Raw genomic sequence first — 113,861 nt, 5'->3', positions numbered from 1 at the left:
CACGTCGCGGGAAAAGAAGCCGCTCAGCCACTGATTAATGGCGTCCGGGGCGATGCGCGCGGTGAAATGGTTTCCCCACACCTCCGTCGGCGCATCCTGGGCGGCGAAGTCGCTAAAGCGCGCCACCGCACTGCTGCCATCCGGCGCGGTTAAATGCAGACCATCGTGCAGCGGGGAAGGGGTAAAGCGCACCATTTGGGGATACTGGCGGGCGGTAATAAAAGTACCGTCCGTTTCGGTAATCATAAAAATGCGGTCGAAGGCCAGTCCGCTGACGTCTGCCAGAGCGTGGGTCAGCCCAATGCCGCGCATTGATTTGACGGGATGAATAAAAAGGCGGGTTAACGTCAACACGGTACAGTCCCTCGAAAGAAATAAGCCCTCAACTTTATGACATGGGCGCGAGTTTAGCTATAATGCGCAGCAATTTTCTTCGAGTATAAGTGACGATATGAATGCTTTGTTTGCCAGTACGGCCCGTGGCCTGGAAGAGCTGTTAAAAACTGAACTGGAAGGCCTCGGCGCTACAGAGTGCCAGGTGGTTCAGGGTGGCGTCCATTTTAAGGGCGACACCCGGCTTGTTTACCAGAGCCTGATGTGGAGCCGCCTGGCCTCGCGCATCATTTTACCGTTGAGTGAGTGCAAAGTTTACAGTGATTTAGACCTCTATCTGGGCGTGATGGCGATTGACTGGACGGCGATGTTTACGCCAGGCGCCACCTTTGCGGTGCATTTTAGCGGTCTGAACGACACCATTCGCAACAGCCAGTACGGCGCCCTGAAGGTAAAAGACGCGATTGTGGATTCCTTTACCCGCAAGAATCTTCCGCGTCCGAATGTCGACCGCGAATCGCCGGATATCCGCGTGAACGTCTGGCTTAATAAAGATACCGCCAGCATTGCGCTGGATTTGAGCGGTGATGGCCTGCATCTGCGCGGCTATCGCGACCGTACCGGTCTTGCCCCCATTAAAGAGACGCTGGCGGCGGCAATTGTGATGCGCTCCGGCTGGCAGCCGGGAACGCCGCTGCTCGACCCGATGTGCGGTTCCGGCACGCTGCTGATTGAAGCGGCGATGTGGGCCACCGATCGCGCGCCGGGCCTGCACCGCGGGCGCTGGGGCTTCAGCGGCTGGGCGCAGCATGATGAAACGGTCTTGCAGGAAGTGAAAGCCGAAGCGCAAACCCGCGCGCGCAAAGGTCTGGCGGATTACGGTTCGCATTTTTACGGCTCCGACAGCGACGCGCGGGTCATCGAACGGGCGCGCAGCAACGCCCGTCGCGCCGGTATTGGCGAACTGATTACCTTTGAAGTCAAAGACGTGGCGCAGCTAAGCAACCCGCTGCCGAAAGGGCCTTACGGTACGGTGATCAGCAACCCGCCCTACGGCGAACGTCTGGACAGCGAACCGGCGCTGATTGCCCTGCACAGCCTGCTGGGCCGCACCATGAAAAATCAGTTTGGCGGCTGGAATCTGTCGCTGTTCAGCGCGTCGCCGGATCTGCTCAGCAGTCTGCAACTGCGCGCTGATAAGCAGTTCAAAGCCAAAAACGGTCCGCTGGACTGCGTGCAGAAGAACTATCATATTGCCGAAACCACGGCGGACAGCAAGCCGGCGACGGTGGCGGAAGATTACGCTAACCGCCTGCGTAAGAATATTAAAAAGCTGGAGAAGTGGGCGCGTCAGGAAGGTATTGAGTGCTACCGTCTGTACGACGCCGACCTGCCGGAGTATAACGTCGCGGTTGACCGTTACGCCGACTGGGTGGTGATTCAGGAATACGCGCCGCCGAAAACCGTCGATGCGCAGAAGGCGCGCCAGCGGCTGTTTGACATTATTGCGGCGACGCTGACGGTGCTCGACATCGCGCCCAATAAGCTGGTGCTGAAAACCCGTGAGCGGCAGAAAGGTAAAAACCAGTACCAGAAGATGAACGAGAAGGGGGAATTCATCGAGGTTGGCGAATACAACGCCCGCCTGTGGGTGAACCTGACCGATTACCTTGATACCGGGCTGTTCCTCGATCACCGTATCGCCCGCCGGATGCTCGGCCAGATGAGTAAAGGAAAAGACTTCCTGAACCTGTTCTCCTATACCGGCAGCGCCAGCGTCCATGCGGGTCTTGGCGGCGCGCGCAGCACCACGACGGTCGATATGTCGCGTACCTATCTGGAGTGGGCGGAACGCAACCTGCGTCTGAACGGCTTAAGCGGTCGCGCGCACCGTCTGATTCAGGCTGACTGCCTCGGCTGGCTACGCGAGGCTAACGAACAGTTCGATCTGATCTTTATCGATCCGCCAACCTTCTCCAATTCGAAACGGATGGAGGACGCGTTTGACGTTCAGCGCGATCATCTGCGGCTGATGCAAGATCTGAAACGTCTGCTGCGTCAGGGCGGCACGATCATGTTCTCCAACAATAAACGCGGATTCCGTATGGATCTCGACGGTCTGGCGGCGCTGGGGCTGAAGGCACAAGAAATCACCCAAAAAACGTTGTCCCAGGACTTTGCCCGCAATCGTCAGATCCACAACTGCTGGCTGATTACCGCAGCCTGAAAGGATAAGTAAATGTCATTAATCAGTATGCATGGCGCGTGGCTGTCGTTCAGCGACGCGCCGCTTCTCGATAACGCAGAGCTGCATATCGAAGATAACGAACGCGTCTGTCTGGTTGGCCGTAACGGCGCCGGAAAATCGACGCTGATGAAGATCCTCAACCGTGAGCAGGGGCTGGACGACGGGCGCATTATTTATGAACAGGATCTGATCGTCGCGCGCCTGCAACAGGATCCGCCGCGTAATGTCGAAGGCACCGTATACGACTTTGTTGCCGAAGGCATTGAAGAACAGGCGGAATACCTCAAGCGTTACCATGATGTCTCCCGGCTGGTGATGAACGACCCGAGCGACAAAAACCTGAACGAACTGGCGAAGGTGCAGGAACTGCTTGACCACCATAATCTGTGGCAGCTGGAAAACCGCATCAATGAGGTGCTGGCGCAGCTGGGGCTCGATCCTAACGCCGCGCTCTCTGCGCTCTCCGGCGGCTGGCTGCGTAAAGCGGCGCTGGGCCGGGCGCTGGTCAGCAATCCGCGCGTTCTGCTACTCGATGAACCGACCAACCACCTCGATATCGAAACCATCGACTGGCTGGAGGATTTTCTCAAGGCATTCAACGGGACGATCATTTTCATCTCGCACGATCGCTCCTTTATACGCAATATGGCGACCCGTATCGTCGATCTCGATCGCGGCAAGCTGGTGACTTATCCCGGCAACTACGATCAGTATCTGGTCGAGAAAGAGGAAGCGCTGCGCGTGGAGGAGCTACAGAACGCGGAGTTCGATCGCAAACTGGCGCAGGAAGAGGTGTGGATCCGCCAGGGCATCAAAGCGCGCCGTACCCGTAATGAGGGTCGCGTGCGGGCGCTGAAAGCGATGCGTCGGGAACGCAGCGAGCGCCGCGAAGTGATGGGCACCGCGAAGATGCAGGTTGAAGAGGCGACGCGCTCCGGCAAGATCGTTTTCGAAATGGAAAACGTCGATTATCAGGTCGATGGCAAACAGCTGGTCAAAGATTTTTCCGCCCAGGTTCAGCGCGGCGATAAAATCGCCCTGATTGGCCCCAACGGCTGCGGTAAAACCACGCTGCTGAAACTGATGTTAGGTCAGCTGAAGGCGGACAGCGGGCGCATTCATGTCGGTACTAAACTGGAAGTGGCCTATTTCGATCAGCACCGCGCAGAGCTGGATCCGGACAAAACGGTGATGGACAACCTGGCGGAAGGCAAGCAGGAGGTGATGGTCAACGGTAAGCCGCGCCATGTGCTCGGCTATTTACAGGACTTCCTGTTCCATCCAAAACGGGCGATGACGCCGGTGCGCGCGCTGTCCGGCGGCGAGCGGAATCGTCTGCTGCTGGCGCGGCTGTTCCTCAAGCCGAGCAACCTGTTGATTCTCGATGAACCCACCAACGATCTTGACGTCGAAACGCTGGAGCTGCTGGAAGAGCTTATTGATGGCTATCAGGGCACCGTGTTACTGGTCAGCCACGACCGTCAGTTTGTTGATAATACGGTGACCGAGTGCTGGATTTTCGAAGGCAACGGCAAAATTGGCCGCTATGTCGGGGGGTATCACGATGCGCGCGGACAGCAGGAGCAGCATCTGGCGTTCAAACAGCCGGTCGTGAAAAAAACGCCGGAAGTGGTTGCCGAAAAAGCGGAAACTGTCAAACGCAGCAGTAGCAAACTAAGCTATAAACTGCAACGCGAGCTGGAACAGCTGCCGCAGCTGCTGGAGGATCTGGAAGCAAAACTGGAAGCGCTGCAGGCGCAGGTCGCAGATGCGAGCTTCTTCAGCCAGCCTCATGCACATACGCAGCAGGTATTAAGCGATTTAGCAAAAGCGGAGCAGGAGCTTGAGCAAGCCTTTGAGCGCTGGGAGTACCTCGAAGCGTTGAAGAATGGCGCATAACCCAAGGAGCGCATATGTGCAAACATCACCATGCCGCAAAGCACATACTGTGCTCACAGTGTGACATGCTGGTGGCGTTGCCTCCCTTGCAGCATGGGCAAAAAGCGACCTGTCCGCGATGCGGCACCACCCTGACCACCGAGTGGGATGCGCCGCGGCAGCGTCCCACCGCCTATGCCCTGGCGGCGCTGTTCATGCTGCTTCTCTCTAACCTGTTCCCCTTTGTGAATATGAACGTCGCCGGGGTGAACAGTGAGGTGACGCTGATGGAAATTCCCCGCGTCCTTTTTTCGGAAGACTATGCCAGTCTCGGCACCTTCTTTATTTTATTCGTGCAGCTGGTGCCCGCTTTCTGCCTGTTCACCATCCTGCTGCTGGTTAACCGGGTCGAAATGCCTGAACGGCTGAAAACCCGGCTTGCCCGCGTGCTGTTTCAACTGAAAAGCTGGGGAATGGCGGAGATTTTTCTCGCCGGCGTGCTGGTCAGCTTCGTCAAACTGATGGCGTATGGCGATATCGGCGTAGGCAGCAGCTTTATTCCGTGGTGTCTGTTTTGCGTTCTGCAACTGCGCGCCTTTCAGTGCGTCGATCGCCGCTGGCTGTGGGACGATATCGCCCCGATGCCCGCCCTCCGACAGCCGCTAAAGCCCGGTGTTCCCGGCATTCGCCAGGGGCTGCGTTCATGTCCCTGCTGTACGGCGATTCTTCCGGCTGACGAACGTATCTGTCCCCGCTGCCAGACCAAAGGCTACGTGCGGCGCAGAAACAGTGTGCAGTGGACGCTGGCGTTACTGGTGACGTCGCTGATGCTCTACCTGCCGGCCAACATCCTGCCGATTATGATCACCGATTTGTTAGGCTCAAAAATGCCGTCAACGATTCTGGCGGGAGTGGTGCTGTTGTGGAGCGAAGGCTCTTATCCGGTGGCGGCGGTTATTTTTATCGCCAGTATTATGGTGCCAACGCTCAAAATGATCGCTATCGCCTGGCTGTGCTGGGATGCCAAAGGTCACGGACGGCGCGACAGCGAGCGGATGCACTTAATTTATGAGGTCGTGGAATTTGTCGGTCGCTGGTCGATGATCGATGTGTTTGTGATTGCCGTTCTCTCAGCGCTGGTGCGGATGGGAGGATTAATGAATATTTATCCTGCAATGGGTGCATTGATGTTTGCTTTAGTGGTCATTATGACAATGTTTTCTGCGATGACGTTTGATCCGCGCCTGACGTGGGATCGTGAACCAGACCATGAGGAGTCCGGACAGCATGGAATCTAAAAATGGCGAAGCCAAAGTGCAGAGGGTGAAAAACTGGTCTCCCGTGTGGATTTTTCCCATTGTCACCGCACTCATTGGGGCATGGGTTCTGTTTTATCACTACAGCCACCAGGGGCCGGAAGTCACCCTGATCACTACCAATGCCGAGGGGATTGAGGGGGGAAAAACCACTATCAAAAGCCGAAGCGTGGACGTGGGCGTGGTGGAGAGCGCGACGCTGGCCGACGATCTGACGCACGTGGAAATTAAAGCGCGCCTCAATGCCGGAATGGAAAAGCTGCTGCATCAGGACTCAGTTTTTTGGGTCGTGAAACCCCAGGTCGGGCGTGAAGGGATCAGCGGCTTAGGCACGCTGCTATCCGGCGCGTATATAGAACTGCAGCCGGGAAACAAAGGCACCCAGCCTGAGAGCTATCAACTGCTGGATTCACCGCCGCTGGCGCCGCCTGACGCCAGGGGGATCCGGGTGGTGCTTGACAGCAAAAAGGCCGGACAGCTCAGTCCGGGCGATCCGGTGCTGTTCCGCGGCTATCGGGTCGGGTCGGTGGAGACCAGCACCTTTGATGCGCAGAAACGCACCATCAGCTATCAGCTGTTTATCAATGCGCCGAACGACCGCCTGGTCACCAGCAACGTGCGTTTCTGGAAGGACAGCGGGATCGCGGTGGATCTGACCTCCGCCGGGATGCGCGTTGAAATGGGCTCGCTGAGCACGCTGTTTGGCGGCGGCGTCAGCTTTGACGTGCCCGAAGGGCTTGAGCTGGGTCAGCCGGTTGCCGAGAAGTCCTCCTTCAGCCTGTATGACGATCAGAAAAGCATTCAGGATTCGCTGTATACCGATCATATTGACTATCTGATGTTCTTCAAAGATTCGATCCGCGGGCTGCAGCCTGGCGCGCCGCTTGAGTTCCGCGGCATTCGTCTGGGGACGGTAAGCAAAGTGCCTTTCTTTGTGCCGAACATGCGCCAGGTCTTTAACAACGACTATCGTATTCCGGTGCTGGTGCGTATTGAACCCGAGCGCCTGAAAGCGCAACTGGGCGAAGAGACGGATGTCGGCGCCCATCTGGCCGATCTGCTAAAACGCGGCTTACGCGGTTCGCTGAAAACGGGGAATCTGGTGACTGGCGCGCTGTATGTCGATCTCGACTTCTATCCGAAAGAGCCGCCGATCAGCGGTATTCGCGAATTTAATGGTTATCAGATCATCCCGACGGTGAGCGGCGGTCTGGCGCAGATCCAGCAGCGGCTGATGGACGCGCTGGATAAGATCAACAACCTGCCGCTGAACCCGATGATCCAACAGGCGACCAACACGCTGTCGGAAAGCCAGCGCACAATGAAGCGTCTGCAAACGACGCTGGACAATGTGAACGCGCTTACCTCCAGTCAGTCGATGCAACAGCTGCCAGCAGATATGCAGAACACCCTGCGCGAACTGAACCGCAGTATGCAGGGCTTCCAGCCGGGCTCTGCGGCATACAACAAGATGGTGGCCGATATGCAGCGTCTCGATCAGGTGCTTCGTGAACTCCAGCCGGTGCTGAAAACCCTGAATGAAAAGAGCAATGCGCTGGTGTTTGAAGCAAAGGATAAGAAAGATCCAGAGCCGAAGAGGGCGAAACAATGAAAAAGTGGCGAGTGGTGGTAATGGCGTGCCTGCTGGCGTCCTGTAGCTCCGGTGGTGAAAACAAGAGCTATTACCAGCTCCCGGTGGCGCAGAGCGGCGTGCAGAGCACGGCGAATCAGAGCAGCCGTTTGCTGTGGGTGGAGCAGGTTTCGGTGCCGGATTATCTGGCCGGGAACGGCTTGGTCTATCAGACCAGCGACGTTCAGTATGTTATCGCCAGCAATAATCTGTGGGCCAGCCCGCTGGATCAGCAGTTACGCAATACGCTGGTCGCCAGTCTGAGTACGCAACTGCCCGGATGGGTGGTGGCGTCTCAGCCGCTGGGAAGCGTACAGGATACGCTGAACGTGACGGTAACCGGTTTTCATGGCCGCTATGACGGTAAAGTCATTGTCAGCGGAGAATTGTTGCTGAACCACCAGGGACAGCTGATTAAGCGTCCTTTCCATATTGAAGCGGTGCAGACCCGGGACGGTTACGATGAGATGGTGAAAGTGCTGGCCGCTGCCTGGAGTCAGGAGGCTGCCGCCATCGCGCAGGAGCTGAAGCGCCTGCCATAACTTAAATTTTTGTAAATCTGACCGCCGTGAACCTGTTGGTTGCGGCGGTTTTTTTATACCTGCCGGGGGAAACAGGAAGTTGTTCCGCTTCACATTTTTTGTACAACCGAGTTATTCAGTAGCTCACAAATATGACACTGGCATGAATTTTGCGCATTGACGCGGGCAATGTTTCGCGGTATTCGTTTAGTGTGATTGCACACTTTGTAATCACTGTTTTCTTTTCCACCACATATCAGTATGAGGGAAACGAGGCATGAAGAGACAAAAACGAGATCGCCTGGAACGGGCACATCAACGTGGTTATCAGGCCGGCATTGCCGGACGCTCAAAAGAAATGTGTCCCTATCAGACGTTGAATCAGAGGTCGCACTGGCTGGGAGGCTGGCGAGAAGCCATGGCTGACAGGGTGGTAATGGCCTGATTCTGTCTCTTTAGAAAAAGAAACCTCCGCATTGCGGAGGTTTCGCCTTTTTTACCGACGGTAAACGGCGTCTGGCCGTTTATCCGGCAGGATATCAGAAAGCGGAAGTGTCCTTGAACAGGCCTACGCGCAGGTCGTTCGCAGTATAGATCTGGCGACCATCAACCAGGACTTCGCCATCTGCGATGCCCATAATCAGACGACCGTTCATGACACGCTTGAAGTGAATACGATAAGTCACTTTTTCCGCGGTCGGCAGAATCTGGCCGGAGAATTTTACCTGACCCACGCCCAGCGCGCGGCCTTTACCTTCGCCGCCCAGCCAGCCGAGGTAAAATCCTACTAACTGCCACATTGCGTCCAGCCCCAGGCAGCCCGGCATCACCGGATCGCCGATAAAGTGACATTTGAAGAACCACAGATCCGGATTGATATCCAGCTCGGCTTCAACGTAACCTTTGTCGAAGTTGCCGCCGGTTTTGCATAATTTGGTGACACGGTCCATCATCAGCATATCTGGCGCAGGCAATTGCGGCCCTTTCGCACCAAACAGTTCACCGCGACCAGAGGCAAGAAGGTCTTCTTTTGTATAGGATTCGGGTTTATCTACCATGTTCTCTGTAAGCCTTATTTTAGTGAAGCACGCAGGATAGCTAACACGTGTACGCTGAACAAGTCCGATCAGTTCGGAACAAACCCGTTCAGCCAGCGCAGCGGCCACGGAAAACGGTGATGCCCATCCTGTTGCGTCGCCTGGGCGATGCGCTCCTGGATTGTTTGCATCAGCGTTGTCTGGCCTTCGCCGTCCCACACCAGATTTAACAGCAGCGGCAGCGCGTCGGTCACGTCTTCCACCGCCCAGACAGTAAATTTATCTTCTTCAACGGCTTTCAGCAGCGCCGGTGGCAGGCTGAGATGCCGGACATTGGCCGCCGGGATAATTACCCCTTGCTTACCGGTTAACTCTCGCTGCTGGCAAATCGTGAAGAAGCCTTCGATTTTTTCGTTCAGACCGCCCACCGGCTGAGCTCGGCCGAACTGATCGACAGAACCGGTAATGGCGATGTGCTGATTAACCGGCACACCAGCCAGCGCGCTGATCAGCGCGCACAGTTCGGCCATTGAGGCGCTGTCGCCATCCACTTCGCTGTACGACTGCTCGAAGGTGAGCGAAGCAGAGAAGGGGAGTTGCTGTTCGAGCTGTAGCTCCGACATTAAAAACGCCTGCATAATCATCATGCCTTTAGCATGAATATTACCGCCAAGCTCGGCTTTGCGTTCAATGTCGGTAAATTCGCCGTCACCGATATGCACCACGCAGCTGATGCGTGAAGGTTCGCCAAAAGCGCGCGGATGGCCGGGAAACTCGATCACCGACAGGGCGTTGATCTGGCCGACGCGTTCGCCTTCGGTTTCAATCAGTATCTGCTCCTGCAGGATTTCATCCTGCATCCGTTCGGCGAGGAATCCTTCGCGCCATTCGCGCTGCGCCAGCATCAGGCTAAGCTGTTCGCCGCTACAGGTCTCGCTTTCGCAAAGCGGAGCCACTTCGGTAAACTGCCGGATAATCCACAGCGGGTTAAGCGGCAGCGTATCCTGCTCACCAGTATAGCGTACCGCTTCACGCACCAGCGGTTCCCAGGCGTCGGTGGCCGGCACGGGCAACTGGTTGCGTTTTGCCGTCCAGCTCACCCACCGGCACCATTGCGCCATAGATTCCGCATCGACAATTTGCAGGTTGTCTTCAAATTCACTGTAGATAGCCTGCTCGGCAAGTTCCGGCTCCATCTCCTGAAAATCGGCCAGCGATTCGCGTTCACCGACCAGCAGCACCCGCAGCTTAAGCGGCATGGAAGGGACAGAAACCGGCAGCGGACGGGATTCATCAAAGGCCACCCAGTCGAAACGCCCACGGCTGACTATCGATTTCAGACGCATCCAAAGCAGCGGCTGCGCGAGCAGGGTGCGCAGCGAGATCACCAGAACACCGCCGTTGGCCTGATGAACCAGCCCCGGCTGCAGCGTGATATCGCCATTGAACTGGCGCAGACAGCCGAACAGTTGTTCGGCCTCCACCCAGTCTGCAATCACCACCTGCGACGAGGTGGCAAAATTGTCATCAACCTGTTCGGCGTCACGATAGCGAATCGAGTGTCCGGATATGTCGTAATGACCGCCGGTCAGACGGCCTGCGTCATGTTGCAGCGTCCGGGCGGCTTCTGCCAGCAGAGTAAGATACTCAAGCTCCTCTGGCGCTTTCGCCAGCATAAAGGGAGACGAAGCTCTGGGATGCAATAATTGCTCAAGGGCAAACTGTAAGCGTGGTTGAGTATCACTGAGTAATGTATTGTTTTCGTCAGTAACGTGTGACTGCGCAAAAACATCCTGATAACTTTCAGTATCAGGAACCAGATCGCGCCATGCAAGTTTCGTAATGGTCAAAGTTGATGTTTTTAGTCTGTTGTAAAAGACGCGATTATAGCGTAACCCTCATCGCTTCACACGTGGAAAGCGAAAGCAAACGCACCGACGGGTTGCCGGGGTGCTCACAGTCTGAAGTTTCTCTTCTTCAGAAGGCGAAAAAGCTGATATTCTGATAGGAGTGACACGGTAACATTGAGATCGCCATGAAATATCAACAACTTGAAAACCTTGAAAGCGGTTGGAAGTGGAAGTATCTGGTGAAGAAGCACCGCGAGGGGGAATTAATCACCCGCTACGTGGAGGCCAGCGCTGCCCAGGAGGCCGTGGAGATGTTACTTACTCTTGAAAATGAACCTGTGCGGGTGAATGTCTGGATTGAAGAGCACCTGAACCCGGCGCTGTTTAACCGGCTGAAGCAGACGATACGCGCCAGACGTAAACGGCATTTTAACGCTGAACATCAGCATACGCGCAAGAAATCAATCGATCTGGAGTTTCTGGTCTGGCAACGTCTGGCGGGCCTGGCGCAACGGCGTGGCAAAACGCTGTCGGAAACCATCGTGCAGCTTATCGAAGACGCCGAGAATAAAGAGAAGTATGCCACTAAGATGTCTTCACTCAAGCAGGACCTGCAGGCCTTGCTGGGAAAGGAGTGAACGTTTTTGTTCTTACGCCATGAGTGACGGACGGAAGCCATAAAAAAACCCCGCAGCGCGGGGTTTTTTATCAGACGGAAACTTAAGCCTGCGGCTGAGTTACAACGTCTTTAACGCCTTTAACTTCGATCTCTACGCGACGATCCGGGGCCAGGCAGTCGATCAGTGCAGCGCGAGCTTTCACGTTGTCACAGGTGCTGCCGGTAACCGGGTTGGATTCGCCCATACCACGTGCGGAGATCTTGTCAGCCGGGATACCTTTAGAGATCAGGTAATCAACAACGGACTGAGCACGTTTTTCGGACAGACCCTGGTTGTAAGTGTCAGAACCGATACGGTCAGTGAAGCCCAGAACCACGACGGAACCGTCTTTCGGATCCAGGTTGCTCAGCTGGCTGTACATCTGATCCAGCGCCTGCTGGCCTTCTGGCTTCAGGGTTGCTTTGTTGAAGTTGAACAGAACGTCAGACTTCAGAGTGAAGTGCTTGGTCTGTACTTCCGGAGCCGGTGCCGGAGCCGGAGCGATCGGCGCAGCTTCTTCCTGCTGACCGAAACGGTAAGAAACACCTACGCTCAGCAGGCCGTTGTCCGGACGCGTACCGATGGTGTTAGCGTCACCGATGTTGTTGGTCCACTGGTATTCCAGACGGGTAGCGATGTCACGGGTCATAGCCCACTCGATACCACCTGCGAATACCGGAGAAACGCCGGTGTCGTGGTCTTTAGTGGAGGCACCAGTCAGGTTATTGTGAGACTTGGTGTCCGCACGCCATACCATACCACCCAGACGAGTGTAGATGTCCAGATCGTCAGTGATTGGGTAACCCAGTTTAGCGGTCAGCTGAACGCCCTGAGCTTTGTAAGCGCCGTTTTCTACGCTGCCTTTGTACGGCATACGACCTAACCAGTCGTAACCCATTTCAAAGCCAACGTACGGGTTAACCTGATAACCACCAAAGGCGCCGGCACCCAGTTGGTTTTCGTGGGTCGGGCCATTGTTGTCGATGAAACCGGTGTCGTGGTACTGAGACCAGCCCAGTTTAGCACCAGTGTACCAGGTGTTATCTTTCGGAGCGGCCTGCGCTACGGTAGCGAAACCAGCCAGTGCCACTGCAATCGCGATAGCTGTCTTTTTCATTTTTTGCGCCTCGTTATCATCCAAAATACGCCATGAATATCTCCAACGAGATAACACGGTTAAATCCTTCACCGGGGGCCATGCTCAATAGTTACTCTACCGATATCTGCGGCTTATGCCGAGCACCCCTGGCGATGTAAAGTCTACAACGTAGTTGAAAAGTTACAAGTGTGAACCCTGTCAGGCATATGAAAAAAAAGTGCTTGTATACAAATTATTTAACAATTGACGCAGAGTAACGGGCAGCTAAAATTCGCGGAAACCGCTTCCGACAAGCGTTCCCGCAAAAAAAAACGTTAAGCGTCAAAGCCGACAGGCGAAGCGAAAAAAAATTCCAGGATAAATCCTAATTTTCTTCAGTGATACAAATTTGAATGAATTTTTAACCCGGTTTGCTGTCTCGTGGCATGAGCATGTGCGCTAACCGGCCGCATGATAAAGCCCATCGCATTACCCTCATCGGCGGCTTTTACCAGTTCGGCGTGTTCTTCTTCCGTTAACTCCTCAGCCAGCCAGCCGATCACCACGCTGTAGTTGCCGGTGCGCAGCGCCCGTACCATCGACTCCAGCGTATGGCAGGGCGAAAGCTGATTAATTTGCATCACTTTAGCGAGCGGCAGCCCGGCGGACTGCACCCATTCGCGGCTCAGTTTTTGTTGCGGCGTCAGCCACAGCTGCCAGCGCGATTGCTGGCCAAGCTGCTGGAGAAGGGGTAACAGCAGTAACTGCGTCATCATGGGCTGGTCCTCGCGATAGACCACTTCGCTAATCAGCCCGGCAGAGGCTTTCTCAGATGAGACGCGCGCCATTTTGTTCGCTGTTGAGGTGAATGACGAAGAACGATTTGCGTAGCCTGAAGTGTACATAATCAATCCAGCCCTGTGAGTTACTGTATGGATGTACAGTAACCCTGATGCCGTAAAAGATCAACTTTATTTTCGGAAACCGTCTCGCAATTTTTATTCGTTGTTACGGTAAAAACGAAATACAACTTGCCCCCTGATAATAAGTTGCCTATTTTCGTCATTAGCGGATCCGTTATGACAAATCATTTATTTACTTTATGATTTAAAAGGGAATTTTATGAAAGTTCACTCCTATGACAGGATCTATAAATCGCAAGAATACTTATCTTCGCTGGGTAATATTCAGTACCGTTCGCTGTTCGGCAGTTACAGTCTGACTATCCAGGATACCGTCTTTGCAATGGTTGCTGACGGCGAGCTTTATCTGCGCGCCTGCGAGCAGAGCGTACAGTATTGTGTGAAACACTCCCCTGTCTGGCTGACCTTTATGAAACGCGGGCGTCCCGTTATGCTCAATTACTATCAGGTGGATGAAAGTCTCTGGCGCGATCAGCAACAGCTGATCCGTTTATCGAAATTTTCCCTTGATGCGGCATTGCAAGAGAAACTCAGGCGCGGCGCTCAGCGTCGGTTAAAGGATCTGCCCAATATGACCTTTCATCTGGAGAGTTTACTTAATGAGGTGGGGATTAATGACGTCAGCACGTTACGCATCCTGGGGGCAAAAATGTGCTGGCTGCGTCTGAAGCAGCTCAATAAATCGATAACCGACAAAATTCTTTATATTCTCGAAGGGGCGATTTATGGCGTTCATGAAGCGGCGCTCCCGGCGACGCGCCGCCGGGAGCTTGCTGAGTGGGTTAAATCGCTGGCGCAGGAGCCGATGTATCCGCTGAAGATTGAGTGATCTGCCGCTGCAGGCGACCAATCTCGGGAAGCAGCGCGATGAGCAAACCGACCTGCTGAATTACCAGGGGCTCTTTGCTGTCCAGGCGTGGTTCAAGGTGCTGTATGCGCAGCTTTAGTTCAGCTAATGCCTGCTGTACCCGCGCTTCGTCTGCGGGAAGATGATGCAAGGCGTCATCGACATAGCAGACGGCGTCATCCAGTAATGTCAGCACCTCGGGGTTTGTGAGCTGTTCACGATGCGCCCCAAGCGCGGAAATATAGCTGGTAAACGTATGGTTGAGGCAGAGTAAGCGGAACGCTGCCTCTCGCGTCTGCGCAGTGACGTCCGGTTCGCTGGACATATTTGAGACGACCGACGCCAGTTCAGCATCGCGATTATGGGCGTCACGGCGCGCAATACGGTATGCCAGCCGGTTATCGCGTCCCTGGTGGTATTGCTCAAGGATGGCGTCCAGGTAACGACAGTTAGCATCAGTCGCGCGTTTCAGCACCCGTGGCAGGTTACGAAAACGCCAGTCCGGCCAGATGAAACTGACCGCCGCCCAGGCGATAGCGCAGCCGATCAGCGTATCAATCACCCGCGGCAGAGCAACCTCGAAACCTTCGCCGAGCAGGTTAAAGCACAGCAGCACCAGCAGGGTGATAAACATGGTGGCGTGGGCGTACTGCACGTTACGGAAAGCAAAAAAGAGCACGCCGGTAATCACCAGCAAAATAAGCTGACCTTCCAGCGAAGGGACGAACCACAGAATCGGCAACCCAATGGCTACCCCGACAAGCGTGCCAACGATCCTCAGCGCCAGACGGCGGCGCGTGGCGTTGTAGTTGGGCTGACAGACGAACAGGCTGGTCAGCAGGATCCAGTAACCGTGGTGCATGCCGGTAATCTGAATAATGGCGTAGCCGACGCACAGCACCAGCGACATCCGCACCGCATGGCGGAAAAGGGCCGATTCCGGGGTGAAATTACGGCTCAGCCGCAGCCAGATATCGCTCATTCCGTGAGGACTGTCGTCTGCAAGCTGGTTTTCAGACTCGCTGCGCGGCATCGCCTGCGCCTGCTCGGATTCAATGGTCGCCAGCTGCGCGTCAATAGCCCGCAGGTTAGCCAGCAAAAATCCCAGCGTCTTCAGCAAATCGGCAGCGGCGCCACTCGCCTGCATCCGCTCAAGCGCCGCATCCAGATGGGTAAAGGCGCGTTCGAAATGCGGATCGTGCTGATAGGGCGTACGCAGCAGAATACTGCGCGACAGCTGCAGGCAGGCCTGGCCCTGCATCGACATCAGACGCTGGAAACGGAACATCACGTCGCTGTAGCGGAAGTGCTCACGCAGCGTCTGGTACTGAATATGGGAAGAGCTTGCCCGCTCATGAATATCCTGGGCGACGAAGTAGTAGTGCAGGGTCCGCCGCGTTCCCCGCTGACCCCGGTCGCCGCGCAGACGGCTGAGCAGCGAGACTTTGGTCTGGTTCAGCGTCGCCATCAGTTGCCCGTTGGCCAGCGCTAAGTCATACAGCGGCGCCTGGCTGTCATCTTCAATATCCGGATCAAACAGCCGCGATTTCAGCTCCAGATAATGCGCCAGCTGTTCATAGCTGCGCGCCAGATTGTCCTGAAGCGGGCGGATGGGAAATAAAAGGTGGCCGATAAGCGTCAGTCCGTTGTACCAGATGGCGCCCGCCAGCAGCAGAATCGGCTGTTGATACCAGTGCGCGTACAGCGAGGTGCCGAGCATGGTGTAAATGGCAATCAACAGCGCGCCGAAGGCGATGGTGGCATACCGCTGCCCAAGCCCGCCAAGCAGAATAAAGCCGCTGGTGGAAAGCGTCAGGCCGATGGCGAAAAGCCAGGGGTAAGGAAAAAGCAGCTCCACCGACGCGGAGGCGATGAAAAAACAGATCAGGGTAATGATCAGGTTGCGCAGACGGCCCGCAAGACGATCGTCGAGATCGGTCAGCGCTGCCGCCACCATTCCTAACGTCAGCGGGATGGTCAGTTTTACATCACCCAGCCACCAGGGCAGCGCGGTGGTTCCGCACAGGGCGATAAAAATTCGCACATAATAGAGCCAGGTGCTGTTCCAGGTATAACGGCGAAGCAGGGGACTTAACATAACGGCCTGGTTCCTGATCACTCAAAACGGCGACGGGCGTTTGCTTCACGCGCTGCGCGCGCGGTTTCTACCGGGACGACGCGACGGCCAACCGGCCACAGGGCAATCGCGGCAATTTTAAAGTTGGCGATGCCCACCGGAATACCAATAATGGTGATGCACTGCGCGATGCCGGAAGCAATATGCATCAGGCACAGCCACCAGCCAAAAAAGATCAGCCAGAAAATATTTAACAGGGTGCCGCCAGTATTCATTAACGCGCTTTTGCCCGTCGGATTCAGCTCATCGACATGGATCGCTTCATTGCCGAAAGGCAGCAGCGACAGTCTGGTTATCTCCCAGCAGGAGCGGGTGAGCGGCAGGGTGAAGATAAGCACGATACTCAGCAGAGTCGCCAGCAACCATGCCAGCGTGGTGGCAAAACCCCCCAGTACAAAATTCAAAATATTCAGAACGGTACGCATAAACCCTCGGTTGTTCCTGGTTTTCTGTGATTGCGGCAATTGTAACGTTTTTTTGGGCTGGAGCACGTTTTCTCTGGCAGGTACACTGAGAAGAAATTCTCATTGTCTGGATTGGCTGAGTCATGGAACTGAAAGCAACTTCACTGGGGAAACGTCTGGCGCAACACCCGTACGATCGGGCGGAGATTCTGAATGCCGGCGTTAAAGTTTCGGGCGAGCGCCACGAATACCTTATTCCCTTCAATCAGTTAATGGCTATTCACTGCAAGCGTGGCCTGGTATGGGGCGAGCTGGAATTTGTCCTGCCGGATGAAAAAGTGGTGCGCCTGCACGGTACGGAATGGGCGGAGACCCAGCGCTTTCATCACCATCTGAACGCCCGCTGGCAGCAGTGGAGTCAGGAGATGAGCGAAGTGGCGGCTGGCGTGCTTCAGCAGCAGCTGGAGGCTATCGCCGCGCGAACCGGGCAACACGCCTGGCTGACGCGCGAGCAGACGGCTGGCGTACAGCAACAGATCCTGCGGGCTTTTGCCGCCCTGCCTTTGCCGCTCAACAGACTGCTGGAACTTGATAACTGCCGGGAGGCGTTAAAGCAGTGTCAGGCGTGGCTGAAAGATATCGATGCGTGCCGTCTTGCGCATAATCAGGCTTATACCGACGCCATGCTGAACGAGTATGCTGAATTCTTCCGGCAGGTGGAATCCTCGCCGCTGAATCCGGCGCAGGCGCGTGCGGTGGTCAATGGCGAGCGCGCTTTACTGGTGCTGGCCGGTGCGGGAAGCGGTAAAACCTCCGTTCTGGTGGCGCGCGCGGGCTGGCTGCTGGCCCGGGGGGAAGCCGCCGCGGAACAAATTTTGCTGCTGGCCTTTGGTCGCCAGGCGGCGCAGGAGATAGATGAACGTATCCGTGAACGGCTGCATACCGATGCGATTACTGCGCGCACGTTTCATGCCCTCGCGCTGCATATTATCCGGCAGGGCAGCAAAAAAGCGCCGACGGTCAGTAAGCTGGAAAATGACAGCGCGGCAAGGCATAAGCTGTTTATCAGCGCCTGGCGTCAGCAGTGCAGCGAGAAAAAAGCGCATGCCAAGGGCTGGCGTCAGTGGCTGGAAGAGGAGATGCAGTGGACGGTGGCGGAAGGTAATTTCTGGGACGATGAAAAATTGCAGCGTCGTCTGGCGCCACGCCTCGATCGCTGGGTCAGCCTGATGCGAATGCACGGCGGCGCGCAGGCGGAAATGATCGCCGGCGCGCCGGAAGCCATCCGCGATCTGTTCAGTAAACGTATTAAGCTTATGGCGCCGCTGTTGAAAGCGTGGAAAAGCGCGCTGAAAGCCGAAAATGCGGTCGATTTTTCGGGGCTTATCCATCAGGCGATTGTGATTCTGGAGAAAGGGCGCTTCGTCAGTCCCTGGAAGCATATTCTGGTTGACGAGTTTCAGGATATCTCGCCACAGCGGGCGGCCCTGCTGGCGGCGTTGCGTAAGCAAAACAGCCAGACCACGCTGTTTGCCGTCGGTGATGATTGGCAGGCCATTTACCGTTTCAGCGGCGCGCAGCTCTCCCTGACCACCGCCTTTCATCAGACCTTCGGCGACGGCGATCGCTGTGACCTTGATACAACTTATCGTTTTAACAACCGGATTGGCGAAGTCGCCAACCGCTTTATTCAACAGAATCCCCACCAGCTTAAGAAACCGCTTAACAGCCTGACGGCGGGAGACAAGAAAGCGGTGACCTTACTGGATGAAACGCAGCTGGATGCGCTGCTGGATAAGCTGTCCGGTTATGCGAAAGCCGATGAGCGAATCCTGGTGCTGGCGCGTTACCACTATCTGAAGCCGGAGAGTCTGGAAAAGGCGGCGACCCGCTGGCCGAAGCTACAGCTTGATTTTATGACCATTCACGCCAGCAAGGGGCAGCAGGCGGATTATGTGATTATCGTCGGTTTGCAGGAGGGCAACGATGGCTTCCCGGCGCCAGCGCGAGAGTCGATCATGGAAGAGGCGCTATTGCCGCCTGTCGAAGACTTTGCCGATGCCGAAGAGCGGCGGCTGCTTTACGTGGCGCTGACGCGCGCCCGCCACCGCGTCTGGCTTCTTTATAATAAAGCGAACCCTTCGCGCTTTGTGGAAAATCTTAAAGATCTTGACGTGCCGACGGCGAGAAAACCCTGAGGCCAGGCGGCGGTCGCCGCCTGTAACTGCTTATTTAAGACGCTCCGCCAGATAGCGCTGATAGTCCGGAATCAATACGTCCACATTGTCATTAAAGTGCGGGGACTGGATGATGAAGTCTGCGGTGGCGACGTTGGTGGCGACGGGAATATTCCAGACGGTTGCCAGGCGCAGCAGGGCTTTAACGTCCGGGTCGTGCGGCACGGCATTGAGCGGGTCCCAGAAGAAAATCAGTACGTCAATTTTGCCTTCCGAGATCAGCGCGCCCACCTGCTGATCGCCACCCATTGGGCCGCTTAGCATCGCGTTAACGTTCATTCCCGTTGCGTGCTGGATGAGATTGCCGGTCGTGCCGGTAGCGTAGAGCACGTGTTTATCCAGCAGCGGCTGGTGCCGCTCCACCCAGCTCATCAGCATCTTTTTACAGTGATCGTGAGCCACCAGCGCAATATGTTTGCGCGCAGGCAATGTGCGGGTTGTCAGTTCCATAATTCACTTTCCAGGTTGATTTTGCTACAGAGTACTGGAAGTGACTGACGCTGCAAGAGAAAGACGAAAAAAATGCCGGGCGGGGCAAAAACATCAGGACGAAGGCTGCTTTTCCGCCCACTGCAAAAAGGTATTGCGGGTTTGCGGGTCGGCCAGTTTGAACCAGTATTTTAAACGTTGCTCGGTGAGCGTTCGGGACTGCGGTGGAAGGGTATCGAGTTCGGAGACGCCGGAAAGCAGGGTGCTGTCATCGGCCATTATTGTGGCGAACTGCGGCAAAGAGGCGCGCTTCGCTGCCTTATTATAGCGCTCGGTTTCCATTTCAAAATCAATGGGCTTCGCGGTGGATGTGATGGCGAGCAGATCGAGTCGCGCCGGAATCGGCATTGCGTCGCCGTCCAGCAGCTCCAGCCGCGGCGAGGCGTTGAAATGGCTGGCGTCCCGGTCATTTTCCAGCCGCGGCAGGCGGAAATTCACCTGTCCAACCCGTTGTGTATCGAAGCTTATCACCAGCGGCGGCGAGATATACAGCTGCTCCTGGTGGCTGGCGAGGACAATGGTTTTCTCCACCCGAAAGACGAGCTGGTGGGGACCGTTGTCCAGTTCAATGCTGTCCGCGCCCCGCAGCAGCGAGCTGGAGACTTTTTTGCCGTCCAGCACCAGCAGGTCGATATCGGTGGAGAGGCGGAGCGTGGTGGCGAAAACGGTAACCGGCAAACACAGGGCAAAAATTAACGTCGCAGCGCCGGTTTTCATAAGGTTCTCCTGTCCAAAGACCGCCCGGGTAACAATGTATCAAAATTTTTCGACAATCATGTTTACTAACATATAGACATGTTTTTGACTTTTGCTCTCATACTTACGGATGGGACAGATGGTTGGGTAGTCAGGATTGTCGTACACTTTGCAAAACAGCCTGGAGGAAGATGATGAAAGAGAGCGATATTGCCGATATTTTGACCTCAACCCGCACCATTGCACTGGTGGGGGCAAGCGACAAACCCGATCGTCCAAGCTACCGGGTGATGAAGTATTTACTCGATCAGGGATACCATGTAATCCCTGTCTCGCCGAAAGTGGCGGGAAAAACGCTGCTCGGCCAGCAGGGCTATGCGACGCTGGCTGACGTACCGGAAAAAGTGGATATGGTTGATGTGTTCCGCAATTCTGAAGCGGCATGGGGCGTGGCGCAGGAAGCGATAGCGATAGGCGCGAAAACGCTGTGGATGCAGCTTGGCGTCATCAATGAGCAGGCCGCGGTGCTGGCGCGCGAAGCGGGGCTGACGGTGGTTATGGACCGTTGTCCGGCGATTGAGATCCCCCGTCTGGGGCTGACGAAGTAAAAACGCAAGTGGCCCGATAAACTACGTTATCGGGCATAAACACAACGTCAACTCAGTTACGTAAGCGAGGCGCCTGTAACTGCTTGCGGATAGTTTGCGCAAGCTCGTCCATTGAAGGCTGTTCAGGGTGTTCGTCCTGCGTTTCGCTGCGTAGCTGTGCTTCGGCAAGATAGGTATGAACCGGCTGGCCGTCATCGTCTTCCATCACCACGTGATACCACGGAGCGGCGCGAAGCTCGTCGTTAACCGCCAGTTCATCAGGTGACGGCTCTTCAAGCGAATAGACCGGGTCGATATCCATGACCACTCCGAGATAACCTAACAGGGAATGGCGGACCTGCTGGCCGATACCGAATTTGCTGGCAATCATAGTCACCTCCCGGGAAATCATTACCCTATATATAAGGGCATAATTCCACTTTTCAAGTTACATGACGCGACAGGCAAACCCTTTCAGATACAGCCCTTCCGGGTAGGTGGCGATCACCGGGTGATCGGCGGCCTGACGGAACTGCTCTATAAATTGTACATCACGACCCGCATCTATTGCTGCATCGGCGATGATTTTCTGAAATAAATCCGTGGTCATCAGGCCGGAACAGGAGAAGGTCAGCAGCACGCCGCCGGGATTGAGCAGTTGAATCGCCAGCATGTTAATGTCCTTATAGCCCCGACAGGCGCCCATCAGCTGGCTTTTATTCTCCACAAACTTCGGCGGGTCCATCACGATGACGTCAAATTTCTCGCCGCGTTCGCGAAAGGCGCGCAGCAGCTTAAACACGTCGTCACGAACAAATTCCGCTTTGCTGAGGTCCAGCTTGTTCAGTTCGACGTTTTGCCTGGCGATATCCAGCGCTTCCTGTGAGGTATCGACGCTTACCACCTGGCGGCAGCCGCCCATCAGTGCAGAGATGGCAAACCCGCCGGTGTATGAGAAGCAGTTCAAAACGCGCTGATTGGCCACATATCGCCGCACCGCCAGTCGGCTGTCGCGCTGGTCAAGATAGTAGCCGGTCTTATGGCCGCCCTGAATATCCACCAGCAGCTTCATTCCGTGTTCCTCTATCGCTAACAGCGCCGGAGGATGTTCGCCAGTGACCGGCCCCTGCGTCAGATCCATCCCCTCTTTTTTACGCACCGCGACGTCGCTGCGGTCATAAATCGCACATTCGGGATACAGCGCTTGCAGGGCGCTAATCAATGCGGCACGCTGATATTCCGCGCCCGCGCTGAGTAACTGCAACACCAGGAAATGGCCGAAACGGTCGATAGTCACGCCCGGTAAACCGTCGGACTCACCGGCGATAAGACGGTAGCTGTCCAGGCCATCTTTTTTCGCCAGCCAGTCGCGCCACTGCTGCGCCTGTTGCAGACGACGGGTAAAAAAGGCGATATCGACAGATTCTGACGGATCAAAAGTCCAGACGCGCGCGCGGATCTGCGACGCCGGAGAATATGCGCCGCGCGCTAACCATTTACCCTGATGGTCAACAATATCGATGGTTTCACCGAGGCTGGCTTTACCTTCCATACGGGCAACGGCACCGGAAAAGACCCACGGATGGCGGCGAAGCAATGATTTTTCGCGGCCTTTGGCTAACACTAAACGTACACTCATAATTTACAGTTCTGTCGAGTCAAAGAAATGGGCGCCATTGTCCTGAGTTTTTCGCGGATTTGCAACGCGCCCGGGCAAGAGAAGGAGAGAAGCAATGTCGAGAGTCTGCATTATCGCGTGGGTTTATGGTCGGGTGCAGGGCGTGGGGTTCCGCTATACCACGCAGCAGGAAGCGCGCCGACTGGAGTTGACCGGCTATGCGAAAAACAGGGATGACGGCAGCGTGGAGGTCGTGGCCTGCGGCGAAGCGCAGCAGGTCGAGAAGTTAATGAAATGGCTGAAAGACGGCGGGCCGCGCTCGGCCCGTGTCGACAGGGTGCTCAGTGAGCCGCACCGACCGCGCGATGAGTTAAACGGCTTCACTATTCGCTATTAAATGCATTTTACCGGCTTGGGCAGGCCTGCAATTTTGGTGGCCTGTTTAGCCGGACCTTTAGGAAACAGGCGGTACAGGTAGCGGCTGTTGCCTTTTTCCTCACCGAATTTATTGGCCATTGCTTTTACCAGCATACGGATGGCGGGCGAGGTATTAAATTCCAGATAGAACTCCCGCACGAAGCGCACCACTTCCCAGTGTTCAGGGGAGAGGATAATGCCTTCATTTTTCGCGATGACCGTCGCCAGCGGTTCGCTCCACTGGGCGGTGTCCTGCAGATAGCCTTCGCTATCGGTTGCAATTTCGTTGCCTTCAAAGATCAACATAACTCTTCACACTACGTCAGATAATCAGGCGGCAGTTTAGCAAAAAACAAAGCCCCGCATAAGCGGGGCCGGGGTAACGCGAGATTACGTTTAGTCGCGGCTGGCGAAGCCTAGGATGCTGAGCAGGCTGACAAAGATGTTGTACAGCGAAACGTAGAGGCTGACCGTCGCACGAATATAGTTGGTCTCACCGCCACGGATGATATTGCTGGTTTCAAACAGGATTGCGCCCGAAGAAATCAGGATAAACACCGCGCTAATCGCCAGATGCAGCGCCGGCAGTTGCAGGAAGATATTCGCAACCATACCAATCAGCACCACGACGATACCGGCCATCAGCATACCGCCGAGGAAGGACATATCTTTGCGCGTCGTCAGTACGTATGCAGAGCAGCAGAAGAATACCAGCGCGGTTCCACCCAGCGCCATACCGATAACGTCACCCATTCCCGCCGACAGATAAGCGTTGAGGATAGGGCCAAGGATGTAGCCCAGAAAACCGGTGAAGGCGAAGGCGGAGATAATGCCGCTCGGCTTGTTCGCGGTTTTATAGGTCAGGAACATCAGTCCATACATACCCACCAGAGTCAGAATCAGACCCGGAGACGGCAGCATCAGAACGGTGCTGGCTGTTGCTGTTATCGCGGAAAACGCCAGCGTCAGGCTCAGCAGGAAATAGGTGTTACGCAGCACCTTATGCGTGCTGAGTAGCGATGTACGGTCATGTGAAGAACTAACAATACGATCCATGAGTCACTCTCTTATGACAGATGTAATTAATGATGAAGGATAATGAAATCCCGGGCGAGGCGACCAGTGGTTTTACCCATCTTTACTCATTTGATCTGCATCAGGTTTCATTATCCCTTCACGCACAGCGCAGTAAAGGGGGGAGGTTATGCTGATTAATTGGTCAATTTGTTGTTATTTCAGGCTATTAACACTATTTTGCCTGTTTTTCAGCCAAACGAACGCATTCGGGCTTTACACGACGCATCGGGATGTTTATAGTTCGCGTCATTCCGGAAGTGTGGCCGAGCGGTTGAAGGCACCGGTCTTGAAAACCGGCGACCCGAAAGGGTTCCAGAGTTCGAATCTCTGCGCTTCCGCCAGATTAAACAAGGGGTTACCGAAAGGTAACCCCTTTGTTTTTTGGGTTCGTAGAACGTTCGTAGAATATTTTCGTAGAATATTTTACTCAACAATGGGCAGATCCAGTGTGGGTGTGACCTTCGTTTTGCGGTCATAAACCAGTACCTGTCCCTCAGTTTTATGTCCGCTGAAAAGTTGTTTGTCGCGGGTGCTCCCTTCATAGTCAGAAATAGATTTTGCCTTCAGGTCATGGAAAGTGCTCGGTATGGCATACCCCAGTTTACCTTTAGCCATTCTCTTCGCTTTGTTCCACCAGTTGTTTAGCGTCTTTTTATTGATCTTGCCTCCGCTTGGGCCAGGGATCACGTAACCGGTGGTTTTATTTCCGGGCAACTGGTGTGCTAAGTCGATTGCTGCGTGAAGGCGAGGCGTCCACTTCTTAATCTGCTTTTTACCTGTTTTGTTCTGCTCGATAAATATTCCATCCTCCATAATCTCTGACCATTTCAAATCCAGAACATCACCCAGGCGCGCTGCGCAAAGATACGCTATTTCCATTACTATTTTTAATTTAGTGTTTGCCTCCTGATATATCTGATAATAGTGCTCATCAGGCGTGTACACGTCGCGTGCCTTTTTCGAAAATTTACTCACCCCCCTTGCATGGATTGCTCTTAACATATCCCCGTTCGTATCCCCACCGGAAAACGCGGGACATACTGCTTTTCTCATGGTTTGCCTGTGTCTTGCTTTGCAATCCGCGCTTATCCATAAATGCGCAAACATGCTCGGGCTTGATGTTATCGGCTTTCATCTTGCCAAACACAGCAAGCAGTTTTTTTGATGTTGCAGATAGTCCGTCTGAGTGCGTGGGCTGAGGTCCAGAAAGTAAGGACTCGCAAGAAATTTATTCCATAGTTTAGTGAACGTCATAACGTCGGCCATTTCAGCGAGCATGGCATCATACTTAGCCCATAACTCAGCCATCGACATTGTCAGAGGGCCGAGGGAATAACTCTCTTTTGATGTCGGTTTGAAGGTAAGCGGCTCGCCAGAACCGTATTGATATTTACTGAGAGCTCAGATCAACTTTCCAGGGCAACAGATCGCGTACCCGATTTGCCGGCCAGTCCTGGATATGCTCAATGACGTAACGCAGCCATTTTTCTGGCTCCACATTGTTCAGACGGCATGTGCCGATCAGCGAGTACAACACCGCCGCATGTTCGCCACCGCTGTCAGAACCCGCGAACAGCCAGTTTTTCCGGCCTACGGCCACTCCCCTTAAGGCGTTCTCTGCGATGTTGTTGTCGATTTCCACCCAGCCATTACTGCAGTACACGTTCAGGCTATCCCACTGTTTCAGCAGGTATGCGAACGCTTTTGCCGTATCCGAGTGACGCGACAGTGTTTTCATCTGAGTCTGTATCCAGTCATACAGTGACTGCATCAGTGACGCAGCTCTGGCTTTTCTTGCCGCCAGACGCTGTTCTGCTGAACATCCCCGGACTTCTGCTTCGATGGCATACAGTTCACCGATACGCTGCAGGGCTTCCGTGGTGATATCGGTTGGCGCTCTTGCATGCACATCGTGGATTTTTCTCCGGGCATGGGCCATACACGCGGCTTCCGTTATTCTGCCGGATTCGTATAACGCCCGGTAGCCACCGTAAGCATCGGCCTGAAGCACTCCGCTGTAACCGGACAGGTGATTCTGTGGATGTATGCCTTTCCGGTCCGGGCTGTACGCGAACCAGACCGCCGGGGGCATCTGTGAACCGGCGTTACGGTCATCACGGACGTAGACCCACAGCCGGGCTGTCCGGGTTTTACCGCTGCCCGGCTCCTGGACCGGGACGGGGATATCATCAGCATGGACTTTACCGGGCATCAGCACATACTGGCGCAGGACGTCATACAGCGGCTCCAGCAGTTCAGCAACAGCACCTGTCCAGCGCCCCAGTGTGGCACGGCTCAGCTCCACTCCCTGACGACGGTATATTTCTGACTGGCGGTATAACGGCAGATGGTCTGCATATTTCCCGGTGACAACATGGGCCAGAAGCCCCGCTCCGGCATAACTGCGTGCAATGGGTTTTGAAGGTACTGGTGCCTGCACGATATGGTCGCACCGGCAACAGGCCAGTTTCGGACGTTGTGTTTCGATAACCTTAAAGGCGCTGCTGATAAGCTCCAGTTGCTCTGACACATCACATCCCAGAGAACTGAGTTCACCACCACAGGCAGGACAGCATTCCTCTTCCGGCCGGATAACCCGGGTTTCACGGGGAAGTGAGGCCGGTAACGGTTTACGGGCTGAAGACTGGCGCAGGGCGGATGGCAGTGCCGGGTCATATTGCTCACCCAGCGTTTCAGCCATTTCTTCCTGAAGTGCGCTGATTCTCTCCTGTGCATCCTGTATCTGCCGTTCGGTTTTTGCGCGAAGTTTTTCTGAGCTTTTACCGAACTGCATACGTTGCAGTTTCGCAACCAGCGCCTTCAGCCGGTTGATTTCGGAAGCATAAGCCGCCACCCGCTGTGAGAGCAGGCGGTTGTATTCGGCCATCTGGCGGATGGTGTCCTGTTGCGTCTGCAACAGTGCCCGCAGGCGGGCGTTCTCATGAGCAAGTGAGGTGTCCATATCCTCACTTTACAACGGGTTATATGCGGATTCCAGCGCGTTCCGTTCGTTTCGGGTGCTTCCAGTTGATACCTTCAAGAAGCATGGATAACTGAGCCGGAGTAAGGTGCACCTTGCCGTCACGGGTGACTGGCCAGATGAAGCGGCCCCGCTCCAGGCGTTTGGTGAAGAGGCACAGTCCGTCACTGTCAGCCCACAACACTTTTATCTGGTCACCCCGGCGTCCGCGGAAGATGAACAGGTGTCCGGAGAACGGGTCATCCTTCAGGACGTTCTGAACTTTTGATGCCAGGCCGTTAAAGCCATTTCGCATATCGGTGATACCTGCAACCAGCCAGATACGCGAACCTGCAGGGAGAGATATCATCAGTGGCTGCTCCCTTTTATTTCGCGGATAAGTGTCTGTAATAACGCCGGCGTCAGTTTACCTTTAAGCCTGAGAGTTCCGGCCGGCAGAACCAGCTCACAACACAGACTGTCGGACGGTGTATTTATCTGCTCTGGTTCCTGTGCGGGGGCCGGGATTTTATTATCCGGCTCCGGCGTTAACGTCACGGGAAGCAGTGCCGGCATATTTTTTCCGGAAGGCAGCAGGCCACCTTTCCGGTATTGATGGCGCCAGTTGAAGAGCAGGTTATCGTTGATTCCGTTTTCCCGGGCGATCTGCGCCACACAGGCTCCGGGCTGCAGTGACTGCTCCACTAAGGCGATTTTAAACTCATAAGGGAAGTTGGGCCGCCGGGGACGTTTTTTTACCACGGGGGTTTCGGATATAACGGTGCTTTCAGGACGTACGACTGGTACCGTGGAAAATTGTCCGTAAAGGCAGGCATCAAGTTCCTGCTCCGACATGCCTGCGGGCAAAGGCCACGAAAGGCCAGCTCTCCGAAAGCGCACGAACATACTACAAACTGTTGATTTTGGTACACCCAGGCGACGTCCGGCCACAACCCGAGGTAAATGTTCTTCGAAGTGAAGGCGTAAAGCTTCAGTAATCCAGGTCCGGTATTCCATACGATAGTGTCCACTAAAAATGATGGACATTATTTTTGTGGAGCCGGAGGAAACAGACCAGACGGTTTAAATGAGACGCTTACGTTTGAAGTAGGAGCAATATTTTGTTTTATAAACCCTGGGGGCAGGATACCGCAAGTGACGTTCTTATTGATCTTGCCAGTAGTGAAGATGGTAAAGGTGATGCGCTGATCGCGGTAAAGCAGCCTTATTCCGATACCGTTGCAAGAACGCAGCATGATCTGAACACAGACTACGTTAACGTCAAAGATTGGGGTGCAAAGGGAGATGGCGTGACTGATGATACGGCGGCAATCGATGCAGCCTGCGCAGCGCTTACCGAATCAAGCTTTATCACCAATTTCCGGCGGCTTTACTTCCCTCACGGAACCTACATTTACAATGGCGCAGGGATAGTGCTACCTAACGGATCTTCTTTGATAGGTGAGGACCTTTTCACAACCATTGATGCTTCCGCCAACACAAACACAGGCTACCTGATCACCCTGACCGGATTCCGCTCCAGAGTCGACACTATTGCGCTTAAGGGAAACAAAGATAACCTAGGTATGAAGGGAATATCTAGTTACTACAATTCCGATAATGGGGGCGTCCTGAACTGCATCCTTGAGGACTTCCACTTCGGGCTGGATATCGATAAATGCTGGTACTCGGTATATCGAAATATCAGATTCCGACGAAGCTCATCTTCTGTAGTACTTACAGGGGCTCATATACGCCTCGGATTCAACCATCCATCAGAGGAGGTTAATAATCTTGAGTTTAGTAATGTATGGTGTGCTGAGCCTCAAAAACATTCTCTGGCAATATATTGTAGGATTCAGGCTATTAAATTCACAGGGGGATCACTCGAAACGATTGGTGAGGCGAGAGTCAAGTTCTATACCACAATAATCCCTTATGATGTTTTAATAGATAATTGCTATGTAGAAAACGATATTTCTACTGGTGGTGTATACCTAATCGAAGGGCAAAGCACCACTCAAAGTGTCACAGTTAAAGACTGCATGTTACGTCTAGGTAGCACTCCAGGAAGCCTTGGTAAAACATACAGTCTACTTCGACAGCGGTTGGTCCAATTCTCCAAGCGTCACATTAAATGCCAACAATACAAAAGCTTGGTTCCATCGTTACCGTGAGATAGCTGGCGGTTTTGCTGATGGTGCGGACTATGGTAGAACTGGATTGTGGGATGGTACTGCCATGCACAGCACAGCGCTGCATTTAGATCCTAGACCACAGTCTATAATAGACTGGAACTCTATAATTCCCTCCTATGTAAATTATAAGTCAAATACATCCACCTCCCCAGTACATGTATTTAAAGTATATGTCCCAGTTGGGCAAAATCCTCGGCAAATGATGCTTGAAATTTCTGCCTTAACTAAAAGCATTAGCGAGACATACATACAAGGATTAGAAAAATATATGATCGCTATAACTTTGCCTGAGTCTTCTGCAGCTGGAACACGGATTTATGTTGCAAAGATTCACTCATCAGCAAAAGATAATTCATCATTGCTTGCTGTCCCGTCATTTACAGTTACTTCAAATGGTTATGATAGTACTACAGATGCTTGTGAATATACGATTTCTTATAGAGTATCTAATGCCACAAGACTGGGTACAACAACATTTGTGATGAGTGGTGTTTTCACCTTAAATGGGTTATTTACCATCACTCCGAGATGGAAGATAAGAAGATTGTAAATATTTTCGCCCTCTTTTGAGGGCGACATTTTCAACAAACGTATCTAATTACTGGGATGCTCTTTAAAATATATGATATACATAAAGAAATAATGAACATGAACACGCAAACCAAAGGGAGGAAGTATGTCATTGAGTTGCCCCAACTAAGTTCCCACACTGTTTGTTTTAGTGGGATTAGTATGGCAGGGTGGATGCAATAAATAGCAAATGTATATCCGCTTATTTTATGTGAAATTTTATTTAAGTAAGTAAAATTTACCTTTGTGGACAATAATAGTAGAGAGCATGCTGCAATGAATGTATTCAGCGCGAAGTTATCAAGGAATGCCTGGCTAGGGCTTCCGATATAGTGGGAGTACCATTCATTCATGATCGCTGTGAATGCAATAGAAGAAATAAACATAACTGATAATACTATTTTGCTTCTTATTTTATCCTTTAAGTCGTAGACGTATTTACCGACAAACATATACCAGCTAAGAGTAACGATAGAGTCCATGTTGAATTTTGATTGAAGGCTTAACCCGGTTAATGACTTGATTACATTAAACTGAAAAAGCACAATTATAGTAATGAAGAAGAAAAGCCGCTGCTTGTCGCTCATGCCAAAGTATGCTAATGATATTATTGGTGTTATCAAATACATTCCTAGTAGGAAGTATAGATACCAAAGGTGATACATGGCCTGACCGGTTAATATTTTAATAAAGAAACCGGTAATGGTAGGGTTGTTATCATAGAATATGTAATAAAAAGCAGACCATGCCAGTAGTGCGGCAATAGCTTTAGGAAACTTTTTCTTGTAGAAAGTGGCTGGATCGATATCTTTTTTAACCAATAGAATTCCCGATATCATAATAAAAATTGGAACTGCGCACCTGGATAGGGAATTGTAAAAGTTAACCACCTCCCAGACCGGCTGAAACTTATAATTCCAGTATGCGGTAACATGTGTCATGACAACAAGGAAGCACGAAAGTGTTCTTGCAAGATCGATATCGTAACTACGCCCTGCCACAGTGCTCATTATACAATTATCCTTAACGTTAAAAATTTATGTAAATCAGTCTATTTGAAGAGGACCGAAGTTTAGCACCACAAAGACTATTGATCGACCTCCTCTATATGGTCGGGATTCCGACCACCCTAACGCTTTACCCTCACGGAAGTTTATACATTTCCCTCTGGGGTAAGGTATGAGGATGAACAACCTTTCAGATGCAGCGGCAGGGCTGTCGTATGGTACGTCTATTGGTAGCTTTGGTTATTGGTTGCTGCACTTCTCGATAAGGTGAGCCCGAGCCAGTGGGCTGCCATTGGGGTTCTCGGCAGCTTCTTGTTGAGCTTGTTGACCTACCTGACAAATCTGTATTTCAAAATCAAAGATGATCGCTGGAAAGAGGCTCGTGACAATGGCTACCAGCAAAACTAAGCTCAGTGCTGCTGTTCTGGCCCTAGTCTTATCAGGCGCCTCCGCCCCGGTGATACTCGATCAGTTCCTGAACGAGAAAGAGGGTAACAGCTTCCCTGCGCACAAAGACGGCGGTGGGATCTGGACGATTTGTCGCGGCGCTACGATGGTTGATGATAAGCTGGTGGTGCAAGGCATGAAGCTGACGCAAGCTAAATGTGACCGGGTAAACGCCATCGAACGGGATAAGGCACTGGCGTGGGTTAACCTGAATATCAAGGTGCCGCTGACCGAACCGCAGAAAGCAGGTATTGCTTCATTCTGCCCGTACAACATCGGCCCCGGTAAATGTTTCCCCTCAACGTTCTTCAAGCGCATCAATGCCGGTGACCGCAAAGGGGCTTGTGAAGCGATCCGCTGGTGGATTAAAGACGGTGGCCGCGACTGTCGGCTGACAAAAGGCCAGAAGAATGGCTGCTATGGTCAGGTTGAGTGTCGGGATCAGGAAAGCGCGCTTGCGTGCTGGGGGATAGACCAGTGACCATTAAATCGAAGCTGTTAGCGCAGGCCGTTCTGCTTGGGATGTTTGCCGGCGCATACTATGCCGGTTACCAGAAAGGCTGGTACGCCCACAGCGACAAGATTAACAGCGAACATGCAGCGAAGAACAAAAAGGCTGAGAAAGCCGTTGCCACCGGCGAGCAAAAAGCGGCAACGGCCAGCGCAGAAGGAAAGGTGATTTACCGGACGATTTACCGAGACGTGGTGAAATATGTTAACGACCCGAATCATACTAAGTGCGATTTTGACGATCACGCTGTGCAGCCGCGTCAGCGCGCCCTCGACGCGGCCAACTCCATCCGCGGATTTGATGCAGGAACCGTGCAGTGGAGCGAGAAAAGCAGGAAATGACAGCGACGAAGACCTGCAGGCAGACATTGAAACTGCTGAATGTCTGCGCCAATTGCGGCTGGATAAGTACCGTTGGTAGGTGTGGTATAAAGCGATGGAATAGCATAAAAGTAGAAGAATATAGATACTAAATTACATGTAGATTTTTGATTTATATACTGCGTTAATTTTTACTATATTCTTCTTAATGTATCTATTTTACTGATATTTATAATTATTTTATCGTACTTGAAAACCGGCGACCCGAAAGGGTTCCAGAGTTCGAATCTCTGCGCTTCCGCCAGATTAAACAAGGGGCTAGCAATCAGCTAGCCCCTTTGTTTTGAGGCAAAGAATACTCTCAAAGAATTTCCTGTCCCTCCATTTGCATAAAAATTCACTTATTCCCCAATAACCGGTCGATCCAACGTCGGGCTGATTTGTACCTTTCTGTCATAAATAAGCACCTGGCTTTCCGTTTTGTGACCGCTGAAAAGCTGCTTATCCCTGCTACTGCCCTCAAAATCTGAAATAGCTTTTGCCTTAATATCGTGAAACGTGTAATCCAGTTGTCGGCCCAGCTCGCTTTGTGCAGCCCGAACAGCTTTTAGCCAACGATTATTGAACGTCTTACGGATGAACTGTCCATGATCGTTGTTGTAAAGCACCAGCGCGTCAGGTGACAGCTTCGGACATTCTTTCTGTGCCGTTATTCAAATCATTTTCACGCCAGCCAACAGATTTTTGGCCGGGCTGAACCGGTCCGGGAAATGTTGGATCGTTAACGGGGCGATTTGGGATTCATTCAGTCGTAAATGGTGGAGCGTGCGATACCGAGGGGAGCTATATCTGTGAGGCATGGCTGAGTGCGACTGGTCTGTTCGGGTATCCTGAATACTGAACGCTGGTTGCCTTCAACAGCACGCCGCACATTCTGGAAAAGCTTAGTGTTGGAAGAAGGAAAAAGTTAAAATACGAATAAAATATTGGTTGCCTGAAGATAATTTAGGCGTTTTCTTTACACCAATATTTATGGTAATAGTTGTTGAATAACAAGAGGAGAGTGCAATGTTTTTTTATGATATTATGCCTGGCCGTGTGAAAGAGAAGTTGGAAACTAAAATTTATAATCCCAATGAAACAATATTATTTGCAGGGCGGGAGAATAACTACATTTATTTCTTGATGGAGGGCACAGCTGAGGCGTATATTCAAAGCCCTCACGGAACATTTGCTACTCTGCATTTGTATGAAAAAGGAAGTTTTTTCGGTGAAATAGAACCATTCTACGATGGAAGGAAACCCGTTGAGATTACAGCCGTTACATCATGTATTGCCAAACGACTTTATAAAACAGACTTTCTGTCATGGTTACAATCTGATTTTGAGGCTACTAAATTTTTAATTAAGGAATTAGCAAATAAATTGATAATAAACGCTGAATTGGTAGAACATTTACTAAGCCTTACCGTGAAAGAAAGACTTTTGAGAAGTATTCTGATACATTCTCGACGAGGCACTTTGCAAAATCTCACAAAAGCAAATTTATCAAAGGAAATTAACACACCCATTCGCAGTTTGAACAGGGCTATCAGCACTTGTGAGAACGAGGGGATAGTTTCATATAGTAACAACACGTTTTTGATTAAGGATATGACACAACTCCAAAAAAGTGTGCCATATTTATAAGGGTGGGTCAATTGACCTTGATGGGGTTTCTCACTTTTACTATGCTGAAAAAAAAGGAGAGATCTTCATGGATAAAATTTGCAAAAGAATATTAGAAAAAATAGAAATACAGGACTTTTTCGACAGAATAAGTCCTTTGAATACAGCAGACTTCAATTCTGTTTTATTGAAACTCTTTTTACTAAGAACAGCGAAATCCTCACCACAAAAAGTTCTGCATACATTCAGGGAAAACCGCTTTGTTGCTCCGGGCAGCTTTGACCCGATTAAACTGCTCCAGTTAGAACTGGAACTATTATCAATGACATCAAAAGCCGGAATTACAAACAAATTATTGTCCCCGGTTGCACCGATTGGTAGTTGTAGTGTGTTTGGCTGTGTAAACCAAAACAATGTATTAAGTGCGGTACGGAATGTTGAGGTGCTTTCCGACCCGTCTAATATTCTGGCAATCATGCTTGCCAATGATATATTGAACAACCAAATTGACCATACCCGCTGTACACATTATGCGACGACGACACGCGTAGTCAGAGGTCAGAAGTGGGAAGGCGAAAATTCATATGCACATTTTGGGATTTTTTGCATTGTATCCACCGCAAAGGATAAGGGTTCTTATCTGTGTGAAAAGGAGCTGTTAAAGCACCATCTTCAATTCTATGATAATTTAGTACAGAGAAGATACCATCGTAAAATGACGATTGTGCTAAGACGGCGAACTGGATATACAGCCTATGAGGACTTTTTTGAAGAAATGTACTCTGTTATAAAAGAGGTGTTTCCTGGTACTCCTGTTTCTGTTGATCTAAAAAGTGAGAATAACAACTACTACAAAGGAATCAATTTTAAGATTTATGTGCAAAAAGATAACGAGCAAATTGAAATTGGCGATGGTGGTTTTGTTGACTGGATTAGCAAAATGACAAGGAGTAAGAAAAATCGGTGTTTAATAAGTGGTCTTGGTTTGGAAAGGTTGTTATTGCTTTAGGAGGAAATTTATGGAATTAAAAGAATGGTCTTTAGACTATGTTCACGATCTGGTGCGCCATGCCAATAATCAGAACATTGCCCGAAATTTGAGAAATATCTTTCCCTACCCCTATACGGAAGAAGATGCTGTGCGCTTTATTGAATTTTGCCAAACGCAAGATTTACAGAAAACTCGCAACCTTGCAATCGTCATTGACGGTCAAGCGGTGGGCGGTATCGGTATTACAGTAGGCTCTGATATTTATGAGAAAAGCGCAGAACTTGGATACTGGCTTGGAGAAGATTACTGGGGAAAAGGGGTCATGACAAAAGCGGTAAAACAGATGGTGCAGCTTTCATTCCAAAATTGCAATATCATCCGATTATATGCAATCGTCTTTTCTCATAATCTGGGTTCATGCAGGCTTCTTGAAAAAAACGGTTTTGAATTAGAGGGCGTGTTAAAAAAGGCCGCATATAAGAACGGTCACCTCTATGACAGCAAACTATATGCTTTGCTGCGGGAGTAATAGACGTGTGTTACTCTTAATCATGATAACGAGAAATAAAAAATCGTTGTTTGGCAAGAACAAGTGTCTATGCGACAAAACAATTTATATTAGCCTTATGGCGGTTTTGAAACATCAAGTTTTTTTCGGTCTTGAAAACCGCGACCCGAAAGGGTTCCAGAGTTCGAATCTCTGCGCTTCCGCCGGATTGAACAAGGGTTTACCGAAAGGTAACCCTTTTGTTTTAGGGGCGAGGAATAAAAAAGAATATCCTGTTCCTTCATTTGCATAAAAATTCATTTTTCCCCAATAATCGGTCGATCCAACGTCGGGCTGATTTGTACCTTTCTGTCGTAGATAAGCACCTGGCTTTCCGTTTTGTGACCGCTGAAAAGCCGTTTATCCCTGCTACTGCCCTCAAAACCTGAAATCGTTTTTGCCTTAATATGGTGAAACGTGTAATCCAGTTGTCGGTCCCGCTCGCTTTGTGCAGCCCGAACAGCTTTTGGCCGGTGATTATTGAACGTCTTACGGATGAACTGTCCGCGCTCGGTCATTGGCTGGTCAATGTCATCGCGGATGACAGCTCCCTTACGTAACCAAAAATTCAATAGACACACAATTTAAATGGTTATTCAATACCACCTTCCGGCCCATACCAGTTAGCAAAAAGTGCTGTCTGAGAAATAATTACGGATTGCATGGGATGTGTAAAATTCTTATTTACAAGGATAAATATCCTGGTTTATGTGAGGGTGTTCTGGATATGTATGAGATAAAAAAGGCGGGAGAATAAGTAAGACTGAGAATTTATGTACCAGAATAATTCCGGTGAGCGACGGGTGATTTTTGGGGGCCATCCTGGCATATTGACTGTTTTTTTACGCAATGCAAAACTACACCTGAAGAAAATTTAGCGTGGCTAATATAAAGAATCAGGGGGGCGGACCTGTATTCGAAGATACTTGCAGGAACCAGTCTGGAAGGGGTGTAAAATACTCTCTGATTAACCCTGAAACTGTACTCATATCAGGGCCAGTCAGACAACATAAAATGTTTTCTTTATGTTAATTTATTTTAAATGTAGTGTCAGGATTCGTTGGTTATACCTATAATTATCAACATCTTATAATGTTGGGTGAGAGGCGGTGGGTAATTGTAAATCTGCCTGTTCTTTATTTATTTGTCCTGGTCAGCCGTTAACGGGAAGAGTAAATAAACCACCTTAATTACTGTCAGTAATTGCTTTATTAATAATGCCATTCAGAAAATATTACTGAAGGGATTGATGTTTTCTGTCGTTCTGCAAAAGGGGCTTTGTAGCTATATTTTTATTTACTTTAAAACAAGCAAATAAACCAGGCAGATTTAAATAATTAACGAGTATGTAACATGAATAAAATTCCTATCAACCTGCAGGTCAGTCCGGTTCTGGTGAAGGCATATTTACCGGAATTCGCGGCTACGCAGGTCAGTTTCACCAGGAAAGTAAACGAATTATCCGTAGCTGGTATGGACGTCCTGTCGTCTCTGTGTGAATACACAGAAAGAACTCAGATACATGTGAAAGTCAGACAGTCCGTACGTGTACGGCGTAAGAGGTGACAACAATGAACAAAATCTATCGTATTATCTGGAATAGAGTATTAAACGTATTTCAGGTTTGCTCCGAACTGGTGAGTGGAAAACGCCTTGTGACCTCCGTAACCCGGACTATTCCTGCCAGTACCCTTTCGCAGAGTAAACTCATACCTCATCCCTCCCGAATAAAGCGACTTTCTCTGACGGTTTTGCTTGCACTGCCAGGTATTGCCTCTGCAGATTTGACTGTGAACACAAGTCTATTAATAACTCAGGATAATTCCATCATTGATGCGGGTACTGTCTATGTTGGCAGCATCACCGGTGGCACGGGTATTCTCAACATCAGCGATGGCGGAACTGTCACTGGCAGTGCAGCTGTACTTGGACAATCAGCGGGAAGTTCGGGAACTGTTGATGTCAGCGATGGAGGACAATGGAATGTTGGGAGCGTACTGTACGCTGGGGGGGGCTGGTATGGGTAATATCAATATTCATGCCGGAGGTGTGGTCACCGTGGGGGGGGCCATCCTGGGGAATGGAGTTAACAGTAAGAGTTCAGCTAATGTAAATGGTACTGGCAGCATTCTCACTGCGGACTCCATAAAGGTGGGGGGGAATGGGCAAGGCGCACTTACCATTACTGATGGCGGCGTGGTGAATACGGATACCGGCGTAATAGGTAATGCGGCAGGCAGTACCGGTATCGTGACAGTCGACGGTGCGGGCTCGCAGTGGAATCTGACCGGCAGACTGACCACGGGTGTGGCCGGTAACGGGACGATGATCCTGACCAACAATGCCGTTGTGACCAGCCGTGGCGGCATCGTAGGCAATGCGGCAGACAGTACCGGTACGGTGGATGTCAGCTCGGGGGGCCTGTGGAATTTAGTCAACGCCGCGGGTACCAGACAGGATTTTAATATCGGTTACTACGGTACGGGAATCGTTAACATCGCCTCGGCAGGTGTATTGACCGCGGGCACGACTACCCTCGGCAGTTTTGCTTCAGGCACGGGTACGGTTGATGTTACCGGAACAGGTTCCGCAATGAATACCGGCGCACTGCGGGTGGGTGATTATGGCCGTGGCACGCTGAATATCCGGAACGAGGCACAGGTCAACAGTATTGCCGACAGTATGATTGGCCGCTCTCCAGATGGCCAGGGGACCGTCAATGTGAATTCCGGCGGAAGCTGGATGATTACTGACGCCACCGGTGCTAAGAAAAATCTGCAGGTGGGGGCGTCGGGGATCGGTATCCTGAATATACAGGCGGGAGGGCAAGTGGTCGCCGGGGTAACCTCGCTGGGCAATATGAACACCAGTGCGGGTACGATCAATATCAGCGGGGCCGGTTCGTCAATGACCGCGACCTCAATGATCGTGGGAAGTGCGAATACGGGCGTACTCTATCTGAGCGATGCGGGTACTCTGGCTTTAGATGGCGATATGACGATCGCCCAGGCTACGGGCAGTAAAGGTACCGTTAACATTGGTGCGGAACACGGTCAGAGCGCTGCAGATGCTGGCTTTATCACTGGCGCTGGCAAGGTCGTCTTTGGCGCCGGTACAGGGACACTGGTCTTCAACCACACTGTCTCTGATCTTTCTACCGCAGGCGGCTATCAGTTCTCACCGGTGATTTCAGGAGAAGGTACACTAATCCAGGATGCCGGGCATACTGTGCTGAGTGGCGATAACATCTTCAGTGGTTCGACGCTGATTAATGGTGGCATCCTCACCACCAACAAGATGCCAGGCATCAACCGTTCCGGCCTGGGTTCCAGCGCCGTGACCATCGACACCGCAGGCACGCTGGAAATTAAAGGTGCCACGAATGGCAGTACTGGTAATTTCACTCTCAGGAATGCGCTGAGTGGAACCGGCCTGATAAGTGTGGATCTGACCACAGCAGAGGACGTCTTTGCTTTTGCGCCTTCAGTCGGTAGCGCTTTTGCCGGAACGGTCGATCTGAAGAACAGCACTTTTGCCCTTTCCGGGACCAACACCTCAGCATTAACGCAAGCCACGTTGGTTACCAGTACAGGTAATACCACCACCGTGGGTAACGGCGAACAGACCATCGGCGGTCTCACCTTCGCCGGCGGTCGTGTGGCCTTTAATGCCACCGTCCCACACGATACGGTGGCCACCAGTTATGTGAAGACGAACCATCTTGATGCCTCAGGCAGCGGTACGGTCCAGGTGAACATCCCGGCAACGTACGTTCCGGGTCATGCGACGGACACCACTTCGTCCCTGATGACCCAGGATGACGCCAACATTGGTCTGGAGTTGGTCAGTGCCACGACGGTCACTGGCAGCGGGGCTAACCTGGCACTTGTGGACCAGACCGGCAGTACCATCACAGCTGCGAAGCAGGTTGATATTTCCCATAGTGCGGATACGGTGGCGAAAGGCACCTATGATTACCGCCTGAGTACTGCACCCGGTGACGGCCTGTATGTCAACTACGGCTTGACGGAGCTGGAGTTGCTGGCGAACCAGACTCTGACCCTTGAAGGAACGCCGGGTGCCACCGGCGCGGCGGCAGACCAGTCTGCCCGCATCACCGGCAGCGGCAATCTCGCCATCAGCACCACCGGTAGTGACGTGCTGTCGCTGTCCAGCAGCAACGATTACACCGGTGACACCACGGTGCTGAGCGGTACCCTGCGGACCGACGCCGACGGTGCGCTGGGCAATACGGCAATGCTGGCGATTCACAGTGTCGCGAAAGCGGACCTCAACGGCACTGTGCAGGTGGCCGGTATGCTGGCAGGCGATGAAGACTCCGTGCTGGATGTTAACGGCGGCTCGCTGAGCCTGGCCAGTGGCGGGTACAGCGACGGCATCCTGACCGGCGGCGGCTCGCTGAACGTGGTCGGCGGTGTGCTGACCATTAACGGCGCTAACAGCGGCTTCAGCGCCACCACTGACATCAGCAGCGGTGCGGAAGTGGTCATCAGAAATGTGCAGGGCGCAGGCAGCGGCGATATCTTCGATGAAGGCACCCTGACACTGGACGGCGCGACCGGCACTCTGGCAAATAACATCAGCGGTACCGGTCATGTTGACGCGACGAACATCACGGACGCCATCGTTGCCGGTGACAACAGCGGCTTCAGCGGTCTGTTTAACATCGACGACGGCAGCAGCCTGACGGTGAGTGAACAGTACCACCTCGGCACCGCGACGGTGAACGATGAGGGTCTGCTGACCGTGAACACCGACAGTGACTGGACGCTCAGCAACAGCGTCAACGGCGGCGGCGACCTGACCAAATCCGGGACAGGTACCCTGACCCTGACCGCAGACGCTGTGGCGTACACCGGTATCACGGATATCACCGCCGGTACGCTGGCGCTGGCTGCAGCCACGCCAGTGGATATGGCAAGTGAACAGGTTAATGTTCATGATGGCGCCTTCTTCACCGGTTACGGCAGCACCGCCGGGGATGTCGACGTCATGCAGGGCGGTACGATGCAGATGACCGACTTCCTGGTGGGCGGCAACCTGACTAACAGCGGTTCTGTCCTGCTGGCCCGCGAAGACGGGACACCGGGCAACACCCTGACGGTGAACGGCAACTACAGCGGGAACAACGGCCTGCTGGCCTTCAATACCGAACTGGGCGGCGACGACTCACCGACGGACAAAATGACTGTTCACGGTGACACCGCCGGCAACACCCGGGTTGAGGTGAATAACGTGGGCGGCATCGGTGCACAGACGGTAAACGGTATCGAACTGGTACAGGTGGATGGAAACTCAGCCGGTAACTTTGCGTTAACGAAGGGTACCGTGGAAGCCGGAGCCTATGTCTATACCCTGGCGAAAGGTGCCGGGGCAGCAGCGAAGAACTGGTACCTGACCAGTAAATGGAATGGTGCGGCCCCCGTGCAGAACGCGCCTGAAGCGCCGGTAGTCGACCCGGCCGCCCCGGACGCCCTGCGCCCGGAAGCAGGCAGCTATATCAGCAACATCGCGGCAGCCAACACGCTGTTTAACCACCGCCTGCACGACCGACTCGGTGAACCGCAGTACACCGATGCACTGCACAACGGTGAGGATAACGTCACCAGCATGTGGATGCGCCACGTCGGCGGTCACGAACGTTCTTCTGCCGGTGACGGCCAACTGAAATCCCGGAGCAACCGCTATGTGCTTCAACTGGGTGGCGATATCGCCCGGTGGAGTACCGACGGTCTCGACCGCTGGCATGTGGGCGTAATGGGCGGCTATGCCAATGAGCACAGCAATACCCGTAGCAACCGCGCTGGCTATGGTTCTGAAGGTCGCGTCAGCGGTTACAGCGCCGGTCTGTACGGCACCTGGTACCAGAACGATATGGACAAAACCGGCATGTATGTGGACAGCTGGGTGCAGTACAACTGGTTCGACAACAGCGTGACCGCCGACAGACGTGAGCGCGATGAGTATAAATCCAAAGGGTTGACCGCCTCGCTGGAAGCTGGTTACACCATTAAAGCCGGTGAGTTCTGGGGCAGCCAGGGCACGCTGAACGCCTGGTATATCCAGCCGCAGGCGCAGGTCACCTGGATGGGGGTGAAGGCTAACGCGCATACCCGGCACGACGGTACCCGCATCGAAACGCAGGGCGACGGCAACATCCAGACCCGTCTCGGGGTGAGAACGTACCTGAACAGTCACCACAAAATGGATGACGGTAAACAGCGTGAGTTCCAGCCGTTCGTGGAGGTGAACTGGATACATAATACGGAAGCCTTTGGCGTGAAAATGGACGATACCAAAGTCAGCCGTGATGGCGCCCGCAACCTCGGCGAAATCCGTACCGGTGTGGAAGGCAAGCTGAACGACCGCCTGAGTGTCTGGGGTAATGTGGGTGTGCAGGTGGGAGACAACGGCTACAGCGATACCCAGGGGATGTTGGGGGTGAAATACAGTTGGTAATGACAGACCTGTAATAAAAGGGGCCGGAATATCCGGCTCCTTATTTGTCTATAGAAAACCCCCAGCCAGGCTGGGGGTTCAGTAAAGCTTTCAGCTTTGGGCCAGTTATTAAAACCCCTTTTGATTTGTTAAAACACCTTGCGGTCTGGCAACTACAAGTGTCAAACAAGAATCAAAAGGGGGACCCAATGGGGGACGAAAAGAGCTTAGCGCACACCCGATGGAACTGTAAATTGCTGGTGGCGACCACTCTAATCTGTTTTGCACCTGTTTTATTCTGTTCAATGTAGATCCCTTTAACCTCTGGCATTCTGTAGCCGTGCCGCGGGCCTGGATTAACATTTTTCTCCTGTTTTATGTATTATTGCTGCGGTTCAATTCTTAACAATAAAAAATAACCAGCAGAACAACCGGTAATAGCTTAACCGCAATGTCAACTATTGGCAAAATTAAAGTAACATTCCGTAAATCTGGATACTGTTTATTGCTCGTAGACGAGGGTTTATATATTATGATATAATATAGCAGAGAAAGCACGTAGCTTATTAAGCTACACAGTGATGTAAATAAATTTTCGGGAGACTATTCCAGTGGGACGTAAATGGGCCAATATTGTTGGTAAAAAAACGGCTAAAGACGGTGCAACGTCTAAAATATATGCAAAGTTTGGTGTGGAAATCTATGCTGCAGCTAAACAAGGTGAACCGGACCCGGAATTAAACTCATCTTTAAAATTCGTTATTGAACGTGCAAAACAAGCACAGGTTCCAAAACACGTTATTGATAAAGCCATTGATAAAGCCAAAGGTGGCGGCGATGAAACGTTCCTGCAAGGGCGTTATGAAGGCTTTGGACCCGGAGGTTCAATGGTTATCGCTGAAACGTTGACTTCCAATGTTAACCGTACGATTGCCAATGTCCGCACCATTTTCAATAAAAAAGGTGGGAATATCGGGGCGGCAGGTTCTGTCAGCTATATGTTTGACAATACTGGCGTAATTGTATTTAAAGGAACGGACCCTGACCATATTTTTGAAATTTTGCTGGAAGCTGAAGTTGATGTTCGTGATGTAACTGAAGACGAAGGAAATATCGTTATTTATACTGAATCTACAGACCTTCACAAAGGAATTGCAGCGCTAAAAGCAGCCGGGATTACTGAGTTCTCAACAACAGAATTAGAAATGATTGCACAATCAGAAGTTGAACTTTCACCAGAAGATTTAGAAATCTTTGAAGGGCTTGTTGATGCCCTTGAAGATGACGACGATGTTCAAAAAGTATACCATAACGTTGCAAATCTCTGATTATAAATTTAAGAAATCTGTCTTTATGGCAGATTTTTTAATCTTATAAAATTGTTATAAAAAAGTACCTGTTACCAGGCGAATATCCTTCGGGGAAATTGAAACTAGTTTCATTATTTGTAATTTTTAAAGATATTCATTTCTGAATGATGTCTCTGATTGCATTTATATCGTTTTTATATTAGCGTTTTCCGGCGGCATCCACTCTTCTGATACCGCCGGCAGGCGAGGATTATTTCTCCTTCTGTATTTCTTTAATTTCCTCTCGCAATTCTTTGACTTCATCCGCCGTTACCGCTGGCGCATTATTGCCCCAGCTGCTGCGCACAAACGTCAGTAAATCGGCTACCTGTTTATCATCCAGCCGCCAGGCGAAATCCGGCATCATCAGCCCGGTTGGCTCATTTTGGGTAATCGCCATTTGGCTGCCACGCAGCACCACGCTGATTAACGATGAAGGATCGTCGCTTAACACCGCGGAGTTATGCGCCAGCGCCGGGAAGGTTTTTGCATATCCCTGACCATCAATACGGTGACAGGCTGAGCAGTTATCCATATATTCCTGCGCGCCGGGTTTCTTCATATCGCCTTTTATCAACGCCAGTGACGTTTCCGTATCGGCTTTTGGCGCCACAGCCTGCGGATCGGAGGATTTTAGCGACTTCAGATAGACCGCTATCGCCTCGAGGTCGTCAGGGCTCAGATACTGCGTACTGTGCGCCACAACGTCGCTCATGGAGCCAAAAGCGGCGCTTTTATCCGTGCGACCGGTCCTGAGGAATTGCGCAATCTCCTGCGCTGACCAGCGTCCCAGCCCGTTTTTCACGTTGCCGGTAAGATCCGGCGCGTGCCAGCCCTCCAGCGTTCCGCCGGTCAGATATGCGTCATCGTTCTGATCCAGCGCTTTTTCCTGAAAACCGATCCCACGCGGCGTATGGCACGTTCCGCAGTGCGCCAGCCCCTGCACCAGATAAGCGCCACGGTTCCACTGCGCGCTCTGTGAAGCGTCTGGCTTAAAGGCCGCATCATCATGAAACACCCAATTCCAGACAGCCAGCGGCCAGCGCATATTGAGCGGCCAGGGAATATCGCTGTCGCGGTTTTGCTGTTTTACCGCTGGCACCTGGTGCATAAAAAAGTCATACAGAATATGCAGATCCCGATCGTTGATTTTGGCATAGGAGGGATACGGCATCGCGGGATAGAGATTGCGACCATCCTTCGCCACCCCTTCGCGCACCGCTTTGGCAAAATCGTCATAGCTATAGTTGCCGATACCTGTCTCTTTATCTGGCGTTATGTTGGTTGAGTAGATTGCGCCTATCGGCGTGCTCATTTTAAGCCCGCCCGCATAGGACTGGCCCCCCAGTGCGGTGTGGCAGGCGATGCAGTCGCCTGCGGCGGCCAGCTGTTTCCCCTCATTGAGATTCTGGCTGGTTGTTCCGGCCTGGACGGCGGCAGCCAGCAGCGCCAGCGGCAGGATAGAGAGCCGGGCTTTCCATTTAATCGTCATCTTAATCTCCCCTTATGCCTGCACCAACGGACCTGGATTTGCCAGATACTGTGTACGAATCGCATGTGCGGCAAACAGCGCTGTCGCACCGACAATCCCCGTCGGGTTATAGGCCAGGTTTTGCGGGAAGCAGCAGGCGCCCAGCACAAAAAGATTGGGCACATCCCAGCTCTGCATATATTTATTCACCACGCTGGTTTTGGGATTGTCTCCCATCACTGCGCCGCCGGTGGTATGGGTCGACTGATATGGCCGCACGTCATAATGCGCGTCCATCCTTTTAAAACCCACTTCGTAATGGGGCGGGTTGATTGTCCGGACGATCTCTTCTGCCTTTGTACCGATGAAGTGGGTCATTTTGAGTAATGGCTGGCCGTGCAAATCTTTATAGGTGGGGTCGAGATCCAGATAGCACTGTTTGTACGGCATCACAGAACCCGATGATCCGACGCTCATTGTATGCAGGTAGCTCTCTTTAATGGCTTTCTTCCAGCCGCTTCCCCACTTTGGCGCATCTTTTGGCAGAGGCATTTGCTGGATTGGTCGTCCGCCGGTAATCGTGGCGGATATCGTCGCACCGCCGACAAATCCCAGCTCGCTGTGATCAAAGTTCTCCGCATTAAAATCATCAATAAACATCCCGGTCGTGCCGGTTGCTGCGAAGGGATTGAAGTTATGATCTTCGTTGAAGAACAGAGAGATACCGCCGTTCATCTGATAGGCGTAATTACGTCCCACCACACCTTCGCCGGTTACCGGATCGTAAGGCTTGCCGATTTTCGACAGCAGCAGCAGCCGGACGTTGTGTAACTGGAACGCGCTTAACACCACCAGACTGGCCGGCTGTTCCACCTCCTGCCCGTTAGCATCAATGTAGGTAACGCCCGTCGCCTTCGTTCCTGTCGAATCGGTATTGACCCGCAGAACATGTGATTCGGTACGCAGTTCAAAGTTGCTGTGCTGTTTTAGCGCCGGGAGGACGCAGGCTTGCGGAGAGGCTTTGGAGTAGTTAAAACAGCCGAAACGTTCGCAAAACCCGCAGTAGTTACACACTCCGAGCTGGACGCCATAAGGGTTCGTGTAGGGTTCGCTACAGTTTGCCGCAGGTACCGGGAAAGGGTGGTAGCCCAGCTCTTTCGCCGCCTTGCTAAACAGTATTCCGGAATATTGCTGCTTGAGCGCTTTTGTGGGATAGGGATTCTGACGTTCGGCTTCAAAAGGGTTGCCTCCCTCCAGAATTTGGCCTTTTACGTTGCCCGCCTGGCCGGCAGTACCGCAAATCTTCTCGTATTTATCAAAAAAAGGCTCCATCTCCTGATACGTGAACGGATAATCCTGCACCGTCATATCGGGCGGAATAAAATTCGCGCCATATTTTTCGATGACCGTACTGCGCATTTTCAGGTCGGCTTCCAGCGGTCGCCAGAGCATACCGTTCCAGTGCACGCCCGCTCCGCCTACGCCGTCTCCGGGTAAGAAGGAACCAAATCGGCGATAGGGTAAAGCGGTATCCGATGGGGTATGGCGTATGGTTACCGTCTCTTTCGCCGCATTCTGAAACAGCTTCAGCCGTATACCGTAGGTCAGTTCATCCGCGATACGGGGATAGGCAAAGTCAGGGTAGGTGTCACGCGCTTCACCGCGTTCAAGCGCGAGGATCTTCAGTCCGCTATCCACCAGCTCCATTGCCATCAGCGACCCGGTCCAGCCAAAGCCCACAATGACCACGTCAACAGGATCTTTTTTAATCGCCATGCTTATACGCTCCTCTTCCCTGAAATGCTTACCGGTCCCAGCGAATAGGGTTTTCCGGGATTATCCATAACCTGCTGATAGTCGGCGCGCGCGCCGGGAAAACCGATCAGTTTCCACGATGCCATCGTCTGATTACCGCCATGCTGCGGATCGGCCAGATAGCCTTCCCGGGTGTTTTCCAGCATCTGGACGAAGAAGACGTTTCCAGGGACGTTTTCAAAGTTCAGCGCTCCGCTCTCCAGTTGGCGCAGTATCTCTTCCTGCTGCGGATGGGTTAGCTCAGCGAAGTTTTTCTGGTATTTATCCTGGCACCACTGATTAACCGCCTTAATCCCACGCCGCCAGGTTTCACGCGGCACCAGATGAGACTGATAGCCCAGCTCCGGCGCCGCATCAGCAAATGGCCCCTGCATATACCACAAATGCCCGTAGCCATAGGGGAGTTCCATCTGCTTATCAATAAATACCGGAACGCCTTCGCTTACCGCGCCCGGACCATACTCATCCGCCGGGATCAGCCGATCGGTCGCCGCCAGAACAAACATCCACTCTTCATTATTAAAAAACCGGGGGACGTAATGGGCCGATACGCCTTCAGAAGATGCTGGCGCTGCAAAAGTGCTCCGGGTAAGCAGGCTGCTGCCCATTGCGGTCAGCGGGATGATCGCCAGCGTTTGCTGTAAAAAACGCCGTCTTGAGGGGACGCCCTCATTTTCGTTATTGCTCATAAAACATTCCTGTTTTGCTACATTAATATGTAAAACCAATTAATTCTTATCTGGCTAATAGTTTCTATATTTGTCAGTTAAAGTAAAAATAAGCGTGTTTTTTTGTTAATACAAGTGGTGAAATTGTTGTTTTTTTTGCGGCGAGAAGGAACGTTACGGGTAATGCTTATCGGTGATACGCATTTAATTTATTGATAATTACCAATAAATTATTCACCGTATCAATTGAATTATAGATGATGGAAATGTTAAAAAAGTTAAAATAAATTGATGTAGATCATAAGAACAGGCGTATGTCCATGACGAGGTCAAGGCCGCGCAGAGATTCCGAATCCGGTGTTGTAAATTTCTCAATCAGTCCTATAGTCCTGAGAGTTTCTTTGTTTACAGGACTTACAGATGCGTTTTAATGGATTGACGAAAGGGTTCTTCCTTTTTCTGCTGGTGGTTGTGACATGGGCCTTTTTCGACGTGTTGTCGCCATACTTTTCCGCCATCCTCTGGGCGGCCATCCTGACGGTTATCTTTTATCCGGTTAAAAATAAGCTGCGCACCGCGCTTGGCGATCGCAACGGGCTGGCTTCGCTGTTGACGCTTGGCATCATTTGCCTGATCGTTTTCATCCCCTTAGCGCTTATCCTCTCCTCGCTGGCCTTTGAACTGAACGTGGTGTACGTCAAGCTGCAAAATAACAACGCCCAGTTCCCGGAGGTGATAGCGAGTTTATTTGCCCATATGCCGGACTGGGCGCGTGAATTTCTGGCCGATCACAATCTCGACAGCGCCGCGGAGATCCAGCAAAAGCTTTCCGAAGTGGCCTTAAAGGGCGGGCAATATCTGGCGGGCAGCGCCTTTTTAATTGGTAAAGGTACCTTTGGCTTCGCCATCAGCTTCGGCGTGATGCTTTACCTGCTGTTCTTCCTGCTGAAGGACGGCCCGTTCCTCGTGCGTCAGATCCTTGACTCCTTGCCCCTGTCAAACTTTGTCAAGCAGCACCTGTTCGCCAAATTCGCGGGCGTCTCCCGCGCAACGGTAAAAGGGACCGTTGTGGTGGCCATCGTACAAGGGACGCTGGGCGGGATAGCATTCTATATAGCGGGTATAGAAGGCAGTATCCTGTGGGGGGCGCTGATGGCCTTCCTGTCGCTTATTCCGGCGGTGGGGTCTGCCATCGTCTGGGGGCCAGCAGCAATCTTTCTCTTTTCGACGCAGCAGCTGTGGCAGGGCTTCTTCATCGTCGGCTTCTTTGTGGTCGTTGTCGGGCTGGTCGATAACATCCTGCGCCCAATCCTGGTCGGTAAAGATACCAAAATGCCGGATTACCTGATCCTGATTACCACGCTGGGCGGCATGGAGATCTACGGTATTAACGGTTTTGTCATTGGTCCGCTGGTCGCAGCGCTGTTTATCGCCTGCTGGAATATCCTTTCCGGACGCGATCACGAAGGCAACGCAGAGGAACTGGATAAAGAGTTTATTGAGGACGGCATTACCGACGACAGGTCGAAGTAAACGTAGCGTGCCGGATGAAGCAGCTCTCATCCGGCCAGCCGTCAGTGGCCAATCATGCTGGCCTCCGGGATCAGACGAAAGTAGAGATGCTCCGGCACCGGGCTGTCCCAGACGCCCATAAGCATCGCCAATGCTACGCTGGCGAACAGGATTCCGCACACCAGCAGCGTCATCGCGATCCCGGAGAGCCCTCCGTGATGTTTGAGGTTATCTCCCTTCGGCGTATGTAAGGAAAAACTTAACGTCGAGGCGACGGGGCAGGATTCCACGCAGGTCATGCAGCCGGTGCATTCGACGGTGCGCACCTGTATCAGTTTATCTACCGGAATACGTGACGGGCAGTTTTTGGCGCATTTGCCGCAGTCGATACAGCTTTGCGCATTGCGGCGAATTTTAAACGGCGAGAGCAGGGACAGCAGCCCCAGCAGCGCGCCGTAAGGACATAAATAGCGACACCAGGCGTTGCGTACAAACAGGCTGAGCAACACCAGCAGCGCGACGCTGAGCAGCGTTATCGTGCCGATATGGCGAAAAAAGCCGAGCATTTTGACATCAATAATGATGCCGTAGGCGGACATCAGGAAATACTGAATCCCCTGCGCGGGCATCGACAATGATATTGAGAGAAAAAAGATCAGCAGCAAATATTTCACGCCGCGCAAGGGAATATCCAGAAAGCGGGGGAGGCTGAAGTTACGGCCAGACAGCCGTTTGCCGAGATCGGCGATAAGTTCCGATAACGTACCGATCGGGCACAGCCACGAACAAAAGGCTTTTTTCAGCAGCACGCTGGTCAGCATAAAGGCCGCCAGCAGCAGCATGGCAGCGGCGTGGATCGGCGGCAGTGCGCCGGTTTCCAGGGTATAGCGCAGATTCATCAGGCCAGCGACAGGCAGCCAGCCTTCAATCCCGCCGGGGCGGGGCAGATACAGGCTCGTACCGCCGGTTTCGTAATAACGCACCCAGTAATAAAAGGTTACGCCAATATAGAGATTGATCGCCAGCAGCAAGAGCTGCGTCGCTCTGCGCCAGCTGGAGGCATTGCGCCAGTCATTCCACGGGCGTTTACCCCCCGTCGTTCCCGGACGGCGCTGCCAGCGCGTTCGTTTTTGTTCGCTCATCGCCTGTGGATTTCCATAAAGAGGCATTTTAAATGCCACTATCCTACGGTTATCCCTCCGCGCCAGCGTTGATTTATATCATTGGCTGATAAAAGGGCCGCTTGTGCGGCCCTTGCGTTATGGATGGACAATAAAGCGCGACAGCCGCTGTCGCAGCAGGCGATTTTCCTGGCGCAGGCGGCGGTTATCTTCCAGCAGGGTGAGGGCGACGGCGATACCCGGCCAGTCAAGCGCCAGCTCCTGGTGCAGCCGCAGGGCGCGCTGCACCACCGCTGCGGCGCGATCGTCAAACTGCCAGCCGGAGGCGGCATCGTCATAAGGCTCAACCACGCCCAGCCCGACCAGCTCGTTCAGCTCCTCTTCCGTTACCCCGGTATGCAGGCAAAATTCAGTAACCGTAAAAGTGAAAGTGACGTTTGCCATTATGCTTTCCCCCACTCTTTGCGCGGATCAAATCCTGACTGCGCCGCTGCCAGTTGCTGCCACAGCGCGGCCGTCCGTTCATCCGGATTCGGCGGCATGACCACCTTAATTACCACGTACAAATCACCGGTCTGTTTTTTGCCTGTCAGACCTTTACCTTTAATGCGCAGGCGTTGCCCGGCCTGGCTGCCGGGAGGAATGGTGACCAGAATATTCTCTTTCAGCGTCGGCACCGCAATTTTCGCGCCCAGCGCGGCTTCCCACGGGGCGAGCGGTACGACGATCTCCAGGTCCTGATTAACCACGTCAAACAGCGGATGGGGCGCAATATGAATAACCAGCCACAGGTCGCCGTTCGGCCCACCGTTTTCCCCCGGCGTGCCCTGGCCTTTCAGGCGAATGCGCTGGCCGTTGCCGACCCCTGCCGGGATTTTAACGTTAAGCGTTTTGGGAATTTCGCGTTCAACCATGCCGAAGGCGTTATACACCGGCAGGTTATAGCTGATGGTACGGCGATGTTCGGCGAGGGTTTCTTCAAGGAAAACCGCCACCTCAATTTCAATATCATGCCCGCGGCTGGCGTGACGCTGGCGCGTATGCCCGCCATGCTGACCAAAAATCGAGGAAAAGATATCGTCAAAATCTTCGGCGCTATAGCTCTGGCTTCCGCTCTGCTGAAACTGGCGGTTAAACTGCGGGTCGTTACGGTGCTGCCAGAGCTGGTCGTATTCGGCGCGGCGCTGTTCATCGCTCAGCACTTCCCACGCTTCGGCAATCTCTTTGAAGCGGGCTTCGGCGTCGGGTTCTTTACTGATATCGGGATGGTACTTGCGGGCCAGTCGGCGGTAAGCGGTCTTGATCGTCTTGAGATCGTCCGTCGGCTTTACGCCCATGATGGCGTAATAATCCTTTAATTCCATAGCGTTCTCTCGGGTTAATCAATACAGGCTGAAGGGTTCCCCTGAAAAGGTGTCACCGTTAAGTGTAGGGTAATCCTCTTATCCGCGTATGCCAACCTTATCGCCTGGAGACGTCAAAAAAGGGCAGCGCTGTTCGCTGTGGCGAACGTTCTTCCCGCAACGCGTAATTTCCCTCGTTTTTGCGAAACCGTTCCCGGAATTTTGCCATATATCTGTCAGACTTATGGCGCGTGAATAACAACAAGAGGCCAAAGGGATGAAAAAAACGTTAATTGCCGCCGCAGTGGCAGGGGTTGTCATGCTGTCTTCCGGCGCGCAGGCGCAGACCACGCCGGAGGGGTACCAGTTACAGCAGGTTTTGATGATGAGCCGACACAATTTGCGCGCGCCGCTGGCGAATAACGGCAGCGTGCTGGAACAGTCCACGCCAAATAAATGGCCTGAATGGGATGTTCCGGGCGGCCAGCTCACCACCAAGGGTGGGGTGCTGGAGGTGTATATGGGCCACTACATGCGTGAATGGCTGGCCGCACAGGGAATGGTGAAATCCGGCGAATGCCCGGCGCCTGACGCGGTCTATGCCTATGCCAACAGCCTGCAACGCACCGTTGCCACCGCTCAGTTCTTTATTACCGGCGCGTTCCCCGGCTGCGATGTGCCGGTACACCATCAGGAAAAGATGGGCACGATGGACCCGACCTTTAACCCGGTGATCACCGATGATTCGCCGACGTTCAGTGAGCAGGCGGTCCGGGCGATGGAAAAAGAGCGCGCGGGGATGCAGCTTGATGACAGCTATAAGCTGCTTGAGCAGATGACCCGCTTCAAAGATTCCCCGTCGTGCAAAGAAAAACAGCTCTGTTCGCTGACGGAAGCCAAAGATACCTTTAGCGCGAAGTATCAGCAGGAACCGGGCGTTTCGGGTCCACTGAAGGTGGGGAACTCGCTGGTTGACGCTTTCACTCTGCAATACTACGAAGGTTTCCCGATGGATCAGGTCGCCTGGGGCGAAATTAAAACCGATCAGCAATGGAAGGTGCTGTCGAAACTGAAAAACGGTTATCAGGACAGCCTGTTTACCTCCGTGGAGGTGGCGCGCAACGTTGCTGCGCCGTTGGTGAAATATATTGATAAAGCGCTGGTGACCGACCGTCTTAACGCGCCGAAAATTACCGTGCTGGTGGGGCATGACTCAAATATCGCTTCGCTGCTGACGGCGCTGGACTTTAAGCCCTACCAGCTGCATGACCAGCACGAGCGCACGCCGATCGGCGGAAAAATTGTTTTCCAGCGCTGGCATGACGGCAAAGGGAATCGCGATCTGATGAAAATTGAGTATGTGTATCAGAGCGCCGAACAGCTGCGTAACGCAGAGGTGCTGACGTTGAAATCGCCGGCCCAGCGCGTTACCCTGGAGCTGAAGGGCTGCCCGATCGACGCCAATGGTTTCTGCCCAATCGATAAATTTGATGCGCTGCTGAACGAGGCGGCTAAATAAGACAGGTTCCCCCGCGTCAGCGGGGGAACAGGGTTACACGTTTTTGCGTTCAATGGTTTGCTCGCCCCAAAAGAGCGAATCTTTATCCGTTTTGTCAAAGGCCTTGATCAGCACTTCATCGCTGCCTTCTTCCCATATTTTTTCGGCCAGTTTCTCGTCATACCCGGCAACTTCAAAGATAGCCTCGGCTATTTCTGGTGACGTATTGCGCAGACTTGCCCATTCACCGACGTGATGTGCTTTTGCTTCTTGAGATGGCATTCTTATCCTCCTGTTGAAGATTAGCCGTTGAGCTTAACTGCCAGACCGGCAACGTATTCACCCTGATAACGCGCGATAGACAGCTCTTGCGGGCTCGGCTGCCGGGAGCCGTCGCCGCCAGCGATGGTGGTTGCGCCGTAGGGCGTACCGCCGCGAACCTGTGAAATATCAAACAGCTCCTGAGCGGCATAGCCGATCGGCACAATGACCATCCCATGATGGGCAAGTGTAGTCCATGTGGAGGTAATGGTCTGTTCCTGGCCGCCGCCGGTGCCGGTAGAACTGAACACGCTGGCGATTTTGCCGTACAGCGCTCCGGACGCCCACAGGCCGCCGGTCTGATCGAGGAAGGTGCGCATCTGGCCTGACATATTGCCAAAACGCGTAGGCGTACCAAAAATAATCGCATCGTAATCCGCCAGTTCCTGCGGGGTGGCGACGGGAGCGTCCTGCGCTTTTCCGCCCGCTTTGGCGAAGATCTCAGGCGCCATGGTTTCCGGTACGCGTTTAACAACCACCTCTGCGCCATTCACTTTGCGCGCCCCTTCTGCAACCGCATGTGCCATCGTTTCGATGTGTCCATACATGGAATAATAAAGCACCAGAACTTTCGCCATTTGCACCACTCCTCGCGTTCACCGTGTCTGTAGCGATTCGCTACCCTCTTTTAAAGATATGCCGTGATGACCAGAGTGCAAATAACGCGACCATTTCTTTGATTTATAACAACTTTCATTAAAACAGCCGTTTGTAGCAAAATGATACATTTTACGTCGGTATAATTTTGCCAATCATAAGAAAGGCTTATTGATTAAGCGTGGCGATTATTGCGCATCTCAGGCTTAAGCTGTTGCAGGATATTACGATTCACTGGCTGAATGGCCCATATTGCCTAAGCTTAGTTCCACGTAGCGAAAATAATGGCACTCGCCATCCGTTGCGTGAGGAGTTATTCCTCAAAACCGATGCAGTATGATGTCTAATCAATGACGGAGGTCAGTAATGGCAAACCATCGCGGCGGTTCCGGTAATTTTGCCGAAGACCGTGAAAGAGCATCAGAAGCAGGGCGTAAAGGTGGTCAGCACAGCGGGGGTAACTTCAAAAATGACCCGCAGCGTGCATCTGAAGCAGGTAAGAAAGGGGGCAAAAGCAGCGGCGGTAACCGTAACAGCTAGCTTTTCCGACCCTGATCGACATCACGCAACGCGTTGACGTTGAAGTGATGAAGCCACCGCCGCCGGATTTATCCGGCGGTTTTTTTGCCCGTAAGGTTGAACTGTTCTGAAACGCCCCGCAGACTAAGCGCCACCGTCTGGTTCGCCAGATGAACAGAACAGCGGACTACCGTACAAGGAGAGGGGCATGGCTCAGCAGGCGGAGAACAAAGCCGCAAAGAACACAGGTAAGCGCTCGCAGGCCGTCAGCGCAAAACGCCAGGCCATCTTAACTGCCGCGCTGAATAGTTTTTCTCAGTTTGGATTTCACGGCACGCGAATTGACCAGGTCGCCGAATATGCCGGCGTCTCCAAAACCAATTTACTCTATTACTACCCGTCAAAAGAGGCGCTGTATATCGCGGTGCTGCGGCAGATCCTCGATATCTGGCTGGCGCCGTTAAAAGCGTTTCGGGAAGATTTCGCCCCGCTGGAAGCTATCCGTGAATATATCCGGCTGAAGCTGGAGGTATCCCGCGATTATCCGCAGGCCTCAAGACTGTTCTGCATGGAGATGCTGGCCGGCGCGCCGCTGTTAATGGATGAACTGACGAGCGATCTGAAAACCTTAATAGATGAAAAGTCGGCGCTGATAGCCGGATGGGTCAGGAAAGGAAAACTGGCGCCGATCGATCCGCATCATCTCATTTTTATGATCTGGGCTTCGACCCAGCATTACGCCGATTTTGCGCCGCAGGTGGAGGCGGTGACCGGCGCAACCTTGCCGGATGAAGCCTTTTTTAATCAGACGGTCGAGAACGTTCAGCGCATGATTATTGAAGGTATTCGCGTCCGTTAACCGGCTGGCGGCAACGGGCAGCTCATATCGCCTTCTTCACATTGCAGCAGAGAAGCAAGAAAGGCCTCGCGCTCGTCGGTTTTGTCCGCCAGACACTGGTTGGCAATCATTACCTGGGCGCTGCCGCCCTCGGTGCCGGATGCGATCAGCGCGCAGTCGGCATCGCGTACCGCAATCCACGCGTTCTGCGCCTTTTTCAGCAGCTCGCGCTGTGGTTCCGCCGCGCGCTCCAGCGCATTGCGGAAGGTTTCGTTGAGTTTTTTATCCGCCGTCTGATATTGCGTGATGGCGCAGGCGTTCATGTCGGCCTGGGTTGCGGCATTCGCGCACTCATCGGCCAGCGCGCTGGCGCTCAGCAGCAGCGCCGCGCCTGCGAGAAATATTTTTTTCATCCTCTCCTCCCTATAAAAAAGCCGGATACGCTGCGCTTATCCGGCCCTGGATTTATAGATAGCCCCGGAAAGCGTAGCGCCGCCGGGGAGAGTTTACACCATTAGCCGATTGTCATCAGGCTTGCGTTACCACCGGCGGCGGCGGTGTTGACGCTCAGCGAGCGTTCAATATACAGCCGTTCCAGCAGAATATTGCTTTCACCGCGGGCAAAGCCCTGCATCGAGACAATCGCCCCTTCGCGGGCGGCCACCGCTTCACACAGCGCGCGGAGCTGGTCGGAGTCGCCGTGGAAAATGACTGCGTCAAACGCCTGCGCGGTCAGAGCGTCGGCTCCGGCAAACTGAATGCGCGCCGTCACCGCCGCGGGCAGACGTTTTGCCAGATCGCGATGAAGCGTATCGTCCGGCCACAGAGCCAGACTGCCGACCGACATGACCGCCGCAAGCTGGACCAGCGCATCCTGCTCCTCATCGGCAATGCATAGCACCCGCTCACGCGGCAGCAGCGACCAGGTGTTGCGCTCGCCGGTCGGACCCGGCAACAGACGCTGCGTACCGGCCTGCGCCAGCTCGGCGAACCGCTGGCACAGCTGGCGCAGGGCAGGGTTGTTGGCCGCCCATTCGCTTAACGCCTCCAGCGGCGCGATGAGCGCGGTTTTCAGCTGCGCGTCAACCGGATACTCTGCATCCTGTCGAGCCAGCGTAATCGACAGCGCATTCTCCGGACGGTTCGCCAGCAGGCGATAGAGATACAGCGGACCGCCCGCTTTCGGTCCGGTGCCCGACAGCCCTTCGCCGCCGAACGGCTGGACGCCGACCACCGCGCCAACCATATTGCGGTTGACATACAGGTTGCCGACATGCGCCGAACCGGTGACCTGGGCGATGGTTTCATCAATGCGCGTATGCACGCCCAGCGTCAGGCCATAGCCGGAAGCGTTAATTTGTTTAATCAATGCTTCCAGACTATTTCGGTTGTAGCGCACCACGTGCAGTACCGGACCGAAGACCTCTTTTTGCAGCTCATCAAAGCTCTCCAGTTCAATCAGCGTCGGCGGCACAAAGGTGCCGCTCTGCCACTCGCGGGCGTCATCGCTGTTTTCACGCACCGCCTGGAATACCGGGCGGCCTTTCGCGCGCATTGCCTGAATATGGCGTTCGATATTATTTTTCGCTTCTTCATCAATCACCGGACCGATATCGGTGGTGAGACGTCCCGGATTGCCCATCCGGCACTCCGCCATTGCGCCGCGCAGCATTTTCAGCGTGTGGTCGGCAATGTCATCCTGCAGGCAAAGTACGCGCAGGGCCGAGCAGCGCTGTCCGGCGCTGTCAAACGCCGAGGCCAGCACGTCGACCACCACCTGTTCGGTCAGCGCCGAAGAGTCGACAATCATGGCGTTCATACCGCCGGTTTCGGCGATCAACGGAATTGGGCGTCCCTGCGCGTCCAGACGGGTGGCGATGCTACGTTGCAGCAGCGTCGCAACTTCCGTCGAACCGGTAAACATCACGCCGCGAACGCGGCTGTCGGCGGTCAACTTCGCACCCACGGTTTCCCCGCGTCCCGGCAGCAGCTGTACGACGCCTGGCGGTACGCCCGCTTCCAGCAGAATCGCAATGCCCTGAGCGGCGATAAGCGGGGTCTGCTCCGCCGGTTTAGCCAGCACGCTGTTGCCCGCGGCCAGCGCGGCGGCGATTTGGCCGGTGAAGATGGCTAGCGGGAAGTTCCACGGGCTGATACAGACCACCGGCCCCAGCGGGCGGTGCGTTTCGTTATCAAAATCGTCGCGTACCTGGCCAGCGTAATAATGCAGGAAATCCACCGCTTCGCGGACTTCGGCAATCGCGTTGCTGAAGGTTTTTCCGGCTTCGCGCACCAGAATGCCGATCAGCGTCTGCATCTGGCCTTCCATTAGTACCGCAGCGCGATGCAGGATCGCCGCGCGTTCCTGCGGCGGAGTGGCAAACCAGATTGGCGCACTGTTTACCGCGCTTTGCAGCGCCTGCTCCACTTCCGCCTCGCTGGCTTCACGCGCAAAGCCGACAATGTCCTTCGGCTCGGCGGGGTTAACCACCGGGCTCATTTCGCCTTCGGCGACCGCCTCTTCCAGCACGGGCTTCGCCTGCCATTTTTGCAGCGCGCTGTTAAGCAGGGCAGAGGAGAGGGAAGCCAGACGGTGTTCGTTGGCGAGATCCAGCCCGGCGGAGTTTGCGCGGCCTTTACCGTAGAGATCGCGCGGCAGCGGGATTTTCGGATGCGGCAGGCCGCTCTGACCTTCCTGCTGCGCCAGCTTTTCGACAGCCTCTACCGGGTCGGCCACCAGCTCATCCAGCGGCAGGGTGGTATCGGCAATACGGTTAACAAACGACGTGTTCGCCCCGTTTTCCAGCAGACGACGTACCAGATACGCCAGCAGCGTTTCATGGGTGCCCACCGGCGCATAAATGCGACACGGACGGTTCAGCTTGCCATCCGCCACTTTACCGGTGACCTGCTCATACAGCGGTTCGCCCATGCCGTGCAGGCACTGGAACTCGTACTGGCCCGGATAGTAGTTCTGACCGGCGAGATGGTAGATCGCCGCCAGGGTGTGGGCGTTATGGGTGGCGAACTGCGGATAGATCAGATTAGGCACCGCCAGCAGCTTCTTCGCGCAGGCCAGGTAAGAGACGTCGGTATAGACCTTGCGGGTATAGACCGGATAGCCTTCCAGACCCTCCATTTGGGCGCGCTTGATTTCGCTGTCCCAGTAGGCGCCCTTCACCAGACGAATCATCAGACGACGGCGGCTGCGGGTCGCCAGATCGATCAGATAATCAATGACGAACGGGCAGCGTTTCTGATAGGCCTGAATCACGAAGCCGATGCCGTTCCAGCCGGCCAGTTCCGGTTCGAAACACAGTTTTTCCAGCAGATCTAAGGAGATCTCCAGCCGGTCGGCTTCTTCCGCGTCAATGTTGATGCCGATATCGTACTGGCGCGCCAGCAGCGTCAGCGACTTCAGGCGCGGATAAAGCTCTTCCATTACCCGATCGTACTGCGCGCGGCTGTAGCGCGGATGCAGGGCGGAGAGCTTAATTGAGATGCCGGGACCCTCATAGATGCCGCGACCGTTAGAGGCTTTGCCGATAGCGTGGATCGCCTGCTGGTAGGAGACCATATAGGCCTGGGCATCGGCGGCGGTGAGCGCGGCTTCGCCGAGCATATCGTAGGAGTAGCGGAAGCCTTTCTCTTCCAGCTTACGCGCGTTCGCCAGCGCTTCGGCTATCGTTTCGCCGGTGACGAACTGTTCGCCCATCAGGCGCATCGCCATGTCGACGCCTTTGCGGATCAGCGGTTCGCCGCGCTTACCGATAATGCGGTTCAGCGAACGAGAGAGGTTGGCTTCATTATGGGTGGATACCAGTTTGCCGGTAAACAGCAGTCCCCAGGTGGCGGCGTTAACAAACAGCGACGGGCTGCGGCCAATGTGCGAATGCCAGTTGCCGTTGCTGATTTTGTCGCGAATCAGCGCATCGCGCGTCGCTTTGTCCGGGATCCGCAGCAGCGCCTCCGCCAGGCACATCAGGGCAACGCCTTCCTGCGAGGAGAGCGAGAACTCCTGCAACAGGCCCTGCACCATTCCGGCGCGGCCGCTGGCGGTTTTCTGGTTGCGCAATTTATCCGCCAACTGATACGCCAGTCGGTGCGCCTGTTCAGCGACCGGCTGCGGCAGGCGCGCCTGCTCCATCAGCATGGAAACCGCGTCGGTTTCAGAACGACGCCAGGCGGCGGTAATGGCGGCGCGTGACACCGACTGCGGGAGGATCTGTTCGGCAAATTCGAGGAACGGCTGGTGCGTCTCTTCCTGCGGTGAAACGGCTTCATCGCTCTCATTCGCCGCTCCGGCCAGCAGCGCGGGAAGCTCCGGCAGCGCCTCTTCACTTTCCAGTTTTTCGAGGTAGGTAAAAATGGCCTGCTTAATCAGCCAGTGCGGCGTGCGATCGATGCGCGTCGCCGCTGATTTAATTCGCTCCCGCGTAGCGTCGTCGAGTTTGACCCCCATCGTGGTGGTTCCCATGCCATGTGCTCCTGTTGTTCGGTAATGTCCTGCTGAAAGTTACCGAGAAATATCTATCATGTTGCAACTTTGTGCAACCACGTTAAATGTGACCTGCATAACAAGCTTAAAAATGAATGAATTGTTAATAAAAGAAAATAAACAGGCGAGGGGGTAAACAATGGCGTTCTCTTTTTCTCTGCGATAGTTAACATTTTTAAAAGGTGCAACCGCAAAAAATGTGAGAGAGTGCAACCTGTAAGAAAATAGTATTCCTCAGTGATAAAATTTGATGTAAATGATGTGTTAAATCGATTGTGAATACCCCGCGCTTCCGGCAGGATACGGTCGCCTGGCAATTACAACGCTTTGCTACGTTCCGGCAGGGCAATAAAACAGAAAAGACTGGAGAATTTATGGCAATTAGCACACCGATGCTGGTGACATTCTGTATTTATATTTTTGGCATGATACTGATTGGTTTTATCGCCTGGCGTTCAACCAAAAACTTTGATGATTATATTTTAGGTGGCCGCAGCCTTGGCCCCTTCGTCACGGCATTATCCGCAGGCGCATCGGATATGAGCGGCTGGTTGCTAATGGGGTTGCCCGGGGCGATTTTCCTGTCCGGTATTTCAGAAAGCTGGATCGCCATTGGCCTGACGCTGGGCGCGTGGATCAACTGGAAGCTGGTCGCCGGTCGCCTGCGCGTTCATACTGAACACAATAATAACGCCCTGACGCTGCCGGACTATTTTACCGGCCGTTTCGAAGACAAAAGCCGAATCCTGCGTATTATCTCCGCGCTGGTGATCCTGCTGTTCTTTACCATCTACTGCGCTTCCGGGATTGTGGCTGGCGCGCGTCTGTTTGAAAGCACCTTCGGCATGAGCTACGAAACCGCCCTGTGGGCAGGCGCGGCGGCGACCATTCTTTATACCTTTATCGGCGGCTTTCTGGCGGTAAGCTGGACCGATACCGTGCAGGCCAGCCTGATGATTTTCGCGCTGATCCTGACGCCGGTGATAGTGATTATCAGCGTGGGCGGCTTTGGCGACTCGCTGGAAGTGATTAAGCAAAAAAGTATTGAAAACGTCGATATGCTCAAAGGGCTGAATTTCGTCGCTATCATCTCCCTGATGGGGTGGGGATTGGGCTACTTCGGCCAGCCGCATATTCTGGCGCGCTTTATGGCGGCGGATTCTCATCACAGCATCGTTCACGCGCGTCGTATCAGTATGGCCTGGATGATCCTCTGCCTTGCAGGCGCGGTGGCGGTCGGCTTCTTCGGCATCGCTTACTTTAATAATAATCCGGCGCAGGCTGGCGCGGTGAATCAGAACGCCGAGCGCGTGTTCATTGAACTTGCGCAAATCCTGTTTAACCCGTGGATTGCCGGTATTCTGCTCTCCGCCATTCTGGCGGCGGTGATGTCAACGCTGAGCTGCCAGCTGCTGGTTTGCTCCAGCGCGATTACCGAAGATCTGTATAAGGCGTTTCTGCGCAAAGGCGCCAGCCAGCAGGAGCTGGTGTGGGTAGGGCGTATTATGGTGCTGGTGGTCGCGCTGGTGGCTATTGCGCTGGCTGCGAACCCGGATAACCGCGTACTGGGACTGGTGAGCTACGCGTGGGCCGGTTTCGGTGCCGCCTTTGGCCCGGTGGTGCTGTTCTCCGTCATGTGGTCGCGCATGACCCGCAACGGCGCGCTGGCGGGAATGGTTATCGGCGCGGCAACCGTCATCATCTGGAAACAGTTCGGCTGGCTGGATCTGTATGAAATCATTCCGGGCTTTATTTTTGGCAGTATCGGGATCGTTATTTTCAGCCTGCTGGGTAAGGCGCCGTCAGCTGCCATGATGCAACGCTTCGCCGAGGCGGATACGCATTACCATTCCGCGCCGCCATCGCGTTTGCAGGAAAACTAATCCGTCCCTTTGCGCGCCGACTTCCGCACGCTTTCCTTTCAGGCCCGCCTTGCGCGGGCCTGATTATTGGCCTCGCTTCATTAGCACATTATCAACCCTTATCACGCTAAGTGTTTACATTCGGACATCATTCTGAGTACATTCCGCTTGAGTTTTTTGCTTGCGTAATGATAATCACTATCAATGTAATTTACTTTTCTTTGCATCAGTTGACTGAGAATAACGTTTAAGGGTGTCCGGCATGTTTGTTCCATTTCTGATTATGCTGCGTGAAGGGCTGGAGGCCGCGCTGATCGTCAGCCTGATTGCCAGCTATCTGAAGCGTACCCAACGAGAACGCTGGATTGGCGTGATGTGGATTGGCGTCTTTCTCGCCGCCGCGCTTTGCCTGGCGCTGGGCGTTTTCATTAATGAAACCACCGGCGAGTTTCCGCAAAAAGAACAGGAGCTGTTTGAAGGTATCGTCGCGGTCATTGCGGTGGTCATCCTTACCTGGATGGTTTTCTGGATGCGCAAGGTGTCGCGCAACGTCAGAGTGCAGCTCGAACAGGCGGTGGACAACGCGCTGCAGCGCGGAAATCATCACGGCTGGGCGCTCATCCTGATGGTATTTTTCGCCGTTGCCCGCGAAGGGCTGGAGTCGGTCTTTTTCCTGTTGGCGGCATTTCAACAGGATGTGGGCATCTGGCCGCCGATCGGCGCCGTGCTGGGGCTGGCAGTCGCCGTGGCGCTCGGTTTCTTACTCTACTGGGGCGGTGTCCGCCTGAATCTCGGCGCCTTCTTTAAGTGGACCAGCCTGTTCATTCTGCTGGTCGCCGCGGGTCTGGCGGCGGGGGCGATCCGCGCCTTCCATGAAGCGGGCTTGTGGAATCATTTCCAGCAGATCGCCTTCGATATGAGCGGCGTGCTTTCCACCCATTCGCTGGCGGGTACCCTGATGGAAGGGATTTTTGGCTACCAGGAAGCGCCGAGCGTCAGCGAGGTGGCCGTCTGGTTTATCTATTTCATTCCGGCGCTGGTGCTATTTGCTATGCCGCCGCGTGCAGGCACAACGGCATCGCGCGCCGCGCCATAACGCCGTGCGATAAAGTCTTTTAATTAGTTACAACATACTTACTGAAAGGGATGGTCATGACGAATAACTTCCGCCGTAGTGCGCTGCTGCCTGGCATGGCTGCGCTGTTTGCTTCCGCATTGACGGCTCACGCCGCCGATATACCAAAGGTTAACGTTACGGTAACCGATAAACAGTGCGAACCGATGACCCTCACGGTGAACGCCGGTAAGACGCAATTTATTATTCAGAACCACAGCCAGAAAGCGCTGGAGTGGGAAATACTTAAAGGGGTGATGGTGGTTGAGGAGCGAGAAAATATCGCCCCCGGCTTCAGCCAGAAAATGACCGCCAGCCTGCAGCCTGGCGAATATGAGATGACCTGCGGCCTGCTGTCCAACCTGAAAGGGAAGCTGATTGTGAAAGGTTCATCGACAGCGGATGCCGACAAGAGCGACGCGTTACTGAGTCTGGGTAGCGCCATTACCGACTACAAAAAGTATGTCACTGCCGAAACCGCGCAGCTGGTTGCCGGGACCAAAGCCTTTACCGACGCGGTGAAGGCGGGTGATATCGAAAAAGCGAAATCCCTCTACGCGCCGACGCGCCAGCACTATGAGCGCATTGAGCCGATTGCCGAGCTGTTCTCCGATCTCGACGGCAGTATTGATGCCCGCGAAGATGACTACGAACAAAAAGCCGCCGATCCGAAATTTACCGGCTTCCACCGCCTGGAGAAGGCGCTTTTCGGCGATAACAGCGTCGAAGGGATGGAAAAGTATGCTGACCAGCTGTACGCAGACGTACAGGATTTGCAAAAACGCATTAGCGAGCTGGCCTTCCCGCCGTCAAAAGTGGTGGGCGGAGCCGCCGGGCTGATCGAAGAAGTCGCCGCCAGCAAAATCAGCGGCGAAGAAGATCGCTACAGCCATACCGATTTGTGGGATTTTCAGGCCAACGTTGACGGCGCGCAGAAAATTGTCAATCTGCTGCGCCCGCAGTTGCAGAAAGCGAATGCGGAGCTGCTGGTGAAGGTCGATGCCAACTTTAAAAAAGTGGATGTTATCCTCGCCAAATACCGTACTCAGGACGGCTTTGAAACCTACGATAAGCTGACTGATGCTGACCGTAATGCGCTGAAAGGCCCGATTACCGCGCTGGCGGAAGATCTGGCGCAGCTACGCGGCGTGCTGGGACTGGATTAAGCGCTATGCAGTACGATGATCAACACGGCGTGAGCGAACCGTCACGCCGACGTTTACTGAAAGGGATTGGCGCGCTGGCGCTGGCTGGCAGCTGTCCGGTTGCCCATGCGCGCACCCCGCAAAGCGCGCCGGGCACCCTGTCTCCCGACGCGCGTGGTGAAACGCAGCCTTTTTATGGTGCGCATCAGGCCGGGATCCTGACGCCGCAACAGGCGTCAATGATGCTGGTGGCTTTTGACGTTCTGGCAAGCGACAGGGCCGATCTTGAACGCTTATTCCGTTTGCTGACGACGCGCATGGCCTTTCTGACGGCAGGTGGACCGGCGCCGGAAACGCCGAATCCGCGCCTGCCGCCGATGGACTCCGGTATCCTCGGGGCCTACATCGCGCCGGATAACCTGACCATGACCCTGTCGGTTGGTCATTCATTATTTGATGAGCGTTTCGGTTTGCAGGCGCAGCGGCCAAAGGCGCTACAAAAAATGACCCGCTTTCCAAATGACTCGCTGGATGCGGCGCTTTGTCATGGCGACCTGCTGTTACAAATTTGCGCCAATACTCAGGATACGGTGATTCATGCCCTGCGCGATATCATCAAGCATACGCCGGACCTGCTGAGCGTACGCTGGAAGCGGGAAGGATTTATTTCCGATCACGCGGCGCGCAGCAAGGGTAAGGAGACGCCCGTTAATTTGCTCGGCTTTAAAGACGGCACGGCGAATCCCGACAGCCGTAACGAAAAGCTGATGCAGGCGGTCGTTTGGGTGACGCCGGAGCAGGACGAACCGGCCTGGACGACAGGCGGAAGCTATCAGGCGGTGCGGGTGATTCAGTTTCGCGTTGAGTTCTGGGACCGGACGCCGCTTAAAGAACAACAAACCATTTTCGGACGCGATAAGCAGACCGGCGCGCCGCTGGGTATGCAGCATGAGCACGACGAGCCGGATTACGCCAGCGACCCTGACGGCAACGTGATTGCGCTGGACAGCCACATCCGTCTCGCCAATCCGCGCACCCCGCAAACGCAGTCCAGCCTGATGATGCGCCGGGGATATAGCTATTCGCTTGGCGTGACCGGTTCCGGCCAGCTCGATATGGGGCTGCTGTTCGTCTGTTATCAGCACGATCTGGAAAAAGGTTTTCTGACGGTACAGAAGCGGCTGAACGGTGAAGCGCTTGAGGAGTATGTCAAACCGATTGGCGGCGGCTATTTCTTTGCGTTACCCGGCGTAAAAGATGCGAACCATTACCTCGGGCAGTCTCTGCTGGAGGCGTGAGATAAAACCCCATCGCAGATGGGGTTTTCTTTTGGTTGCGACAAATTTTTATCTCTTCCGGTTCTGGTAATAATTTTGTCATCCTGATGTAAGAGAATGCCGCCAGTGATAAACGCCAGTGCGGTTGAATTAATGTGAACGTATTGTTGCAATATTGATGGTTTGTGATGTACTTATAGATAATAGCGGTAGTTCCCGGCGGTGAAGTGCCTTCACTATGGAGATCGCGGATGGTCAGGTCCTGTACTGGACATGCTTTACAACATCAAAGCTGTACTCTGCGCGGAAGTTTCTCCTCCGGTCGTCATCTCGTCACTATTCATTTTCTGTCCTCTCTTTATTTTCAATGTATTACCGACGTCATATGCGGTGCGCGTAGCCGTGTGCGGCGTCTTTTCGAAAGGCAAGCTATGGCTTACAAGGAAGCCAACCCTCGGATGTTTGTGCGCATAATCGCGCTGCCAACGGCGCGTGTGATGAATACCAACAACTCAAGGTGCTATCCATGGGAAGACAAAAAGCAGTGATCAAAGCTCGTCGTGAAGCAAAACGTGTGCTGAGACGCGATTCGCGCAGTCATAAGCAGCGTGAAGAAGAGTCGGTCACCTCGCTTGTGCAGATGAGCGGTGTAGAAGCCATCGGCATGGCGCGCGACAGCCGCGATACCACGCCGATCGTGGCGCGTAATGAGGCTCAGTCGCACTACCTGAATGCTATCGAGAGTAAACAACTGATTTTCGCCACGGGCGAAGCCGGGTGCGGGAAAACCTGGATCAGTGCGGCAAAAGCGGCAGAGGCCCTGATACATAAGGATGTAGACAGGATCATCGTCACCCGTCCCGTTCTGCAGGCCGATGAAGATCTTGGCTTCTTGCCTGGAGACGTAGCGGAGAAGTTTGCTCCCTATTTCCGGCCCGTGTATGACGTGCTGGTTAAACGGCTGGGAGCTTCTTTTATGCAATATTGCCTGCGCCCTGAAATCGGTAAGGTGGAAATCGCGCCGTTCGCCTATATGCGCGGACGTACATTTGAAAATGCAGTGGTCATTCTTGACGAGGCTCAGAACGTCACTGCCGCGCAGATGAAGATGTTTTTAACTCGCCTCGGGGAGAACGTCACGGTTATCGTCAACGGGGATATCACCCAGTGTGATTTACCGTCTCACGTTCAGTCAGGGTTAAGCGATGCGCTGGCCCGCTTTAGCGAAGACGAGATGGTGGGGATTGTTCGCTTCGGCAAAGACGATTGCGTTCGCTCGGCGCTCTGCCAGCGCACGCTTAATGCGTACAGTTGAAAAGATGTATGGCGTTCAGAGCCCGGGTAACCGGGCTTTGTTTTTTGAAGAGCCGTAGGCCGGATAAGGCGCTTGCGCCGCCATCCGGCGATACTTACGGGTAGGGTATTGCTGCGTCCGGGGGGGATTGACTCGCTGCGCTCGCCCTGCGGGCAGCCCACTCACTGCGTTCGCGGTCTGTCCAACTGGCTACGCCAGTTGTCGAACCCCGGTCGGGGCTTCTCATCCCCCCCTGTCTTTGGGATGAAAAAAAAGCTCGTACTTTCGTACGAGCTTTTTCTCGAATATGGCGATGAGGGGGACCGCCTGAAATGAACTGACTTAATCCTGGTGTGTCATATAATTTCATTATAAACAGTATATTACGATTTTTGCTGTCCGATATTATCTAATGTATTCTTAGTGAAGCGTGGGACTAATGGCATACCAGAATAACAGGAAATAGCGTATGGCAGTTTTGATGGATACGAAAGCAAGGCATATCAAACCCGATGACAAACCATTGCTCCATGGGAGAATTACAGGACTGACCCTTCATCCTTCTTCAGTAAAGGGGCGGGGTAAATGGGTTTTTCGTTATGTAAGTCCGGTGACACAAAAAAGGCGTAATGCTGGGTTGGGAACTTACCCTGAGGTCAGTATTGCAGAAGCTGCACGTATTAATGCGGGATACCTTTTGCCACCAGCTTTGACAACGAAGGCAAAAAGAAATACTCGCGACGCAAGGATATGGTGTATTTACTGACGTACCAGAGCAACAAGGGACTGGAGTTTCCGTATGTTGCAGTTATCAATGCTTCTTTCGTTCACTCTAGTGCAGCGGATGAGTCTGAAGTGATTCCGGTTCTTTATAAAAAATTATTGTCAGTTAACCATTCTGAAAATATCCTCGCATAAAAAACAGGGAGAAATAGAATCAGAAATATCGCATATTGAGGTGTACTGGCAATATCGGATACTACCATTTATTCTTTGTTGAGCAGTTGCCTGATAGTATTTTTCTGATGTTACGTTCGCACTGGACTGTTGCGATCGTGAAACCATAGACGAGGCTGCAAGCACGGGAGGTTATGGCAAAGCTACGGTGCAGGATGTCATGTTAGGTGTTATAGAAAAACACTTTTGCAAAAGGGACGGAACGGGCTATCCTGTGGTTGAGTGATAACAGTTCGGCCTATACGGCTCATGAAACACAGCAGTTCGCCAGAGAGTTGTGCACAAAACAGTCAGTAGTTCCAAAGTAACAGTATGGCATAAAGGTTCGTGAAAATGATGAAGGAAGACTACATCTCGTTCGTGCCCAAACCGAATGTAAGAACGGCATTGCATAACCTTGCAGTAGCGATCTAACATAATAATGAAAACCATCCGCATAGTGCTCAATGTTATCTCTCACCGAGGGAATATCGGCGTCAGTGAGTAACATTAACTTAAGATACAACGGATGTTTGGATATAGTGGGTCAAGGACATCTTATAGGACATAATCTCTCCTTTTCAGGGGAGATTTTTATAGAAAGGAGATGAATATATGCCAGTAGTAAATAATACTGAATACTTTTCAAAAAACAATCAACCTTATTTATCAAAAAAGAGAGATGCCAGTATTAATTTAAATGGGCAGATTAGTGATAATAATGGGAAGATTATATGGTGCCGGCATATAGCGTCATATTGGAGTGATTTTTTTTGCAGTAATTCAGGTAAGATAGATTATAAAACATTTTCCTCCGCTCAATTATTAAGTAAATCTATTGTCATTAACGAAAATACCGGAACAAATAATATCAATGGCGATGTGTATTTTGTAGAGAATGAATCATGGGGGAGAGTTATCTATAACATTTTCCTTCAAATGGAGAAAGAAAACAAAGCTTGTTTGTCATTGGGAATTCATTCTCCCGGACATCAAATGGCCTTGGGGATGAAGATAAAAAAAGATAAAGAGGATAAGTTTGTTATTAATTTCTATGATCCCAACCAGACTGCGACTCATCAACGCGTATTTTTTTGTGCTAAAAATATTATAGATGCAAGAAAGTTGACTGCTTATGATTTTCTTAGTGAACCGTGTCTGAAATGTTATGGCCTAAAAGAAGAAATACTGTCACTTTTTGTGGATAGAACAACATCAATTGAAAATAATAATGTGTCTATAAAAAAATTACCCGATAATCCTCTCCAGAGTGTTGTGGTTAATTTTGCTATGGGAGCAGGACTAAGCGAGGTAATCAAAAATGTATATAACGATACACGATTTGTAGAGCTTACCAAATCACAGATGGAAACGTTGTGTGAAGCGAAAAACGTTAATGGTGATCCCGGATTACTTCTGGCTCTACAAAATGGAAATGAAAATGCAATTGATGAGTATGGAATCTTAATAAAAAAATCCAATATTAATAAAGAAAAACTAACACACATATTATCTGCCAGAACTTTAGATAGAGCGATACCTGGTTTATATCAGGCTCTTCAAAATGGACATGCACAAGCTATTAAAAATTATGGTAAATTAGTTCTGGATGTTATTGATAAAAATAGGGATTTAGAGTATTTGTTTTCAGCATTTAAATGTGAGCCTCATGCTCCTAATAAATATACCCCAGGATTGTTTGCCGCATTTAAAAATAGTCACTCTGACGCAATACAAGCTTATTGTGATGTACTTAAAAATAGTAATCTGACAAAAAGTGATATAATCAGGATACTTGAGGCAAGAAATTATGACGGGGTACCGGGATTACTTCTTGCATATCAAAGTGGAGACATCAATACGATTCAGGTTTTTTTTGATTCACTAATTTTGTTAGATATTCCAAAGGATGTTATCGAAGAATTATTGACTGCAAAATATTATGATTTTACTGGTTTATCATTAGCGATCACTCATGGGCATGCTCAAGTTGTTCAATTATACGGTAAGTTATTTAAAAAACTTGATACAAGTCCATGTAGGATGTCAAGCATTCTAGCATTAGCAATTAATTGTGAAAGAGATAACGTAAATGTAATTATCGGTGGTGAATATAAGTTAAATAAGGCTGTAAAGGAATATATAGATCTTTTAAAAGAATTTGATATATATCCAGAAAGGCTAACAGAACACTTAAGCGAGTTTAGCAGCAGACACCTCCTTGATGTTTATGGGTATTACTCTAATGAATATAACAATTAAAGGAAGGGCACAATCCTCTAGGTTGTTAAATTCGACTTAGTAGATATGCTGACAGGTCGGGGATGCCCCTGGCCATGCAGCATTTGCTACGGTAGACTGGTTTCTGCAACGTAAGCTGCTCGCCAGAACCGTATTGATATTTATTGTTATCCCTAACCCCTAGGGAGTCGTTTTCTTGTGCATTGAAAACCCCCAGCCAGGCTGGGGGTTCAGTAAAGCTTTCAGCTTTGGGCCAGTTATTAAAACCCCTTTTGATTTGTTAAAACACCTTGCGGTCTGGCAACTGCAAGTGTCAAACAAGAAATCAAAAAGGGGTTCCAGGGGGGACGAAAAGAGCTTAGCGCACATCCGATGGAACTGTAAATATCACAATTTTTTGCGCCGAAATACTGAAGACAGGCGTTCTATGGCGAGAAGCGTAGAGCAACAGGCAGTATTTTGAGAAAGCTGTGTGAGTGGAAAAACGTACGGATTCTGGAAGCTGAATGCTGCGCAGATCATATCCATATGCTTGTTGAAATCCCGCCCAAAATGAGCGTATCCGGCTTTATGGGATATCTGAAAGGAAAAAGTAGTCTGATGCTTTACGTGCAGTTTGGGGATTTGAAATTTAAATACAGGAACAGGGAGTTCTGGTGCAGAGGGTACTACGTCGATACAGTGGGTAAAAATACGGCGAAAATACTGGATTACATAAAGCACCAGCTTGAAGAGGATAAAATGGGAGAGCAGTTATCGATCCCATATCCGGGTAGCCCGTTTACGGGCCGTAAGTAACGAATCTTGATGCAAATGTCAGATCGTATGCGCCTGTTAGGGCGCGGCTGGTAAGAGAGCCTTACAGGCGCATCAGAAAAACCTCCGGCTATGCCGGAGGATATTTATTATGCCACTTCTCAATGACCTGCTCGATTTCAGCGATCATCCGCTGATGCCGCCCCCTTCTGCACAACTGTTTGCTCAGCATCTTCCCGTCGAATGGATACAACACTGCCTGACGCTTTCTGCACACGCGACCGTTCGCCGCTGTCGTTTACCGGGCGACATGGTTATCTGGATGGTCGTGGCTATGGCCTTCTTCCGCAATGAGTCGATTACCGATGTGGTTCGTCGTCTGAACCTGAGCGCGGATGGTGAAGCGGGGATGAACCTGCTGGCCCGCAGCGCTGTCACCCAGGCGTGTCAGCGCGTGGGTGCCGCACCGGTGGAATGGCTTTTCCGCCAGACCGCGCAGACATGGGGAACTGAGCGTTACCAGAAAGATGACTGGCATGGCCTGCAACTTTTTGCCATCGATGGCGCACAGTTCAGGACACCTGATGAACCTGAGCTGCGTGAACATTATGGCTCTGCCAACACATCCACTGAGCGGCAAAGCGCATAGGCGTGATCTTGAGAAAACTATGTGAATGGGAAAACGTCCGTATTGTGGAAGTGGAATGTTGCGTAGATCATATCCACACGCTTGTGGAGATCCCGCCGAAAATGAGTGTGTCGGGTTTTATGGGATATCTGAAGGGAAAGAGTAGCCTGATGCTGTACGAGCAGTTTGGAGATCTGAAGTTCAAATACAGAAAAAGAGAGTTCTGCTGCCGAGGCTACTATATAGATACCGTAGGCAAGAACACGGAGAAGATACAGGAATACATAAAGTACCAGCTTGAAGAAGATAAAATGGGAGAGCAGTTATCGATCCCATATCCTGGTAGCCCGTTTACGGGCCGTAAGTAAGGAAGTTAGATGCAAATGTCAGATCGCATGCGCCTGTTAGGGCGCGGCTGGTAAGAGAGCCTTACAGGCGCATTTGAAAAACCTCCGGCTATGCCTGAGGATATTTATTATGCCACTTCTCAATGACCTGCTCAATTTCAGTGACCATCCGCTTATGCCACCACCCTCTGCACAACAGTTTGCAGAGCACCTTTCCGACAGCATTGCCTGACGCTTTTTGCACATGCGACCGCTCGCTGCCGTCGTTTATCGCCGCAAGCGAGGAAAAAGAATCCTTCACTGCCAGAGTTCTGGTACGCCCGGGCTGTGACTTATGAGGTGAATGGTGTGGAGAAAACGGTGCTGACATCACTCCCGGCAGACCTCTACAAAGCAAAAGAGGTGGCGGAACTTTACCATTCACGATGGGAAATCGAAGTCGGGTTCAGAAACCTGAAAAGCAGCCTGCTGAACAATGCCCTGGAGCTGAGAAGTCGTAAGGTTGAGCTGCTGGAACAGAAGGTGTGGGGTATGTTGCTGGCTTACAACCTGATACGGCGTGAGGCAACAAAAGCGGCTGAGAAACACAAAAAAGCGGCGTCAGAAATCAGCTTTAAGTTCGCGTTTCAGTTTATCGCAACAGAAATGATAGTGCTGGGAAATACGGCGTCACTGGGGACCATCCCGAAACGACTGGAACATATGCGGGGTGCTCTGGAAGCTGTGTTCATAACAAAACGCCCCCGCCATCACAAGTAGATGTTACTAATGGACAACTTTTCTTATTGACAACGTTGCTCTGCTGATTGTTAAAATCCAACCAGCATTCAGGATCACGATTCTATATAATAGAATAAGGGAAAAAAGGATGTCATTGTTAATCAGAATTTTTTGTTAAGGTCAGCAATGTTCTGAATCTATGGTAGAAAAACAATTAATCAGACGTAGTACTCCGTCTAAATGAGAGTATGATATTAACATGATTAGTCTAAGGGGAATCTTATGTTATCTCCATTAAATGTTCTTCAATTTAATTTCAGAGGAGAGACCGCTTTATCAGATAGTGCTCCTCTCCAGACTGTTTCCTTTGCTGGAAAAGATTATTCTATGGAACCCATTGATGAAAAAACACCCATTCTTTTTCAGTGGTTTGAAGCAAGGCCAGAGCGATACGGAAAAGGTGAAGTACCGATATTGAATACCAAAGAGCATCCGTATTTGAGCAATATTATAAATGCTGCAAAAATAGAAAATGAGCGCGTAATAGGAGTACTGGTAGACGGAGACTTTACTTATGAGCAAAGAAAAGAATTTCTCAGTCTTGAAGATGAACATCAAAATATAAAGATAATATATCGGGAAAATGTTGATTTCAGTATGTATGATAAAAAACTGTCTGATATTTATCTTGAAAATATTCATGAACAAGAATCATATCCAGCGAGTGAGAGAGATAATTATCTGTTGGGATTGTTAAGAGAAGAGTTAAAAAATATTCCATACGGAAAGGACTCTTTGATTGAATCATATGCAGAAAAAAGAGGTCATACTTGGTTTGATTTTTTTAGAAACTTGGCGGTATTGAAGGGGGGGGGGTTGTTTACAGAGACGGGTAAAACTGGATGCCATAACATATCTCCATGTGGGGGATGTATATATCTTGATGCAGATATGATTATTACTGATAAATTAGGTGTCCTGTATGCTCCTGATGGTATCGCTGTGTATGTGGATTGTAATGATAATAGAAAAAGTCTTGAAAATGGTGCAATAGTTGTCAATCGTAGTAATCATCCAGCATTACTTGCTGGCCTTGATATTATGAAGAGTAAAGTTGATGCGCATCCATATTATGATGGTGTTGGAAAGGGACTCAAGCGGCATTTTAACTATTCATCATTACAGGATTATAATGTTTTTTGTAATTTTATTGAGTTTAAGCATAAAAATATTATACCGAACACCAGTATGTATACCAACAGTTCATGGTAAGTTTTCCGTTTGCAGTTGAAAAATATCGTTATGGAGATGTAGATGATTAATCCCATCACAAATACTCAGAACTTACTTTCTATAAATACTAAGCATGCTGAATATGTGGTGAAAAATATTTACCCGGAAATTGAACATAACTACTTTAATGAACCACCCAATGTATATGATAAGAAGTATATATCTGGCGTAACTAGAGGAGTAGCTGAACTAAAACAGGAAGGATTTATTAACGAGAAAGCCAGGCGACTTGCTTATATGCAAGCAATGTATTCTGTATGTCCGGAAGAGTTTAAACCTATTTCCAGAAACGAAGCTAGTACACCGGAAGGCAGCTGGCTAACAGTTATATCCGGAAAACGCCCAATGGGACAGTTTTCTGTAGATAGCTTATATCATCCTGACTTACATGCATTGTGTGAGCTTCCGGATATTTGTTGCAAGATCTTCCCTAAAGAAAACAATGATTTTTTGTATATAGTGATTGTGTACAGAAATGACAGCCCTCTGGGAGAACAACGAGCAAATCGATTTATAGAATTATATAATATAAAAAGAGACATCATGCAGGAATTAAATTATGAATCTCCAGAGTTAAAGGCTGTGAAATCTGAAATGATTATTGCTCGTGAAATGGGAGAGATCTTTGGCTATGTGTTGGAGGAAATAGATAGTTATATGAAAAATATGAATAATAAACTTGCTCAAATTGAGGCGAGAAGGTCAGCCACTTAGAGGGGGAATTGCCTGGAATTAATTCTACTTCATTCTTTGAATGAATACCAATAAGCAAAATAATGTCCGTCAGTTGAAAAGGCGGGCACCTACGTTACCAATACTGGCTTAATGGCTACATACGGCGGTCGGTTTACGCTTACAACATATCAAAATCAGGCAATTACACAAAATTATGTACAGGCTCCTCGCGATTCGCATGTATTCGATTAACCGGGAACTTAACTTTTTCTACTGCTTTTTAACTCGTTTTTTCGGTGCTTCCACTATCGGGGGATTTTTCCTCAGGGGCTCTCTCTGAAGGACCACTCTGTGTGAGTTATATACCAGTCTGTCCAAAATGGCATCTGCTGTTGTTGGGTTTTTTATCAGACCATGCCATTTATCTACCGGGAACTGGCTTACCACTATTGTGCTGCTCTGCCCGTAACGACCTTCTGTGATCTCCAGAAGGTCATTACACTGGGCGTTACTTAACTGTTCCAGCCCCAGATCGTCCAGGATTAGAACCTGTATTTTTTGCAACTGTTTCAGATGTTTCAGCCAGCTGCCGTCAACACGCCCCTGAGCCAGCTGTTCCAGTAATCGCCCGTTTCTACAGTACCGGACGCTGTGTTTCTGTCAACATGCCTGTTCGCCCAGCACATTGGCTATCCAGTTCTTGCCGCATCCTGTCGGACCGGTTATCAGCAGGTTTTTCTTGTGGATTATGTAGTGGCCGTTCAGCACTTCCCTCATGTGTTCAGCCCGCAGACCTCTTGAGGCCGGATAACGCAGTCCTTCCGGTGTTACCTGGTATTTCAGGCCAGCATTTTTTCTCAACCGTGCCACACGACTGCTTTCTCTGTTCAGGAGCTCGTCATCAACCAGCAGCGTCAAGCCTCTCCTCGAACGACAGTTCGTCGTAAGTCTGAGGCGTTTCCCACTGCCGTATCAGGCTCCCGACCAACGCCGGGAGTTTCAATTGTGTCAGTTTGTTTAACAGGTTATTGTCAACGCCACAGAAGTCGATAAAGAGCTTTTCACCAGCACGATGCTCCTGGCGCATGGAGAGACGTCGCGTTTTTTTCTATTCCCGGTACCGGGTACCTGTTACGTACTGATGCGTGGTCGTATCCGGTTCTGCGGCTTAAACGCCTGGGCCTGTCAAAAAGGTTCCGTTGTCTGATTGTTATGCTCATCCAGCGTTATGGCGTCAGTCTCATTCATCTGGATGCCAGCGCCGGATGTCTGCCGGGCCTGCCCACTTTCGACTGGTAATCCGGAAATACACAACATCAAATCATTAACCACGGAAATGGCGCTGGATATTCTGATTGCGTGGCTGCAGGACAATATCGACTGCGAATCTGGAATTATCTTCGACAACAATGGGGATAAAACGGATTCGGCAGCACTGCTGCCCTGTATTGAACAGACCTGGGAGGATATCCGTACCCTGCGCCATCTGCAGCTTCTGCAGCAGAAGCGGTGAATTTCACTCACCATCGTTTATTCCCCTGACGCCAGCCTGGATACAGCTGGCGTTTTCATTTATCAGCAAAAAGGAAAACCAATTATGTCAGATATCACAATCTCCAGTCTGGAAGTGGTCAACGGGCATACGGATGTTATCTGCTCCACCAGTATCCGACACGTTGTGACGGTACGGAATATAGCACTGCAACAAACCGAAGCGCTTATCCGGCAACTGGCAGAAAACTCAGCACTGACAGAAATGATTGGAGGTAAAACCGCCCTGGACTGGGCCGATGAAACAGGATTTTCGCTGTGGCTGCTGGCTGACGGAGAAACCTGAAACCGCGATGAAAACCATCACCTGGAATCTCGACCGTGAAATCTGGCGTGACCTGATGCAACGTTCCGGGATGCTGAGTCTGATGGATGCACAGGACGGCGATACATGGCAGCGGTCACTGGAGTACGATAATTTTCCGGAAATCAGTGAAGAGAATATCCTGAGCAGATTTGAACAACTGCACCAGAGCAGGGATGAGGTGTTTGAGCGAGGGGGGGAGCAACGTTTTCAGGGGACTAAGCTGGGATTACAAAACCAACACACCCTGTAAATTTGGCAGTAAAATTATCGTCAACAATCTGGTGAGATGGGACCGGTGGGGATTTCATCTTATCACCGGGCAACAGGCCGACCGACTTGCCGATCTGGAAAGAATACTGCATCTGTTCAGCAATAAACCAGTCCCCGATTGCAGGGAAAACATCACCATTCATCTGGATGACCACATCCAGTCTGTTCAGGGTAAAGAGTGCTATGAAGATGAGATGTTCATCATTAAATATTTTAAGAAGGGCTCCGCGCATATCACGTTCAGGAAACCAGAACTGGTTGACAGATTGAATGCTATTATCGCAAAACACTATCCTGACATGCTGCTAGTATAGCTTTGTCAATATGGTTAAAGTTTGGAAATTGTCCGATAAGAGATGAACGCGGGTCATATAAACCGGTTTCAGATGGCATACCCAGTGGCATACTGTCTGAAATCAGAAATAAAAAAGCGCATGTCAAACAATGACATGCGCTCATAATATGGCGGTGAGGGGGGGATTCGAACCCCCGATACGTTGCCGTATACACACTTTCCAGGCGTGCTCCTTCAGCCACTCGGACACCTCACCATATTGTCGTTCCCGCGTTACCGGAACGGGCGCTAATGTAGGGAAATCCTGCGCCTGCGTCAATCAACTTTTCGAAAAAAGCGCGCGTTTATACAAACTTCAGGCAACATGCAGCTTTATTAAGCGGAAACTGCTTTTTTTGCCAGCGACCGGGAATTTGCTATGCTGATCATCCCATTGAAAACGATGATAATAAGCGCGCCAGATGGCCGCAATAACCCCCAGGAGTTTATATGGAGATCATTTTTTATCACCCTACCTTCGACGTCAGCTGGTGGATCGCTGCGCTGGAAAAGGCGATCCCGGAAGCCCGCGTTCGGCAGTGGAAAGAGGGGGATAACAATCCGGCAGATTATGCGCTTGTCTGGCACCCGCCCGTGGAAATGCTCGAAGGGCGCAAGCTCAAAGCCGTATTTGCGCTTGGCGCGGGCGTGGATTCGATCCTCAGCAAACTGAAAGCGCATCCCACCATGCTCGACGCGTCAGTTCCCCTGTTCCGTCTGGAAGATACCGGTATGGGGCTGCAAATGCAGGAATACGCCGTCAGTCAGGTGCTGCACTGGTTCCGCCGCTTTGATGATTACCAGGCGCTGAAAAACCAGGGCCAGTGGCAGCCGCTGCCGGAATATACCCGCGAGGAATTTACCGTTGGGATTATGGGCGCTGGCGTACTGGGCGCTAAAGTGGCCGAAAGCCTGCAAAGATGGGGCTTCCCGCTGCGCTGCTGGAGCCGTAGCCGCAAATCCTGGCCGGGCGTTGAAAGCTACGCCGGTATGGAGGAACTCGACGCGTTTCTCAGTAAGACGCGGGTGCTGATCAATCTGCTGCCGAATACTGCGGAAACGGTCGGTATTATCAATGGCGAAAGGCTTAATCAGCTCCAGGATGGCGCCTATCTGCTTAACCTGGCGCGCGGCGTTCACGTGGTGGAAGAGGATCTGATCGGGGCGCTGAACAGCGAAAAACTGAAGGGCGCAATGCTCGATGTGTTCAGCCGTGAACCGTTGCCAGCCGATAGTCCGCTGTGGAAGCATCCGCGCGTGGCGATGACGCCGCACGTCGCGGCGGTGACGCGTCCGGCGCAGGCGGTGGAGTATATCTCCCGCACCATCCGCCAACTGGAGAAGGGCGAAGCGGTCAGCGGACAGGTCGATCGCGATCGCGGCTACTGAGACAAACCCGTTTCGCGCCGGGCTTCAACGTTATCTGTCTTCCCTGCCCTGAAGGACGGGGTTTTACGGCGCACCTGATAAATGCTGGCGATTCCTGCTATTCTTGACGAAAAATGACTACAGGAGAGAGTTATGTATCCCGTTGACCTGCATATGCATACCGTCGCCAGCACGCATGCCTACAGCACCCTTAGCGATTATATCACCCAGGCGAAGCGCCAGGGGCTTAAGCTGTTTGCCATCACCGATCATGGCCCGGACATGGCTGATGCGCCGCACCACTGGCATTTCATTAATATGCGCATCTGGCCGCGCGTGGTTGACGGGGTCGGGATCCTCAGAGGTATTGAGGCGAACATTAAAAACCTCGACGGCGAAATTGACTGCACGGGTCCCATGCTCGACTCGCTGGATTTGATTATCGCAGGCTTTCATGAGCCGGTGTTCGCGCCGCAGGATAAAGCTGCCAATACCCGGGCGATGATCGCGACGATGGCCAGCGGCGTGGTGCATATCATCAGCCATCCCGGCAATCCCAAATATCCGGTTGATATCACAGCGATTGCCGAGGCGGCCGCCAGATATCAGGTGGCGCTGGAGATAAATAACTCCTCTTTCCTCCATTCCCGTAAGGGAAGCGAAGCCAACTGTCGCGCGGTGGCTGCGGCGGTGCGTGACGCAGGCGGCTGGGTCGCGCTGGGTTCCGATTCGCATACGGCGTTTACCATGGGCGATTTCAGCGAGTGTCGTAAAATCCTTGATGACGTGGATTTTCCGGAAGATCGCATCCTGAACGTTACGCCAGCGCGGCTACTGAACTTCCTTGAATCACGCGGGATGGCGCCCATTCCTGAATTTGCTGACCTTTAATGACCACCAACTGGACTATTTTGATGAACGAGTTTTCTATTCTGTGCCGCGTGCTGGGATCGCTGTATTACCGTCAACCGCAGGATCCGCTGCTGGTTCCGCTTTTTACCCTGATCCGCGAAGGGAAGCTGTCGGCAAACTGGCCGCTTGAACAGGATGAGCTGTTAACCCGCTTGCAGAAGAGTTGCGATATGGCGCAGCTGGCGGCGGATTACAATGCGCTGTTTGTTGGCACCGGTTGCGCAGTACCGCCGTATCGTAGCGCCTGGGTCGAAGGCGCGACGGAAGCAGAGGTTCGCGCATTTCTCTCCGCGCGCGGGATGCCGCTTGCCGATACCCCAGCCGACCATATCGGCACACTGCTGCTGGCGGCCTCGTGGCTGGAAGATCAGTCAGCGGAAGATGAAAGCGAAGCGCTGGAAACCCTGTTTGCTGAGTATATCCTGCCGTGGTGCGGCACCTTTCTCGGGAAAGTCGAAGCCCATGCCACCACGCCATTCTGGCGTACAATGGCGCCGCTGACCCGCGATGCGATTGGCGCAATGTGGGATGAACTGGAAGAAAATTCAGCGGAATAATGTGATTTAAATCACCTTCATTTGCAACGCGCATTAATGCTTGCATAAATTGTGTGCGCGATCTCATTCGTGGCGGCGTTTTCTGCTATTATGCGCCGCATGAACAGACTTCTTCCTATTGCAATCACAACGGGCATTCTCTCCGGCGTCTGGGGATGGGTGGCCGTTTCTTTTGGCTTGTTGAGCTGGGCTGGCTTTTTGGGCTGTACGGCCTATTTCGCCTGTCCGCAAGGCGGCCTGAAAGGGCTGGTCATTTCAGCCGCCACGCTGTTGAGCGGAGTGGTCTGGGCGCTGGTCATTATTCATGGCAGCGCGCTTACGCCGCATCTCGCTATTGTCGGATATGTTATGACAGGCTTTGTCGCCTTTCTGATGTGCCTTCAGGCAAAGCAGACGTTGCTGTCATTCGTGCCGGGGACTTTTATTGGCGCATGTGCGACCTTTGCCGGGCAGGGTGACTGGGCGCTGGTGCTGGCGTCGCTGGCGGTTGGTTTACTCTTTGGCTACGCGATGAAAAACAGCGGGCTGTGGCTGGCGTCGCGCCGTGAAAGGCAGGGTGTGCGAGCGGTTGCCAGTAAATAAGCAGCGCCAGAAGGCGCTGCGTCGGAAACAATCAGTAGGCCGGAATCTCCGGACTATTTTCAGGACTCTGGCGGCACCGACATCTGTCGGTATTTCACCAGAATATCATTCTGTCTGTCTGCTTTATTCTGCAAATCCCACAGCCCGCGATCGATACCATCGTTAATCAGGAAAATGACCCCGGTTTCTATCGCCGACATCAGACATAGCATCACCGGTTCGTTGGAGGTGTAGCCAATTTCGCCTTCCAGCAGTCGCTGATAGTCGATAAAGCGGAATACACCGGCTTGGACTTCATAAGACAAAATGGTTTTGCTGGTATTGACCGAGGAAAGGATCTCGCCGGTGCTGACGTTAACCACCCGCAGGTTCACCGCAATCTGATCCAGCTGATACTGCGTATCGGCGCCAATCCCGAAATAGCGGGCGCCCGCGCCGCCAGATTTGACATTGCTTTCGTAACCGATAATTGAGCCTTCAACCATAATATTCGCGGCGGTGAGCGACGGTAGCGGAATACGGTTATTGATAGCGACAGTGCCGTTTTCCTGCGCGGCGCGAATGATCTTACGTTCGTTGAGCAGGTTTTGCAGCCCCTGGCGCTCAAGCGGAATAAACCAGCGCGAATCCTTCAGCGCCGTCACCAGCATGGCGGTGGCGCTTTGCGGCACCGCGGTGGAAAAGTTACTGGCCGGGTAAGGTTTAAACTGTCCGGTTTCATCCTGAATGTTATAAACAGAGACAAATATTTTGCCGGTGGGGACGGGTAAATGGGTTAAATCTTTATAGCTTTGCGCACGCGGCATTAACGTCGGCTTAGCCGCTTCTTTTGGCGGAGTGGTTAAGCATCCGCTGAGCAGTGTCACGGCGATTAAAATAAGTAAGCGCTGCATGGTTTATTCCTTACGCGGCCAGGGCCTAAAAATCGGTGGATTGAGACTGTAAGCCCGACACTTCAATCGTCGAGGTTTTTCCCGTTTTCCTGTCCGTGACGTTGAGCTGCAACTGCCCGTCACGGTTGGCGATATCCACGATAAAATCATTGGTCACCATCCGGCCTGGTTTGCCGGTATTTATATTGGTCAACAGCCCGCCCAAAATCTGCGACTGAATAGCCTGGGTAAAGTTATCCAGCGCGGAGGGCATTTCCACGCCGTAATCGTCATCATAACTGGGATCTTTATAAGAATTCTGCGCCTGCGCGCTGTTCAGTAAAAAAGAGCCGTTATTCGGATTCCCACCAAAATTAGGGTTACGGAACTGAAAGGTCATATTACCGGCCCAGCTCAACGGCGAAATAAGCATGAGCGCCACTACTGCATGTTTGACACACATTACAGCCTCCGGAGAAAAATCATATTTTAGAATTCGTCATGCGTTAAATCGCCAGTGCTCAATAGCGCTTGATCTATTTGCCGGCGGTTTAAGGCTTCCTCAGTTTGTGCCAGTGCAAAGACAACCGTTCTTTCAAAGTCTCTTTTCGTTGGAAATAAAAAAGTCTGGAAAATAACGTCCTGATTTATCGTTATGGTGATCCAGCTTCCCCAACGCGCGCTGGGTCGTTCATTAATGGTTAAATTACCGGTGTATTCACTTTCCCACTTTTCACTAAACGCACGATAAAAATCGTGGCCGACAGACGAGACGGTATGGTCAGTGAGCAGGCCGGGTACCTCAACTTCTACAGCGTGCAGTTGCCCGCCAGCGAGCAGGCAATGCGCCGCCAAAAGCCAACTTAAATAGCGTTTCATGGCGTTAGCGCCTGAGGTTATCGTTTGCCCACGATACCGCCTGCGTACGGTTTTTAACCGCTATCTTCTTGAAAAGATTATAAAGATGGGTTTTTACCGTATTTTCACTGATAAACAGTGAGCGCGCGATTTCGATATTTGAAGCGCCAATGCGCAGTTTATTGAGGATCTCTTTTTCCCGGTGAGTCAGGAGAGCGGACTCTGTCCCGTTGTAACGGTAATTGCCCGAGTGGGTGATCAGATAGCTTGCCAGCTTCTGCGAGAAATAGCATTCTCCGCGCAAAATGCCCTGCAGGCCGTAAACGACGCGTTCTTCATCCTCGGTGACGTAAAAAACGCCGTTGATGTGCGGCCAGCTTTCAATATCCCGGTAGGGGTAATCTTCCGGCGTATTTAATAATAATGTCCTGATATTGTTGTTTTTCCTGGCTAAATTTTCCTGCCAGTAGTGAATAAGTTTTTTATCGGCCTCCATCATATCCACCAGCACGATACTACCGGCGGGAATATCATCCAGAGAACGTTGAATGTTATGCAATTTTCCGGAAACAGCCAGCGATTGCTTTAAGTGCTGCAATAATGCTGTTGCCTGCAGAGAGGGTTTGGTGATTAACAATAATGTATGACCATGAATACTATGGACTTCATTATACATGATGAAACTCCACTTTTTATTAGTCGCACATCTGACAGCTGCCTTTCATTAAATAAAGGCACCAGAAGTACTGACAGGTGTTGCACTGCTGTGTGTAGAATAAATAATTCTCACCCGGATGGGTGAAAATATTAATACAAACGAACGACGACTGATTTCAATCTAGCTATTACAAATCTTAAAGCAAGTGTTAAACTTGTAACAATATGTAAAATTATATATTAATTTGTTATCTCATGATGATTTTAAAGTTGATAATTGATAGTAAAGTTGTACATCAGAAAATTATTGCACAGTTTTATAAAGTCATACAAATAATGACATCTTGTTGTTTTTATTAAATTAAATGCAAGAAAATAGTGCAAAAGTTTTGCGGTTAAATTGTCAGCCGCCTGGCGTGTGTTCCTGGCGCTCTTTTCGACAGAAAAAAACGCTCCCGATCGCAGCTGGTTGCCGGGGAAGATGCTCGGGCGCGTTCCTGTCGCTGAAAATGGCGCAGAAGCGCTTCCCTGCGATTTTCATCTGATGAGAGGAGCAACTGACATAAGAGAAACAAATTACAGAGATGATAACTGCCGGTTTATGCGATTAGTAGCACTTTGGGGTGACTCCGTTTTAAAAAATACCACCGGTGGGTGAGTTATTAAAAATATTTCCCCGGACATACTCTTCATCGTAACGCGGCGTTAACAAATTATATGCCGATAATTAACTCGCTCGATAACCAGGTCCAGGGTGACAACATGAAAAACAAATTGTTATTTATGATGTTTACATTGCTGGGTGTGCCTGGAATGACTGCCGCAGCAGGCCCCGATTTAGCCGGAGCTGAATATAACTTTGCGGTAAATGAATTAAGCAAGTCCTCATTTAATCAGGCAGCCATTATTGGTCAGGTCGGCACAAATAATAGTGCGAAAATACGCCAGGACGGTTCAAAACTTTTGTCGGTGGTTTCGCAGGAAGGAGGAAGCAACCGGGCGAATGTAGACCAGTCAGGCACTTATAACTTTGCGTATATTGATCAGACGGGTAATGCCAATGATGCCAGTATATCGCAAAGTAATTACGGTAATACTGCGATGATTATCCAGAAAGGTTCTGGAAATAAAGCAAATATTACCCAGTATGGTACGCAGAAAACAGCAGTTGTAGTGCAGAGACAGTCGCAAATGGCAATTCGCGTTACGCAACGCTAATACATGGGCGGCAATTAAATCAATCCGATGGGGGTTTACCATGAAACTTTTACAAGTGGCAGCATTTGCAGCAATCGTGGTTTCTGGCAGTGCACTGGCAGGTTCTGTTCCGCAATGGGGCGGCGGCGGAAATCACGGCGGTGGCGGTAGCAGCACGGGTCCGGAATCCACCCTGAGCATTTATCAGTCAGGGGTTAATAACGCCGCGCTTGCGCTGCAAAGCGACGCTCGTAAATCAGAAACCACCATTCGTCAGGATGGTTTTGGTAACGGCGCGGATGTGGGTCAGGGGGCTGATAACAGCACCATCGAACTGACGCAAAGCGGCTTCAGAAACAACGCGACCATCGATCAGTGGAACGGTAAAAACTCGGATATCAGCGTCAGCCAGTACGGTGGCAATAACGCCGCGCTGGTTAACCAGACCGCCTCTGACTCCAGCGTTCTGGTCTCACAGGTGGGCTTTGGCAACAACGCCACGGCGAATCAGTACTGATTCTGTTTTAATGCAGAACAATAAACAGGGCGAAAGCCCTGTTTTTTTTCGGGAGGACAGCATGAATTCGTTCATACTTGTTGCCGCGCTTTCCAGCCAGATCGCTTTCAGCACCACGCAACAAGGCGATGTTTATACCATCATACCGCAGGTTACGCTGGCGCAACCCTGCGTCTGCCAGGTACAAATTTTAGCCCTCCGTGAAGGCGTGGCGGGGCAAAGTCGGTCACAGCAAAAGAAGACGCTTTCTTTACCCGCTAATCAACCCATTGATTTGACAAAACTCAGCTTAACTATTTCTCCACAGGATAACGTAAAAATTATTGTTACGGTGTCCGACGGACAGGCAATGCATTTATCACAACAATGGCCGCCTCCTGCGACATCTTCGTGATCGATGGCGGAGGCGAGGCTGCTGAGCTATGAATAAAGTAACGTGGAATACGTTACTCCCTGATTCAGCCTGCACAGCAGAAAGGGAAAAGCCCCTCAAGGATGACTCGTCATTGAGGAAAAAGTATGCAGCCACTTTCTGCTGTAAAGAGAACGGTTTTATCTCTCGGCCTTATTACGCTTTTCGCCGCCGCCGCGATGGCGGACGCAGATCGGCAGGGCGGCGTTATCCATTTCAGCGGCGAGATTGTTGAGCCGCCCTGCGATATCAGCCGCAGTGAGCAACGTCTGGCGCTCTCCTGTAGCCGCGAGGGACAAACCGAAACCCGCTATTATTCTTTCCATGAGCTGACCACTGCGCCGCAGCATTTTAAGGGGATTGCGTCAGTGGAAATGCAATATATTGATAAGCAAAATAAACTGGCGGTGATGAACATCGTCTACCACTAAACGCGCCCGGTGGGCGAGACAATGAAAAAAGCGATTTTCAGGGGAAGAGTGCGGTACACTTGATAAAGAAGGTCACGCAAGGGGAACCTATGAACTCGCGCATTCATGTTATTCACGGGGATATTACCACCGTTGCCGTTGATGCCATCGTCAACGCCGCAAATCCGTCACTGATGGGCGGCGGTGGCGTTGACGGAGCAATTCATCGCGCGGCAGGCCCGGAGCTGCTGGAGGCCTGTATGACGGTGCGCCGACAGCAGGGCGAGTGTCCGCCCGGCCATGCGGTCATTACCGCGGCAGGGCGTCTTCCGGCGAAAGCGGTGATCCATACCGTAGGCCCGATCTGGCGGGGTGGCGAGCATAACGAAGCGCAACTGCTGCATGACGCGTATCTGAACAGCCTGAACCTGGCGCTGGCGAATGGCTATCAGTCGATCGCCTTTCCGGCAATCAGCACGGGCGTATACGGCTACCCGCGTGCGGCTGCCGCGGAAATCGCGGTAAATACGATTTCGGAATTCATTACCCGTCGCGCTTCACCGGAGCAGATATACTTTGTCTGTTATGACGAAGAAACTACCCGACTATACCAGCGCTTACTTACCCAACAAGGCGACCAATGAGTTGACCCGGCTTGCCCGCGCCATCACCCCTCTGTGTGAACGTCACCCCGGCGAGTGCGGCCTGCTTGTTCTTGATGACAGTCTGGACGCCTTTGCGGCCCGTTATCGTCTGGTGGAAATGGCCGAGCGCACGCTGGATATTCAGTATTACATCTGGGAAGACGATATGTCCGGGCGTCTTCTGTTCTCGGTGCTGTTAGCGGCGGCAAAGCGCGGCGTTCACGTCCGGCTGCTGCTTGACGATAACAACACGCCCGGTCTGGATGACACGCTGCAACTGCTGGACAGCCATCCCAATATTGAAGTTCGCCTGTTTAACCCGTTCTCTTTTCGTATGCTCAGGGCGCTGGGCTATTTAACCGACTTCGCCAGGCTCAACCGGCGAATGCATAACAAAAGCTTTACCGTTGATGGCGTCGTTACGCTGGTGGGCGGGCGCAACGTTGGCGACGCCTATTTTGGCGCCGGGCAGGAGCCGTTGTTTTCCGACATCGACGTGATGGCGATTGGCCCGGTAGTTAGGGATGTGGCCGATGATTTCGAACGTTACTGGCGCTGCCGCTCGGTTTCGACGCTGAAATCGGTGCTGTCGCTCTCGGAAGAGGAGATCGCCTTTCGCATTGAGCAGCCGGAGTCCTGGTATAATGACGACATCACCCGCCGCTATCTGCATACCCTCGAAACCAGCCAGTTCATATCTCACCTTGAAAGCGCCTCCCTGCCGCTAATCTGGGCGAAAACGCGGCTGCTGAGCGACGATCCGTCAAAAGGCGAAGGGAAAGCGCAGCGTCACTCTCTATTGCCGCAGCGGCTTTTTGATGTGATGGGGTCGCCGGGGGAGCGGATCGATATCATTTCCGCCTATTTTGTCCCTACGCGGGCAGGCGTCGCCCAACTGCTGCAGCTGGTCAGGAAAGGGGTCAGGATTGCGATTCTGACCAACTCGCTGGCGGCGAACGACGTCGCCGTTGTCCATGCCGGCTACGCCCGCTGGCGCAAGAAGCTGCTGCGCTACGGCGTTGAACTGTACGAGCTTAAGCCCACGCGGGAACATGAAACGGTGGTGCACGACCGTGGCCTGACCGGGAATTCCGGCTCCAGCCTGCATGCCAAAACGTTCAGCATTGACGGCTGTAAGGTGTTTATCGGCTCGCTCAATTTTGATCCGCGCTCAACGCTGCTGAATACGGAGATGGGATTTGTCATCGAAAGTGAGAGGCTGGCGACGTTGATCCATAAGCGCTTCACCGAAAGCCAGCGTAACGCCGCCTGGCAATTACGTCTGGATCGCTGGGGGCGTATTAACTGGGTGGATCACCAGAATGACCAGCCGGTGGTGATAAAAAAAGAACCCGCTACCGGATTCTGGAAGCGGGTTCTGGTGCGACTGGCTAAAATATTGCCCGTCGAATGGCTACTGTAGACGGCTTAATGAGTCAGCCGCGGCGCTTTATCCTGACGGATCGCGGGTTTACCGGAGAAAAGGAATTTAAGCAGCGGAATGCGTAAATGAATTTCATACAGCACCAGCGCAATGCCGATAACGAATACCAGCCCGCAGAGAAATCCCAGCAAATTCGAGGCAATATGCGGCGTAATGTATGCGCCGAAAAACAGCGTCAGCGGATGGTGCACCAGATAGATAAACAGCGACGCGTTAACAAAGTAGGTGACGCGGGCCGACTGAAAATTCAGCAGGCGATGTCCCAGTGAAAACACCACGTTAACCATCCACAGTCCCATCAGCATCGTAATGACATATTCCGTTTCGTACATCCAGGCGTCGCCGCTGCCGTAGCGTTGATTGAGCAGATAGGCGACAAAGGCAACAGCCGCGCCCAGCGCGCACCCGCGCGAAGGGGTGGTGAACAGCGCCTTAAGCGGCGGGGAAATAAAGGCCAGCGCGCCTAAAATAAAGAAAGGCATATAAAAGAGCGTCTGCATGACGATAAAATTGAACATGCCGTCGCTGAGAATCGGCGGATAAATAACGAATATTGTCCGTCTTAGCGCCGCATACATCACGCCCAGTAAAAAGAAAATAAGCGTCAGTTCAGGCATGGAGATCGTGCTAAGACGCCGTGCGCTGCCCGCAGTCAGTTTTTTTCGCATCAGGCTAAATATCACCAGGCTTACGCTGGTTAATACCACCAGGACGAGTAAAAACCACAGGTGGGAAATTAATTCCCAGGCCAGCGTATTATATTTGTCATACAGGGAGAGGGCGTGCCAGCCGTCTGCTTTTCCTTTTACATATTGCAACATAATAAATTGCGGCAACGTCAGGAGCGGAATAGCGGTAAGCATAGGGATACCGACGCGTTCGACGCGCACTTTCCACCAGCGTTTCAGCGGGTAACGCAGAAACAGCATGTATGAAAAATAACCTGAAATAACAAAAAAGACCTGCATACGAAAGGCATGGATAAAATCGTTAAACAGCGTCAGCCACCAGGACGGCCCGGCGCTATTCACGTGCCAGATATGGCTGGAATAGATTAAGGAAATATGGAAAGGAATACCCAACAACATCAGCCAGGCGCGGATGGAGTCAAGAAAATATTCACGCTGCGCGGGTACGGGATTCATAGAGTTTTCGTATTCTCAATTCTCAGACTATTCGTCTTATCCATAAAGCGATTAATAGTTACAGTCGGTGGCAACCCTACACGAAGTATGACGGCCTGTCTCCAGGATAAGCACGCAAAGTGCAAAAGGCTCTGACGAATGCTTAAGGCATGAGCCAGCGTGCTGAACAATGCCGGGATTCAGTTGTCCTAACGCCTGATTATCCATTAAAATAGATCGGATCGATATAAGCACACAAAGGGGGAAGTGCTTACTAATTATGAAACATAAACCACAAATGATGAAAATGCGTTGGTTGGGTGCGGCGGTGATGTTAGCGCTTTCCACCACGTCAGGTTGGGCTTTCACCATCAATGACGTAGCAAAACAAGCTCAATCCTTAGCCGGTAAAGGCTATGAGGCGCCAAAAAGCAACTTGCCCTCCGTTTTCCGCGAGATGAAATACGCGGACTATCAGCAGATCCAGTTTAATCGCGAAAAAGCCTACTGGAACAACATCAAAACCCCATTCAAGCTCGAGTTCTACCATCAGGGTATGTACTTCGACACGCCGGTCAAAATCAATGAAGTGACCGCGACCACGGTAAAGCGCATCAAATACAGCCCGGACTACTTTAATTTCGGCAACGTTCAGCATGATAAAGACACCGTAAAAGATCTCGGGTTCGCCGGGTTTAAGGTGCTCTATCCCATCAACAGCAAAGATAAGAATGACGAAATCGTCAGCATGCTGGGGGCGAGCTATTTCCGCGTGCTCGGCGCCGGGCAGGTTTATGGCCTGTCGGCGCGTGGCCTGGCTATTGATACCGCGCTGCCCTCAGGCGAAGAGTTTCCCAGTTTCCGTGAGTTCTGGATCGAGCGTCCAAAACCGACTGACAAACGCCTGACGATATATGCGCTGCTGGATTCGCCGCGGGCGACCGGCGCCTACCGTTTCGTGATTATCCCAGGCCGCGATACCGTGGTCGACGTGCAGTCGAAAGTGTACCTGCGCGATAAAGTCGGCAAACTGGGCGTCGCGCCGTTAACCAGTATGTTCCTGTTTGGGCCGAACCAGCCGTCGCCGACCAGCAATTATCGTCCGGAGCTGCATGACTCCAACGGTCTGTCGATCCATGCCGGCAACGGCGAATGGATCTGGCGTCCGCTGAACAACCCGAAACACCTCGCGGTAAGCAGCTTCGCGATGGAAAACCCGCAGGGCTTCGGCCTGCTGCAGCGTGGTCGCGAGTTCTCTCGTTTTGAAGATCTCGACGACCGTTACGATCTGCGGCCAAGCGCCTGGATCACGCCGAAAGGCGAGTGGGGCAAAGGAAAGATCGAGCTGGTTGAAATTCCGACCAACGACGAAACCAACGATAACATCGTGGCTTACTGGACCCCGGATCAGCTGCCTGAAGCGGGCAAAGAGATGAACTTCAAATACACGCTGACCTTCAGCCGTGATGAAGACAAGCTCCATGCGCCGGATAACGCCTGGGTGCAGCAGACCCGTCGTTCAACCGGCGACGTGAAGCAGTCCAATCTCATTCGCCAGCCTGACGGCACTATCGCCTTTATCGTGGACTTTGCCGGTAGCGACATGAAAAAACTGCCGCCGGAGACGCCGGTGACTGCGCAGGCCAGCATCGGCGACAATGGCGAGATCGTCGAAAACGCCGTGCGTTACAACCCGGTCACCAAAGGCTGGCGTCTGACGCTGCGCGTCAAAGTGAAAGATGCGAAGAAAACCACTGAAATGCGCGCCGCGCTGGTCAATGCCGATCAGACGCTGAGTGAAACCTGGAGCTACCAGTTACCTGCCAATGAATAAGACAACTGAGTATATTGACGCAATGCCGCTTTCCGATATTGAGAAAGCGGCATTGCCGAAAACGGATATCCGCGCGGTGCATGAGGCGCTGGATGCCGGACATCGCCGTTACTCGCGAGAAGACGATTCACCGCAGGGATCGGTCAAAGCGCGCCTGCAACAAGCCTGGCCGGATTCACTGGCGGAAGGGCAACTGAGTAAGGATGACGAGGGACGCGACCAGCTTCAGGCGATGCCGAAGGCGAAACGTTCCTCAATGTTCCCGGACCCGTGGCGCACCAACCCGGTGGGGCGTTTCTGGGATCGCCTGCGCGGTCGCGATGTGACGCCGCGCTACCTCTCCCGTCTGACGAAAGAGGAGCAGGCCAGCGAGCAAAAATGGCGTACCGTCGGTACGATTCGGCGCTATATTTTGCTGCTGTTAACCCTGGCGCAGACCGTCGTCGCCACCTGGTATATGAAGACCATTCTTCCGTACCAGGGCTGGGCGCTGATCAATCCGGTCGATATGGTGGGGCAGGACCTGTGGGTCTCTTTTATGCAGCTGCTGCCCTATGTGCTGCAAACCGGCATCCTGATCCTGTTTGCGGTGCTGTTCTGCTGGGTATCCGCAGGTTTCTGGACCGCGCTGATGGGCTTTCTGCAATTGCTGATTGGTCGCGATAAGTACAGTATCTCCGCGTCAACGGTCGGCGACGAAGCGCTGAATCCGGAACACCGTACCGCGCTGATCATGCCTATCTGTAATGAAGACGTGGACCGCGTTTTCGCCGGGCTGCGCGCGACCTGGGAATCCGTGAAGGCGACCGGCAACGCGGCGCATTTCGACGTCTATATTCTCAGCGACAGCTACAATCCCGATATCTGCGTAGCCGAGCAGAAGGCGTGGATGGAGCTGATTGCCGAAGTGCAGGGCGAAGGACAGATCTTCTACCGCCGCCGCCGCCGCCGCGTGAAGCGCAAAAGCGGCAACATCGACGACTTCTGCCGCCGCTGGGGCAGCCAGTACAGCTACATGGTGGTGCTGGACGCCGACTCGGTTATGACCGGCGAGTGCCTGAGCGGCCTGGTGCGCCTGATGGAAGCGAACCCGAACGCCGGTATTATCCAGTCGTCGCCGAAGGCATCCGGGATGGACACCCTGTACGCCCGCTGCCAGCAGTTCGCCACCCGCGTTTACGGGCCGCTGTTTACCGCCGGGCTGCACTTCTGGCAGCTGGGTGAGTCGCACTACTGGGGCCATAACGCCATTATCCGCGTTAAGCCGTTCATTGAGCACTGCGCGCTGGCGCCGCTGCCGGGCGAAGGCTCGTTTGCGGGGTCGATTCTTTCCCACGACTTTGTGGAAGCCGCGCTGATGCGTCGCGCAGGGTGGGGCGTGTGGATCGCCTACGATCTGCCGGGCTCTTATGAAGAGCTGCCGCCGAACCTGCTCGATGAACTGAAGCGTGACCGCCGCTGGTGCCACGGCAACCTGATGAACTTCCGTCTGTTCCTGGTCAAAGGGATGCACCCGGTTCACCGCGCCGTGTTCCTCACCGGGGTGATGTCGTATCTCTCCGCGCCGCTGTGGTTTATGTTCCTTGCGCTGTCCACCGCGCTTCAGGTGGTTCACGCGCTGACCGAGCCGCAATACTTCCTGCAACCGCGCCAGCTGTTTCCGGTGTGGCCGCAGTGGCGTCCTGAACTGGCGATTGCCCTGTTCGCTTCGACGATGGTGCTGCTGTTCCTGCCGAAGCTGCTGAGCATTTTGCTTATCTGGTGTAAAGGCACGAAAGAGTACGGCGGGTTTATTCGCGTCACGCTGTCGCTGCTGCTGGAGGTGCTGTTCTCCGTGCTGCTGGCGCCGGTGCGTATGCTGTTCCATACCGTGTTTGTCGTCAGCGCCTTCCTCGGCTGGGAAGTGGTGTGGAATTCGCCGCAGCGCGACGATGACTCCACCCCGTGGGGCGAAGCGTTTATGCGTCACGGTTCGCAGCTGCTGCTCGGCCTGGTGTGGGCGGTTGGCATGGCGTGGCTGGATCTGCGCTTCCTGTTCTGGCTGGCGCCGATCGTATTTTCGCTGATCCTGTCGCCGTTCGTGTCGGTGATCTCCAGCCGCTCGACGGTCGGACTGCGCACGAAACGCTGGAAGCTGTTCCTGATCCCGGAAGAGTACTCTCCGCCGCAGGTGCTGGTGGATACCGACAGGTATCTGGCGCTGAACCGCAGCCGCAGCCTCGCGGATGGCTTTATGCATGCGGTGTTTAACCCGTCGTTTAACGCGCTGGCTACCGCAATGGCCACCGCGCGTCACCGGGCAAGCCAGGTGCTGGAAATTGCCCGCGATCGTCACGTCGAACAGGCGCTGAACGAAACGCCGGAGAAACTCAATCGCGACCGCCGTCTGGTTCTGCTGAGCGATCCGGTTACGATGGCGCGACTGCACTATCGCGTATGGCATTCACCTGAGCGCTATTCTTCCTGGGTGAATTACTATCAGGACATTACGCTGAACCCGCAGGCGTTGCGTAAACCGTAAGACGGTGATGCCGGATGCGCTACCCGTATCCGGCATCAATAAAGCTTAATACCGGCTTGCGCCGGTATTTTTTTACACGAAGAGAACCAGGGGAGTAATGTATGCGCATTATCGCAGCGGCTATGATGGTCATCTTGTTAAGCGGCTGCGGCAGCATTATCAGTCGCACCGTTCCCGGACAGGGGCACGGTAATCAGTACTATCCGGGAGTGCAGTGGGATGTACGGGATTCCGCATGGCGCTATCTCACCATTCTCGATCTGCCGTTCTCCCTGGTGTTTGATACGCTGCTGTTGCCGATTGATCTCCACCACGGCCCCTATGAGTAATTAGCGCTCATCCCACTCATCAGCAGCGGTCTGTCCTTCTTCGGTGTCCAGCGGAGGCTCAAGCTGAAATTCACCTTCATCCCACTCATGCAGCGTATTTTCTTCCTGCCACTCCTGGCGGATCTCTATCTCATCATAATCGCCGTCAAAAATGCTTTGCGCGGCTTCACCGCTTAGCAGCGGCAGGCATTCGCCTTCTTCCCCTTCGTCGGCGAAGAATTCCACCTGCCACATGATGTCGCCATCCTGCATCACATACTTTTGCACGTTAAACTGTTGTACATTGGCTTCATCCTGATCGACCTCAGGATTGTCCGCCAGAAATTCTTCACGGGCTGCGTCAATGGCTTCTTCCAGCGTTGCGTACATAGTCATCAGAGTCTCCCTTTGATTTGATGAGTTATTCAGGGAAAGAATAGCTGATTCTCCGGTTTTGCAAGTATGAATACTGAAAAATCATCCGCTAGCGCGCGACGCGACGCGCCGACGCAGGCTGTTCCATGAGTAAAACGCGTTGAACAGCACCACGCCGGCGGTAACCAGAAAGACGGCGCGGAAGCCGTAGTTCGCGGAGATTGCCGCCCCCATCAGCGGCCCCGTTACGTTGCCGATATCGCGAAACGACTGGTTATAGCTGAAAATACGCCCGGCGATCTGGCTGGTGGAGTTATAAACCAGCAGCGTTTGTACCGCGGGAAGCAGCGCGCCGTCCGCCGCGCCCAGTAAAAAGCGCAGAACCGCCAGCTGCCACGGCGTCTGGACGAAAGACATCGGGATCAGCAGCAGAACAGAAACGATCAGCGCGACGATCAATATTTTTTCCGGGCCGATCCGATCCCCAAGCTTCCCCAGCCGCGGCGCGCTGAGCAGCGCCGCAACGCCGGGAACTGAGGCGATCATGCCGCTGATAAAGGCGATATTGCTGACGTTACCGGCCAGTTCGCGGACGTACAGCGTCAGGATGGGTGCGATAGAGCCCGTGGCGACCTGAATAATCAGCGTGGTGACAAACAGGCTCAGTACCAGCTTTGGATTTTTTAGCGAGGCGACCACTTCCCGCACGTGTAACATCTCTTTTTTACTGACCGGCTTAAAATTCTCGCGAATAAAAAACAGCGTCAGTAAAAAACAGATCAGCAGCACGCTGGCGGTGATAAAAAATACCGGGCGCAGGCCGTACTGGTCGGCGAGCAGTCCGCCCGCCAGCGGGCCAAGCAGCGCGCCGCTGACGCCGCCGGTGGAGAGCGTGCCCAGCGCCCAGCCGCTTTTGTTGCGCGGTACCTGGGTGGCAATCAGGGCGTTGGCGTTAGGGATAAAGCCGCCGAGCAAGCCGAGCAGCGCGCGCAGCACCAGCAGTTGCCAGATATTCTGCGCGACGCCCATCAGCACCATTACAATCGCCATGCCCAGCGCGGAACGCAGCAGCATAATTTTTCTGCCCTTGCGGTCGGCAAGCCCGCCCCAGAACGGCGAGGCGATAGCGGAGAATAAAAACGTGATGCTGAACACCAGGCCAGACCACATGTTCAGCGCACTGTGGCCCGTTACGCCAAGCTGCTCGACGTAAAGCGGCAGGAAGGGCATCACCAGGCTGAAAGCGGCGCCGGTTAAGAAACAGCCGAGCCAGGCGACGGTAAGATTACGTTTCCAGTTTATGGGTATCTCAGAGGTTGACATGGCGCTCCGCAGTATGATGCGCTGTCTGCGCAGGAAAAAAATAATATAAATTAAGCACATTAATTATGCGCCGCAGTCGGAAAGCCTGCAATGTGGGTCGCTTTTAAAGCTAAAACAGGGATAAAGCAGCCCGCCAGGGGCTGCGAAGGGAAGCGTCAGTAGCGGGAAGGAACGCCTTCAGGACGTGTCTTGAAGCGGCGATGCAGCCACATATACTGCTCCGGCGCCATCATGATGCACTTCTCGACAATCTTGTTCATCCAGGCCGCCGTGATTTCCGCATTTTCCAGCGGCGGTGAGCACTCCGGCGGCAACATGATTAACTGGTAGCCTGTGCCGTCGGGTTTACGCCGCGGCACGAAAGGTACCAGACAGGCGTTGGACATCTTTGAGAGCATCCAGGTGCCGGAGGTCGTGGCGGCCTGTTCGACGGCGAACAGCGGCACGAACACGCTGGCGCGCGGGCCATAGTCATGATCCGGCGCATACCAGACCACTTCGCCTTTCTTCAGCGCCTTGATCATACCTTTCAGGTCTTTGCGATCGAGCATCGATTTATTAGAGCGCATTCGTCCCCAGGTCTGTAGCCAGTCGAGCAGGGGGTTATCGTTTGGCCGGTACACCCCGATCCCCGGTTCCTGCAGGCCGAACTGACGCGCCCCCAGCTCCAGCGTCAGGAAGTGTAGCCCTACCAGCAAAATGCCGCGCTGCTGCGCCTGAACGTCGCGGATATGCTCCATACCGATTACTTCGGTCCAGCGCGAAATCCGCCGGTCGGGCCAGAACCAGGCCATGCCGGTTTCCATCAAGCCCATGCCGACCGATTCAAAGTTTTTGACTACCAGCGCCTGTCGCTCCTGCTCGCTCATATCCGGGAAGCACAGTTCGAGATTGCGCCGGGCAACTTTCGCGCGTTGCTTCATCAGACGAAGCGCCAGATGTCCCAGCAGATGGCCTAAGCGATAGATGAGGGGATAGGGCAGTTGCACGACCAACCAAAGTGCGCCAATACCGAGCCAGGTTAACCAGTACCGTGGATGCAGTAGTGCTGCGGAGAACTTAGGTAAATTCGTCATCTCTTTCCTGTTATGAACCAAAAACGGGCAATTATCTGTATTGTGGCATTTTTTTGCCTGCAGCAAAAATCCGCGCGGCGGATATGGCGATAATTCCGACAAATGTTGTTAAATTTTTAGAATGAAGAAGGAAATGTAGCGCAAAATGTGTGGATGTAAATTGGCATCAATTGCTATATGATGCCGCCCGATTTTGCTTTTCACTTATTGCAGGAACCGTACACCATGCCAGTGTTACACAACCGCATCTCGAATGACCTCCTGAAAGCCCGGATGCTGGCTGAAACAGAGCCGCGCACGACGATCTCATTCTATAAATATTTTACTATCGCTAATCCGCAGGCCGCGCGCGACGCGCTGTATCAGCGGTTCAGCGCGCTGAACGTCTTTGGTCGCGTCTACCTGGCGCAGGAGGGCATTAACGCCCAGATCAGCGTGCCGCAAAGCCAGCTCGACAATTTCCGTCAGCAGCTTTACGCCTTCGACCCGGCGCTGGACGGGCTGCGGCTGAACATCGCGCTGGATGACGACGGGAAATCGTTCTGGGTCTTGCGCATGAAGGTGCGCGATCGCATCGTCGCGGACGGCATTGACGATCCGCGCTTTGACGCCAGCAACGTCGGCGATTACCTGCAGGCCGCGGAAGTCAACGCGATGCTTGACGATCCCGATGCGGTGTTTATCGATATGCGTAACCACTATGAATATGAAGTGGGCCATTTCGAGAACGCGCTGGAAATTCCGGCTGATACCTTCCGCGAGCAGTTGCCGAAAGCGATCGAAATGATGCAGGAACATAAAGACAAAAAAATTGTGATGTACTGCACCGGCGGCATTCGTTGTGAAAAAGCCAGCGCCTGGATGAAACATAACGGCTTTAACAAGGTGTGGCACATTGAAGGCGGCATCATCGAATATGCGCGCAGGGCGCGCGAGCAGGGGCTACCGGTACGCTTTATCGGTAAGAACTTTGTTTTTGATGAGCGGATGGGCGAGCGTATTTCCGAAGAGGTGATCGCCCACTGTCACCAGTGCGGCGCGCCGTGCGACAGCCACACCAACTGCAAAAACGACGGCTGTCATCTGCTGTTTATTCAGTGTCCGGCCTGTGCGGAGAAGTTTACAGGATGCTGTAGCGAGCTGTGCTGCGAAGAGCTTGAGCTGCCGGAAGAGGAGCAGCGCCGCCGTCGCGCGGGGCGTGAGAACGGCAACAAGATTTTTAATAAATCGCGCGGGCGACTGAATACCGTGCTCGGTATCCCCGATCCTGCTGAGTAACCTGTGCCGGATGGCGTTATCCGGCCCGGTAATCCATACCAGTCGGTAGGCCCGGTAAGCGTCAGCGCCACCGGGCATTCGCGACGTTATTTCTGCTGAACGCCTTCAACCGAGATGATCAGATCCACTTCCTGCGACACCGGTCCCAGATCCTTGGTGATATTGAAGTCCTTCAGCTTAATTTTGCCTTCCGCTTCAAAGCCTGCGCGCTTGCTGCCCCACGGATCGTCACCCTGACCGATCATTTTCGCTTCCAGGGTAACCGGTTTGGTCACCCCGTTTAAGGTCAGATTACCGGTAATATCCAGTTCATCGCCATCTTTCTTCACGCTGGTGGAGGTGAAGGTGGCCTGCGGGAATTTCGCCACGTTGAGGAAATCAGCGCTGCGCAGGTGCTTGTCGCGCTCGGCGTGGTTGGTGTCAACGCTGTTCGTGTTAATGGTGACGTTCACCTTATCGGCGGCAGGGTTCTTTTCGTCAAAGGTAAAAGTGCCGTCGAAATCTTTAAACGTGCCGTACAGCCAGCTGTAGCCCAGATGCTGAATACGGAAATTAATAAAGGCGTGTTGGCCTTCTTTGTCGATTTTATAGTCCGCCGCCAGCGCGGAACCGGTGGTGAACAGCAGTGAGGCGAAGGTTAAACCCAGCAGGCTTTTTTTCATTTTTCAGCTCCATAGTCAGATGACGATTTACCCAGCATACGCTTGAGGGTGTCGTCTTTATCGATAAAGTGGTGTTTGAAGGCCATCAGGCCATGCAGAACAGAGAGAATCACCACCGTCCAGGCCAGCCACAGATGTACGCTTCCGGCGAGGTCGGCCTGCGCGCCGGCGTCGGCGAAGGTCGCCGGTACGTCGAACCAGCCAAATACGCTGATCGGCTTGCCGTCAGCCGTCGAGATCAGGTATCCGCTGATGACAATGGCGAACAGCAGCAGATACAAGGCCATGTGCGCCAGCGAGGCGCCAGTGCGGATGAGCGGGGAGTAGCTTTGCAGCGGACCGGGCGGTGGCGACAGGAAACGCCAGACGATGCGTATCACCAGCCCCATCATCAGCAGAATACCAATGCTTTTGTGGATCTCCGGCCCCTGATGATACCAGCCATCGTAATAGCTGAGTGACACCATCCACAGACCCAGGCCGAACATGCCGTAAACCACAAGGGCGGTCAGCCAGTGCAGGGCAATAGAGAAAAAACCATAGCGTTGCGGAGTATTTGAAAACTGCATAAACACACCAGATGATATTTCGGGATGGAATGAAAATGGCGCGTAAATGACATTAATGCAACTAAAAAATAACGTAGCTTCGCTTTTTTTATTTTTATTCAAAAATTTAGCGTTAATTAATAAAATTACTTCAAAGGATTCGTTAAGTCTCACGCTCAGGTGAGAAAGGGCAACGTATGCAGGAAAGCGGTGTCGTTCAAAATATCCCAACGAAACTGGCGATAAATTCAGTTTTTGTCAATATTTGTCAGGGCGACGGTCAGAAGAAGTAGATGTAAATAACGTCCAGAATCGCCAGCAGCGACCATAAGAAAATGTACAGCATAAAATGCTGGCGAATATTGTTTACCCAGAACTGAAACAGACGACGCATTATTGTTATTCACACCAGAAAAAGGGCCTCCTGGCGAGGCCGTTATGCCGTCAGGCCGTAAAACGGGCCAGCCGGAAGGGGGTCAGGTCAAAGCCAGACGGCTTATTTTGCGCGAAATCGGCGGCAATTTCACCCAGTACCGAAGCAAATTTAAAGCCGTGACCGCTAAGACCGGTGATCACCAGCGTGTTATCGTGGCCGGGCAGCGTGTCGATGATGAAATCTTCATCCGGCGAATTGTCGTAGGTACAGGTCGCGCCATATAAGCAGCAGCCGATGCCGGGAAGCACGTTGCGCAGGAACGGGAACGCTTCGGCGCCATCGCTGGCGACCGCGGCGAAGGGCTTGCGTTCTTCTTCGTGCTGGATGACCTGACCGCCGTTATGCCTGCCGATCTTCAGCGCGTCGTTTTCTGCCGGGAAGCCATAGAACTGATCGCCGTTGAGCAGCTCGCCGGTAAAGGCGGGAAAGTTGTTTTTGCTGCTGTAGCGGCCATCCGCCTGATACCAGGCAAACACTTTGCGCACGGGCTGGACAGGCAGGTCGGGCAGCAGCTTCTGCACCCAGGTTCCCGCGCTGACCAGCGCTTTCTTCGCGCGATATTCGCCGTCTGCCGTCTCAACCGTGACGCCGCCATCCTCATCGTGATGAATTGCCGTTACCGGGCAGTTGAAAAGCTGGGCGCAACCTCCCTCTTTCGCCAGCCGAATCCAGGTTTTGATCGCCAGTTCGCTGCGTAAAAAGCCGGAGTCGGCTTCAAACAGGCCGATATAATCATCGGGTACGCGAATTTCCGGCCAGCGCGCCATGATGGCGGCGGCGTCCAGTTGTTCGACGTTGAGCTGCCACTGCTTCGCGCTGCTGGCGACGTTGGCAAGAAACGCCGAGTGAGCGGGACCCAGATTGATCACCCCGGAGCGGACAAAAACGGGCTCCTCAGCGTCGGCGGAGAGTTCATCCCACAGCGTCTGGGCGCGCAGCACCAGCGGGACATATTTCTCGCCTTCGCCGTAAGCGTGACGGATTAATCGCGTGTCGCCATGATGGCTTCCCTGCTGATGCGGCGGCAGATGCGCATCGATCATCAGCACCTTCAGTCCGGCGCGGGTGGCGTAGTAACCAGCGGCCGCCCCTACGGAGCCGCTGCCTGCAATAAGTAAATCGTATGTCATCGGTTTCTCTCTGCTGTCGCGATAAATGCAGAGTAATTAAGTGAACCGGGTTATACAACCCGGAAATGGCAAAGGCACCGTGAAGGTGCCTTTTTGAGTGATATAACCGTCTCGTTAATGACGACGGTACTCATTTTCCTGGTAGTCGCCGGATTCAATTTTAGCGATACCCGCTTCTAATATCGAAATGAATTGTCTGGCAACATCGGTGGTTAACCAGAGCGTTTGACCTATTTCCGTTTCGTCCGTTTCAGAGCGATTTGGGGTCTGGTAGTGCAAACGCAGCATCAGCGCGTCATAGCTGTCTACGGTGCTGATGTCCCATCCCACAAGCGGATGAGTCTGAATGACTTCATTATTTTTTTCCATCATGCCCCCTAATTCGTGTTACAAGACAACGGCTTTCGAGGTTCAATGCGTTTTATCTGAAGCAACTTCAGTATATCAATAAATAAGGGTATCCAGCGAAAATTTAAAGAGGGAAGAGGATAATTTCTGCATTTTAAGAGTTTTGCGGATAATTAATCACCAGTTTATTCATTAATTTTAAGTATGTTATGCAGTTATTTTGATGATAGCTGAAATTATAACCATTTGACGATTTATTCACCGGCGCGCTGCCAGCGGGGCGGCATAATTTAAAAAAGCCGGGGCGACCCGGCAAAAACACAACGGCAGAGCTTTTTATTCTGTAATGAACCAGTCATCGGCGCTTTCCCAGGTTTCCTGGAGAATTTCGCTGATACGCTGTTTATCTTCTTTTGTCGCGCCGATGACGGACAAATTATTCGCAGCGGCATAACGCACGGTGACGTTACCGTCGTTATCGGGGAAGTGGTGGGTAATACGACGAGAGAGTTCTTCCGCCAGCGCGTCAATCGCGCCAGCAGGCAAAGGTGAAGTTTTAGCAATGGTGACTTCAATACGCATAATCGCCCCCTGTTGAATATACTGGTTATTTATACAGTTAATTAAGCCAGCTTACAACAGGCGGCGCGGTTTTTTTTAGGCTTTCACCGACCAGCGCAGCGTTTCTCCGCCGAGGAAGGGAACCAGCGTATCGTCGGCGACGCGAATGCTTTCGGGCACCTGCTGTTCTTCACGTACCAGTTCAACAAAGGTTTCATTGACCGGCAGGCCATAGAAGCGCGGCCCGTTCAGAGAGCAGAACGCTTCAAAATGCGCCAGGGCGTTCATTTCCTCAAACACGCTGGCGTAGCTGGCCAGCGCCGTCGGCGCGTTAAAGCAGCCCGCGCAGCCGCAGCCTGACTCTTTGCGATGACGGGCGTGCGGCGCCGAGTCGGTGCCGAGAAATGCGCGCTCAAAGCCGCTGGCGACCAGTTCGCGCAGCGCCTGCTGGTGCACGTTGCGCTTGAGGATCGGCAGGCAGTACAGATGGGGACGAATACCGCCGACCAGCATGTGGTTACGATTAAACATCAAATGCTGCGGCGTGATTGTCGCCGCCAGCAGTTCATTACTGTCGCGGACATACTCTGCGGCGTCTTTGGTGGTGATATGCTCAAAAACCACTTTCAGCGCGGGCAGACGCTGGCGCAGCGGTTCCATTACCGTCTCGATAAAACGCGCTTCGCGGTCAAAAATATCAATCTCTGCATGGGTAACCTCGCCATGCACCAGCAGCGGCATGCCGAGTTTTTCCATCCGCTCCAGCACCGGCATAATGGCATCAATGGAGGTTACGCCGTGGCTGGAGTTGGTGGTGGCATTTGCCGGATACAGTTTTGCCGCGGTAAACACGCCTTCGCGAAAGCCGCGCTCCAGTTCATCCGGATTCAGGGTGTCGGTTAAATAGCAGGTCATCAGCGGGGTAAAAGTATGACCGGCCGGGACGGCGTCGAGAATGCGCTGGCGGTAAGCGATAGCGGCGTCAACCGTGGTAACTGGCGGCGCCAGGTTTGGCATCACAATGGCGCGCGCGTAAATTTCGCTGGTATACGGCACGACCGTTTGCAGCATGTCGCCATCGCGGAGGTGAAGGTGCCAGTCGTCTGGGCGGCGGATCTTTAAAACCTGGGAGGGTGCTGTCATCAATATGCTCCGGCTGAGGGTGTCATTTTTGCCGGAAACCAAGGATAAGCGGAAACGTTTTCGTTTGCACGTAAAAAAGGGCGCAGTCGCGCCCTTATTGTTTTAATCGGTAAACGGGATGACGATTTCGCCCGGCTTCACTTCAATGCCTTTGGCGTATTTCTTCGCCATCGCTTCGCCTTCGCTGCCATCTTCGCGCAGAACGTAAGCCGGTTGCTGATTAAAATAGTTGCGCAGCGACTGATTCAGATAGGGCATCAGCGTTTGCATCACGGTCTGCATTTTTTCCGGCGTGACGGTAGCATCCACCACCTCCATCTCCTGGAGGAAGATTGCCCCTTTCTCTTTGTTAAATACCGGCAGCGCCTTTAGCTTCAGCTTCATCGTCGCTTTCTGGCTGCCAAAGAGGGAGTTCATATCCAGGCTGGCATCGCCGGTCAGGGTGACTTTGTTCGGCTCTTCACGTCCGATCTGGCTGGCCAGGTTATTCAGGACAATATGCGCGTCCGCAACGCCCGGCAGACCGATGTCTTTGGCAAAGCGGTTATGCTTTTCAAGCGCCTGATTAATTTCCTGTTCGCTTACGGTGTACTGCGTGAGCTGGTTACAGCCGACCAGCAGGCCGCCAACCATCAGCGCAGCGGCAAAAAAAATCTTCTTCATGAATTTCCTCAACATGATGCATTCGTCACGATCCTGACAGAAAGCAGCATGCGGCACCAGCGTAATTCGCGCCAGTAGAAAAAACCGAAAATAGCGGCGGCTGTAGTAACGCCGCCGCCCGCGAAGGTTATATCGCCATCGACGATAACAGATTCACCTGCGTCTGCTTCGCCATATTATCGCGATAGTCCGCCACCCGCGTCGGCCAGGTGACGCCCGACACCAGCGTCAGGTTGCGAAGCAAAGGAAAGAGCTGAAAGTCATCTTCCGACAGTTCGCCGTTCACGGCGTTGGGTTGAACGATGAGCTTATCCAGCGCGCGCAGGTCGTCGCTGATTTTTTTAGTCAGCCCCGCGGAGTGGGCCAGATGGTCGGCAAAACTGCCAATCGTCGCCTCTTTTTTATCAATAAAATAGCGGCGGGCCGACGGCGTGGAAAATTCGTCGAAGGCGGATTGAGCAAAGCGCGGCAGCAGCAGCTGATTGGCATAGCCGTTCACTTTTCGCAGCCACTCTGCAATCGCCGGATTTTGCTTGCCGGTCAGCAGCGGTTTGCCATCACTCTTGTCGACATAATGGACGATATCCATGCTTTCAGCCATGTAGCGGCTGTCGTCTTTTTGCAGAATTGGCACCATTTTCTGTCCCACCATCCGCGTTGGCGTGTCAGCGTCGTCGTTGGCCAGGACGTTCAGTTCGACAGGGATGTTTTTGAGGCCGAAAATCATGCGGGCTTTAACGCAGAAAGGGCAATGATCGTAAATATAAAGCTTCACGTCTCTCCTCCATTTTACTGGCAGTTCTCTGTCAGTATGGAGGAGAGACGAGCGGGTATCAAATCAGGCGCCCGGTTCGAGCATCCCGCGCGGCGTGCGCTTGTGGCTGAACTGCCAGCCCAGGGCGAGAAAGGTGATGCCGCCAATAATGCCCAGCATCATCCACGGCAGCTCCGGCTGGTGGAGCATTTTCCCCATATCAAACAGCCAGCCGCCGCCGATATAACCGACTGCGCCGCCGATGGCTAACCCGAGACGGCTGAAGCCCATATAGCTGCCGCGCGCCCTGGCGTCCGCCAGCGAGGCGCTCAGCGTTTCGCGCGCCGGTTCGGCGATAATCGAACCGATATAGAAGGTGCAGATCAGGGTGAACAGCTGCTGTAAATCGCTGACCATCCCGACCGGCAACATGCTCAGCGACATCAGCAGCAGCCCGGCCATCAGCCGGTGCTCAAGGCGAAACCGTTTCTCGCTCCAGCGGGCGATCGGGTAGAGCAGCGTCAGCGACAGGCAGGCTTCAATGGCGTACATCCACTTCACTGCCGACGGCGAACCGGCGATGTCGTTGACCATAATCGGCAGCATCAGCATCACCTGTACCGCCAGCATATAGTATCCCGCCAGCGTAAGCACATAGGTGACAAAGCGCCGGTCGCTGAGTACGCGGCGCATGCCTTCGCGTACCGGAATGCGCACGGTAGAAAGCTTCCAGGCGGGCAGCAGCCAGGCCGTTAAAGGCGGCGCAAAGGACAAACAGCACCGCGCCGACGGCGCACACCAGACGGAAGTCATACTGCAACAGCCAGCTGCCTAACAGCGCGCCGATGACCGCGCCCGCGCTGTCCTGCATCATCAGCAGGGAAAAGAAGCGCCCGCGCTGCTGCGGACGAATCAGTTTCACCACCAGCGCAGAGCGGGGCGGATCGAACAGCGTACCGCCGAGTCCGGAGAGAAAACAGGAGAACCACAGCAGCCAGGGCTCATGGGCGATCCCCATCGTGGCAAACCCGGCGGCACGCATCAGCATACCGGTGACGATCATCGGCTTCGCGCCGAAGCGATCGGCAATCGCGCCGCCGAAAATCCCCAGCCCCTGCTGAATAAACTGGCGCAGGCCAAGCGCAATACCGACCATCACCGCGGCCCAGCCCATCTGGTCGACAAAGCGGATGGAGATCAGCGGAAACACCACGAAGAAGCCCAGCACGACGAGCATATTATCGATAAGCAGGAAGTATTTACCCAGGTTCCTGGCCTGCGAGGTGCGCGACATTTTCCCCTCCCGGGAAAATACTCGAAGTATCCGGAGTATATAAAGCGAAGAAGACTCTATTCTGCGGCTTTGCTTTCTTTTTGCCCACCCTGTCCGGGACAATATTTTTTTATCAAAAGTCCATCTTGATAGAGAGTTTTCATCAAAATGCGGAAATAATTCAAAAAATGGCAATCTGTGCTTTTCACAGGGTGCTTTAGCGCAGGTATAGTAAGTGAATCAGGGTGAAACGGCGATTCGGATAAGGAGTTGAAATCAAATATGTTTGGCTATCGCAGTAACGTGCCAAAAGTGCGCTTAACCACAGACCGGCTGGTCGTGCGTCTGGTGCATGAGCGTGATGCCTGGCGTCTGGCGGACTATTACGCGGAAAATCGTCATTTTTTAAAGCCCTGGGAACCGATTCGTGATGAGAGCCACTGCTATCCTTCCGGCTGGCAGGCGCGGTTGAGCATGATTGCCGAGTTTCACAAACAAGGTTCCGCTTTCTATTTCGCGCTGCTCGACCCGGACGAAAAAGAGATTATCGGCGTGGCGAACTTCTCTAACGTGGTGCGCGGTTCATTCCACGCCTGCTATCTGGGCTATTCCATCGGGCAAAAATGGCAGGGGCAGGGGTTGATGTTCGAAGCGCTTACCGCCGCCATCCGCTACATGCAGCGCACGCAGCATATTCATCGCATTATGGCGAACTACATGCCGCACAATAAACGCAGCGGCGATTTACTGGCGCGACTTGGCTTTGTCAAAGAGGGGTACGCCAAAGATTATCTGTTGATTGACGGACAATGGCGCGACCACGTGCTGACGGCGTTAACGACAACGGAATGGACCCCCGGTCGGTGAGGAGAGAATAATGAAATATGAATTAACCGCCACGGAAGCTCGCGTGATTGGCTGCCTGCTGGAAAAACAGGTCACCACGCCCGAACAGTATCCTCTTTCCGTCAACGGCGTGGTCACCGCCTGCAATCAGAAAACCAACCGCGAGCCGGTAATGAATCTGACGGAGCAGGAGGTGCAGGAGCAGCTTGATAATCTGGTGAAGCGCCACTTTCTGCGTACGGTCAGCGGCTTTGGCAACCGGGTGACGAAATATGAACAGCGTTTCTGTAATTCGGAGTTTGGCGACCTGAAGCTGAGTGCAGCTGAGGTTGCGCTGATCGCCACGCTGCTGCTGCGCGGGGCGCAGACGCCGGGTGAACTGCGCAGCCGCGCTTCACGGATGCATGAGTTCAGCGATATGGCGGAGGTGGAGGCGACGCTGGAGCGGCTGGCGACGCGCGAGGATGGCCCTTACGTTGTGCGTCTGGCGCGTGAGCCGGGCAAGCGCGAAAGCCGCTATATGCATCTGTTCTGCGGCGAGGTGGATGAGCAGGCGCTGGCTGTGGTCGCGTCACCAACAGGGGGCGGCGATTTGCAGGCGCGGGTTGAGGCGCTGGAAGCGGAAGTCGCAGAGCTGAAGCAGCAGATTGCCTCACTGCTGGCGCACCCGGGAGAGTCACGTGAATAAATTACGTATCGGGGTGGTCGGACTGGGCGGCATTGCGCAAAAGGCCTGGCTGCCGGTGCTTGGCGCCGCCAGCGACTGGACGTTACAGGGCGCCTGGTCGCCTTCGCGCGAAAAGGCGGAGAAAATCTGCCAGACCTGGCGGATGACGTATGCCAGTTCGCTCGCTAATCTGGCGGCGCAGTGCGACGCCGTCTTTGTCCACTCAAGCACCGCCAGCCATTATGCCGTGGTCAGCGAACTGCTGAATGCGGGGGTGCATGTCTGCGTCGACAAGCCGCTGGCGGAAAATCTGCACGATGCCGAACGGCTGGTGGCGCTGGCGGCGAAGAAAAAGCTGACGCTGATGGTCGGCTTTAACCGTCGCTTTGCGCCGCTTTACCGCGAGCTGAAAGCCAGCCTGGGCAATGCCGCCTCGCTGCGGATGGATAAACACCGCGCCGACAGCGTAGGGCCGCACGATCTGCGCTTCACGCTGCTGGATGACTATCTGCACGTTGTCGACACCGCGCTATGGCTGGCGGGCGACAGCGCCGCGCTCAGCAGCGGCACAATGCTCACCAGTGAGGCCGGCGAGATGCTGTATGCCGAACACCATTTTGCGACCAGCCAGCTGCAAATTACCACCAGTATGCATCGCCGGGCGGGAAGTCAGCGGGAGTGCGTGCGCGGTGACCGACGGCGGCCTGATTGACGTCACCGACATGCGCGAATGGCGCGAAGAGCGCGGGCAGGGCGTGGTGCAGAAGCCGGTTCCCGGCTGGCAAAGCACGCTCGAACAACGCGGCTTTACCGGCTGTGCGTGGCATTTCATCAACTGCGTGCAAAACCAGACGATTCCTGAAACCGCCGGCGAGCAGGCGATTTTCGCTCAGCGCATCGTGGAAAAGCTGTGGCGCGAGGCGATGAGCGAATAATGGCCTGTAACATCTGGCGGTAGTAATTCAGCTTAATCACGGTAGACTATGCGCCTCTCTTCCAACGCCTGCACTGCAGGCGTTTTGCCGTAGGGTGTGGAATCAACAAGACATGAATTTATTAAAATCGCTGGCGGCCGTCAGCTCAATGACCATGTTTTCGCGCGTGCTTGGATTTGCGCGCGATGCGATTGTCGCCAGAATCTTTGGCGCAGGGATGGCGACCGACGCCTTTTTTGTGGCGTTCAAGTTACCCAACCTGTTACGCCGTATTTTTGCTGAAGGGGCGTTCTCCCAGGCGTTTGTGCCGATTCTGGCCGAGTACAAAAGCAAGCAGGGGGAAGAGGCAACCCGCATCTTTGTCTCCTATGTCTCAGGATTGCTGACGCTGGCGCTGGCCGTCGTCACCGTCGCCGGGATGCTGGCGGCGCCGTGGGTGATTATGGTGACGGCGCCCGGTTTTGCCGATACCGCCGATAAATTCGCCCTGACGACCCGGCTGCTGCAAATCACTTTTCCCTACATTTTGCTGATTTCGCTGGCCTCGCTGGTTGGGGCGATCCTCAATACCTGGAACCGCTTCTCGATCCCGGCCTTCGCGCCGACCTTTCTCAACATCAGCATGATTGGCTTCGCGCTGTTTGCCGCGCCATATTTTAACCCGCCGGTGCTGGCGCTGGCCTGGGCGGTGACCGCAGGCGGCGTGTTACAGCTGGTTTATCAGCTACCGCACCTGAAGAAAATCGGTATGCTGGTGCTGCCGCGCATTAACTTCCGCGACGCCGGGGCGATGCGGGTGATTAAGCAGATGGGGCCTGCGATCCTCGGGGTTTCGGTGAGTCAGATCTCGCTGATTATCAATACCATCTTCGCCTCATTTCTTACCTCCGGTTCGGTATCGTGGATGTACTATGCCGACCGTCTGATGGAGTTTCCTTCCGGCGTGCTCGGCGTGGCGCTGGGGACTATTCTGCTGCCGTCGTTGTCGAAAAGCTTTGCCAGCGGCAACCACGATGAATACTGTCGTCTGATGGACTGGGGGCTACGCCTTTGCTTCCTGCTGGCGCTGCCGAGCGCGGTGGCGCTGGGGATCCTCTCCGGGCCGCTGACCGTTTCCCTGTTTCAGTATGGTAAATTCACCGCTTTTGACGCTCTGATGACCCAGAAGGCGTTGATTGCTTATTCCGTGGGGCTGATGGGGCTGATTGTGGTGAAGGTGCTGGCGCCGGGCTTCTATTCCCGCCAGGACATTAAAACGCCGGTGAAGATTGCTATTGTGACGTTGATTATGACGCAGTTAATGAACCTGGCGTTTATCGGTCCGTTGAAGCATGCCGGTTTGTCGCTGTCGATTGGTCTTGCCGCCTGCCTGAACGCATCGCTGCTGTACTGGCAGCTGCGTAAGCAGAGGATCTTTACCCCGCAGCCGGGCTGGCGGGCCTTTTTTGCGCGGCTGGTGATTGCGGTGCTGGTGATGTCGGCGGTGCTGGTGGGGATGTTGCACATCATGCCCGCGTGGTCGCTGGGGACAATGCCGTGGCGTCTGCTGCGCCTGATGGCGGTGGTGCTGGCCGGTGTCGCCGCCTATTTCGCCGCGCTGGCGGTGTTGGGCTTTAAGGTTAAAGAGTTCACGCGCCGGACGGTGTAGTTGTATTGGCAGGTGTATTTTTATTGCCGGATGGCGGCGTTCCGCCTTATCCGGCCTACCCAGACCTTCACTCCACGCGCGATAAGCGCAGCACCATCAGGCAATGAAGTGGCATTGACCGGTAGGCCTGATAAGCGTAGCGCCATCAGGCAATGAAGTGGCATTGATCCCGTAGATACTGTTATCGCCTGCAAGCTTTTTTATTTTCCGCCTTACCGGATTGCAGGCATACCAGTCACAGCGCCGTCAGGCGCTGTTTTTTCATCCCTTCCACCATATTTTACGCTGCTACCGGATTATGCCGGGACGCATCGAACGGCACGCCTGACTTCAGAACACCGTACGCCACCTGCGCCAGCTTGCGCATCATCGCACCGATTATCACTTTCCCTTTTTTACCGTTCCCTGCCAGACGGTCACGGAACGCTCTTCCCCATTCCGTTTTACTTACCGCCACCATCGCAGGCATATACAGCGCCCTGCGAAGCGACGCATGTCCGGCTTTACTCATCCGGCTGGCCCTGTTCACACTGCTGCCTGATTCATACCGCCGCGGCGTCAGACCCGCAAAAGCGGCGAACTGCCTGGCATGGGTGAAGCGCTCCTTCAGACCGGTATAAGCCAGTAATACCGCGGACGTTTTCTCCCCGATGCCCGGGATACTTTCCAGCAGCTTCCTGCGGTGCTTCATATCCGGGTCATCATCCGTCAGGTCCTTTATCTGCTTTTCGATGCGCTTAAGTTCGGCATGAAGCCACAGCAGATGGGCGTCTATACTCGGACGCTGCACCTCACGCGCTGTCTCCAGGCGGTTCAGCTCCTGCGTGTGCATGTCCGTCAGCGACTGATGGCGCAGCACCAGAGCCCGCAGGGCCCGTTCAACCGGATGCGGGGCTTCCCACGCCGGAGGGCGCTTCTGACGACAGAACTCTGCCAGCATACGGGCATCCACTGCATCGGTTTTGCTGCGCAGACCTTCACTCTGTGCAAAGGCTTTACCCAGGGCGGGGTTGATGACGGAGACGGTGTAACCGGCATCACTGAGATGAGCGGCAACGTCTTCCATATACGTACTGGTGGCTTCCATGCAGATATGTGCCGGTGCCACGCGATGACCGCTGAGCCAGCGGAGAAGTTCGTCGTGGCCCTTCGGGGTGTTGGCAAATTTTTTGCTGCGGTGACGGCCATCAGGCCGCAACACATCGACATCCAGCTTAGCTTTAGAGACATCGATACCGATAAAATGAAGTTCCTGTTCCATAGTGAGACCAGCCTTGTGAATGCGGATTACCGGGAAAACCGGTCCATGATACTGTCCGGTTTGTCACTTGTGGAGAACGGCGGTCCGCTGCATAAATCTACGTCACAGGTTATTAGCCTGAGGCCTGATACGGCATGCGGACCGCATGGCAGAGAGAACTGGCCGGTTCTCCCTGCACTGAAGGGATAATACAAGGCCGGATAAGCGCAGCGCCATCAGGCAATTGAAGCGGTATTGACCGGTAGGCCTGATAAGCGTAGCGCCATCAGGCAATCATCAGATAGAGAATTTTTTCCCGCCGCGATGGGAGGAGGAGGTTTGACCGTTCGCGCCGTAAAGCGTCGGTTCCTGATAAGGCTTCAGCACCTCGATCGCCTGTTGATTACGCGCGATTTGCCCTTCCAGCAGCCAGCCGTTGTGCTGGTTCAGATCGCGTAGCTGCTGCGTCTTTTCGGTAATCGCTTGCCAGCGTTCGCTTATCTCATCGTTTGCGCCGTGATGAGCGTCCTGTTCACCACGTCGCTGCTGTTCCAGATAATTAAGCGTCGCCAGCAGAGTAATGCCGTTCACTTAAGCGGTGCGGCATTGCGTTTCACCGGATAACGGGTTTTTGATATCTTAACCGCCCTCGGCCTTGATGGTCGGGGGCGTTTTGTTATGAACACCGCTTCCAGAGCCCCCCGCAGATGCTCCAGCCGTTTCGGGATGGTCCCCGGTGACACCGTATTTCCCAGCACTATCATTTCTGTGGCGATAAACTGGAACGCGAACTTAAAGCTGATTTCCGACGCCGCTTTTTTGTGTTTCTCCGTTGCTTTTGTTGCCTCACGCCGTATCAGATTATAAGCCAGCAACATGCCCCACACCTCCTGTTCCAGCAACTCAACCTTCCGGCTTCTCAGTACCAGAGCGTTATTCAGCAGGCTGCTTTTCAGGTTTCTGAACCCGACTTCGATTTCCCATCTTGAGTGATAAAGCTCTGCCACCTCTCTGGCCTTATAACGGTCTGCCTGAAGTGACGTCAGGACCGTTTTTTCCACTCCGTTCAGTTCATAAGTTACCGCCCGCGCATACCAGTATTCCGGCAGCGAAGGATTCTTTTTCCTTGCCTGTGGTGACACTTTCAGTTTCAGAAGCCGGTCTCCGGGACCGTAACTTTCTTCCGTTTCTGCTGCGATATTCTTCCAGGCGGGCAGCAGCCAGTGGCGGTTACAACCCTGCCGGTTCAGCGACAGCAACAGGTCTGCGCTGTAGAACAGCTTGTCAAACAGCGTAATGGAGTTATCCGGAATGGTGACGAGCATTGAGTGGGCCAGCAGGGTTTCGCTCCGTCGGTAAGGCGCGGTCGCGGCATCCAGCAGAATGTGACTACCCAGGTTCATTAAAGCCACCAGACGCATTACCGGGTATGCGCTTTGCCGCTCAGTGGATGTGTTGGCAGAGCCATAATGTTCACGCAGCTCAGGTTCATCAGGTGTCCTGAACTGTGCGCCATCGATGGCAAAAAGTTGCAGGCCATGCCAGTCATCTTTCTGGTAACGCTCAGTTCCCCATGTCTGCGCGGTCTGGCGGAAAAGCCATTCCACCGGTGCAGCACCCACGCGCTGACGCGCCTGGGTGACAGCGCTGCGGGCCAGCAGGTTCATCCCCGCTTCACCATCCGCGCTCAGGTTCAGACGACGAACCACATCGGTAATCGACTCATTACGGAAGAAGGCCATAGCCACGACCATCCAGATAACCATGTCGCCAGGTAAACGACGGCGGCGAACGGTCGCATGTGCAGAAAGAGTCAGGCAGTGTTGTATCCATTCGACGGGAAGATGCTGAGCAAACAGTTGTGCAGAAGGGGGCGGCATCAGCGGATGGTCGCTGAAATCGAGCAGGTCATTGAGAAGTGGCATAAGAAAACGGCTCCCTGTTGTGGAAGCCGTTATAGTGCCGCAGATTAAGGATCGGTCAACCGATCCTTAACTGATCGGCATTACGCCAGCAGAGAGCTTTTTTCTTCTGTAATACGCTGCAGCTGGCTGCCGTTAATATGGCCGACGGAGAGTTGCTGCTGTTCGGCATCCATCACCTTTTTCAGGTCATTGAGAACCGCCGTCATGTGATCGAGTATTTCTGCCAGACGAGTCATACGTTTATTTACTCTGAAGATAGCTCTGGGCTTCGTGAATCAGCGCGTCGGCTATTTTCCCGGCGTCCATTTTCAGCTCGCCGTTACGAATCGCGGTTTTCAGCGCTTCCACGCGCTCCATATTGATATCGCCCGCGCCAGGCTGCATCAGTTTGGCCTGAGCGTCGCTTAACGTTACGCTGGTGCTGGTAGCCGCCGAGGTTTTTTCCTGACGCGCTTTCTGCACCGGCGCCTCGCTGGTTTCACGCGGCTGGACGGTGCTAACGGGTTTCAAAGGTGAGGTACGGTCAATGCTCATTTTATCATCCTCATCGAGGGGCTACGCTGTAACGGTCAGCAATCGTTGAATATGTATTTACTATCGGCAACCGTTACAAAACCTTTAACTGCTTACAGATTAATAAGAATATTCCCATCAGCATCGACAATACCGCTGACGACCTGACCCGATAACATCCTCACCCTGGCGTTCTGGGCCACCGCTGCGTTGTTCAGCGCCTGGCCTTCGGCATTAACGCTAAATCCATCGCCGTTCGCCACCACCAGCACCCGCTGACCGGCTTTAATGCGCCAGTCCTGGCGCAGCATATTTAACTGAACAGGCTGACCCGGCGCAAGATCGCGCAGGCTCACCGCCTCCTGAATCTGATTAATATCCAGAATGGTACGCGGAGGCAGTTGATCCAGCCGTCCGCGCTTCAGGGCGATGCTGGCAGGCGTCAGTTTGCTGCCCCGCGTGATGGGCGCGGCGGCGACCACGTAATTTCCTGTCGCCTGCACGTTTACCTGCAGGTAGCGCTTTTCATTAGCGCAGCGCGCCAGCACGTTGACGTTGCCCCAGAGCTTCGCGCTGCCGGTCACGCTGAAGGCGGGCGATTCGCAGCGCGGCAACAGATTCGGCGCGGTGCGGATGGTCACCGCCACCTCGTCGCTGAAGCCGGCCAGCCGCCGGGCAAACCAGTCGTTGAGCTGCGCGTTCAGATCCTGCGCCAGCGTCAGGGGGCTGAACAGCAGCGCCAGCATGACTAATCCACCTTTTACCGTTTGCATCGTCGCCTCCCGCGCTTTTCGCAATGACAGGATTCTACCCGCGTGCTGTCACCATCAACGCAATAAATAGCGACGCATTTTGCGTTTATTCCGGCGATAACGCGCGCGTGATGGGATTTAAGCTGTCGGCTGAATTTTGTCATCTGCGGAGGAGATATGCTCGATAAGCTCGATGCCGCTTTACGTTTTCAACAGGAAGCGCTGAATCTGCGCGCGCAGCGTCAGGAGATATTGGCCGCCAATATCGCCAACGCGGATACCCCAGGGTATCAGTCGCGCGACATAGATTTTGCCAGTGAGTTAAAAAAGGTCATGGTACGTGGGCGGCAGGAAACCGGCGGAATTTCGTTGGCATTGACCTCTGCACAGCATATCCCTGCCCAGGCGTTTTCATCGCCTTCCACGGAACTGCTTTACCGCGTTCCCGATCAGCCGTCGCTGGACGGCAATACCGTCGATATGGATCGCGAGCGGACGCAGTTTGCCGATAACAGCCTGAAATACCAGATGAGTCTGACCGCGCTGGGCGGGCAGATTAAAGGCATGATGAATGTGCTACAGGGAGGGAACTAATCCGTGGCGCTGCTGAATATTTTTGACATTGCCGGTTCGGCATTAACGGCGCAGTCCAAACGCCTGAACGTGGCGGCCAGCAACCTGGCGAACGCCGACAGCGTAACGGGGCCGGACGGTCAGCCCTACCGCGCGAAGCAGGTCTATTTTCAGGTAGACGCCGCGCCGGGCGCGGCAACCGGCGGCGTGAAGGTGTCGCAGGTCGTGGAGAGTCAGGCGCTACAGAAAGCGGGCTATGCGACCGATCCGAACTATGCGCGCAAGCTGACCTCCATGATCCAGCAGCTGAAGTCAATGAGTGAGAAGGTGAGTCACGCCTATAGCGCCAGTCTCGATAATCTCTTTTGAATGGCTCAAGTTTTGCGGCCTGCTGCCGATAATGATGTGAAACTGAAGGATTAAAAGGAACTTCCATGTCCAGCTTGTTTAATAACGCCATGAGCGGGCTTAATGCAGCCCAGGCGGCGCTGGTTACTGCCAGCAACAACATTAACAGCTATAACGTCGCGGGCTATACCCGTCAGACGACCATTATGGCGCAGGCCAACAGCACGCTGGGGGCCGGCGGCTGGGTGGGAAATGGCGTTTATGTCTCTGGCGTTCAGCGCGAATATGACGCTTTTATCACCAATCAGCTTCGCGGCGCGCAGAACCAGAGCAGCGGCCTGACCACCCAGTATGAGCAGATGTCGAAAATCGACAACCTGCTGGCCGACAAAACCCTCTCCGTTTCAGCGTCCATGCAGGATTTTTTTACCAGCCTGCAAACGTTGATCAGCAACGCTGAAGACCCGGCCGCCCGTCAGACGCTGATCGGCAAAGCGAACGGTCTGGTGAATCAGTTTAAAACCACCGATCAGTATCTGCGCGATCAGGAGCGGCAGATTAATACCTCCATCGCCTCCAGCGTTCAGCAGATCAATAACTACAGTCAGCAAATCGCCAATCTGAACGAGCAGATTTCACGTCTGACCGGCGTAGGCGCCGGCGCAGCG

At 53.0% G+C, this 113,861-nt stretch carries 102 protein-coding genes, 2 tRNA genes and 18 pseudogenes (2 of these 122 only partly in view); 66 read left to right on the top strand and 56 right to left on the bottom strand.

What is annotated here, in order from left to right; genetic code table 11:
* A protein-coding gene (locus K7R23_RS21375; protein WP_012905332.1) for a YcbX family protein crosses the window boundary here: on the bottom strand, nucleotides 1-354 show its start. Its footprint begins 756 nt before the window's first position; 354 of the gene's 1,110 nt are visible here — the first part of the coding sequence; it begins with the start codon at nucleotides 352-354; its stop codon lies off the left edge, out of view.
* A 97-nt stretch (nucleotides 355-451) separates the two neighbouring features.
* Between K7R23_RS21375 and rlmKL the strand changes: the two genes are divergently transcribed.
* From rlmKL to rmf, 6 genes are all read left to right on the top strand, one after another.
* On the top strand, nucleotides 452-2,560 hold the full coding sequence (rlmKL, locus tag K7R23_RS21370; RefSeq protein WP_012905333.1) for a bifunctional 23S rRNA (guanine(2069)-N(7))-methyltransferase RlmK/23S rRNA (guanine(2445)-N(2))-methyltransferase RlmL: 2,109 nt from the start codon (nucleotides 452-454) through the stop codon (nucleotides 2,558-2,560).
* A gap of 12 nt (nucleotides 2,561-2,572) precedes the next feature.
* Nucleotides 2,573-4,480, top strand: a complete 1,908-nt coding sequence (locus K7R23_RS21365; RefSeq protein ID WP_012905334.1) for an ABC transporter ATP-binding protein — start codon at nucleotides 2,573-2,575, stop codon at nucleotides 4,478-4,480.
* Nucleotides 4,481-4,494: 14 nt separating this feature from the next.
* Nucleotides 4,495-5,757, top strand: a complete 1,263-nt coding sequence (gene pqiA, locus K7R23_RS21360) for a membrane integrity-associated transporter subunit PqiA (RefSeq protein WP_012905335.1) — start codon at nucleotides 4,495-4,497, stop codon at nucleotides 5,755-5,757.
* Entirely contained in the window at nucleotides 5,747-7,387 is a 1,641-nt protein-coding gene (gene pqiB, locus K7R23_RS21355; RefSeq protein WP_012905336.1) for an intermembrane transport protein PqiB, read from the top strand. The genes pqiA and pqiB overlap by 11 nt, the downstream gene beginning before the upstream one ends.
* Nucleotides 7,384-7,947, top strand: a complete 564-nt coding sequence (gene pqiC / locus K7R23_RS21350; protein ID WP_012905337.1) for a membrane integrity-associated transporter subunit PqiC — start codon at nucleotides 7,384-7,386, stop codon at nucleotides 7,945-7,947. The genes pqiB and pqiC overlap by 4 nt, the downstream gene beginning before the upstream one ends.
* Nucleotides 7,948-8,203: 256 nt before the next feature.
* Nucleotides 8,204-8,371 (top strand): ribosome modulation factor, encoded by a 168-nt coding sequence (gene rmf / locus K7R23_RS21345; RefSeq protein WP_012905338.1) that lies wholly within the window; start codon nucleotides 8,204-8,206, stop codon nucleotides 8,369-8,371.
* 94 nt (nucleotides 8,372-8,465) lie between these two features.
* Here rmf and fabA read toward each other — a convergent pair whose 3' ends face one another.
* Nucleotides 8,466-8,984, bottom strand: a complete 519-nt coding sequence (fabA, locus tag K7R23_RS21340) for a bifunctional 3-hydroxydecanoyl-ACP dehydratase/trans-2-decenoyl-ACP isomerase (RefSeq protein WP_012905339.1) — start codon at nucleotides 8,982-8,984, stop codon at nucleotides 8,466-8,468.
* A 68-nt stretch (nucleotides 8,985-9,052) separates the two neighbouring features.
* Complete coding sequence (locus K7R23_RS21335; protein WP_012905340.1) at nucleotides 9,053-10,813, bottom strand: AAA family ATPase; 1,761 nt, start codon at nucleotides 10,811-10,813, stop codon at nucleotides 9,053-9,055.
* Between the two features lie 185 nt (nucleotides 10,814-10,998).
* Between K7R23_RS21335 and matP the strand changes: the two genes are divergently transcribed.
* Nucleotides 10,999-11,451 (top strand): macrodomain Ter protein MatP, encoded by a 453-nt coding sequence (matP, locus tag K7R23_RS21330; protein WP_024132582.1) that lies wholly within the window; start codon nucleotides 10,999-11,001, stop codon nucleotides 11,449-11,451.
* A gap of 82 nt (nucleotides 11,452-11,533) precedes the next feature.
* Here the strand turns inward: matP and ompA are convergent, their stop codons facing one another.
* Nucleotides 11,534-12,589: a porin OmpA gene (ompA, locus tag K7R23_RS21325; RefSeq protein ID WP_012905342.1), complete on the bottom strand. Its 1,056-nt coding sequence runs from the start codon at nucleotides 12,587-12,589 to the stop codon at nucleotides 11,534-11,536.
* A gap of 356 nt (nucleotides 12,590-12,945) precedes the next feature.
* Complete coding sequence (gene sulA, locus K7R23_RS21320; RefSeq protein ID WP_024132584.1) at nucleotides 12,946-13,455, bottom strand: SOS-induced cell division inhibitor SulA; 510 nt, start codon at nucleotides 13,453-13,455, stop codon at nucleotides 12,946-12,948.
* A 217-nt stretch (nucleotides 13,456-13,672) separates the two neighbouring features.
* Between sulA and K7R23_RS21315 the strand changes: the two genes are divergently transcribed.
* Complete coding sequence (locus K7R23_RS21315; protein ID WP_012905344.1) at nucleotides 13,673-14,302, top strand: TfoX/Sxy family DNA transformation protein; 630 nt, start codon at nucleotides 13,673-13,675, stop codon at nucleotides 14,300-14,302.
* Here K7R23_RS21315 and yccS read toward each other — a convergent pair.
* A complete protein-coding gene (gene yccS / locus K7R23_RS21310) occupies nucleotides 14,256-16,418 on the bottom strand; it encodes a YccS family putative transporter (RefSeq protein ID WP_012905345.1) in 2,163 nt (720 codons plus the stop codon). The genes K7R23_RS21315 and yccS overlap by 47 nt on opposite strands.
* Before the next feature lie 17 nt (nucleotides 16,419-16,435).
* Nucleotides 16,436-16,882, bottom strand: coding sequence for a YccF domain-containing protein (locus K7R23_RS21305; RefSeq protein WP_024132585.1), 447 nt, complete (start codon nucleotides 16,880-16,882; stop codon nucleotides 16,436-16,438).
* A 122-nt stretch (nucleotides 16,883-17,004) separates the two neighbouring features.
* On the opposite strand from K7R23_RS21305, the gene helD reads away from it, so the two are divergent.
* A complete protein-coding gene (gene helD, locus K7R23_RS21300; RefSeq protein ID WP_012905347.1) occupies nucleotides 17,005-19,059 on the top strand; it encodes a DNA helicase IV in 2,055 nt (684 codons plus the stop codon).
* A 30-nt stretch (nucleotides 19,060-19,089) separates the two neighbouring features.
* Here the strand turns inward: helD and mgsA are convergent, their stop codons facing one another.
* Both mgsA and K7R23_RS21290 read right to left on the bottom strand, forming a co-directional pair.
* The gene (mgsA, locus tag K7R23_RS21295; RefSeq protein ID WP_012905348.1) at nucleotides 19,090-19,548 is read right to left on the bottom strand and encodes a methylglyoxal synthase; all 459 of its coding nucleotides are present in this window, start codon (nucleotides 19,546-19,548) and stop codon (nucleotides 19,090-19,092) included.
* 93 nt (nucleotides 19,549-19,641) lie between these two features.
* Nucleotides 19,642-20,304: a DUF2057 family protein gene (locus K7R23_RS21290; protein WP_012905349.1), complete on the bottom strand. Its 663-nt coding sequence runs from the start codon at nucleotides 20,302-20,304 to the stop codon at nucleotides 19,642-19,644.
* 173 nt (nucleotides 20,305-20,477) lie between these two features.
* Here K7R23_RS21290 and K7R23_RS21285 point away from each other — a divergent pair, with 173 nt between their 5' ends.
* Nucleotides 20,478-20,891, top strand: coding sequence for a CoA-binding protein (locus tag K7R23_RS21285; protein WP_024132586.1), 414 nt, complete (start codon nucleotides 20,478-20,480; stop codon nucleotides 20,889-20,891).
* A gap of 52 nt (nucleotides 20,892-20,943) precedes the next feature.
* On the opposite strand, the gene hspQ is transcribed toward K7R23_RS21285, so the two are convergent.
* Both hspQ and rlmI read right to left on the bottom strand, forming a co-directional pair.
* A complete protein-coding gene (gene hspQ, locus K7R23_RS21280) occupies nucleotides 20,944-21,261 on the bottom strand; it encodes a heat shock protein HspQ (protein ID WP_012905351.1) in 318 nt (105 codons plus the stop codon).
* 57 nt (nucleotides 21,262-21,318) lie between these two features.
* The gene (gene rlmI, locus K7R23_RS21275) at nucleotides 21,319-22,509 is read right to left on the bottom strand and encodes a 23S rRNA (cytosine(1962)-C(5))-methyltransferase RlmI (RefSeq protein WP_042623199.1); all 1,191 of its coding nucleotides are present in this window, start codon (nucleotides 22,507-22,509) and stop codon (nucleotides 21,319-21,321) included.
* 94 nt (nucleotides 22,510-22,603) lie between these two features.
* Here rlmI and yccX point away from each other — a divergent pair, with 94 nt between their 5' ends.
* Nucleotides 22,604-22,885, top strand: a complete 282-nt coding sequence (gene yccX, locus K7R23_RS21270; RefSeq protein ID WP_012905353.1) for an acylphosphatase — start codon at nucleotides 22,604-22,606, stop codon at nucleotides 22,883-22,885.
* On the opposite strand, the gene tusE is transcribed toward yccX, so the two are convergent.
* Together tusE and yccA are read right to left on the bottom strand one after the other, a co-directional pair.
* On the bottom strand, nucleotides 22,882-23,211 hold the full coding sequence (gene tusE, locus K7R23_RS21265) for a sulfurtransferase TusE (protein WP_024132588.1): 330 nt from the start codon (nucleotides 23,209-23,211) through the stop codon (nucleotides 22,882-22,884). The two genes, yccX and tusE, sit on opposite strands and share 4 nt — an antisense overlap.
* Before the next feature lie 90 nt (nucleotides 23,212-23,301).
* Nucleotides 23,302-23,961, bottom strand: coding sequence for an FtsH protease modulator YccA (yccA, locus tag K7R23_RS21260; RefSeq protein WP_012905355.1), 660 nt, complete (start codon nucleotides 23,959-23,961; stop codon nucleotides 23,302-23,304).
* Between the two features lie 274 nt (nucleotides 23,962-24,235).
* Here yccA and K7R23_RS21255 point away from each other — a divergent pair.
* Nucleotides 24,236-24,323: transfer RNA gene (locus K7R23_RS21255), tRNA-Ser, on the top strand.
* Nucleotides 24,324-24,405: 82 nt separating this feature from the next.
* Here the strand turns inward: K7R23_RS21255 and K7R23_RS21250 are convergent.
* The 4 genes and pseudogenes from K7R23_RS21250 to tnpA (K7R23_RS21235) all read right to left on the bottom strand — a co-directional run.
* Nucleotides 24,406-25,239: pseudogene (locus K7R23_RS21250) on the bottom strand (tyrosine-type recombinase/integrase); the annotation flags it as partial.
* 133 nt (nucleotides 25,240-25,372) lie between these two features.
* Nucleotides 25,373-26,944, bottom strand: a complete 1,572-nt coding sequence (locus K7R23_RS21245; protein WP_012904571.1) for an IS66-like element ISCro1 family transposase — start codon at nucleotides 26,942-26,944, stop codon at nucleotides 25,373-25,375.
* A gap of 19 nt (nucleotides 26,945-26,963) precedes the next feature.
* Complete coding sequence (tnpB, locus tag K7R23_RS21240) at nucleotides 26,964-27,311, bottom strand: IS66 family insertion sequence element accessory protein TnpB (protein WP_012904570.1); 348 nt, start codon at nucleotides 27,309-27,311, stop codon at nucleotides 26,964-26,966.
* Complete coding sequence (gene tnpA / locus K7R23_RS21235; protein ID WP_012904569.1) at nucleotides 27,311-27,988, bottom strand: IS66-like element accessory protein TnpA; 678 nt, start codon at nucleotides 27,986-27,988, stop codon at nucleotides 27,311-27,313. The genes tnpB and tnpA (K7R23_RS21235) overlap by 1 nt, the downstream gene beginning before the upstream one ends.
* A 74-nt stretch (nucleotides 27,989-28,062) precedes the next feature.
* On the opposite strand from tnpA (K7R23_RS21235), the gene K7R23_RS21230 reads away from it, so the two are divergent.
* Both K7R23_RS21230 and K7R23_RS21225 read left to right on the top strand, forming a co-directional pair.
* Nucleotides 28,063-29,118, top strand: coding sequence for a glycosyl hydrolase family 28-related protein (locus K7R23_RS21230; protein WP_012905356.1), 1,056 nt, complete (start codon nucleotides 28,063-28,065; stop codon nucleotides 29,116-29,118).
* A 46-nt stretch (nucleotides 29,119-29,164) separates the two neighbouring features.
* Nucleotides 29,165-29,689, top strand: a complete 525-nt coding sequence (locus K7R23_RS21225; protein WP_232796089.1) for a hypothetical protein — start codon at nucleotides 29,165-29,167, stop codon at nucleotides 29,687-29,689.
* A 31-nt stretch (nucleotides 29,690-29,720) separates the two neighbouring features.
* Here K7R23_RS21225 and K7R23_RS21220 read toward each other — a convergent pair whose 3' ends face one another.
* Nucleotides 29,721-30,719, bottom strand: a complete 999-nt coding sequence (locus K7R23_RS21220) for an acyltransferase (protein WP_012905358.1) — start codon at nucleotides 30,717-30,719, stop codon at nucleotides 29,721-29,723.
* Nucleotides 30,720-30,894: 175 nt separating this feature from the next.
* Between K7R23_RS21220 and K7R23_RS21215 the strand changes: the two are divergent.
* The 3 genes and pseudogenes from K7R23_RS21215 to K7R23_RS21205 all read left to right on the top strand — a co-directional run bounded on the left by K7R23_RS21215 (nucleotide 30,895) and on the right by K7R23_RS21205 (nucleotide 32,015).
* Nucleotides 30,895-31,124: pseudogene (locus K7R23_RS21215) on the top strand (class II holin family protein).
* Nucleotides 31,105-31,644 (top strand): lysozyme, encoded by a 540-nt coding sequence (locus K7R23_RS21210; protein ID WP_012905359.1) that lies wholly within the window; start codon nucleotides 31,105-31,107, stop codon nucleotides 31,642-31,644. The pseudogene K7R23_RS21215 and the gene K7R23_RS21210 overlap by 20 nt, the downstream one beginning before the upstream one ends.
* On the top strand, nucleotides 31,641-32,015 hold the full coding sequence (locus tag K7R23_RS21205) for a hypothetical protein (RefSeq protein WP_012905360.1): 375 nt from the start codon (nucleotides 31,641-31,643) through the stop codon (nucleotides 32,013-32,015). The genes K7R23_RS21210 and K7R23_RS21205 overlap by 4 nt, the downstream gene beginning before the upstream one ends.
* 380 nt (nucleotides 32,016-32,395) lie before the next feature.
* On the opposite strand, the pseudogene K7R23_RS21200 reads toward K7R23_RS21205, so the two are convergent.
* Nucleotides 32,396-32,653: pseudogene (locus tag K7R23_RS21200) on the bottom strand (site-specific integrase); the annotation flags it as partial.
* 409 nt (nucleotides 32,654-33,062) lie between these two features.
* On the opposite strand from K7R23_RS21200, the gene K7R23_RS21190 reads away from it, so the two are divergent.
* From K7R23_RS21190 to K7R23_RS21180, 3 genes are all read left to right on the top strand, one after another.
* Nucleotides 33,063-33,683: a Crp/Fnr family transcriptional regulator gene (locus tag K7R23_RS21190; protein ID WP_012905362.1), complete on the top strand. Its 621-nt coding sequence runs from the start codon at nucleotides 33,063-33,065 to the stop codon at nucleotides 33,681-33,683.
* 67 nt (nucleotides 33,684-33,750) lie between these two features.
* A complete protein-coding gene (locus K7R23_RS21185; protein ID WP_012905363.1) occupies nucleotides 33,751-34,671 on the top strand; it encodes a hypothetical protein in 921 nt (306 codons plus the stop codon).
* Nucleotides 34,672-34,681: 10 nt separating this feature from the next.
* Nucleotides 34,682-35,182, top strand: a complete 501-nt coding sequence (locus tag K7R23_RS21180) for a GNAT family N-acetyltransferase (protein WP_012905364.1) — start codon at nucleotides 34,682-34,684, stop codon at nucleotides 35,180-35,182.
* A 275-nt stretch (nucleotides 35,183-35,457) separates the two neighbouring features.
* On the opposite strand, the pseudogene K7R23_RS21175 reads toward K7R23_RS21180, so the two are convergent.
* A pseudogene (locus K7R23_RS21175) lies at nucleotides 35,458-35,712 on the bottom strand (site-specific integrase); the annotation flags it as partial.
* Between the two features lie 1,059 nt (nucleotides 35,713-36,771).
* Here K7R23_RS21175 and K7R23_RS21170 point away from each other — a divergent pair.
* From K7R23_RS21170 to K7R23_RS21160, 3 genes are all read left to right on the top strand, one after another.
* Nucleotides 36,772-37,227 (top strand): ESPR-type extended signal peptide-containing protein, encoded by a 456-nt coding sequence (locus K7R23_RS21170; protein ID WP_231851605.1) that lies wholly within the window; start codon nucleotides 36,772-36,774, stop codon nucleotides 37,225-37,227.
* Nucleotides 37,160-41,680 carry an autotransporter outer membrane beta-barrel domain-containing protein gene (locus K7R23_RS21165; protein WP_369345816.1) on the top strand — a complete coding sequence of 1,507 codons (4,521 nt, stop codon included), beginning with the start codon at nucleotides 37,160-37,162 and terminating at the stop codon, nucleotides 41,678-41,680. The genes K7R23_RS21170 and K7R23_RS21165 overlap by 68 nt, the downstream gene beginning before the upstream one ends.
* Nucleotides 41,681-42,270: 590 nt before the next feature.
* A complete protein-coding gene (locus K7R23_RS21160; protein WP_012905368.1) occupies nucleotides 42,271-42,987 on the top strand; it encodes a YebC/PmpR family DNA-binding transcriptional regulator in 717 nt (238 codons plus the stop codon).
* A gap of 232 nt (nucleotides 42,988-43,219) precedes the next feature.
* On the opposite strand, the gene K7R23_RS21155 is transcribed toward K7R23_RS21160, so the two are convergent.
* Genes K7R23_RS21155 through K7R23_RS21145 form a run of 3 tightly spaced genes read right to left on the bottom strand, consistent with a single transcriptional unit; the run spans nucleotide 43,220 to nucleotide 46,983 of the window.
* Nucleotides 43,220-44,500: a c-type cytochrome gene (locus K7R23_RS21155; RefSeq protein WP_012905369.1), complete on the bottom strand. Its 1,281-nt coding sequence runs from the start codon at nucleotides 44,498-44,500 to the stop codon at nucleotides 43,220-43,222.
* A 12-nt stretch (nucleotides 44,501-44,512) separates the two neighbouring features.
* On the bottom strand, nucleotides 44,513-46,255 hold the full coding sequence (locus K7R23_RS21150) for a GMC family oxidoreductase (protein WP_012905370.1): 1,743 nt from the start codon (nucleotides 46,253-46,255) through the stop codon (nucleotides 44,513-44,515).
* Nucleotides 46,256-46,257: 2 nt separating this feature from the next.
* The gene (locus K7R23_RS21145; RefSeq protein WP_012905371.1) at nucleotides 46,258-46,983 is read right to left on the bottom strand and encodes a gluconate 2-dehydrogenase subunit 3 family protein; all 726 of its coding nucleotides are present in this window, start codon (nucleotides 46,981-46,983) and stop codon (nucleotides 46,258-46,260) included.
* A gap of 399 nt (nucleotides 46,984-47,382) precedes the next feature.
* Here K7R23_RS21145 and K7R23_RS21140 point away from each other — a divergent pair, with 399 nt between their 5' ends.
* A complete protein-coding gene (locus tag K7R23_RS21140; protein ID WP_012905372.1) occupies nucleotides 47,383-48,495 on the top strand; it encodes an AI-2E family transporter in 1,113 nt (370 codons plus the stop codon).
* 41 nt (nucleotides 48,496-48,536) lie between these two features.
* Here K7R23_RS21140 and K7R23_RS21135 read toward each other — a convergent pair whose 3' ends face one another.
* From K7R23_RS21135 to cbpA, 3 genes are all read right to left on the bottom strand, one after another.
* Entirely contained in the window at nucleotides 48,537-49,616 is a 1,080-nt protein-coding gene (locus K7R23_RS21135; protein ID WP_012905373.1) for a 4Fe-4S binding protein, read from the bottom strand.
* 117 nt (nucleotides 49,617-49,733) lie between these two features.
* A complete protein-coding gene (cbpM, locus tag K7R23_RS21130; RefSeq protein WP_012905374.1) occupies nucleotides 49,734-50,039 on the bottom strand; it encodes a chaperone modulator CbpM in 306 nt (101 codons plus the stop codon).
* Nucleotides 50,039-50,959, bottom strand: a complete 921-nt coding sequence (gene cbpA, locus K7R23_RS21125) for a curved DNA-binding protein (protein WP_012905375.1) — start codon at nucleotides 50,957-50,959, stop codon at nucleotides 50,039-50,041. Before cbpA ends, cbpM begins: the two co-directional genes overlap by 1 nt.
* Before the next feature lie 256 nt (nucleotides 50,960-51,215).
* Between cbpA and agp the strand changes: the two genes are divergently transcribed.
* On the top strand, nucleotides 51,216-52,457 hold the full coding sequence (gene agp, locus K7R23_RS21120) for a bifunctional glucose-1-phosphatase/inositol phosphatase (RefSeq protein ID WP_012905376.1): 1,242 nt from the start codon (nucleotides 51,216-51,218) through the stop codon (nucleotides 52,455-52,457).
* 33 nt (nucleotides 52,458-52,490) lie between these two features.
* On the opposite strand, the gene K7R23_RS21115 is transcribed toward agp, so the two are convergent.
* Both K7R23_RS21115 and wrbA read right to left on the bottom strand, forming a co-directional pair.
* Nucleotides 52,491-52,718, bottom strand: a complete 228-nt coding sequence (locus K7R23_RS21115; protein WP_012905377.1) for a YccJ family protein — start codon at nucleotides 52,716-52,718, stop codon at nucleotides 52,491-52,493.
* 20 nt (nucleotides 52,719-52,738) lie between these two features.
* Nucleotides 52,739-53,335, bottom strand: coding sequence for an NAD(P)H:quinone oxidoreductase (gene wrbA, locus K7R23_RS21110; RefSeq protein ID WP_012905378.1), 597 nt, complete (start codon nucleotides 53,333-53,335; stop codon nucleotides 52,739-52,741).
* Nucleotides 53,336-53,720: 385 nt separating this feature from the next.
* Here wrbA and K7R23_RS21105 point away from each other — a divergent pair, with 385 nt between their 5' ends.
* Both K7R23_RS21105 and rutR read left to right on the top strand, forming a co-directional pair.
* Nucleotides 53,721-53,894: a con-10 family general stress protein gene (locus K7R23_RS21105; protein ID WP_012905379.1), complete on the top strand. Its 174-nt coding sequence runs from the start codon at nucleotides 53,721-53,723 to the stop codon at nucleotides 53,892-53,894.
* Nucleotides 53,895-54,081: 187 nt separating this feature from the next.
* Nucleotides 54,082-54,732, top strand: coding sequence for an HTH-type transcriptional regulator RutR (gene rutR, locus K7R23_RS21100; RefSeq protein ID WP_012905380.1), 651 nt, complete (start codon nucleotides 54,082-54,084; stop codon nucleotides 54,730-54,732).
* Here rutR and K7R23_RS21095 read toward each other — a convergent pair.
* Both K7R23_RS21095 and putA read right to left on the bottom strand, forming a co-directional pair.
* Nucleotides 54,729-55,124, bottom strand: a complete 396-nt coding sequence (locus tag K7R23_RS21095; protein ID WP_012905381.1) for a lysozyme inhibitor LprI family protein — start codon at nucleotides 55,122-55,124, stop codon at nucleotides 54,729-54,731. The genes rutR and K7R23_RS21095 overlap by 4 nt on opposite strands.
* 101 nt (nucleotides 55,125-55,225) lie before the next feature.
* Nucleotides 55,226-59,188 (bottom strand): trifunctional transcriptional regulator/proline dehydrogenase/L-glutamate gamma-semialdehyde dehydrogenase, encoded by a 3,963-nt coding sequence (gene putA / locus K7R23_RS21090; protein WP_012905382.1) that lies wholly within the window; start codon nucleotides 59,186-59,188, stop codon nucleotides 55,226-55,228.
* A 395-nt stretch (nucleotides 59,189-59,583) separates the two neighbouring features.
* Here putA and putP point away from each other — a divergent pair, with 395 nt between their 5' ends.
* The 15 genes and pseudogenes from putP to nleE all read left to right on the top strand — a co-directional run bounded on the left by putP (nucleotide 59,584) and on the right by nleE (nucleotide 73,536).
* A complete protein-coding gene (putP, locus tag K7R23_RS21085) occupies nucleotides 59,584-61,092 on the top strand; it encodes a sodium/proline symporter PutP (protein ID WP_012905384.1) in 1,509 nt (502 codons plus the stop codon).
* 241 nt (nucleotides 61,093-61,333) lie between these two features.
* Nucleotides 61,334-62,167 carry an iron uptake transporter permease EfeU gene (efeU, locus tag K7R23_RS21080; RefSeq protein WP_024132593.1) on the top strand — a complete coding sequence of 278 codons (834 nt, stop codon included), beginning with the start codon at nucleotides 61,334-61,336 and terminating at the stop codon, nucleotides 62,165-62,167.
* Nucleotides 62,168-62,223: 56 nt separating this feature from the next.
* On the top strand, nucleotides 62,224-63,351 hold the full coding sequence (gene efeO, locus K7R23_RS21075; protein WP_012905386.1) for an iron uptake system protein EfeO: 1,128 nt from the start codon (nucleotides 62,224-62,226) through the stop codon (nucleotides 63,349-63,351).
* A 5-nt stretch (nucleotides 63,352-63,356) separates the two neighbouring features.
* Nucleotides 63,357-64,628, top strand: a complete 1,272-nt coding sequence (gene efeB / locus K7R23_RS21070; RefSeq protein ID WP_012905387.1) for an iron uptake transporter deferrochelatase/peroxidase subunit — start codon at nucleotides 63,357-63,359, stop codon at nucleotides 64,626-64,628.
* Between the two features lie 505 nt (nucleotides 64,629-65,133).
* Nucleotides 65,134-65,922, top strand: a complete 789-nt coding sequence (gene phoH, locus K7R23_RS21065) for a phosphate starvation-inducible protein PhoH (RefSeq protein ID WP_024132595.1) — start codon at nucleotides 65,134-65,136, stop codon at nucleotides 65,920-65,922.
* 448 nt (nucleotides 65,923-66,370) lie between these two features.
* A pseudogene (locus tag K7R23_RS21060) lies at nucleotides 66,371-66,580 on the top strand (integrase arm-type DNA-binding domain-containing protein); the annotation flags it as partial.
* An 8-nt stretch (nucleotides 66,581-66,588) separates the two neighbouring features.
* A pseudogene (locus K7R23_RS21055) lies at nucleotides 66,589-66,819 on the top strand (DNA helicase UvrD); the annotation flags it as partial.
* A 109-nt stretch (nucleotides 66,820-66,928) separates the two neighbouring features.
* Nucleotides 66,929-67,341, top strand: a pseudogene (locus tag K7R23_RS21050) (integrase core domain-containing protein); the annotation flags it as partial.
* A gap of 111 nt (nucleotides 67,342-67,452) precedes the next feature.
* On the top strand, nucleotides 67,453-69,099 hold the full coding sequence (locus tag K7R23_RS21045; RefSeq protein WP_012905388.1) for a ShET2/EspL2 family type III secretion system effector toxin: 1,647 nt from the start codon (nucleotides 67,453-67,455) through the stop codon (nucleotides 69,097-69,099).
* A gap of 289 nt (nucleotides 69,100-69,388) precedes the next feature.
* Nucleotides 69,389-69,876 (top strand): annotated as a pseudogene (gene tnpA / locus K7R23_RS21040) (IS200/IS605 family transposase).
* Between the two features lie 109 nt (nucleotides 69,877-69,985).
* Nucleotides 69,986-70,480: pseudogene (locus K7R23_RS21035) on the top strand (transposase domain-containing protein); the annotation flags it as partial.
* A pseudogene (tnpA, locus tag K7R23_RS21030) lies at nucleotides 70,474-70,830 on the top strand (IS200/IS605 family transposase); the annotation flags it as partial. The pseudogenes K7R23_RS21035 and tnpA (K7R23_RS21030), both read left to right, overlap by 7 nt.
* Before the next feature lie 234 nt (nucleotides 70,831-71,064).
* Nucleotides 71,065-71,556: pseudogene (locus K7R23_RS21025) on the top strand (transposase); the annotation flags it as partial.
* Between the two features lie 255 nt (nucleotides 71,557-71,811).
* Nucleotides 71,812-72,801: a type III secretion system effector arginine glycosyltransferase NleB gene (locus K7R23_RS21020; protein WP_012905389.1), complete on the top strand. Its 990-nt coding sequence runs from the start codon at nucleotides 71,812-71,814 to the stop codon at nucleotides 72,799-72,801.
* 42 nt (nucleotides 72,802-72,843) lie between these two features.
* The gene (nleE, locus tag K7R23_RS21015) at nucleotides 72,844-73,536 is read left to right on the top strand and encodes a type III secretion system effector cysteine methyltransferase NleE (RefSeq protein WP_012905390.1); all 693 of its coding nucleotides are present in this window, start codon (nucleotides 72,844-72,846) and stop codon (nucleotides 73,534-73,536) included.
* A gap of 231 nt (nucleotides 73,537-73,767) precedes the next feature.
* Here the strand turns inward: nleE and istB are convergent.
* Nucleotides 73,768-74,485, bottom strand: a pseudogene (gene istB / locus K7R23_RS21010) (IS21-like element helper ATPase IstB).
* Between the two features lie 128 nt (nucleotides 74,486-74,613).
* On the opposite strand from istB, the pseudogene K7R23_RS21005 reads away from it, so the two are divergent.
* The 3 genes and pseudogenes from K7R23_RS21005 to K7R23_RS20995 form a co-directional block, all read left to right on the top strand.
* Nucleotides 74,614-74,796, top strand: a pseudogene (locus K7R23_RS21005) (DUF5983 family protein); the annotation flags it as partial.
* Nucleotides 74,797-74,812: 16 nt separating this feature from the next.
* On the top strand, nucleotides 74,813-75,010 hold the full coding sequence (locus K7R23_RS21000) for a DUF957 domain-containing protein (RefSeq protein ID WP_024132601.1): 198 nt from the start codon (nucleotides 74,813-74,815) through the stop codon (nucleotides 75,008-75,010).
* Between the two features lie 84 nt (nucleotides 75,011-75,094).
* Nucleotides 75,095-75,939 (top strand): annotated as a pseudogene (locus K7R23_RS20995) (DUF4942 domain-containing protein).
* 149 nt (nucleotides 75,940-76,088) lie between these two features.
* Here K7R23_RS20995 and K7R23_RS20990 read toward each other — a convergent pair.
* Nucleotides 76,089-76,176, bottom strand: a tRNA-Ser gene (locus K7R23_RS20990).
* 233 nt (nucleotides 76,177-76,409) lie between these two features.
* On the opposite strand from K7R23_RS20990, the gene ghrA reads away from it, so the two are divergent.
* The 4 genes from ghrA to K7R23_RS20970 all read left to right on the top strand — a co-directional run bounded on the left by ghrA (nucleotide 76,410) and on the right by K7R23_RS20970 (nucleotide 79,378).
* A complete protein-coding gene (ghrA, locus tag K7R23_RS20985) occupies nucleotides 76,410-77,348 on the top strand; it encodes a glyoxylate/hydroxypyruvate reductase GhrA (RefSeq protein WP_012905392.1) in 939 nt (312 codons plus the stop codon).
* A gap of 132 nt (nucleotides 77,349-77,480) precedes the next feature.
* Nucleotides 77,481-78,218 carry a phosphatase gene (locus K7R23_RS20980; RefSeq protein ID WP_012905393.1) on the top strand — a complete coding sequence of 246 codons (738 nt, stop codon included), beginning with the start codon at nucleotides 77,481-77,483 and terminating at the stop codon, nucleotides 78,216-78,218.
* 23 nt (nucleotides 78,219-78,241) lie between these two features.
* Nucleotides 78,242-78,796, top strand: coding sequence for a TorD/DmsD family molecular chaperone (locus K7R23_RS20975; RefSeq protein ID WP_012905394.1), 555 nt, complete (start codon nucleotides 78,242-78,244; stop codon nucleotides 78,794-78,796).
* 99 nt (nucleotides 78,797-78,895) lie between these two features.
* Nucleotides 78,896-79,378: a DUF1097 domain-containing protein gene (locus K7R23_RS20970; protein WP_024132602.1), complete on the top strand. Its 483-nt coding sequence runs from the start codon at nucleotides 78,896-78,898 to the stop codon at nucleotides 79,376-79,378.
* Nucleotides 79,379-79,437: 59 nt separating this feature from the next.
* On the opposite strand, the gene csgG is transcribed toward K7R23_RS20970, so the two are convergent.
* Genes csgG through csgD form a run of 4 tightly spaced genes read right to left on the bottom strand, consistent with a single transcriptional unit; the run spans nucleotide 79,438 to nucleotide 81,784 of the window.
* The gene (gene csgG, locus K7R23_RS20965; protein ID WP_012905396.1) at nucleotides 79,438-80,271 is read right to left on the bottom strand and encodes a curli production assembly/transport protein CsgG; all 834 of its coding nucleotides are present in this window, start codon (nucleotides 80,269-80,271) and stop codon (nucleotides 79,438-79,440) included.
* A 25-nt stretch (nucleotides 80,272-80,296) separates the two neighbouring features.
* Nucleotides 80,297-80,713: a curli production assembly/transport protein CsgF gene (gene csgF / locus K7R23_RS20960; RefSeq protein WP_012905397.1), complete on the bottom strand. Its 417-nt coding sequence runs from the start codon at nucleotides 80,711-80,713 to the stop codon at nucleotides 80,297-80,299.
* A gap of 26 nt (nucleotides 80,714-80,739) precedes the next feature.
* Nucleotides 80,740-81,129, bottom strand: a complete 390-nt coding sequence (gene csgE / locus K7R23_RS20955) for a curli production assembly/transport protein CsgE (protein WP_012905398.1) — start codon at nucleotides 81,127-81,129, stop codon at nucleotides 80,740-80,742.
* 4 nt (nucleotides 81,130-81,133) lie between these two features.
* Nucleotides 81,134-81,784: a biofilm master transcriptional regulator CsgD gene (gene csgD / locus K7R23_RS20950; RefSeq protein WP_012905399.1), complete on the bottom strand. Its 651-nt coding sequence runs from the start codon at nucleotides 81,782-81,784 to the stop codon at nucleotides 81,134-81,136.
* A 743-nt stretch (nucleotides 81,785-82,527) separates the two neighbouring features.
* Here csgD and csgB point away from each other — a divergent pair.
* The 6 genes from csgB (at nucleotide 82,528) to K7R23_RS20920 (ending at nucleotide 86,368) form a co-directional block, all read left to right on the top strand.
* Nucleotides 82,528-82,983, top strand: coding sequence for a curli minor subunit CsgB (gene csgB / locus K7R23_RS20945; RefSeq protein WP_012905400.1), 456 nt, complete (start codon nucleotides 82,528-82,530; stop codon nucleotides 82,981-82,983).
* 40 nt (nucleotides 82,984-83,023) lie between these two features.
* A complete protein-coding gene (gene csgA / locus K7R23_RS20940) occupies nucleotides 83,024-83,479 on the top strand; it encodes a curli major subunit CsgA (RefSeq protein ID WP_012905401.1) in 456 nt (151 codons plus the stop codon).
* Nucleotides 83,480-83,540: 61 nt separating this feature from the next.
* The gene (csgC, locus tag K7R23_RS20935; protein WP_012905402.1) at nucleotides 83,541-83,873 is read left to right on the top strand and encodes a curli assembly chaperone CsgC; all 333 of its coding nucleotides are present in this window, start codon (nucleotides 83,541-83,543) and stop codon (nucleotides 83,871-83,873) included.
* A 125-nt stretch (nucleotides 83,874-83,998) separates the two neighbouring features.
* Entirely contained in the window at nucleotides 83,999-84,322 is a 324-nt protein-coding gene (locus K7R23_RS20930) for a type 1 fimbrial protein (protein WP_012905403.1), read from the top strand.
* Nucleotides 84,323-84,411: 89 nt separating this feature from the next.
* On the top strand, nucleotides 84,412-84,945 hold the full coding sequence (gene ymdB, locus K7R23_RS20925; RefSeq protein ID WP_024132603.1) for an O-acetyl-ADP-ribose deacetylase: 534 nt from the start codon (nucleotides 84,412-84,414) through the stop codon (nucleotides 84,943-84,945).
* A complete protein-coding gene (locus tag K7R23_RS20920) occupies nucleotides 84,887-86,368 on the top strand; it encodes a phospholipase D family protein (RefSeq protein WP_049794246.1) in 1,482 nt (493 codons plus the stop codon). The genes ymdB and K7R23_RS20920 overlap by 59 nt, the downstream gene beginning before the upstream one ends.
* Before the next feature lie 5 nt (nucleotides 86,369-86,373).
* Here K7R23_RS20920 and mdoC read toward each other — a convergent pair whose 3' ends face one another.
* Nucleotides 86,374-87,534, bottom strand: a complete 1,161-nt coding sequence (mdoC, locus tag K7R23_RS20915; RefSeq protein ID WP_012905406.1) for a glucans biosynthesis protein MdoC — start codon at nucleotides 87,532-87,534, stop codon at nucleotides 86,374-86,376.
* 277 nt (nucleotides 87,535-87,811) lie between these two features.
* Here mdoC and mdoG point away from each other — a divergent pair, with 277 nt between their 5' ends.
* The 3 genes from mdoG to K7R23_RS20900 all read left to right on the top strand — a co-directional run bounded on the left by mdoG (nucleotide 87,812) and on the right by K7R23_RS20900 (nucleotide 92,197).
* Complete coding sequence (gene mdoG, locus K7R23_RS20910) at nucleotides 87,812-89,347, top strand: glucans biosynthesis protein MdoG (protein ID WP_012905407.1); 1,536 nt, start codon at nucleotides 87,812-87,814, stop codon at nucleotides 89,345-89,347.
* Nucleotides 89,340-91,868, top strand: a complete 2,529-nt coding sequence (gene mdoH, locus K7R23_RS20905) for a glucans biosynthesis glucosyltransferase MdoH (RefSeq protein ID WP_012905408.1) — start codon at nucleotides 89,340-89,342, stop codon at nucleotides 91,866-91,868. The genes mdoG and mdoH overlap by 8 nt, the downstream gene beginning before the upstream one ends.
* A 101-nt stretch (nucleotides 91,869-91,969) precedes the next feature.
* Entirely contained in the window at nucleotides 91,970-92,197 is a 228-nt protein-coding gene (locus K7R23_RS20900; protein ID WP_012905409.1) for a YceK/YidQ family lipoprotein, read from the top strand.
* Here the strand turns inward: K7R23_RS20900 and K7R23_RS20895 are convergent, their stop codons facing one another.
* The 3 genes from K7R23_RS20895 to K7R23_RS20885 form a co-directional block, all read right to left on the bottom strand.
* A complete protein-coding gene (locus tag K7R23_RS20895) occupies nucleotides 92,198-92,572 on the bottom strand; it encodes a MysB family protein (RefSeq protein WP_012905410.1) in 375 nt (124 codons plus the stop codon).
* Between the two features lie 81 nt (nucleotides 92,573-92,653).
* Entirely contained in the window at nucleotides 92,654-93,874 is a 1,221-nt protein-coding gene (gene mdtG / locus K7R23_RS20890) for a multidrug efflux MFS transporter MdtG (RefSeq protein WP_024132606.1), read from the bottom strand.
* Nucleotides 93,875-94,029: 155 nt separating this feature from the next.
* Nucleotides 94,030-94,950 (bottom strand): Kdo(2)-lipid IV(A) acyltransferase, encoded by a 921-nt coding sequence (locus tag K7R23_RS20885; RefSeq protein WP_012905412.1) that lies wholly within the window; start codon nucleotides 94,948-94,950, stop codon nucleotides 94,030-94,032.
* Between the two features lie 225 nt (nucleotides 94,951-95,175).
* On the opposite strand from K7R23_RS20885, the gene trhO reads away from it, so the two are divergent.
* Complete coding sequence (gene trhO / locus K7R23_RS20880) at nucleotides 95,176-96,228, top strand: oxygen-dependent tRNA uridine(34) hydroxylase TrhO (protein ID WP_012905413.1); 1,053 nt, start codon at nucleotides 95,176-95,178, stop codon at nucleotides 96,226-96,228.
* Between the two features lie 86 nt (nucleotides 96,229-96,314).
* Here trhO and K7R23_RS20875 read toward each other — a convergent pair whose 3' ends face one another.
* The 10 genes and pseudogenes from K7R23_RS20875 to mdtH form a co-directional block, all read right to left on the bottom strand.
* Entirely contained in the window at nucleotides 96,315-96,890 is a 576-nt protein-coding gene (locus K7R23_RS20875; RefSeq protein ID WP_012905414.1) for a YceI family protein, read from the bottom strand.
* On the bottom strand, nucleotides 96,887-97,459 hold the full coding sequence (locus K7R23_RS20870) for a cytochrome b (RefSeq protein WP_012905415.1): 573 nt from the start codon (nucleotides 97,457-97,459) through the stop codon (nucleotides 96,887-96,889). Before K7R23_RS20870 ends, K7R23_RS20875 begins: the two co-directional genes overlap by 4 nt.
* Before the next feature lie 259 nt (nucleotides 97,460-97,718).
* The gene (locus tag K7R23_RS20865) at nucleotides 97,719-97,832 is read right to left on the bottom strand and encodes a YceO family protein (RefSeq protein WP_012905416.1); all 114 of its coding nucleotides are present in this window, start codon (nucleotides 97,830-97,832) and stop codon (nucleotides 97,719-97,721) included.
* Nucleotides 97,833-97,882: 50 nt separating this feature from the next.
* Nucleotides 97,883-99,004, bottom strand: a complete 1,122-nt coding sequence (gene solA, locus K7R23_RS20860) for an N-methyl-L-tryptophan oxidase (protein ID WP_012905417.1) — start codon at nucleotides 99,002-99,004, stop codon at nucleotides 97,883-97,885.
* 114 nt (nucleotides 99,005-99,118) lie between these two features.
* The gene (bssS, locus tag K7R23_RS20855; RefSeq protein ID WP_024132607.1) at nucleotides 99,119-99,373 is read right to left on the bottom strand and encodes a biofilm formation regulator BssS; all 255 of its coding nucleotides are present in this window, start codon (nucleotides 99,371-99,373) and stop codon (nucleotides 99,119-99,121) included.
* Nucleotides 99,374-99,688: 315 nt separating this feature from the next.
* The gene (dinI, locus tag K7R23_RS20850) at nucleotides 99,689-99,934 is read right to left on the bottom strand and encodes a DNA damage-inducible protein I (protein ID WP_012905420.1); all 246 of its coding nucleotides are present in this window, start codon (nucleotides 99,932-99,934) and stop codon (nucleotides 99,689-99,691) included.
* Nucleotides 99,935-100,009: 75 nt separating this feature from the next.
* Nucleotides 100,010-101,056: a dihydroorotase gene (pyrC, locus tag K7R23_RS20845; RefSeq protein ID WP_012905421.1), complete on the bottom strand. Its 1,047-nt coding sequence runs from the start codon at nucleotides 101,054-101,056 to the stop codon at nucleotides 100,010-100,012.
* Between the two features lie 102 nt (nucleotides 101,057-101,158).
* Nucleotides 101,159-101,719, bottom strand: a complete 561-nt coding sequence (locus K7R23_RS20840; RefSeq protein WP_012905422.1) for a lipoprotein — start codon at nucleotides 101,717-101,719, stop codon at nucleotides 101,159-101,161.
* A 127-nt stretch (nucleotides 101,720-101,846) separates the two neighbouring features.
* Nucleotides 101,847-102,494 (bottom strand): glutaredoxin 2, encoded by a 648-nt coding sequence (gene grxB, locus K7R23_RS20835; protein ID WP_012905423.1) that lies wholly within the window; start codon nucleotides 102,492-102,494, stop codon nucleotides 101,847-101,849.
* A gap of 63 nt (nucleotides 102,495-102,557) precedes the next feature.
* A pseudogene (mdtH, locus tag K7R23_RS20830) lies at nucleotides 102,558-103,767 on the bottom strand (multidrug efflux MFS transporter MdtH).
* Nucleotides 103,768-104,028: 261 nt separating this feature from the next.
* Here mdtH and rimJ point away from each other — a divergent pair.
* The 4 genes and pseudogenes from rimJ to murJ all read left to right on the top strand — a co-directional run bounded on the left by rimJ (nucleotide 104,029) and on the right by murJ (nucleotide 107,842).
* A complete protein-coding gene (rimJ, locus tag K7R23_RS20825; protein WP_012905424.1) occupies nucleotides 104,029-104,613 on the top strand; it encodes a ribosomal protein S5-alanine N-acetyltransferase in 585 nt (194 codons plus the stop codon).
* A gap of 10 nt (nucleotides 104,614-104,623) precedes the next feature.
* Entirely contained in the window at nucleotides 104,624-105,280 is a 657-nt protein-coding gene (locus K7R23_RS20820) for a YceH family protein (protein ID WP_012905425.1), read from the top strand.
* Nucleotides 105,273-106,194, top strand: a pseudogene (locus K7R23_RS20815) (Gfo/Idh/MocA family protein). The gene K7R23_RS20820 and the pseudogene K7R23_RS20815 overlap by 8 nt, the downstream one beginning before the upstream one ends.
* A gap of 112 nt (nucleotides 106,195-106,306) precedes the next feature.
* Entirely contained in the window at nucleotides 106,307-107,842 is a 1,536-nt protein-coding gene (gene murJ / locus K7R23_RS20810; protein ID WP_012905426.1) for a murein biosynthesis integral membrane protein MurJ, read from the top strand.
* 280 nt (nucleotides 107,843-108,122) lie between these two features.
* Here the strand turns inward: murJ and K7R23_RS20805 are convergent, their stop codons facing one another.
* The 6 genes and pseudogenes from K7R23_RS20805 to flgA form a co-directional block, all read right to left on the bottom strand.
* Nucleotides 108,123-109,103, bottom strand: coding sequence for an IS110-like element ISCro4 family transposase (locus tag K7R23_RS20805; protein WP_012904434.1), 981 nt, complete (start codon nucleotides 109,101-109,103; stop codon nucleotides 108,123-108,125).
* Between the two features lie 276 nt (nucleotides 109,104-109,379).
* Nucleotides 109,380-109,661: pseudogene (gene flgN / locus K7R23_RS20800) on the bottom strand (flagellar export chaperone FlgN); the annotation flags it as partial.
* A gap of 8 nt (nucleotides 109,662-109,669) precedes the next feature.
* Nucleotides 109,670-111,007, bottom strand: coding sequence for an IS4-like element ISCro3 family transposase (locus K7R23_RS20795; RefSeq protein WP_012904641.1), 1,338 nt, complete (start codon nucleotides 111,005-111,007; stop codon nucleotides 109,670-109,672).
* Between the two features lie 83 nt (nucleotides 111,008-111,090).
* A pseudogene (locus K7R23_RS20790) lies at nucleotides 111,091-111,243 on the bottom strand (flagellar biosynthesis protein FlgN); the annotation flags it as partial.
* Nucleotides 111,244-111,247: 4 nt separating this feature from the next.
* On the bottom strand, nucleotides 111,248-111,541 hold the full coding sequence (gene flgM, locus K7R23_RS20785) for a flagellar biosynthesis anti-sigma factor FlgM (RefSeq protein WP_012905427.1): 294 nt from the start codon (nucleotides 111,539-111,541) through the stop codon (nucleotides 111,248-111,250).
* 92 nt (nucleotides 111,542-111,633) lie between these two features.
* Nucleotides 111,634-112,293 carry a flagellar basal body P-ring formation chaperone FlgA gene (gene flgA, locus K7R23_RS20780; protein WP_012905428.1) on the bottom strand — a complete coding sequence of 220 codons (660 nt, stop codon included), beginning with the start codon at nucleotides 112,291-112,293 and terminating at the stop codon, nucleotides 111,634-111,636.
* Nucleotides 112,294-112,449: 156 nt separating this feature from the next.
* On the opposite strand from flgA, the gene flgB reads away from it, so the two are divergent.
* The 3 genes from flgB to flgK all read left to right on the top strand — a co-directional run.
* Nucleotides 112,450-112,866 carry a flagellar basal body rod protein FlgB gene (gene flgB / locus K7R23_RS20775; RefSeq protein ID WP_012905429.1) on the top strand — a complete coding sequence of 139 codons (417 nt, stop codon included), beginning with the start codon at nucleotides 112,450-112,452 and terminating at the stop codon, nucleotides 112,864-112,866.
* A 3-nt stretch (nucleotides 112,867-112,869) separates the two neighbouring features.
* Nucleotides 112,870-113,214, top strand: coding sequence for a flagellar basal body protein (locus tag K7R23_RS20770; protein WP_024132610.1), 345 nt, complete (start codon nucleotides 112,870-112,872; stop codon nucleotides 113,212-113,214).
* Between the two features lie 65 nt (nucleotides 113,215-113,279).
* Nucleotides 113,280-113,861, top strand: partial view of a flagellar hook-associated protein FlgK gene (flgK, locus tag K7R23_RS20760; protein WP_012905430.1) — the start only. The gene runs 1,059 nt beyond the window's last position; only the first 582 of its 1,641 coding nucleotides appear in the window; its start codon is at nucleotides 113,280-113,282; its stop codon lies off the right edge, out of view.

It is taken from the genome of Citrobacter rodentium NBRC 105723 = DSM 16636 (genome assembly GCF_021278985.1).
Lineage (GTDB): Bacteria > Pseudomonadota > Gammaproteobacteria > Enterobacterales > Enterobacteriaceae > Citrobacter_A > Citrobacter_A rodentium.
Note: the sequence above shows the minus strand (reverse complement) of the source record. Positions and strands in the feature narration are given on the sequence as shown.

Coding starts and splice junctions, on each gene's coding strand:
- rlmKL (WP_012905333.1), top strand. CDS start 452: ATGAATGCTTTGTTTGCCAGTACGGCCCGTGGCCTGGAAGAGCTGTTA.
- K7R23_RS21365 (WP_012905334.1), top strand. CDS start 2,573: ATGTCATTAATCAGTATGCATGGCGCGTGGCTGTCGTTCAGCGACGCG.
- pqiA (WP_012905335.1), top strand. CDS start 4,495: ATGTGCAAACATCACCATGCCGCAAAGCACATACTGTGCTCACAGTGT.
- pqiB (WP_012905336.1), top strand. CDS start 5,747: ATGGAATCTAAAAATGGCGAAGCCAAAGTGCAGAGGGTGAAAAACTGG.
- pqiC (WP_012905337.1), top strand. CDS start 7,384: ATGAAAAAGTGGCGAGTGGTGGTAATGGCGTGCCTGCTGGCGTCCTGT.
- rmf (WP_012905338.1), top strand. CDS start 8,204: ATGAAGAGACAAAAACGAGATCGCCTGGAACGGGCACATCAACGTGGT.
- fabA (WP_012905339.1), bottom strand. CDS start 8,984: ATGGTAGATAAACCCGAATCCTATACAAAAGAAGACCTTCTTGCCTCT.
- matP (WP_024132582.1), top strand. CDS start 10,999: ATGAAATATCAACAACTTGAAAACCTTGAAAGCGGTTGGAAGTGGAAG.
- ompA (WP_012905342.1), bottom strand. CDS start 12,589: ATGAAAAAGACAGCTATCGCGATTGCAGTGGCACTGGCTGGTTTCGCT.
- sulA (WP_024132584.1), bottom strand. CDS start 13,455: ATGTACACTTCAGGCTACGCAAATCGTTCTTCGTCATTCACCTCAACA.
- K7R23_RS21315 (WP_012905344.1), top strand. CDS start 13,673: ATGAAAGTTCACTCCTATGACAGGATCTATAAATCGCAAGAATACTTA.
- yccS (WP_012905345.1), bottom strand. CDS start 16,418: ATGTTAAGTCCCCTGCTTCGCCGTTATACCTGGAACAGCACCTGGCTC.
- K7R23_RS21305 (WP_024132585.1), bottom strand. CDS start 16,882: ATGCGTACCGTTCTGAATATTTTGAATTTTGTACTGGGGGGTTTTGCC.
- helD (WP_012905347.1), top strand. CDS start 17,005: ATGGAACTGAAAGCAACTTCACTGGGGAAACGTCTGGCGCAACACCCG.
- mgsA (WP_012905348.1), bottom strand. CDS start 19,548: ATGGAACTGACAACCCGCACATTGCCTGCGCGCAAACATATTGCGCTG.
- K7R23_RS21290 (WP_012905349.1), bottom strand. CDS start 20,304: ATGAAAACCGGCGCTGCGACGTTAATTTTTGCCCTGTGTTTGCCGGTT.
- K7R23_RS21285 (WP_024132586.1), top strand. CDS start 20,478: ATGAAAGAGAGCGATATTGCCGATATTTTGACCTCAACCCGCACCATT.
- hspQ (WP_012905351.1), bottom strand. CDS start 21,261: ATGATTGCCAGCAAATTCGGTATCGGCCAGCAGGTCCGCCATTCCCTG.
- rlmI (WP_042623199.1), bottom strand. CDS start 22,509: ATGAGTGTACGTTTAGTGTTAGCCAAAGGCCGCGAAAAATCATTGCTT.
- yccX (WP_012905353.1), top strand. CDS start 22,604: ATGTCGAGAGTCTGCATTATCGCGTGGGTTTATGGTCGGGTGCAGGGC.
- tusE (WP_024132588.1), bottom strand. CDS start 23,211: ATGTTGATCTTTGAAGGCAACGAAATTGCAACCGATAGCGAAGGCTAT.
- yccA (WP_012905355.1), bottom strand. CDS start 23,961: ATGGATCGTATTGTTAGTTCTTCACATGACCGTACATCGCTACTCAGC.
- K7R23_RS21245 (WP_012904571.1), bottom strand. CDS start 26,944: ATGGACACCTCACTTGCTCATGAGAACGCCCGCCTGCGGGCACTGTTG.
- tnpB (WP_012904570.1), bottom strand. CDS start 27,311: ATGATATCTCTCCCTGCAGGTTCGCGTATCTGGCTGGTTGCAGGTATC.
- tnpA (WP_012904569.1), bottom strand. CDS start 27,988: ATGTCCATCATTTTTAGTGGACACTATCGTATGGAATACCGGACCTGG.
- K7R23_RS21220 (WP_012905358.1), bottom strand. CDS start 30,719: ATGAGCACTGTGGCAGGGCGTAGTTACGATATCGATCTTGCAAGAACA.
- K7R23_RS21210 (WP_012905359.1), top strand. CDS start 31,105: ATGGCTACCAGCAAAACTAAGCTCAGTGCTGCTGTTCTGGCCCTAGTC.
- K7R23_RS21190 (WP_012905362.1), top strand. CDS start 33,063: ATGTTTTTTTATGATATTATGCCTGGCCGTGTGAAAGAGAAGTTGGAA.
- K7R23_RS21185 (WP_012905363.1), top strand. CDS start 33,751: ATGGATAAAATTTGCAAAAGAATATTAGAAAAAATAGAAATACAGGAC.
- K7R23_RS21180 (WP_012905364.1), top strand. CDS start 34,682: ATGGAATTAAAAGAATGGTCTTTAGACTATGTTCACGATCTGGTGCGC.
- K7R23_RS21170 (WP_231851605.1), top strand. CDS start 36,772: ATGAACAAAATCTATCGTATTATCTGGAATAGAGTATTAAACGTATTT.
- K7R23_RS21165 (WP_369345816.1), top strand. CDS start 37,160: ATGTCAGCGATGGAGGACAATGGAATGTTGGGAGCGTACTGTACGCTG.
- K7R23_RS21155 (WP_012905369.1), bottom strand. CDS start 44,500: ATGACGATTAAATGGAAAGCCCGGCTCTCTATCCTGCCGCTGGCGCTG.
- K7R23_RS21150 (WP_012905370.1), bottom strand. CDS start 46,255: ATGGCGATTAAAAAAGATCCTGTTGACGTGGTCATTGTGGGCTTTGGC.
- K7R23_RS21145 (WP_012905371.1), bottom strand. CDS start 46,983: ATGAGCAATAACGAAAATGAGGGCGTCCCCTCAAGACGGCGTTTTTTA.
- K7R23_RS21140 (WP_012905372.1), top strand. CDS start 47,383: ATGCGTTTTAATGGATTGACGAAAGGGTTCTTCCTTTTTCTGCTGGTG.
- K7R23_RS21135 (WP_012905373.1), bottom strand. CDS start 49,616: ATGAGCGAACAAAAACGAACGCGCTGGCAGCGCCGTCCGGGAACGACG.
- cbpM (WP_012905374.1), bottom strand. CDS start 50,039: ATGGCAAACGTCACTTTCACTTTTACGGTTACTGAATTTTGCCTGCAT.
- cbpA (WP_012905375.1), bottom strand. CDS start 50,959: ATGGAATTAAAGGATTATTACGCCATCATGGGCGTAAAGCCGACGGAC.
- agp (WP_012905376.1), top strand. CDS start 51,216: ATGAAAAAAACGTTAATTGCCGCCGCAGTGGCAGGGGTTGTCATGCTG.
- K7R23_RS21115 (WP_012905377.1), bottom strand. CDS start 52,718: ATGCCATCTCAAGAAGCAAAAGCACATCACGTCGGTGAATGGGCAAGT.
- wrbA (WP_012905378.1), bottom strand. CDS start 53,335: ATGGCGAAAGTTCTGGTGCTTTATTATTCCATGTATGGACACATCGAA.
- K7R23_RS21105 (WP_012905379.1), top strand. CDS start 53,721: ATGGCAAACCATCGCGGCGGTTCCGGTAATTTTGCCGAAGACCGTGAA.
- rutR (WP_012905380.1), top strand. CDS start 54,082: ATGGCTCAGCAGGCGGAGAACAAAGCCGCAAAGAACACAGGTAAGCGC.
- K7R23_RS21095 (WP_012905381.1), bottom strand. CDS start 55,124: ATGAAAAAAATATTTCTCGCAGGCGCGGCGCTGCTGCTGAGCGCCAGC.
- putA (WP_012905382.1), bottom strand. CDS start 59,188: ATGGGAACCACCACGATGGGGGTCAAACTCGACGACGCTACGCGGGAG.
- putP (WP_012905384.1), top strand. CDS start 59,584: ATGGCAATTAGCACACCGATGCTGGTGACATTCTGTATTTATATTTTT.
- efeU (WP_024132593.1), top strand. CDS start 61,334: ATGTTTGTTCCATTTCTGATTATGCTGCGTGAAGGGCTGGAGGCCGCG.
- efeO (WP_012905386.1), top strand. CDS start 62,224: ATGACGAATAACTTCCGCCGTAGTGCGCTGCTGCCTGGCATGGCTGCG.
- efeB (WP_012905387.1), top strand. CDS start 63,357: ATGCAGTACGATGATCAACACGGCGTGAGCGAACCGTCACGCCGACGT.
- phoH (WP_024132595.1), top strand. CDS start 65,134: ATGGGAAGACAAAAAGCAGTGATCAAAGCTCGTCGTGAAGCAAAACGT.
- K7R23_RS21045 (WP_012905388.1), top strand. CDS start 67,453: ATGCCAGTAGTAAATAATACTGAATACTTTTCAAAAAACAATCAACCT.
- K7R23_RS21020 (WP_012905389.1), top strand. CDS start 71,812: ATGTTATCTCCATTAAATGTTCTTCAATTTAATTTCAGAGGAGAGACC.
- nleE (WP_012905390.1), top strand. CDS start 72,844: ATGATTAATCCCATCACAAATACTCAGAACTTACTTTCTATAAATACT.
- ghrA (WP_012905392.1), top strand. CDS start 76,410: ATGGAGATCATTTTTTATCACCCTACCTTCGACGTCAGCTGGTGGATC.
- K7R23_RS20980 (WP_012905393.1), top strand. CDS start 77,481: ATGTATCCCGTTGACCTGCATATGCATACCGTCGCCAGCACGCATGCC.
- K7R23_RS20975 (WP_012905394.1), top strand. CDS start 78,242: ATGAACGAGTTTTCTATTCTGTGCCGCGTGCTGGGATCGCTGTATTAC.
- K7R23_RS20970 (WP_024132602.1), top strand. CDS start 78,896: ATGAACAGACTTCTTCCTATTGCAATCACAACGGGCATTCTCTCCGGC.
- csgG (WP_012905396.1), bottom strand. CDS start 80,271: ATGCAGCGCTTACTTATTTTAATCGCCGTGACACTGCTCAGCGGATGC.
- csgF (WP_012905397.1), bottom strand. CDS start 80,713: ATGTGTGTCAAACATGCAGTAGTGGCGCTCATGCTTATTTCGCCGTTG.
- csgE (WP_012905398.1), bottom strand. CDS start 81,129: ATGAAACGCTATTTAAGTTGGCTTTTGGCGGCGCATTGCCTGCTCGCT.
- csgD (WP_012905399.1), bottom strand. CDS start 81,784: ATGTATAATGAAGTCCATAGTATTCATGGTCATACATTATTGTTAATC.
- csgB (WP_012905400.1), top strand. CDS start 82,528: ATGAAAAACAAATTGTTATTTATGATGTTTACATTGCTGGGTGTGCCT.
- csgA (WP_012905401.1), top strand. CDS start 83,024: ATGAAACTTTTACAAGTGGCAGCATTTGCAGCAATCGTGGTTTCTGGC.
- csgC (WP_012905402.1), top strand. CDS start 83,541: ATGAATTCGTTCATACTTGTTGCCGCGCTTTCCAGCCAGATCGCTTTC.
- K7R23_RS20930 (WP_012905403.1), top strand. CDS start 83,999: ATGCAGCCACTTTCTGCTGTAAAGAGAACGGTTTTATCTCTCGGCCTT.
- ymdB (WP_024132603.1), top strand. CDS start 84,412: ATGAACTCGCGCATTCATGTTATTCACGGGGATATTACCACCGTTGCC.
- K7R23_RS20920 (WP_049794246.1), top strand. CDS start 84,887: ATGACGAAGAAACTACCCGACTATACCAGCGCTTACTTACCCAACAAG.
- mdoC (WP_012905406.1), bottom strand. CDS start 87,534: ATGAATCCCGTACCCGCGCAGCGTGAATATTTTCTTGACTCCATCCGC.
- mdoG (WP_012905407.1), top strand. CDS start 87,812: ATGATGAAAATGCGTTGGTTGGGTGCGGCGGTGATGTTAGCGCTTTCC.
- mdoH (WP_012905408.1), top strand. CDS start 89,340: ATGAATAAGACAACTGAGTATATTGACGCAATGCCGCTTTCCGATATT.
- K7R23_RS20900 (WP_012905409.1), top strand. CDS start 91,970: ATGCGCATTATCGCAGCGGCTATGATGGTCATCTTGTTAAGCGGCTGC.
- K7R23_RS20895 (WP_012905410.1), bottom strand. CDS start 92,572: ATGACTATGTACGCAACGCTGGAAGAAGCCATTGACGCAGCCCGTGAA.
- mdtG (WP_024132606.1), bottom strand. CDS start 93,874: ATGTCAACCTCTGAGATACCCATAAACTGGAAACGTAATCTTACCGTC.
- K7R23_RS20885 (WP_012905412.1), bottom strand. CDS start 94,950: ATGACGAATTTACCTAAGTTCTCCGCAGCACTACTGCATCCACGGTAC.
- trhO (WP_012905413.1), top strand. CDS start 95,176: ATGCCAGTGTTACACAACCGCATCTCGAATGACCTCCTGAAAGCCCGG.
- K7R23_RS20875 (WP_012905414.1), bottom strand. CDS start 96,890: ATGAAAAAAAGCCTGCTGGGTTTAACCTTCGCCTCACTGCTGTTCACC.
- K7R23_RS20870 (WP_012905415.1), bottom strand. CDS start 97,459: ATGCAGTTTTCAAATACTCCGCAACGCTATGGTTTTTTCTCTATTGCC.
- K7R23_RS20865 (WP_012905416.1), bottom strand. CDS start 97,832: ATGCGTCGTCTGTTTCAGTTCTGGGTAAACAATATTCGCCAGCATTTT.
- solA (WP_012905417.1), bottom strand. CDS start 99,004: ATGACATACGATTTACTTATTGCAGGCAGCGGCTCCGTAGGGGCGGCC.
- bssS (WP_024132607.1), bottom strand. CDS start 99,373: ATGGAAAAAAATAATGAAGTCATTCAGACTCATCCGCTTGTGGGATGG.
- dinI (WP_012905420.1), bottom strand. CDS start 99,934: ATGCGTATTGAAGTCACCATTGCTAAAACTTCACCTTTGCCTGCTGGC.
- pyrC (WP_012905421.1), bottom strand. CDS start 101,056: ATGACAGCACCCTCCCAGGTTTTAAAGATCCGCCGCCCAGACGACTGG.
- K7R23_RS20840 (WP_012905422.1), bottom strand. CDS start 101,719: ATGAAGAAGATTTTTTTTGCCGCTGCGCTGATGGTTGGCGGCCTGCTG.
- rimJ (WP_012905424.1), top strand. CDS start 104,029: ATGTTTGGCTATCGCAGTAACGTGCCAAAAGTGCGCTTAACCACAGAC.
- K7R23_RS20820 (WP_012905425.1), top strand. CDS start 104,624: ATGAAATATGAATTAACCGCCACGGAAGCTCGCGTGATTGGCTGCCTG.
- murJ (WP_012905426.1), top strand. CDS start 106,307: ATGAATTTATTAAAATCGCTGGCGGCCGTCAGCTCAATGACCATGTTT.
- K7R23_RS20805 (WP_012904434.1), bottom strand. CDS start 109,103: ATGGAACAGGAACTTCATTTTATCGGTATCGATGTCTCTAAAGCTAAG.
- K7R23_RS20795 (WP_012904641.1), bottom strand. CDS start 111,007: ATGCCACTTCTCAATGACCTGCTCGATTTCAGCGACCATCCGCTGATG.
- flgM (WP_012905427.1), bottom strand. CDS start 111,541: ATGAGCATTGACCGTACCTCACCTTTGAAACCCGTTAGCACCGTCCAG.
- flgA (WP_012905428.1), bottom strand. CDS start 112,293: ATGCAAACGGTAAAAGGTGGATTAGTCATGCTGGCGCTGCTGTTCAGC.
- flgB (WP_012905429.1), top strand. CDS start 112,450: ATGCTCGATAAGCTCGATGCCGCTTTACGTTTTCAACAGGAAGCGCTG.